This window comes from Oligoflexus sp. (assembly GCF_035638955.1).
GTDB lineage: Bacteria > Bdellovibrionota_B > Oligoflexia > Oligoflexales > Oligoflexaceae > Oligoflexus.
The window spans coordinates 1-115343 of the sequence record NZ_DASQYZ010000451.1 but is presented as its reverse complement, the minus strand read 5'-3'; the positions used below and the strand labels follow the sequence as shown (position 1 = coordinate 115343).

Sequence of the window (115343 nt, the reverse complement as noted above, 5' to 3'; positions counted from 1 at the left end):
GAGTCGGGCCGTCCGGGCCATGGAAAAGCTGCCCAAAGGTGTTCTTTATCACGACATTCTCAATAACCTGGCCCTGACGTATACCCGTAACGAATTTGTAGGACGGATGGACGAAGGCCGCACGATGATGGAACGCTCCTTCAACTATTTCAAATCTCGGCAGATGCGTTACATGACCGGGAATAACTACATCAATCTCGGTCTTTTTTATGTGCAAACGCGCGAATTTCAAACCGCCATCGATACCTTCGTCGAAGCGATCGCCTACACGCGAGCCCAAGGCAAGCAGGACCTCCTTCCCTATTACCTGATGCACCTGGGCGACGTTTATAACAGGTCCGGGCGCCACAAGGAAGCCTTGCAGGCGGTCGAGGAAGGCTGTCCGATGTTCCGTCGATTCAAAAATACGGCGATGGTCGCTGACTGTCTTGTGACGCGAAGTCATGCGATGGTCGGCCTGCAACGGCCGGCCGATGCCCTGGCGGCTTTGAAGGAGAAGGCGGAACTCCTGACCGACGCCAGCAACAATAAAAATTCGGAACTGGAACTGGAAATCGAGACCAATGCCTGGCAACAACTCGGCAACATGCCCATGGAACTGGCGACCTACAGGCGCTGGAGGACGGCGACCAAAAAATTCTACAACCAAAAAAATGCTCAGTTCGTGCATCAGGTCGCGGGCCTCCTCGAACTCGAACGCAAGGATGCCGACAATAAACTGCTCGAAGAGAAAAACCGCACCAATGCCCTGCGCCTTGAGCAGGCTGATCGGATGAGTCGCATTCTGCTCGGACTTCTGGGCCTTTCCCTTCTCTTGATCGGTTTCATGTTTTTTGCGGTGCGGCAGTCCCGGGTGATTCGTTCCCAGCGTGATCGTATCCAGGAGGTCCTCGATAATATCGAGGAGGGCATCCTGCGCTTTGGCAAGGATTTTAAAATCAATCAGGATTACAGTGCCCATGTCTCGCAGATCCTCGGCATCACCCATGATCTCACGGGACATGATCTGTTCGAAATCCTGTTTGCCCAGGCAGAACTGGGAGCGGATGTGCAGGCCACGATTCGAGCGGCGTTGTCGCATATTTTGGATGAAGATGAGTTGGCCTGGAGTCTGAACAGCAATCAGCTGCCGACTGAGTTACAGAGGCAGGGGCGTATCCTCAACCTGCTCTGGCAGCCTCATCACAACGGCCAAGGCAAGATCGACAAGATGCTCCTCGTGATGCGGGATGTGACGATCAGCAAAGCGCTCGAAGCGGAAGTCCATGCCTCCCGTCAGCAGTCTCAGATCATGACGTCTTTTGTGCAGGAACTGTTGCAGGCGAATCGACGTTCCCTGGATCACTTCATGCTCGACCTTCCCAAGCGACTGACGCCCTTGACAATCACCCTGCATGATCCACAGGAGCGAACGCTCGCCTTACGGCAACTGCACACCCTCAAGGGTAATGCACGCAGTCTGGGCCTTATGGAATTGGCCGAGGCTGTCCATCAGGTGGAATCATCCCAGTTGCAGGATGCGCCTTTGACGGCGGCCCTGGTGCATCTGCGCGCTGTGGGTCAACAGTATGATCAACTCTTCCAATCGATGTTTCGTGGTCTCAGCCAAACATCATCCTCACTCCTGGCCCTGGTCGATGATATACAACCGGGCATCAAGCAGCTGCTGGAAAAAAACCACCAACCTTGGGGGTCGATCACTGTTGAGGATGAAGTGGGTGTTTGGCCTGCAGACTGGCAGGAATCACTGCGCGTGCTGCTTCTGCACGGATTAAGCAATGCCGTGGATCATGGTTATGTCTTGCCCCACAATCCCGATGCCGTTCGACTCGTCGTGGAAGCTCGGCGTTCACCGCAAGGCATCCGTATCTATATCCGGGATCGCGGCTGCGGCATTCAATGGCTCAAACTACAAGGTCTCGCGACGGAGCGCGGATTTTCCCCAGCGCCCCAGCGACCTTTGACTGATCTTCTCTTTGCGGATGGGATTTCAACTTCGGAATCGGTGAGTCTCAGCAGTGGCCGCGGCATGGGTCTGGCTGCAGTCAAGGATGCCTGCCGTGACCTCGGCGCAGAGGTGACCCTGCTCGACAATGATGAGGGACAGGGCACCATGCTGGTGGTCGATATTCCGAGCGCAAAAGCGGACGTATCCGTACTAAGCTTCAAAGCTGGAGCGTAGGGGTCTGCTTTATCGTAATTGCCTGGCTCCGGGTTCCCGGAGATAGCAACTCCTGTCTCCACCAAAAAGCCACTCAGCTTCCCACGATCTATGCGGCGAGCAAAAAAATTCAAATCCTATTTTGTTTTTCAACCCAACGCCCTGTCGCGATACTGATTCCATGCGCGTAGTTGGTCTGCAACTCTTCCGGAGCCCATGTATGGCGTTAAGGGAAAACAAAGGTGCTTGCATCCGCTTGAAGGATGAAAAGCAACGTATGCTTGTCCAGGAATCAGAACTGCGATCTATGGGATCGAACGAGGCTCAGATAAAAAACGCCATGGAGCCCATGCAATCTTTTCACTTGCAGTTGAGTGAAGAAATTGAAGACTACGAGCGTCTAAAACGTGGTGATCTGGGCGAAGTATACAATCTTCATGGACTCGGACGAATGCTTATTGCCCTTAGACGCCAGCTCCTGCCCGGTGGCCTCTTAAGTCTGCGCACGGCCTTGATCTTCCTGAAGACAGGTTAGGGAAGATTGGCTATAATCTGCTTATCGGACAAGAAAAAGGCCAATGAGCATGAAACTATGGTTGATAACTCTAGTCGCTTTTATGTTTTTCCATCTGAGTCTTTCCAAAGCCGAGGCACAGACAAAAGATTTCCTGCCCGAAGAACTGGAGAATTATCCAGCATTGGAACTCCGACTCATGGACGATCCCGATGCGCTCTTTAAGCAAATCAAGCGTCATTTCAGAGAGCTTGGTCCTGATACGACCCCGGTCCGATGGATAAGGGCTATTTGGGTCGCGACCAAAAAGGATGCGATAGCGGAGCTTGTGGGTCCGGCAGATTTCAATAAAGCCAGGGATGAAGCCTTTCGCCTCGGGATGCATATCGAATGGGTTGATTTCAAGACCTATGAGATCGAGGCAAAGACCTATGAAGAAGATGCCTTCGCACTCGAAAAAATCGAGTTTGAAAACATGATTCGGGAACTGCGGACAATCAAGAATACATACGCCCTGGCTTCTGGATTGGCGAATTTCACAGAATTCCTTTTGCGAAATGACAAGCTGGAACAGGCCTTGCCCATCATCGACGAGGCCAACAACCTCATCAAGGAAGTCAATCAAGTGCCTTTGCCCGTCTACGACATGGTGAAATATGCGTTCGCCTTGAGTTTGCGCTACCAAGGACAAATTCCAGCCTCTGTCGCCATACAGATGGAAGTCGATAAGCGATACGTGAGCTTGAAGCTTCGCAGTGCAAGGGCTCATAGTCTCTATGATCTTTGTCTCACCATGGCCGACCAGAAAATTGATTTGTTACAAAAGGATCTGCCTGCCTTGGAAGGGTACTCGGCCGAAGCCATCCGTTTGGGAATGGAAATCAACGATGAATTTCTTGTCGCCAAGCATCTTTACGCATTCAGCTCCTTGAAAAGCAAAACTGAAAAGCATGAAGAGTCCGTAGTCCTGGCAAAAAAAGCGCTGGACCTTTTTGAGAAGGAGGGAGCCACCCTTTGGGTGGCAAGGGGTCTTCGCCTCTATGCTAAAACGCTGATCAGAACGGAGCGCTATCAGCAGAGTTTGGAAGTTCTCGATCGAGTGGAAAAGCTGGAGTCGCCTTCCAACAGGTATGCACACTCTGAGATTGAAGATTATCGTTATCAGGCCTTGAAACGTCTGGGACGACCGGACAAGGCATTGACGGCTTTGGAGAAATACTTTGCTCTCTATAGGGCGACATCGAAAGAACGGGAGGACCAGGTCTTCAATCAAGCAGCGGTCAAGTTGGGTTTGCAGTATGAAGCAGAGCGCAACACAAACCTGGTGAGGGAAAATAATCTGCAATCCGAACAAATCCTGCTACTCGAAAAATTCAAACTGGTCTCCCTCCTGGCAGCGGGTCTTTCTCTTGTCATCCTTGCCGTGCTGTTCATAGTCTGGCGACAAGCCTCCGTTATTCGCTTAAGTCGTCAGCATATGAAAGACGTTCTTGACTCCATTGACGAAGGAATTGTGACCCTGGATCGCCATCTGACCGTACAGGATAGCTATTCTCCCTACCTGGACCAGATCTTTGGCACAGCACCCTCGACCCTTGGCGGCGTAACTCTCCTTGATCTTTTGTTTGCTCCGGGGACTGCAGCCGAAGCCCAGGGCATTTTGGCAAAAGAGTCCCTTCTGACCTGCATGGGCGAGCAAAAGTTGACTTGGGAGCTCAACTCAGGTCACCTGCCGCATGAGATCTTATTTCATGATCAGACACTCCAGCTGCACTGGCAGCCTCTTTTCACAACGCAGAATACTATTTCTCGGCTCTTGCTTTCCATCCGTGACATCACTGCCCAGCGTGACTTGGAAAAAAAGATGGAACAGGAGACTCAGCGCATTAGCAAGACGCAAAAAAAGCTGGAAGAGATCCTGGGCGGAAAAAACGCAGCGATTCGCACCCTGTTTAAAGAACTCAAGAACGAATGGCCGGCTCTCCAGGGACACATACTTCTGCGGGACGAACATGCGGAGGTCATGCGCCGTCTGCACACTTGGAAAGGCTCAGCCAGGACCCTTGGACTCAAACTTCTGGCATCCGACATCCATGAAATGGAATCCTGTTTGCTATCCGCACCTGATTCCCAGAAATCCATCGCGGATCAATGGGATTCCCTTACTGCTGTTTTTCACGACTATCTACACCTGCTCGACACCATTCTGGTAAGCGGCAAAACCGAGGAAACCGTAGATTCCGATCTTTATGCGATGGCAGCCCTTTATGCCCGAGAGATAAAGCAGCGTCTGGCTCAAGCGGGCTGTCCACGACAGGGTTTCATCGTGCTTGATGACGTGCAAGATTGGAAGGCCGAGGTCCTCCCCCGTATTCATGAAATGCTCCTTCATGCGGTCGCCAACGCAGTCGATCACGGATTTATTCGACCGTCTCAAGACAAGCAGCGCGTTGCGGCGGCACTGATCCAAATTCGGGCATTTGCCTCCAATCATGAAGTCGAACTGTCGGTTCTGGATAATGGGGTTGGAATCAATTGGAATCGACTACGTGCCATGGCGGAAACTCTGAATTTTCAACCCAAATCCGGAGAGTCTCTCACGGACTTGCTTTTTATGGATGGTGTCAGCACCGCCGAATCCATCAGTCATACCAGCGGCCGCGGTGTGGGATTGAGCGCCATCCGCAGTCTTTGCCTGGAATTGGGTGGCCAGATTAGGCTGGAAGATGGAGAAGGGGGTGGCGCAGCTCTGCGCATGAATTTCCCACGAGCGTCTTTAGTGAAAAGTGCCCCCGAAGACCATCAGAATTATCCACCGGCAGCTTAAGACCTTGCCGAGCGCAGGACTTAGCGTTGAAAAGTCAATGAGGTAACGCTCGTGCTCTTTAGGAATGGCAAGCGAGGTGCTCCAGGAGTCCTGAGTTCACTAACTCGGGACGTTCCTGGTGCAAGAAATGTCCAGCTCTCTCTATTCGAGTGACTTTGAGACCCGCGGCGAAATCATTTGAATGCATGAGCTTGTCATGAAGGCGTGTATCCATACAGCGGTCATGCGCTCCCGTGAATGCCAGCGTCGGCACCTGGATTTTTCCATTCAAATGTTTGACAGTTGCCAACGTATCCTGCCATGTGCGAAAGCTGAACAATGCGCGGTAGTAGCCTAGAGCCGCCTTCTTCACCCCGGTCTGCTGAAAGGTGAATTTGAGCGCCCGCATTTCGTCCGGAGGCAGCCTGAAATCAGGCGACCATCGTCGCCAAAGCCATTCCATGAATGCCCAGTCGCGGTACTCCAGAGCCAACTCTGCCACACCCGGGAGCTGGAAAAAGAATATATACCAGGAATTAAGAATTTGATTCGGCTGGACTCGCCATGCATCACGCACAAAACGTCCGGGCGAGGGTATGGCGATAGTAGTCAGAGAAAGTAGCTTTTCAGGAGCCATGCTGGCTACGAGGTAGCTGACAATAGCTCCCCAATCATGACCTACGAGATGCACACGTGGGTGACCTGTTTGCTCGATGAAAGCCAGCACGTCATGAGCGAGGCCGATGAGACTATAGTCAGGTTTTTCGGGCTGGGAGGATGGTTCATAGCCCCGCATCATCGGAGCGATCGCATGATACCCGGCTTGAGCCAGAGCAGGCAATTGAAAGCGAAATGTCCGCGCATGATCTGGAAAACCGTGCAACAAAAGAACCGGGACACCCGCACCCTGCTCGATCGTAGAAAACGTCAGCGGGCCATGACGCAATCTCTGCTGTTTCAAATCTTCACCTCAGGACTATCTTGCACCTGAACGCGCCTTCTCGGTATATTCATCCGCGATCGCCTTGGCAGATACTGGCATCGCGATCCGATGGGGAGAATACCAGGGCATATGGGTATTCAGAAGCTTGGGTATAAAATAGAGCAGGGCCAGCCATAGCAAATATCCAACTCTTTGGAAAGAGCACCATCGACCCCCATACTTTTTGCGGAAGTCATTCCTTTCAGTACGTAGCATCAGCTGAGTTACTCTCAGCACAAACTGACACAAATGCCATTGAGCAAAAAGACCGACCCAGAGACGGTAGACATAGGAGCCAGAGATATGCTGATAAACATCAAAAGCCACTGTGCGATGTTCCATCTCCTCGACGAGATGCCAGCGAAAGAGATCTCGAGCCGCCGGCTGGACATGATCAAGCAAACCGGTTTGAAAAACCCATCGGGTCATCGCCAGAGTAAAAGCCTCAAATCCTTCGGCGTAGGCGAGATTAAATTTTAAAGCTGCAGTTTCGGAGTAGCGATTATAATCTGCTGCCAGATTGTCTTCAAGCACCTGCAAACCTTTATACTTTTGCAAATCAAGGCAGCGATTGAATTGAATATGCATTTTATAATGCTGGCTTTCCTGCCCAATAAACGCTTCCGTATCCTTGACCAGACCCTCACCATCAAGCAACGGTTTTGCGCTGACCATTGAGCGGATCAGATACGGCTCAAGATGTGGTAGAAGGAGCGAGAGTCCCACATAAAGAAAGGATTCCTCGGGACGCCCTAAGGCTATTACAGGATCGCATGCCTCGGGGAAACGAAGGGTCAGTCGGCGAATTGTAATGGGATTTCGATGCACAATACCTGCCTTGAAGTTGTCACAGTCCTAGAGATAACTCCGTACGCCAGAGCCTAGGATCAAGGCTTTGCCTAAATCTGCGCAAAGCGATCCATCTGCTGCGAGCACTCGCGTCAGGCAACAGATTCCTGCCGAAGCCACTTCGCATTCGGCAAGGGCAGACGGATGATAAAAGCAAAGGGAATAAAATCAGCCTCGGTGCTGGATCCAGACGCCAGCTCCAGATCGATCTCGCCACCGGCTTCCTGCAAAAATTGGCGGACAGCCGACATGCCGATACCGCGTCCCGAGATATCCGAGAGCTGGTCGGCCGTGGAAAAACCGCTGGCGAAGATGAGCTGCGCCACACTCTGAACATTCCGACTTTCCTCGGTGTTGAGCAGCCCTTTTTCCAGGCCCATGCGCCGTAACCTTGCAACCGCGAGCCCTCTACCATCATCAAAGAAGCGCAGAACCAGCTGCCCGCCCTGGATGCTGCCATGCAGTTTCAGAGTGCCACTGTCGGCTTTCTTTAGCTGGCGTCGTTCAGGAACTTTTTCCAGGCCGTGATCCAGTGAGTTACGAATCAAATGAGTGAAGGCCATGCGCAGGACTTCCTCGAGATGGCTCTCTAAATACAGTGTCGGAACTTTGATTTCAACTTCGGGCGTTGCCTTGCCTAGATCCGCGGCGAGCAACTCCAGACCCTGAAAGAATTGCTCGGAGAGCCGCGACAGCGGTGTTGCCAGGGTCGACATCAGCATTTCATGCACCCGATGCAGCGGCGCTTGAGCACTGGAGTCCAGCTTTTTCAAGGCCAAATCCACATCACTGACGAGGTTCTTCACATCCTGAAGAGCCAGTATTATCTGGGTTGTCGCACCCAGTGTTCGACCTAGTTTCTGCTCAGCGACGTCCTGATACTCCTGGATCTGTTTCTGCAGATTCTGCATCTCGTGCTGCTTTGTTTCCAAACTCCAGACCGTAGTCGGATTTTTGATCTGGTTTGCATAGCCCTGTTCAATCTGGTGCAGGGTTTCAGTCAGATGCTTGAGGCGCAGGGTCCGTGCCGCACCCTTGACAGTATGCAGATTGATAAAGATGTGCTGACAGGTCTGCAGTTCACCTTCAAAATCAATCAGCAGATGATTGTTTTCCAGCTGAAACTTCTGGGCGGATTTTATAAAGCGAATAAAGGCATCCGCAGGGCTAGCCAGAATTTCACTGATCAGATCGAGTTCATAGGCACGTTCCTCGGCCACCTTTTGATGGCGGATCAGATCGGTGACGTCACTGATCACGACCAGCATCTTCTCGACCAGGGACTCTTTGTCGACAATCGCCTGCCAGGACAGATCCCAGAAGGACTGGCTGCCATCGCTATTCTGCCGGATTAAACTGCGTGGCAGAATATGGGCATTCACCTCAAAGTTCAGGCTGTCTTCTTCAAGCATGCTGTGTAAAGAGGCTTCTATCTGATTGCGTTCATCAGCACTGATATTGGAATCGGCGAGCAGGATATCAAGGGCACGACGCCCGGCAAGGTCCGAGGCATGCAAGAGAGATTCAAGATAGAGCGAATAAGTCTTATGCAAAAGACCCTTGTGGCCTTCAATCACCATGACACCTAAAGGCAGGTTGGCCAGGATCGATTTGATCTCGCGCGTCTGCTCCTCCACCTGGTCTTCGAGGGTCCGGTTGAGATGCTTCAAATCGGTCGCAAGGCGAATACTCTGTAAGGTGATTGCGGCCTGGGTGGCGATGGGTTGCGCTGTCTCTGAGGTGCGCGCGTCGAACAGATCGGTGATCGTCCGGTTGGCCAGATAGCAGTAAGCGTAAATACGATTGCCGTAGGCGAGGGGCAGGACCAGGACGGAGCCCGAGTGAGTGGGATTTTCGCGATTCCAATGAGGTGAGCGGATCACGGGCTGCGCTTTGCCGCTTTGCACACACTCGTCGAGAAAACCCTTGTCTATGCCGAGACGCGCGTAACCCTGGCTTTGCAGCTCGGAAAGTTCGCAGTTCATCGCCTTGTAGGGCATCCAGATTTCGCCATCGGGCATGAAAATAATGGCAAGATCGGCTCCTGTGCAGTTGCCCAAGGATTCCATGAGCGCTTCCAGAAGATCATCCTGTTGCCCAAGTGAGCTGAGGCGCAGAAAGATCTCGAGCAGCGCCTGGGTTTCCATTTTCTGACGAATCTGAAAGGCTCCGGCGGATTGGGTCTGCGTGATATCCAGCCCATTCTGGATCGAAGTCTGCTCCTGATGCTTCAGGTGCAGATCGACAAGGAGGCGTTCGCATTGGTCCTCGAAAAAGCGCCAGGAACGTTCCTTGAAATATTTTTGCGCCAGCCTGAGATAGATTTCGGCTTCTTCCTGGGAGCCCTGGCTGAGAAAGGTGCCGACCAGCAGCCGTCCCTCGGCTACGATGGATCGCCAGCCGAACTTATTCGCCGCCCGAATCCCCTGGTGCACAAAGCGCAACCCAAGGCGATGCAGACCCAAGGCATGCAGGAATTCACCGCTGACGTACAGTGTCTGGGGCAGAAAGATGCGGACCTTTGCCGCCTGGTTGAACCAACAGACGAACAGCACACTCAGAGCTCGCAGGAAGCGCCGCTGCTGAACCAGGTTCTTGGCATAGAGAATCGGAATATAGAGACAGTAGGCGATGCGATGGTGCTTGAGCAAACAGAACCGGAAGGCATCTGCGAGAAACGCATCGGCCGTGTTGTAATCACCTTTGAGGAAATGGATCTCGCCCTGGGCGGCCCTGGCGAAGATGGCATCGAGGGAGTTGATGCCCTGGGTCTTCATGCTGCTTTCAGCCTCGCGGATCAGCTGCATGGTGTTTTCCAGCTGTTCATCCTGCTGCTCGTGCAAATAGCTTCGCAGTGTGCAACCCAGCATGGTGGGAGCGTATTGCAGACGCTTCCAAAGCTCCTTCAGTTCGGAAACTGTGAGGTTGGCATCGGTATTTTCGGAACCATAGTATCCGAGATGCAAAAGACCCTGCAGACTCAGCGATCGCCAGTAGGACTCGCCGACAGCGGCCAGATCGCGGCATGCTTCGGTGAATTTAAAATTGGCTTCCTTTATATTTCCGGCATTGAAATCATGAACGTAGCTCCACTGAAACAGTACGATCGATCGGCGGATGGGATCGGCATGCTGATCGAAGTAATCACAGGCGAGCGAAAAGAATTTGCCGCCGGCTTTGGCAAAGCCGAAGGGATTAAGGGCCGCCCCCCAATAGCCCATGGTTTGGGCGCGAAATTGATTGGCCTTATAGGGTAGCAATTCCCGGGTGATGGGAATCAGATTGGCGATGGCCAGGATGGGTATATTGAAATAAAGTGGAACTTCCACTGCCAGCAGCAGCCGGAAACGGATTTCCTGCTCCTTGGTCTTGATCTCTTTGGTCTGCTTGCCAAACATCCAAAACCACAAGGCCGAGACCATCAGCAGCGGGGCACGCGTAATGAGGTAGACGTAGGCCTTCCATTCCTGGACGATAATGCGCTCGCCGATCGCCTCCAGCCCTTTGATGGCGGCTGTCATGCAATCGGTATAGTTGAAGAGTGTCAGGTAGCATTCGGTTTTTTTACTAAATATTTCAGCCTTAAGCATAGGTTCTGTCACATGTTCGAGCACCTGATCGTAGAGGGTCAGGGCGTCGTGGACTCGGTCTGAAACGGCCAAGGTATCTGCCCAAAGCTCATGGATGCTGAGCCACTCCTTGAGCTGCCCCGGATCCTCTTGATAATCATCCTGATAGAGCTGCGAGGCAAAGGCCAGATAGTCCCGCGCCTTTGTATAGGCAAAGATGCCCTTGGCGCTTTGCGCAGATCTCAGGAGGATGCGCCGCGCAAGCTGAGGAAAGTCCTCGGGGGTTCCCTGCATCACGTGCCAGCTGGCCTCGAAAAGATCTTTATCGCGACCGCGTTTGTCCGACTGCAAAAGCTCACGGCCCAGACTTTGTGCATAGCAGCTATGCAGCTGCTTTTTGAGTTCGGGGGTTAAGAGCGCCAGCGATGCCTCGCGGATCTTGTCGTGAAAGAAGACGAAGCGCTCTTCATGAGGCAACACCAGGTGCTTCTGCACCAGTTCGTCGTGCACGCCGCGTATGCCCTGCAAAGCATCCGTTTCAGAGGCTGCGGCGATTTCCGGTTCGAGAACTCCCAAGAGAGTTATCAATGTCTTCAGATTGATGGCGTTGCTGACAATACTCGCAGCCTGCATCAGATGGCGAGGCAGGGATTCCAGTTTTTCGATACGCTCCGAAACCAGGCCCGCTACACCCGCATGAAACGACATGTTGGCGGTTTTCTCTTCGTCCAGATGCCAGGTGTGATCACTCTCTCTCATCGCGAAAAGTCCAGATACGATTGCCGCCTTAAGATACTCGTAGATAAAGAAGGGATTGCCTTCGGTCAATTTATAGGTCAGATGCTGCAGGCGGGCGACTTCCGGGCCCGCTTCATCCAAGAGACAGGTGATCAGTTGATCCGATTCCTCGCGGAGCAGGGGATTGAGCAGCAGCAACTGCCGGGGCAGGATAGAGGTTTTCAGGATGGCATCCAGCGGATGCCCGCTTTTCACTTCGTTGGTCCGGTAGGTTCCCACCAATAGGGTCGAGCCGATCTTTTTATCCTGGCCTAGCATGCACAGCTCGCGCAAGACGGCCAGACTCTGAGCATCGGCCCACTGCAAATCGTCCATCAGCAGAACCTGGACCTTGCCTTCAACCGAAAGCAGGGTAAGAAAGCGGGCCAGGGTTTCGTTGAAAAGGTGACTCTCCTGCTCCCGCTCGAGACCCTTTGGAACCGGAAAATGTGGCAGCCATTCGGCATAGAAATCAAAGCGCTTGCTGAGCAGAAATCCGCCACTGCCGAGTTCTATCAGCAGCCGCTTCTGCCACTGCACGATGCTTGAGTTCGCATGCGTCTTCAAGGAGTGAGCGTGATCGAGCAGCAGGATGCCGAGCGCACTGAGCGGAAGATTGCGTTCAAATTCCGAGAATTTTACCGACGTGATGCTGGCGTCAAGATCCTGGGCCCTTTGCAGCAATTCGAAGGCGAGGCGGGATTTTCCTGTGCCCGAAGGCGCCCCGATAAGGATGGTCGATCCATCGCCAGCTGCCGCGCGATCAAAGCTTTCGCGCAGCATCGTCAGCTCGGCCTGCCGACCAATGATGGGGATTTTATAATTGAGTTCGCGCAGCTTATCCCGGGTGCCCAGGGCAAAACTCGCCAATGGCTCGCCTTTGCGAAGGGCGATGTGGCAACGCTCAAGGTCTGCATAGAGACCCATCGCCGAGCAGTAGCGCTGTCCCGGTTGCTTGCGGATCAATTTTTGAATGATATCGGAAAGCGGTTCGGGAATTTCCGGGCAGATCTTGTGCAGGGGCGTCGGTACCTGGCGAAGCAGCAGATTGATGAATTCCTGCGCGTCCTTGGTCTTGAAAAGCGGCACACCGGCACAGGCTTCATAAAGAAGAGCGCCGAGCGAGTAGAGTTCACTCTCGACATTGCCGGCGAATTTGACAAAGCCCGTGCGCTCTGGGGAAAGATAGGCGAGAGTGCCAGCCGTATGCTGCAGTTCCATATTATCATCATAGAAGCCGCCGTGACCGAAATCCACCAGCACCAGCTCCTGCTGTTCCGGATCGCGGAAGCATATGTTACTGGGTTTTAGATCACCGTGGTAAACACCACGGCTGTGGACCGAGTCAAGAGCCTGCGCCAGCTGCATGCCGAGATTGGTAATCTCCAGGGCGCTCATGAGCGGGCGACCGGCTGCAGTCTCTGCGCGTCGGTCGGCCAGCAGGAGCTGCAGATTGCCGCCGGGCAGATACTCCTCGACAATATACTGCATCTGATCGTCCAGCTTCACCGCCAGGACCTTGACGATGGCCGGATGCTGAATGGCACTGATCAGGAGACTCTCGCGATGGATCATCTTGATGGCGATCACATCCTTCTCACGCATCACCCTGGAGTCAAAGCATTTGATGGCAACCGTCTGGTAGCCATCCTTGCGATGCCAGATGCCGCGATAGACCTGACCAAAACTGCCCGTACCGAGCACGTCGAGAATCTCGATCTCGCCGTTCATCAGCGTTTGGCCGGGTTTAAGATGGTTTTTCTGCTGTTCCATGGATTCCTGTGTGCTGACATCCTCAAATGACGTCACGCCCTATGGATTTGTTACATGATATCACGCCCATGACTCGGGACGCATAACTGGGCAAAATTGCTCTGCCCTGAACCTGAGTCATAGGCAAACCCTGATCGACCTTGCCTTCTGGGCTAATATCAGGAAAAAACAGTTGGGTTTTGTAGGCAATCTCGCCGAAATCAAGGGCAACCCGTGTCAGATTTCAAAGTCGAGTTCAGTGGGTTGCGCATGATAATTTCGCAGCGGCCTTCTTTGATAACGATGGAGAGGCTTTGATTTTGGATGAAGCTTCGTGACTGGCTTCGGAAAGAACGCAATTTCGCATCAAGACGGGCATGCCGCACCACGGTGTGGCTGTGCCTTTTGCAGACTCGTTTCGGGTACCCATCCTGAGCTGCTCCAAGGCTCAGCAAGGGCTACGCCGATGGGTGTCGATGTGTATGCGGCGGATGGCTCTGCTACAGATCAAACGCTGCCTGGCCCCTTAGTGCTTAAGCAGTTCCGCGATCCGACCTTTGATTTCTGACGGCTCGGTCCGTGCAGAGAAACGTTCCACCACGCGACCTTTATCATCGACCAGAAATTTGGCAAAGTTCCATTCGATATCGGCTTTGCCTTCCTTCCCAACCTTTTCCTTTTTCAAATACTGATACAGAGGATGGGCGTTATCCCCGTTCACTTCAACCTTGCTGAACATAGGGAAACTCACATCAAAACGGGTGCTGCAGAAATCCTTGATCTCGGATTCCGTCCCGGGTTCTTGTGCGCCAAACTGATTACAAGGAAATCCGAGAATCTCCAAACCTTTGTCATGATACTCATTATAAAGTTCCTGCAGACCTTTATACTGAGGTGTCAGGCCGCAGGCACTGGCAACATTGACGATGAGCATGACTTTGCCCTGATAGGGTTTGAGAGTGCTCTTGGCCCCATCGATGGTTTTCACTTCAAAATCATAAATCGCTGCCATAATCTTTGCCTCCGTGCTCGTTTTCGTTCCGCTGACAAAGTAATTGGTTTTGCGAACTCAAGGCCAGAACTATTTGGAGCTCTTATGTTGATTCACCTCACTCTGACCCTGGCTCTGGCGGGACTTTTGGGTGCATGCACCCACGCTCCAGATACTCAGCCACTCCCTGTGTCCCTTGACGCCTCGTCGACCATGATACCCGCCAAGGATAGCCCGCAACTGCTGCATGCAATCGCCTTTGGTTCGTGCAGCAAATCGAATTTGCCTCAACCTCTTTTTCGTAAAGTGGCTGAAGAAAAACCAGACCTGTGGATATGGACCGGCGATGTGATCTATGGCGACAGTCGTGATGCCAGTGTCCTCGCGCGCCGTTATGAGGAGCAGCTCCAGCACGCGGATTATCGCCGCTTTCTCGTCAGCCAGGTGCCGGTGATTGGAACCTATGATGATCATGATTACGGGGAAAAGAATAGCGGCCGCTACTATCCGACTCGCGCCGCTTCCATGCAGCTGTTTCTGGATTTTGTGAACGAACCCAAGGATTCACCGCGTCGTCAGCAGTCCGGACTTTATACGAGTTATCGCCTGGGGCCTGATGGACGACGCGTGAAAATACTGGTGACCGACAACCGCTACAATGCGGATGAACCCGGGAAACAAGGCGATATTCTGGGGCCAGAGCAGTGGGAGTGGCTCGAACAGGAAATGCTTCAGGTGGATGCGGAGCTGGTCCTGATCGTCTCGGGCACTCAGATTTTGCCCTTTGAACACAAGTATGAAAAGTGGGCGGATTGGCCTCAGGCACGCCAACGTTTGATCGATCTGGTGGATCGATCGCCTTATCCCAACATCATCCTGATCAGCGGGGATCGGCATCTGGCCGAACTTTCCAAAATGGATTTGCCTTCGGGAAAAACAGTCTGGGAAGTGACCTCGAGCGGCATGACTCATAGTTATCGCGAAGCCAATGATTCATCGAGTCCCAATAGTCTCCGGGTCGGCCCTATGCTGCCGCGTTTGAATTATGGCGTTCTGAAAATCGATTGGGAGAGTCCCGCGCCTGCGGTTTCGATCGAGGTGCATGACATTAATAAGGAAGCGATTATCAAACAGACGGTGCCGCTGCGGAAGCGAAAATAAAAAAAGCGGGCTACACGCCCGCCTGATCAACCTGGTGGGACTGCACGCCCACCTGAGTCACCTTAGTGAGGCTGCGCGTGGGGCGCCTGACCTTTTTCGGCGTTACCAGCACCATGAGCTTCGTGCCCTTCGCCATGGCCGTGTTGCATGGCCTCTGTCCCGCAGAAGATATATTCATGACGCAAGCAGTCTGGACGAGTTTTGACATTCAAAATAACGACCAGAATCAGGGAAACAATAATCACCCCAAGCATCGCCGGAATGACTTTGGCGTCCCACCTTGCGACATAAGCATCTGCATCAAACTTCTTCGACATGTTTACCTCTCGAAAGACAAAGACCTAGGTATCCCTTCTTAAACCAAAAGTGCGGGATCGCCAAGATCAATCCGTGGAAGATGAAGGCCTCACCTTTCGGTAGCTTCATCAGGTTCGTTCCTACATTCAGGTAGCTTTAACTAGGCCTTTTCCCCAGGCCTACATGACTATCCTGGAATTTTTGCAGCATTTACAGTGGTTTTCAAGTCCCAATCGCAGCTGGCACGTAAGCTGCTTTGGTGGGGAGTCGCCAGGTCTCAATGTCTGACACGAATCAGCAAAAACTTTTTGCAGAGGAACCCTTTATGAGCATGATCAAGGCCGAATACATCTGGATCGACGGCACCAAGCCGACTCCCCTTTTGCGTTCCAAAACCAAAATTGTGGAAGCCGGCGAAGAAATGCCTATTTGGGGTTTCGACGGCTCAAGTACCAACCAGGCTCCAGGCAAGTCCTCCGATTGCGTATTGAAGCCCGTCTTTACCTGTCCTGATCCCATTCGCGGCGGCGCCCACAAATTGGTGGTCTGTGAAGTTTTGACCAGCGATATGGAACCGCACCCTAGTAACACCCGCGCCAAGTGTGTGGCTACCGAGAATCGTTATAGTGATCAGGGCATGTGGTACGGCTTGGAGCAGGAATACACACTCTTTAAGGATGGTCGTCCTTACGGCTGGCCGGAAAAAGGCTTTCCCGCGCCACAGGGCCCTTACTACTGCAGCGTCGGTGGTGATTATGTTTATGGTCGGCAGTTGGTCGAAGAGCATCTGACAGCGTGTCTGGCCGCCGGCCTCAAAATCTCCGGCATCAATGCGGAAGTCATGCCCTCCCAGTGGGAATTCCAGGTTGGTCCCTTGAGTGCCTCGTCCGTCTCAGACCAGATGGTGGTGGCCCGTTGGCTCCTCGCCCGTATCGCCGAGAATTACGGCGTGCATGTGAGTTATGAACCCAAGCCCGTCGCCGGTGATTGGAACGGAGCCGGTTGTCACACCAATTTCTCGACGATCGCCATGCGCGAATCCTATGAAAAATGTATCCAGGCGGCCCAGGCCCTGGGAGAACGCCACGAGCTTCACATTTCCAACTACGGCGCCGGCATTGAAGATCGTCTGACCGGCAAGCATGAAACCTGCTCCTTCCGTGAATACAAATATGGTGTCTCGGATCGAGGCGCTTCGGTTCGCATTCCCTGGCAGGTAGCCAAGGATGGTCGCGGTTATATTGAAGATCGTCGTCCCGCCGCCAACTGTGATCCATACGTCGTGACACAGTTGATCACGGAAACCGTCTGCAGTCGCATGTAAGCCCTTCGCTCCGCTTTTAAAAAGCGGGGCTTATCTGCCCCTTATTCCTTTTAAGTCAATGACCTACTGGCAAGCCTCGGTTTTCATCAGCCGCCGTCCGATATATCTCTATTGATAGACCGATCCTGGGGGGCTCGATGCAAACGCGACATATCATGCCGATTGGTATGATTTTATTTGGCCTGGGCTCTTTGGGAGTCCAGGGTTGTCGTAACAAGTCGAATCATAGGGATGCTCGTCAACTCCAGGAAGGTTTTGGCTCTGCGGATGGTCAAAATGCCAGCAATCAGGCCGACGCCAAGGTAGGCTCCATGCCGGCCCGCACATCCTGCCAAGGACTTTCGCCCTACAGAATTGTGGGCGGTCAAATAGCCGCAGAAAAATCCCAGGTCACCGCGGCCACCATCAAGCTCATTGTCCGTAATCAAAAATACTGTTCCGCAACTTTGATCGGGCCTCAGCATATTGTCACGGCGGCTCACTGCGTCGCCGACGTTAAAGACCCCAAGGACATCAAAATCGGCAGTGGTTTGGACGGGAAAAACCAGGAAAAACTGACGATCGATGGCATGAAAATTCATCCGCTCTATGTTGGAATCCTGGCGGACGATCAGGGGTATTTGGAGCAGCCTATCTATGATGTGGCCGTCCTGACTTTTCAAGGCTCGCTTCCACCCGACCTTATTCCTGTGGCGATTGCCCAGACTCAGGAAATACAAGTCGGAATGCCCGTTATTGTTTCGGGCTATGGCTCGTATGGCACCGACGACAAAACCCGCCGGCCCTTAAGTCTGGTGGAAACCCGCCTGAGTCGAGTCGAAAGCGACCTTATGGAATTACAGATTACCAACGGTGAGGGACGTGGCGCCTGCTACGGAGACTCCGGCGGCCCTACATTTATCGTGGATCCGGCAAGTTCATGCCTGCTTCTCATTGGTTCCACCACAGGTCCTGGCCGAAATACAGACTATTCCTGCGAATCCGGTGGCGGGACCCTGATGGATCTAACGCGCTATCAATCCTGGTTAGGATGTGCCTTCAAAAATCTGAATCAACCGCTTGATGGATTGATCACCAACACGGGTACAGCTGTGGCCTGTGATTCAAAATGAATCACGCGCGTGTGAGGCGAATCCGGCAGTGGTCAACACAAACATCTGCATAAGCGAGCATGATCCTTGGAATTTCCAGGTTTTTCCACGGTGGAAACCGAAAATCATGCTTTCTGCAATGTTTCACTTTGAATAAAAACTTTTTCAAGTCCTCGTCATAAGGCTTGCGCCACCTGCCCCACCCACTTATTTTACGTCCATTCCGAACGTGGCTCGTCTTTGCTTCGATTTGATGCAAAGGGTACCGAATCCGGCGGAATTTTTGAGTGTCTGTTTTGACAATCCCATCTTTCGGGGGCTGGTAAGCAAGCTTATCAGCCTTATTTTTTTGCCCGCGCCCGGCATATTCTGCCCGCTTAATTCCTTGTCCATCAACCGATAGAGCCATAACCCATAAAAGGGTGACACGCGGTGGAGCCGAATGCATGGCGAGTCGATGGCGAGGTTGGATTCAAATTCTATGGCTTTGTTGTTTATCACAGACGACAGAAGCGGCTGCCCTATTTACCGTCGACCGTTTTCGTTTGCAGGAATCCCTGGATGCGCACAGTGAAATGCTGATCAGCGCCAGTGCAGAAGCAGCCGACGTGCTCACCTTGCCTGCAGACCAGTGGCAGCCTGTATCGGACGCCTATCGATTTGCCAACAATCCTTCCCTGATCTGGATGAAAACCACCGTACAGAATCGTTTGCAGGTCCCGGTGCAGGTGACGGTCCGCCTGCAGACGAGTTTCTTTTCCAATGCCCGTTTCTTTGTCCTGGATAACAATATCCTGACTGAGCAAACCCATGCGTCCAGTCAAACCGAAAGGTTGCTTTCACTCGCCGACTTGCGTCCTTCTCATACTCTGACTCTGGATCCTGGGACTTCCCGGGTCGTTCTGGTCAGCATCGAAAGTGAGGCGCCGCATGATTGTCATTGGGAGTTACGGGATACAGAAAGCCATCGACGCGAATCGTTTCAGTATGCACTCCGCTGGATATTTCTGTTAGCGGCGCTCCTGCTCGTGGCCTTGTTCGCGGCGGCGCAAGGCCTGACGCAAAGACGAAGCATTCCCTTGTCCCTGGCGCTTTTTGTGTTTCTGTCTCTGCTTTTTTTGGTCCGCATGAGTCACTGGCCGCTCCTGGCCATGTTCTGGGAGCCTTTGGGCGAAGCCCTGCCGCCTTTGAATCATATCCTGTGCCTCTGCCAGGCAAGCCTTCTTATTTTGCTGAAACGTCTGAGCTACGGAATCGAACCCAAGCGAACGGTGCAAAAATTATACGGGTTCGGGCTTGGTTTTCTGGTGCTAGATTTAAGCCTGATCGCAGTGCTGCATCAGCATCAATCTCTGCTGTTCATGTTACCGTCGGAAGTCCTTATGGTCGGATTGCTGTTCGGATGGGATCGCCTGGCCTCGCGCCAGAAGCATCCGCGTGCCGCCATGATCCGCCTGCTCCTCGGCCAGCAGTGTCTGCTTTTTGTGATTCATATTCTTATCCTGGGGGATGCATTTCCTCTGTGGCGTCTGCCGGAAGCCACGCTTTGGATTCACGTGCTGAGCAGCTGCGCCCTGCTTTTTATGGGCCTGACCTCCTCACGGACACAGTCCCAACCGACGCCAGCATCCGCCCCCACGCCCGAGGCCAGTGTGGGGTTGAAACCAGAGCCCGGCACGAATCTTCTGCATGAACAATGGCTTCATGCTGAAAAAATGGCCGCTCTGGGGACATTCACCAATGGGCTTGCCAATGAGTTGAACAATCCTCTGGCCATCATCGCAGGCCACCGCTTCAGACTTTCCTCGATGATCGATAGTCGATCGTTCAACATTCATGAATTCGAGAAATCCCTCGGGAAAGTCGATCAGGCCGTCAATCGCATGATCGCTGTCATCGATGCACTTAAGGTTTATTCGCAGGAACCGCAGGGCCAGGAAATCTTCAAGACCTTCAGTCTGCGCGAAACCATCAAATACACGATTGATCTCTGCCGGGACAAGGTGGTGAGCCGCGGCATTAAACTCGCCACACCGGAATTGGGTGATGCCACGATGGAAGGCCATCAAGGTCAGATGATTCAGGTGCTGCTCATTCTGTTGGATAATGCCATCGATGCTCTGGAGCAGGTCCCGGATAAAACCATTCGCATCGAACTGCAGCCGCTGCCGGACTCGGTACGTATAGCCGTGATGGACAGTGGTCCTGGCGTCCCGCTGGGTCTGCGCAATAAAATCTGGGACCCTTTCTTCACCACCAAGGATCCTTTCCGCCATAAAGGCCTCGGCCTGAGTATTGCCAGTGGCATTGTCAGCAATCATCGCGGCCGCCTGGGGCTGGATGAAACCACCCCGGAAACGCGCTTCGTTGTGGAATTGCCACGGACAAGGCGGCCCTTGGGCCTGGTGCAAACTGACGGTAAAATCTGAACCCGTCTGACTCCCAGGAAAATTTGCGGAATGGGCGCGATCTTGATTTTCCTGTTTGCGAGGCAGCAAGCTGGCCACGTAAGATGCGGGCTGTTTCGTCTAAGGAGCCCCCATGGATTTCATATATATAGCCAATCAAAAACCCTGCCTGCTCTTGCACGGTGGTGCCGGACCGATGGATCCTTCGTCTGAAGGCATCAAGAATGCCACGGAAGCTCTGCGCAAGGCCGCCCAGGACAGTTTAAAATCCGGCGCTCGGGATATGGCGCTGGTGGTCCGCAGCCTCGAACATCTCGAAGATGACCCTCAATTCAACGCTGGTTATGGTGCGGCCCTCCAAGCGGATGGCAAGCCGCGGCTCACGGCAGCCGTCATGGACGGTAAAAAGCAAAGTTTTTCGGGTGTCATTTCCATTAGCGACGTTCGTCATCCGTCCCGCCTGGCCTGGGCCCTGCAGGATCATTCCACAAGGGTCATGACCGGGCCCGGTCATGAGCTCCTGGCGAGGCGTTTGAATCAGCCCGTGGAAAACCTCATCACGGAAAAACGCTTTTCAGCCTGGCAGAAAAAACTGCACGATGAATTTTTCAGCAGTGACACGGTGGGGTCGTTGGTCTGTGACAATGGACGTCTTTATGCAGGAACCAGCACAGGCGGACGGGGCTTCGAGGATCCGGGCCGGGTCAGTGACTCGGCAACGGTGGCCGGCACTTATGCCAGTCGCTTTGCAGCGATTTCGGCCACCGGTGTCGGCGAAGAAATCGTCGATGATGCCCTGGCCGCGCGCCTTGAAACGCGTGTGCGCGATGGAATGGGCCTCGAGGCTGCGGCTCGCAAATGTTACGACGAAGCTGTGGCCAGCAAACGTTCCTACGGTTGGATCGCCTGTGATAGGCAAGGCAATATTTCCATTGCGTATGCAAGTGATGCCATGACCTACCTTGCCATCACCCTGGACGGTGAAGTCCTGACCTCCTCCTGAAACATTCTTACCCGAAAGTAAAAAGCACGATCTATCTTTCGATCAAGACCCTGGGGCCTCCGCCGATACCTGCCTTGACCTGGTAAATCGATCCCAAGCGGAGGTTCCCTTTGAGTCAGCTGTTCGACAATTCAGAAATGCAGCAATTGATTCTGACATTTCTCGCTGAAGCCGATGAATTCATCGAAGAGATGGAAGCCGGCCTGCTGGCATTGGAGGAAACCTCGGATGACAAAACCCTCATCGATCAAGTGTTCCGTGCCGCCCATAGTCTGAAGGGCAGCTCGATGGCGGTTGGCTTGACCCAGGTGGGATCCTTCACCCATGAACTCGAAGCCTTGCTCCTGGAAGTCAAGGAACACCGCCTGACGATCAGCCCTGCAGTCATTGGAACCCTGCTGAAGTGCAATGATCATGTCAAGATCATGATCGAAGGCCTGAAGAAAGACTCGACCGCCACCTTTGATTCGACCGGACTCATTCAGGAAATCAGTCATTTCAAAACCCAAAAAACCAAAGCTCCTGCGGCACCGGCTGCCTTTGGTTTTTTTGATGATGATGCTGCAGATGAAGACGGCGAGAACGAAGCCCTGACGAAGGATCCTGCTGCCGATCCGCACGCGCAAAAAATCGCCGGCCCTGCGACCCGCAGTCAGGAACAGATCAAAGTTTCCCAGGAAAAAATTGACAAGCTCGTCAACAACATCGGCGAGATGGCGATCCTGCTCACGGTTCTGGAAGAGCAGATTTACCAAGTGGCAGGAACCAAACTCCAAAGTACCGTCAAGCAACTCTACAAGATCAGCAAAGACGTGCAGGATGTTTCGATATCCCTGCGCATGCTGCCAGTCAAACCTGTGTTCCAAAAGCTCAAGCGGATTGTTCGCGATGTGTCCACCAAGTTGAACAAAAGAGTCGAACTGCATCTGGTCGGCGAGGATTTTGAAATCGACAAGTCGATTCTCGACATGGTGAGCGATCCACTGGTTCACATCGTCCGCAATGCTGCGGATCATGGCATAGAAACCCCGGAGCAGCGCCGCAAAGCGGGCAAAGACCCCGTGGGCCATATCACCCTCGAAGCCTGCCATGAAAATGGCCGATTGGTCTTCTATATTATGGATGATGGTCAGGGCATTGATACGGATAGCGTGCGCAAAAAAGCGATCAAACTGGGCTTGATCGATGCCAAAAAAGAACTGTCCCATGACGAAGCCATCAATCTCATTTTCCATCCCGGTTTTTCCACCAAGGATCAGGTGACGGATATCTCGGGTCGTGGCGTCGGCATGGATGTCGTGAAGAATAACATTCAGAAAATGTCGGGTGAGATTGATATCAAAACCGAACTTGGACGCGGATCCATGTTCAAGATTACCGTTCCCCAGACCTTTTCCATCATTGATGGAACTGTGGTCCAGGCGGCCAGTCAACGCTATGTCATCCCTCTGGCTGATATACTCGAATCCGTGCGCGTCAGCGAAGGATCGTTGATCCAGTCATCACCCCTGGGTCAGGTCTTCACCCTGCGCGGGGAAAAACTGCCAGCGTTCCGCCTCGACGAACTGTTCGGCAACCATCGCGATAGCACCGCTCAGGAGCAGATCGCCATGATTGCCCGAACCCGGGATGATACGTTTGCCATCATTGTGGATGAGATTCTGGGTCGGCAACCGATTGTTATCAAAAATCTTGGCTCGGAAATGCAGGAGTACAAGGAATTCAGCGGCTCCACCATCCTCGGCGATGGGAAACCGGCTCTGATCGTCGAACTGAGTAGTCTGATTCGCCGCTCAGCTTATAAGAAAAAGCAGTTCGCTGCGATGAAAGAAAGGATGTCAGCATGAGTTTTCTGCGTAATTCTGAAGACAAATCTGCGAAACGCGTGCCCGACGTCCATCGTTATCTGGAATTCAATCTTGGCGACGAACGCTTTGCCATTCCTCTTTTGACAGTCAAAGAAGTGATCGCTGTGCCGGAAACCACCAAGGTGCCCTTCACACCCGATTATTTCCTGGGCGTGATGAACCTGCGCGGCCAGGTGCTATCCGTGATCGATCTGCGTCGCCGCATGGGGATCACCCCATTGGACGGCTCCACCGAAACCGCGGTGATCATCACTGACCTCGGATTCACTCATCTGGGTGTCGTTGTGGATTCCATCAATCGCGTGCTGGCCGTCGAAGGTCATGATTTTGCGCCGCCGCCGGAGATTGAAAAGAATTCCAAAACTGATTTTGTAACAGGTTGCTACAAGAGCGATAAAAACCTGATCCTGTTCCTGGATGTGAACAAAATCCTGGATCGTGAAGAAAAAGAGTTGATCGTGCAGACCACTGACCCATCTCAGGTCGGTTAATGGCAGCCATCGAGCTCAAGGATGACAAAGAGGTTTTCGAGGCCATTGCTCGCAAAATCTCCAGCATCACCGGCGTGCAGCTTGGTGAGAAGCAAGCGTCTTTGGTATTTTCCCGATTAAGCAAACACCTCCGCAATCTGGGCGGCATCAGTGCCAGCCAATACTGGGAATATCTGTCCACTCATGAAACCGAGGAAATCCCGGTTCTCATTTCGCTCCTGACGACCCATCACACCTTCTTCTTTCGTGAACAGATTCACTTTGAGTACCTGGAAAAGGAACTGCCGCGGCTGATCAAACAGATCAAGGAGCAGGGTCGAAATACCTTGCGTGTCTGGTGCGCGGCCTGCAGCCATGGCCAGGAAGGTTACACGATCGCGATGTTCCTCGATTATCACCTGAAGCAGCTCGGATCGGGCCTGGATTATAAAATCACCTTCAGTGATGTCGATCAGGAGTCGGTCCGTATTGCCAGCAATGGCGTCTACCGCAACGATGAACTCAATCGAGTGCCCTTGACCTATCGCTCGAACCATTGGACCCGAGGCACCGGAAAAGTCGCCGATTTCTCCAAGATCAAAGCCCGGATCAGTCAAAATTGTGAGTTCAAGGTCATCAACCTTTTGGAGCTGGATCGCCTGCCTACCCGCGAGCTGTACGATGTGATCTTTGTTCGCAATGTGTTCATTTACTTTACCAGTCCGGAAATTGAACGCATCACCAATAATGTTCTGAAGCACATGGAACCCCATGCCCTGCTTTTCATAGGCGTGTCGGAATCCCTGATGGGCATGAATATTCCGGTCGATCACATCGGCAAATCCATCTATCAGCATCAGCAAAAAACCGGGGCTCCCGTCACGCGCGTGGAGCCGGCCTCTCAGCTCAACAAGGAAAGACAGATTCAAAGCTGGCTGCGCACCCGCGAGCACGTCGCGCCTTTGCCTGATCGTCATGAAGAGCCCAAGGCTCATGTGCATCCCAGTCGCCTGGATCTTCGGGTCGTGACTCTGCAGCGGACATTGCAAATTGGCTTTCACGTGCGCCAGCTGATCAATAACCTGCCCGGATTTAAGTCATCCGGTTTTGAAGTGATTGCTACGGCCGAGGAAGCGTTCCATAAAATTCAGCAAAAAAATGCCGACATTTTGGTCGTCGAAGCGGGCATGGCTCCCTTCCTTTCCCATATTTTTAGCAAGCGGAATATCCCAACCCTGGTCGTTCCGTCACCCGACAGTCCGCTGCGAATGAACGAGTTTCCGCACTGGCCGCATGTAAGATATTTGGACCACGATCTCAAGACTGAAAAACAAGGCCAAAAGGAAGCCCTGACCAGGGCTTTGGAACAGCTCAGCAGTTTGGATCATCATCATCAGTCGGCCACCACGTCCACCCATCTGCCAAGCCTCGACAGCAACTTTGTGGTGGCTTTCGGTGCCTCCACGGGTGGCACCGAAGCTTTGAGCAAGATCATCGCCGATCTTCCTTCCAATATGCCACCGATTGTCATCGTGCAGCATATTCCCCAAGGATTCAGCCGCGCCTTCGCCGATCGGCTGGATCAGATTTCGCATCTTCGCGTCAAGGAAGCAGTGGATGGGGATGGGCTCGAACCGGGTCGCGTCCTCGTCGCGCCAGGGGATCAGCACATGACGATCACCGGGCGGCCAGGCCACTATAAGGTTCACATCACGACCGGTGAAAAGGTCAACGGTCATCGGCCGTCGGTCGACGTCTTATTTCGTTCGGTAGCCGAATGCATCAAAGGTCCGGCCGTGGGCGTGATTCTCACCGGCATGGGTTCCGATGGCGCTGAAGGACTGCTTCTCATGCGAAAAAATGGAGCTTTAACCGTCGGCCAGGATGCAAACACATCGGTCGTTTACGGAATGCCCAAGGTTGCCCATCAAATCGGAGCCGTGGGCAAGGTGCTGCCTCTGCATCAGATTGCAAGCGAGCTGATCAAAGCCGTGACCTTGAAAGACAAGCCTTAAACCCTATCCCACCACTCTGTGCTAGTCGCTTCAAACTCATACTCCTCCCAGGATTTGCCCGTCCTCTGCGATTGGATTTGTGATTGTGGAATAGGCCGGCCTTTGCTAGAGCAGAGATCGTCCCTCGCACCCCCTTCCATGGAGAATAACATGCAACTTATGAACAGCCTGGTTTTGCTGGCTGGACTGGTATCCTCGGGATCCGGTGATATCGCGTGGCAAATTCAAGGACAGCTTTCCCAGGATGCATATCATCGCCTTTATCAGATCCGCAGCAGCCAACTGGGTTCTCAGCTGGCTCGCATCGATGGCAAAACGGGGGCCACCCTGTGGGAAATTCATGGACAACCGTATGTGGGATGGAATGCGGACTGTGTCGATGAGAGTCGTATTTATGTTTTAGTTGATGATCGCGTGCAGGCTGTGGATGCCGAAAAAGGAACGGTGCTCTGGTCCGAGCACGTGAATCAGGAGTTCGTACAAAACGCTGGCTATCTCTCCTGCTTCCTCCACAGTGATCAGATTTTCCTGTCCTATACCCTGGATCAAAGAGCGCATAATAAACTGGCCGCATTGCGTAAGAGCGATGGCTCAAATCTTTGGACCTACGTGAGCTCAGAGAGTATCAATCCCATCGGCGCTGATCACGAGCACGTTTATTTGAGCGGCATGCAAAATGCCGGCAGCATGCTCCAGGCGCTTGACCAAAACTCGGGACGCGAGGTTTGGCTCCGTCAGGATCAGGGCGTTTACTTCCATTTTGATGCCTGGCAGCGTCTTCTGAGGCAGGGTCCAAACGATATCAGTCGCGTCGATGTCCGCACAGGCGAGGACCTGTGGTGGGTGCCCATCAGCGGCTCCTACGTTTATAGCCAAGGTTTAAGTGATGCGATCTACGCGCAATCCGATGCGATGGTCACGCGCTTGGATCCTGACACAGGTTCGCCACAATGGAATCTTAATTTTACTCCTGGTCAACCCACCTATCTGTCCACTCAAATTCTGACGAGCGGTGATGTTCTCTTGCGTGAGAGTCTTGATGAGACCAATCAAACCCGGTTTAAAGTTCTGCAAGGCAACACCGGGCAGGTTCGCTGGGAGCGGACGGTCAACGGTCTCGAGACATTTGTCACGGAAGCCAAGGATGGACATCTCTTTGAACAAAACTCGTCCGCCTTGAGCCTGCTCGATCAGGAGGGCCAAATCGTATGGAACTTTCAGGCTCCAGCATTAACAGGCGGCTCTGTTCCTAAAATCGGCAGTGTGCTGAGTGGTGAGAAACAACTTTTTATCACCCTGTTTGAATCCACTGGCAAATATCCACCCACATCGCTGGCGGCGGTCGATTGGAAAACGGGTGCCGTCCAGTGGGTCCATGAAACTGACGAGCCCTTGTCGTTAATTTCCCTGGATCAGCCGGCTCTCATTATTTTGGGAACGATGCTGAGCGGCCGATCGTTGGCGCTCTATCAATGAACTCTGAGTTTTTGATCAAAGGCCAAAAGCAAGGGATAAGCATCGGGCTGATGGGCCTGATGCACAAGGCTCGAGAGAACGCTAGCCTCCGTCGGCCGCCCCAGGCGCACATCGGCAGCCATGGAATTTTCATTGTCAGCGGTGCTGGCTATCAAGCGCAGAAGATTTTGCCAGAGGTCACGCGGCGACGGCTGCCAGTCAGGCCAAAGTTCACGGGCAAGGGCCAGCGTTTCATAGGACAAGGCTTCCAGCTCCTCACGACCTTCTTCGGCAGCAAGCCCATTGCGGGCATAGCGTCTGACTCCGCATAAGGTGTTCAGACAGGTATTGTAATACCACTTCTCACGCCGCAAGCGGCAGCACTGGTTGTTCCATTGAAAACCATGGACCGAAAGCTGCTGGATGATTTTTTCTTCCAGCGGTGACGGCGTCCGCTCATCCCCCCAGATCACCTGGCCTTTGGGGCCTATCACATACCCGCCCTCGGGCAGGGCTTTGACACCACGCGTGACCAGCCCTTTACGCAGGATGACATTGGGAAAGTCCCGACGCAAAGGCATAAGGATGGGTTCGATGTATCCGTTGCTCAGAACGATAATCTGCGTGCCCGCCGTAACATCCTGCATCAACCCACGCAGGCCTTCGGACAAAGCATGCGCCTTAAGACAGGCGAACCAGATCCTTGGTGCCGGACCTTGGGTAGTTAACGTCGGGGTATGCTGAACCTGATTCAAGACCACGGGCTGCGCGACCGGCACCAGTCCATGACGGCCTCGCATGTGCACGTCAATGCCGTTCATTTGATTGAAGCAAAAGGCCAGCATGTGCCCGACGGCGCCTGATCCTAATATGCCTAGGGAATGATCGTTCATCAGCGGCCCTTCCTGGATAACCGATTTCATGACCCTTCAAAAAATAGCCGACCTCGCGCGTCGCGACCATCGAGAAAATAGCGGTCACCGCCACGATAGAGTGGAATTCGTCCTTAAGATCATGAGACGGACTGGGAAATCCTGGTGCTGGGTTGATCTGGAGCTGATGGCATGGTGATCAAGGTCAAAGCCAAGAGGGGCTTGCGCGTCAAATTATTCCGTTTCCTTGGATTCATTCCTGGTCTGAGCCATTTGATTGCCGACCTGGACCGCGATGATTTGAGCCAGCTCAGCGGCATCGATGCGATGAACCCGCACCGGTGGCCCATCAACCCTGTTGCCACAGAGGTGGCAGGCGAACTGCTTATCACTGACTTTTTCATGAGTCACAAAACTTTTGCATTTGGCACAAACCCGCTGCCTCTGGATAATCTTTTCGCCAGAATAGCTGGTACTCATTCCCGTCCCCTTTCTCCCATCAGGATCGGCCAAATCCCCAGCCGACTCGAGATTTTTTCTTTCACCCAAAAATGGGACTTGGGGCCGGGCCAGGTTACGCCTCGGGCCCGCATCTGAACCTTACGTTCAGGAAATATTTTCGGTAAATTTTAAGATTTAGTGGCTTTATTTAAGGGAGTTGGGGACCCCTTCACGAAACATTTCTGAAGCCATCCCTAAGGTTACGCCCCAAAGCGCCGAATGAGGTGGCAGAGTCTTTGACTATGGAGAATGGTTTGAAACGTTGTGAAGCACATTGGCTTTTCGCTGCTGGTCTCTGCCTCGGATTAATGTCCGCGGTTCAGGCTCAGGCGCAAACGTTTGAAGAGGGCTATCAGTCCTACATGCGGAACCAATTCCCGGTTGCTGAATTGCAATTCAGATCCGCCGTGAAAAAGGCCAAGACCAAGGAAGATCGGGCTTTCATCCTGAAATTCATCGGTATTTGCCAGTTCATGCGCGGGGATAAAAAATCCGCGGCCACTTCCTTTTATGACTCCTTGAATTCCGATCGCAACGTCACCATTGATGAAGAGGAAGTGCTGGATCCTGGCGTCGTCTCCTTCTTCAATGTCATCAAAACCCGCTGGCAGAACTCACCGGAAGGCATGGCAGCCATGGCGCCCAAAGCCACAGCTCCCGTACCGAAAGCGAATCCTCCTGTGGCCTTGGCTCAGGCGCCTAAAGCGGTGGTGCAGGAACCAGCTCCGGCGGCGCGTCCTGCCGCTCCAGAAGCCAAGCCTATGCCTGCGGCTGCGGTGGAAAAAACCAAAAAGAAAAAATCCAAGGAGGCCGCCAAATCCGAAGACGGGGGCCGGATGATTTCCTGGATGCATTTTATGCCCTTTGGCCTGGGTCAGTTTCATAATGATTCCTATCTGCTGGGTTCAGCTTTTGCGGTCGGGCAGGTCTTTACTCTTTATCAGTACAGTTTCCTGGATCAACAGATCACCAGCGAACGCAGCGAAAGTAAGGCGGTTGCCGACAATCCCAATATTCTGCAGGCCGAAAAAGATCAGTTCCTGCTCGATAATTCGGACTACATCGCGGGTCTAACCAAAGATCGCAGCAACGCCGGCACAGCTTTTGTGGCCCTTTACGTGGGTAGTGTTATCCAGGCCTTGATTGCTGCGCCTCGCCACGCCGGTGGTGACGACGGTGATGGTCCAGAAACCTCGAAGAAGCTTCGCCAAAGATCCATCAATACTGCCTGGATACCGGGCGCCTCCGGTGGAACCTACCTGGTTCAGTTGAAACTCAACCTGGAATAAAGATCCGTGGTTACGACAAGCATTCTCAGGTTTTCTGGGTGTAGACCGATACACCCTGCGGATCGTGAGAATGTTCAGAGTCTTTGAGGAGATCACATGAAGGAGTTTAAAGCTTGGGGTATCGTGCGAACCCTCAGCGTGGGCCTTGCCCTCCTTCTGCCTGTTGTGGCGGTTGCTCAGCAAAAGAAGACGACGGCCCCTGCCAAAGAAAAGCCAGCGGCAGTCCCCAGGGACACGCCCGCCGCAGCGTCTGCACCAGGACAGGCTCAGGCAGCCAATGCCGGCCAGCCTTTTGAAGCTGTGATTGTGCATGAATTCGAGCCCCAGATTCAACAGTTGATGCTGCTCTCCGCCTTCGAACCGGACAGCAAGAAAATTGCCAACCAGGACGATGCGGATCGTCTTTATCGCAATACTCAAAAGGCCGTGAATGATAGCCAGGATGAAGGGCCAAGCATAGCCATCGCTTCCAACCTGGCCAAAGATTCTGCCGCGTTGGTTGGTTTTTTCCTGGCCAATTCGCACATCAAAGAGAATCAGAACAAATTAAAACTTGCGGCCCAGTGGCTGCAAAAATTCAGTGCGGCCTATGGCGAAGCCAGCAAAAAGCCCGTTTTCAAACAGAAAGCTCTCTACTGGGGCTCTCTGGCTAAATTCATTCTTTCAGAAGGTGGCGACGGCATTTCGGAGCTGATTCCCCTGCGGGAGCAATTGGCCTCGGAAAAGGAAATCGTAGCCAATATCGATCTTCTCGTCGGTTATTCCCTGGCCATCTCGCCCGCGACGGCGCAGCAGGGATTCAACTATATGAATCAGGCCGGCAAGGATATCTCAGTGTATGGCAAGCTCGGCCAGAAGCTGACCGAAGCCTACGTCGACTATGGACTTGATGCCGAAGGCAATCCGATCGGAGTGGCCAAACCAGGCGCCGATCCCAAAATCACGTATACCATTCAAGTCGCCCGCGGCATGCCAGCCGGCATTCAGCACCTGGTGATGAACACGGCGATTTATATCTGGACCCATGGCGCTGTCAACAAAGGGCAAAAGGCTCCGGCTTTCCTGAGTGATGGTTTTTCGGGTGTGGTTCCCGTGGAGGCTCTGCGTGAACAGGAAGCCTTGACCCTCCTGAAGGCGCAAAATTATAAGCAGGCTTCAGCCCTCTACCGCACCATTGCCAACACGTTTGGGAACACGGAACTGGCAGCCAAGCTGGACGGCCGGATCTGGGATATCGAACTCCTCAATTTCCAAAAAACCGGAGCGATTGCCGATCTTGAAACCACGTTCATGACACTTCGGGATCGCTACAAGGATAAAAAGAAGCCCGCTGATGCGGACACCCCGACTTATGGATCGATTGCCGATGCCTATCGCAAGGTGCTGGATCAGCAGCTGAACTCCGCCCTGGGCGCAAGTGCTCCGCCGGCCTTGAAGCAAACAGCCGTTCAAACCACGATGCGTTATGTAAAAATCGAAGCCGACCGGCAGGTGACCTATCCTTTGAAGGCCAAGGTCGCCCAACTCTATCGCGCTCTGAACATGTACAAGGAAGCCGTCGACCTTTACCTGGATATTGCCAAGGAAAACCCCATGAAGAACTATCTTCTGGCGGTCGAGGCGCAGAGCAAACTCGCAGCATGGCCCACTCAGCCCAGCTTTGATAAGGCCGCGGCCGGTGATGCCAACGAACGTACCAAACTGCTGAACATCTTTGAAACCATCTCGCAGCTGAAAAATGGTGAAGACTGGTTTATGCTGGCCCATATTGGTTTACTCAATCGGGCTCTGGGTCAGAATAAAAAGACCGAGGATCTCTGGTTGAAAGCTTTGAAAACCAACATGGCTTCCAAGCTTGCCATGGAAGCGGGTGGACTGTTGCTGACCGAATTCTATGCGGCCAAACGCTGGGAAGACGTCATTGACCTCAGCCATATGTTTGCATCCAAGAAAGCTCAGCCCACCGGCAAGGGTAAAGGCATCCATTATCAACCGTGGCTCGCCGACGCTCTCTATAACGGTGGTCTGGCTGATTTGCAGGCTCAGAATTTCCCTCGCTCCGTGAAGCACCTGGAAGAATTTGTCCAGGTCTTTGCCAATGATGCTCGCGTTCCCGCCGCCACCTACTCGCTGGCCTTCGGATATAAAGGCAGCGGAAAATTGGTCGCGGCTCTGAATGCCTGCAAAATCGTGGTGGAAAAACACCTGAAATACAATCTAAGGCCCAAGGTCATGCTCCAGGCTGCGGAATGGGGTGCAGCGGACAAAAACACCTGGGAGTATTCGTTCTTCTTCTACACCAAGTATCTGACTGATTATAAAAATGAACGAAATATCCCTGACATTCGCAATACTTTGGCCGATCTTTATCTGAAGCGCAAGCTTTACGGCTGGGCCGCTCGCCTCTATAAAGAGCAAAGCATGGCTCCCAACGTCACCAAAGAGCAGCAATTGGCTGCCGCCGTGAAGTATATGGACATTGAAGAGCAATATGGTGAACCGAAGGATGCCTATGCCGGTGCCACACGCGTCACCCAGCTGGCAGGCCCCAAGGATCCACCGTCCTTGCATGCTCTGGCTTTCATGGGTCGCTATGTCGCCAACAACAAGGATCTCAAAGGCATGGCCGAGATCGAGCCGAAGCTTTTGAATTTCAGTAAAAGCAGCAAGGAAGTTCAGGAAGCACTTGGCTTCCTCCGGTTCCGTCGCGCTGAACTGCAGACCCGGGCCATCGTCTATACCGAGAACAACCTCCTGATCAAGGATCCGGAAGGCGTTGTGAAGAAATACTTCGATTTCTTCGAAACCGAAAAGCAGCATTATTTGAAAGTTTGCCAGGTCGGCATCACCTCCTACTGCGCGCCAGCCATGCTCCGCCTCACAACAGTGGCCCGTCAAGGCACCGAGGCCATGGACAAGGTGGCGATTGCAGAAACCCTGGGCCCCAATCGGGTCAATAGCTTCAAGGTCTTCAAGCAGCTGCACCTCAGCAAGGTGCAGCAGGCGCGTAAAGACTTCATCGACCAGGCACTGAAGCTGGCCAAGGCCGGGACCACGACCCCGATTTGGAAAGACGAAATCATCAAGACCCTGGAATATGAAGACAAAACCGACGTAGCGCACTGATCATTGTCGCAGACCTGCTGTCCGTACTAAAATAAAGGGGCGGCGGCTCTCTCGGCGACAAGGATGTTCTGATGCAGACCAAAACTCATTCCCTACGTTCCTATGCTTTTTCTCACAGTATCGATATGGTGGAGCTCGCGCGCAAATACACGAGCTCCCAGTCTTCTATTGACCCGAAAGCCTCCTTGAGCTCGAAGGTTGGTGAAGACGGTCACGTTTTCATTTTCAATCACGGCTCGGTGGTTTTTTGGAACGTGCCAGTGGAAATTCAGCAGGAGGAGCTGACTCAACTGCTGGGCCTTGATCCTGTACCGACTCTCAAACCGATCAGCGACACCTTTATTGTGCAGGAACAGCCTGGTCCAGTGCAGGTGGAATTCAACCGCCTGATCATCGATCGCTTGAATCCCGACCGCATGGAAGTGATTGCTTCAACGCTGGCGCAAAGCACGTCCATGGAATACTACGAATCCCTGGTGGAAGAAGCCTGGAAGCAGGTTGACGAAATGCTGGTCGCCATGCGGCATCGCGGGACCAACCGTTGGTTCATCGGCCCCGTTAACCAACGCATTGCAGAAGCCTTGATCCTGCGCAGTTCCGTGGTCCGCGTCCTTCACCTTTTGGACAAGCCGGATCTGATCTGGGAAGACAAGATCATGGATGACATCTACGGCGACCTGCGTGCCATGTTCGATTTGCCGGAGCGCTTTCAGGCTTTGGAGTACAAACTGCAGCTGATTCAGCAGACGCTTGAGGTTCTGGTCGAGGCCATACGAGATCGTCGCCTCTATTGGTTGGAATTGACCATTGTCCTTCTGATCCTCTTTGAAATCATCATGACCTTCGTCAAGTGACCGTCCAGACTCGATCTTACCGGCTTATGAGGGATATTACTAAAATACGGGTTTCCCTTCCTTGCATGGACGCCTCTGTCTTCCTGCTTTATAATGGGGGTGATAGGGGTTTACCTAACCGGCTTGAGGGTCAGAGGAATGGAAGAGACGCGCGTCGTAATCATCGACGATGTTGAAGAGATCCACAATAATATTCGGACGATTTTCCAATCCCGAAAAAACGATCTTCTCGACGCCTTAAAGCAGGACCTTTTCGGCCCTTCCAGCATCAATCAAAATCTGAAAAAAGATCTGAGTCTCACGTTCGATTCCGCCTTTCAGGGCCAGGAAGGTTATGAACTCGTCAAAAAATCCGTGGCGATGGGCAAACCCTATTCCGTCGCCATCGTTGATATGCGCATGCCTCCCGGCTGGGACGGTCTGCAGACGATCCGCAAAATCCGCGAAGTCGATCAGGATATTGAAATCGTCATCTGCTCGGCCTACTCGGATTATTCGTGGCATGACATCGCGCATGAACTTGGCGTGAATGACAAATACCTTTTCCTCTCGAAGCCTTTTGAAGTCACCGAAATGAAGCAGATGGTGATCAATCTTGCTGAAAAGTGGTGGCTCAACACGCGCAACAAGATGTATGTCGAGGACCTGCGCAAAGCCCGCGAGACCGCGGAAGTTTCGGATCGAGCCAAGCAGGAATTCTTGAGCATCATCGGTCACGAGCTGCGCACGCCGCTCAATGTGATCCTCATGACGCTTGAAGACCTTCTGGATGGTCAGAACGATAAGGAAGCGCTGAAGATCATCCGCAACTCGCATAATTCCACGCGGCATCTGGCGCGCTTGATCGAGGACATCCTGATTTACACGGAAATGGACAAGAATGATTTCCGTTTTGCTTCGAAGCCTTTTACCCTCAAGACTCTTTTGGATTCCTGCCGCAAGCAGTTCCAGCCGCTCTGCGATGACAAGAAACTGACCCTTACCGTCAAAGCTGATCAGGATATTCCGCAGAACTTTGTGGGCGACATTGATCGGATTCATAACGTCATGTTCCAGCTCCTGTCCAATGCGGTTCAATTCACCGACAAAGGTCAGGTCAGTCTGGAAGTGCAGATTGATGCCAACTTCCATAAGCACACGGTCCTGGATGTGCTGGCTCTGCGATTTCATTTCACCGACACGGGCATTGGCATGAGCGACGAGCAGCTGGCCCATTGTTTTGATTTGTTCTATCAAGGCGATGATCCCCGGCACCACAGCCGGACCGGATCAGGCCTGGGCCTGAGTCTCTGCCGCAAGATTGTTCAGGCTTTGGGTGGCACAGTGCAAATGGAATCCAAACAAGGCCAGGGCACCCGCGCGCACGTTACGCTGCCTCTCAAACTGGATGGTTCCGCAAAAATGCGCGTCACAGCTTAAGCTAAAAAAAAGAGGCGCTATCCATGATAGCGCCTTTTTATGCGACAGCACTCTTCACCAACTCTATTCGACAGCTTCCTCTTCCCGCCGCCCCATCTTGAACATGGAAGCCTGCAGGTTGTGTCGAGCCATGAGCTTGTAAAAGTCCGTACGATTGCGTTTGGCAGCACGTGCAGCCTTGCTGACGTTGCCATGCGTCTTCTTCAAGGTTTCAATCAGGTAATCCCGCTCGAACTGATTCTTGGCCTCGGCCAAGGACGGAACTTCCAGCGCCTCGCTCCCGATGCACCAGCGCACGTGAGCCGCTGAAATAATCGGGCCGGGCGAGAGGATCACCATCTTCTCCACCGCATTATAAAGCTGACGGACGTTGCCAGGCCATTCGGCGCCCGTAAGCAATTCCATCGCGCCAGCAGCGAAAGCCCTGACTCCGGGTTTTTGTTTGGACGCGACGTCCCGAAGGAAGGTTTCCGCCAAAAGGGGAATGTCCTCACGACGATCCCGAAGCGACGGCAGACTGAAATGGATGACATTAAGTCGGTAGTAAAGATCCTCACGAAAATGCTTATCGAGGATCATTTGGGGCAATTCGCGATGTGTCGCTGAAATGATACGCACGTCAATTGGCACCGTTATGGTGCTACCGACCGGTCGTACTGTTTTCTCTTCCAAAACTCTCAGCAATTTAACCTGCAATGCCAAAGGCATATCGCCAATTTCATCGAGAAACAGAGTTCCGCCTCGAGCGGCCTGTAATAAACCTGGATGATCCTTATTGGCGCCAGTAAAGGAGCCTCTCACGTGACCAAACAGCTCCGATTCGAGGAGCTCTGCGGGTATGGCACCACAGTTGATCGCGATAAACGGACCCTGTGAGCGACTGCTGACACGATGAATAGCGCGTGCGAAGAGCTCCTTGCCACTGCCGCTCTCACCTGTGATCAACACACTGGCATCAGAGGGCGCCACGAGTTTGAGTTGTTCAAACAATTCCAGCATACGAGGGCTACGGGTCACAAAACCTGACTCCGTTTGTTCCCGCAGACTTTCCGGCAAACGACCCTTCTGTTCAAGAGCCTTATGAATAAGTTCAAGCAGCTGAGTCCGGTCAATTGGCTTTGGCAAAAATGAAAAAACTCCCTGTTGCGTAGCAGCGACAGCCTCAGGGATGCTTCCATGTGCCGTGATCATAATGACTGGGACAAAAGGCATCAGCTTATGGACTTTTTCGTAAAGCTCCATTCCATCCATCACGTCCATGCGAAGATCGCTAATGACGATATCGGGCAGGAAACCTTCAATTTTCTGCAAACATTCCCGACCGCTATAAGCCGTCTCCACACTAAACCCTTCGGCACTTAAACGCATCGACAGTAAGGTCAGAAATCCCTGGTCATCGTCGACCAGCAAAATGCGAGCAGCCTCGCTCATGGAAGCCTCCTACAAGGTCCGGTGTAAAAACAGAGTCATTACAAGTTGCATGCCACCGTCTTAGGGCCGCGCAATGTCGGTATTTTTACTACGCTCACTGATATCCCGTTCGATGTCAGAAAGTGCTTTTAACTTCTTTTCGAGCTCGGTGCGCTGCCGTTTCTCTTCCGTCAGTTCCTTATCAAGCTGAGCCAAAGTGTTCATCTGCTGCCCATAGAGTCGGAGCCAGGCTTTCAGATCACTATTACCCTGAACCTTGCCCGACGCATGGCCGATGATTTCGGCTGCCTTCTGATAGTTGTGCGCCTTCAATGATTGCACGCTGTTGGCGAGCGAAAAACGCAGCTCATCATCCCAGCCTCGGTCATTGATGCGCCTTAGGCGATCGTATTCGCTTTTCAGTTCCTTGGTCCCAAGAGCCTCGAGATTGTTGACATAGTCCACCCAGATGCTCATATCGGACCGAAAGATCGGTTGAGGCAGAGCCCGGGACCCTTCCGCTCCTTTATGCACGCAGGACGCAAGACAAACCAAACCAGCCAAGAATATGAGATGTGTTTTCATGAATAATCCTGTGCCTCCGTCCAACGACGAGGTGATCTGTCGCTCTTGGGCGACAGCCCGGGGGGATCCTGACGCAAAACCTGGGGCAGATGGATTTCAAAACATGCCCCTTTGTCGGCGTCAACGATCAGCAGTTCGCCCCCATGAGAGTTTATACATTCCCGAGCTACGGACAGCCCCATGCCGGTTCCCTTCAACGGCCCATCACGGGTCGCCTTACCTTGATAAAATGGCAGGAAAATCTTTTCCCGCTCGTCACGCGCAATGCCTGGGCCCTCATCTCTTACCACAATCACAAGATCATCATCCCGTCGAAACCATCGCACGATGATCCGTCCGCCGGATGGTGAAAAACCAAGCGCATTCGAGAGGAGGTTATCAATCGCCGCACTCAGGACCGACTTATCCACGGCGACATTCAAGGGTTCACCTATCAATTCAAATTGAATGCCCTTCCGCGAGGCTGGCAGCTGATGCATACGAACCAGATTGCTGATCAAATCACTCAGTACGACGGGTGAACGCATGAGCGTCTTGTTGCCACGCAAAAGATTAAAGTCGAGCAGGTTATTGATCAGTTTCTGAAAATGCAAAAGGCCGCTCTGAAGGATATCGAGCACCTCGCGCTGCTTCGGATTGATCGGCCCAGGAATGCCATCCGCAAGCAGCTCGATGCCTTCCTTGATGGACGCCAAGGGGGTCTTCAATTCATGCGAAATATGCCGCAAGAATCGCTCCTGGGACGCTTCCGAATCCTTGAGGCGCTGGCCTAGCCAGGTCAGTCGCTTGGCAACGATCGATAGATCGCGCGGACCTCTCAGGTCCACATGACTCGGATAATGACCCATGCCTATCTGTTTGATCGTGGCATCGATGGTTTTAATAGGCCGCGTGATCAGCACGGAGAAGAAAGCCACCAGAAGCAGCGTGCCGGGCAGAACAGTAAGACCGATAATAAGGAGTCGTGACTGCGTGACCTCGGCCAGGCGTTTGGCAGATTCCACCTTATCTTTCAAATCCTCTTCGATGGCTGAGCGCAGTTGCTGAAGTGAGCCTCGCATCTGCGGTATGAGCTGGAGGGCTTCGAACACCTTGTCACTTTCCGAGGACCCTTCATTGAGTCCTGTGCGCATCGTCTTGACCAAATCTTCCAATCGATTGGCGTGATGCACGACATCGTTGTCGCGATGCAAAGTGCGCAGGCTGTTCAGATTTTCGAGAACCTTGTCGACCTCGCCGTTAAAGACGGACAGAAGATTGGCGTCAGCCAGAAGATGATACTGACGCGCGAGTCGTTCCAGGTCGAGCAGGCTCTTCGCAAGATTTTGCGATGTTTCCGCAGCATCGGCCGCTGTCACAAGATGATCGCGATGATTACGCGCCATCGAACTGAGGGAGTTGGCGCCATAGATCAACGCAGCCACCACAGGCAGAAGAACGACGAGGAAACCGAGCAGCACCATTTGTCGAATGGACCTGGCTTGATATACAGGCATGACAACCCCCGCTTCACATGACAAGACCGACTTACTCGTCTAGCAGTTGAGCGGGAAAAAACCAAGGTCCGATTACGAAGAGCGGCGGGATTGTTCGTCTTTTTCGGTTTTACCAGGAGTCGGCAGGACCACCATTTCTATGGAATTGCTGACTCCATTCAGACGTAGATTGCGCAAGCTCAGAATGACGCTCACGCTGCACAAAAAACTGACGAGTGCCGCGGAAAGAAAGAGGCCTTCATAGCCATACGGCTCAAGCAAATTTTGGCTCCAGAGCGGGATCGAGAATTGTCCTAAATAATTGGCAGTGGTCAGCAATCCCATAGCCCGTCCGCGATACGCCGGTGAAGTCAGTTCCGCAATCCAGGCGCTGATGCAGGGCCCGATGCTGCCGATACCACAGCCAATGGCGGCCATGCCACCAGCCAGGACGAGGCGTCGTGTCCAAAGGCTAAGCATCAAAAAGCCGATGGTCATGCACAGAAAGCCGACAGTTAAAATCATCTTCTGCGACCAACGTCCCTTCAAAAATGCGAAACTCAGTGACGTCAGGGAGCTGGCGCCGGTCAATACACTCACCAGGATGGCCGTCGAGGTCGGACCAATCCCTAAACGGTGCCCAAAATAAAAAGGCGCCTGAATGGGAACAACGACAAACAGTCCCATCGCCGCAAAAGAAAAGAATCCGATCACCAGCATCTGATAGGAAATGTGGCCTGATGAATCACGCGACACCTTGGGATTTTCCTGCGGCTTGATCGTCTCGGGCAACCAAAGGAGCACAAAAGGCAAGAGCGGCAAAGCCGCCAGGAACAGGGCAAAGGGATAACGCCAGCTGGTTTCCGCCATCCAGCCCGAGGCCGTCTGCGAGAGAATACCCCAGCCGCCCATGATTCCGGCCTGCAAACCCATCTTGCTACGCAGCTGACCTGGTTCAAAAAAATCGGCGAGCAGGGTGGCCGTCGCGGTCATGATTCCGGCCACCGCAAAACCAAAGATAAAGCGCGAAGCAATCAGCCACTGAATATCCTGCACCCACAGTCCGCACGACCCAAACAGCGCAAAGATAAGAAGACTCACCGCCAGCACGCTCCGGCGTCCCAAACGATCCAAGAGAAAGCCGGCAAGCAACGCTCCCATGGCGATGGAAAGCGCCGGTGCCGTCAGGACCAGGCGCGAGAGAACATCGATTTGCGGAATATCATGAAACGCCCGATGCATTCCGGGTAATATCGGGGCAAGACTGGCGGTTGTCATGACCGGCAGGGTTCCACACACAAGCAGCACAATGAGCTGGCGACGCGAGGGCAGCATAAAGAAGTTCCTTTGAACGATCGTATCCATCTTAACACGGAACTTTTTCAGCAACAGGGATCGTCGGGATCATCATTCCAATGCTGAGCTTTTCCGAGTTTTTTTCATTTTGTCAAATTTGCGGCAGCATTCGACTTTTATTCAATAAAAACAGCGCTCCGTGCTTTTGTGGGGCTGATGGGTTAAAATAAAGGCATTGACCCCGGGCATGCACTGAAAGAGACATGATGAGCACGATTCACCTGATCCATCACAGTGATGAACTGGTCCAGGCGCTGAACGGCTATAAAAAGCTGCTCAGTTGGCCGCATGATTGGAAAGTGCCGCAAAAAACCGAAAAACCCTCGCTTGATCTGCAGGATTTTTTTCTGGTCTACAATAAGGACCCGGAAAAACTCGATGGTCTGCGCGCGGCCCAGCACCTGCGGAGCCACCCGGAAAGCTTTGCTGTCCCCATTCTCTTTTTAACGGACAAACTCTCGGACTATGCCCAACTTCTGCTGGAAGACCTGGATTTCGTCTGGGTCTGTGAGCAGCCATTTCATAGCCGCCGCTTCTTCGATATGCTGACCAAGGTCCAGACCCATATCGCAGCCAATGTCAGCTTTCTGAAGCAGATCAACGAGACCCATACGGCGCTTGCTGCGAACCAGTTCAGCCAAGCCAAGAAACTGCTCAATGTTCTGGCCGACCGTTTTCAAACGTCCTTGCGCTATCACATCTGGGTGGCCCAGGTGCACCTTGGCCTCAAGGAACTCGATCGGGCGCTGGATGCCGCGCTGGTGGCCCAAAAAATGCGACCCAAGTCGCTCGAAGTGGCCAACCTTCTGGCCTCGATTTATTTTAAAAAAGGCGACACGGAAAACTATAACCTGATCATGCAGCAAACCCTGCGTCTGGCGGAGATTCATCTGCAGAATCTTCTGCACTGGGGTGATGTTTATCTCGAGCAGGGCAATGTGGAACGATCCATCACAGCCTTCGAAGCCGCCCTGGAAAAGGAACCGGAGAACCAAAGAGCCAAGCAGGGAATCCTGGCGGCCAACCTCGTGGAAGGCCGCACCAATATCGCCGGCACGGCCGACATTGCCTCGACTCAGTCCATGGAAATCGCCCGGATGTTCAACCTCAAAGGCATCTCGATGGCCGAATCCGGACACTTCAGGACCGCGGAACGTCTGTATAACAACGCAATGAAGATCCTGCCTAACAAGGAAATCGCCTATAAACTGTGGCTGAATCTGGGTCTTTGCATGAAGAAAAAGGGCGACCTTCCAGCCGCCCTCACCTACTTTGAAAAATGTCAGGAGCTGGCTCCGGCCCACTATAAAAGGGCCGAAGCCCAGATCACCGCCTTGAAAGATGAGCTGAAGCAGGAAGAGAGCACCCGCGATTTCAGCCGGATCAAGGATCGCGTGATCCGCCAGGGCGATGTCCTCAACTATAAAAAAATCCAAAATCAAAAAGGGGCTTAAGATGCTGAACCATCCCCATAAGGTCGTTATTGTCGACGATGAAGAAGAAGTGCTTGAAGTCATCGCCGAGGTCGTCAAACGCCTCTTCGGTGATCGGGTGGATGTCGTGGCCTTTTCCTCATCCGAAGAAACCTGGGAATACGTGCAGCATAACGAAGTCCGCCTCGTGCTGTCCGACCTGCATCTGCCGCGCATCCACGGTCTGGACCTGGTGCGGCAGATCATAGGTCTCAACCGAGGCATTCAAGTCGTCGCCATCACCGGGGACCGTTCCTGCAGCGCGGCTTTTGAGTGCTTTATGAACGGCGTGCATGGCTACATCACCAAGCCGGCCACGATGCAGAAGATCCAGGACACGGTCGGCCAGTGCCTCAGTCATCTGGATTACTGGAAGCGCATTATTGAATCCATGCAGGAAATCTAAGGAGATCGGGCGTGGCCAAGACCATACTGATTCTGCGTCCATCCAAGGACATGGCTGCCGCAGCCATGACAGCGGTCGAACGCTTTCAAAAAGTCTCCGGGATGGAACTGACCGTGTATCGGCAGAACATCAACCAGGCTGCTGATGCCATCGAGAGTGGCAAGATCGATATCATCTTCACGGCCACCACCATGGAACGTTCGGAAGCCAATGTCTTTATCGGCTGTCTCGAACGGTCCAAAAGCTTCCCCTACATCATTGCCTCCCCTGATAATGCGGAAAAGCTTCTGGCCGCCGTCCCGGTCGACAAGCTCTGCAAAGCCAAGAACGATTTCAGCCTGGAATTCATCTTCGCCTGTCTACGGAACCTCCTCACACCGTCCAACTACAGGCTCGATGCGCGTTATTTTAAAAGCATCCTGACCAGCGTGATGGACGTTGTGTATCGCAACACGCAGCTGCGCCTGACACCATCTCAGGTCAGCGAAGTGAAGGCCGAGGAATCGACGGAAACCATCGCCGCTGTGATGACCTTTTACGGTGACGGAATCTATGGCTCGCTGACGGTTATGACTACCGACGCTGTGCTGAAAAAATTTGGTGAAACCATTCTCTTTCTGCCGCCCGACCAGGTGGACCGTGAACTGGGCATGGATCTGCTGGCCGAAATCACCAATCAAATCATGGGCGTCATGCGTTCGGAATTACGTGATTTCGGCTGGACGTTAAGGACCTCGCTGCAGTTGGTTCACAGCGGGGATCATTTTCTCAATAAGGATACGGCTCCCGGCGCCTCCTTCAAGCTGCCCTTTAAGCTCGATAATGAAAAATTCGATCTGGTCCTGCGCTATAGCACCTATCAGGTTTCGGTGCAGGAAATTGAAGTCAGCATGGACAATCGCATGGCTCACATCATGGATGTGCGGCTTTTGAATTTAGCCATGGAAGTCTGCCAGAGCACGCTCAGGTCCTCTTTCGGCGTCGATGCCCGAAAGCAGCAGATTCAGGCGGGCCAAACCAAATCGCATGCCACCGAAGCGGTTTATGTATTCCACGGCGGCGGCTGGCAAGGCGAATATACCATCGGCATTGAAATGGACTATGAAACAGCGCAATTGTTGGCCAAGCGGGTTAAAGCTGAGGATGACGAAAGCCTGGAAGATTCGGAAGGGCAGATTCGAGCGTTCAGTCGCATGATCCAAAAGATGGGGCAGGAATTCAATCGGCTGAGCAAGCAGTTTGGTTACAGCTTCGAGCAGGTTTACAGCGGTGCGGCTTTCTCAGATTCGGCTTTTTTCAGTCTGATTCGGAGTCCGGGCTATTTTGTGCAAATACCGCTGGTGATCGGCGCCAGCCGCATCCTTTTGAACTTCGGTCTGCGCAGTGATTACGCTCCCGCACTCTTCGACGCCTGGCCTCTGGTGTCGACCATGCCGGGTTTCACGCTGGAAACCTCGGCCTCCTGATCATTCCACGATGACAAAATCCCCGGGTTTCACAGGATAGTCGATCAAAAATTCCTTGATGCGGCCCGGGTAATACTGGGTCGAAGGCGACGCCACTTTAAAGAGTCCAACCTCACGAATCGACAGCCCTGTCGTGCGCGACGTCTCCGAATTGACCACGGGTTCAAACCGATACAGGGAATAGGTCTGGCCGTCGACCATCTCCATATCATCCGAACGGACAAAGGCCCAGTTGCCTCCGGTCACGAACGTGACCTGGGGATAGACCGCAGCCCCATCCACGCGGGGTTGATACTGATTGCGAATTTCCTCGATCACATTATCCATCAGCTTGCCGGCCTTGCCTAAGCGGGCTTGTTTGAAATGGTCCATGGCCTGAAAGATTTCACCCGATCGTTCATAGTGAACGCCAAGGTTATGATGGGCGATGATGTTCTTCTTATCCTTCAAAAGAACATTGGTCCATTTGGTGGCGGCCAGGCTCCAGCGGTTGTCTTCCGCCAGGTCCACCCCTTCATTGATTTGCTCACCATCCGGAGTGGGATTCTTTACATAGTAAAGCTTGCGTGTGACCTGATCCTTGGCCGGACACGCATAGAACATGATTTCGTCCATCACGGATCGCTGCACGAGTTCCGTGAATTTAGGCTTCTTCAGGGTGGGCTTGCGCGAGTAATTGAGCAGGGTCGAGGTATTGGAGACGATGCGATCATGAACGATCTTGCCCGCCACGCGGTTGTACATGACGAAGCGTACGATATACTGCATTTTCTCGGCGCGCACATAGGTATCACGCTTGCGGAGCGTCCACTTGGGAGCCACCTCGGGACGCTTGGGAAAACCCAGCGAGCCGACGGTTGGGACACCAAAGGACGGGTACCAATCGTTGGCAGCCTGGTCTGCCAGCACAAAAGCCTGGCTTTTTTCCAGCTGCGACGACTCCGAATTGTCCTCGATCTGTATACTCATGATGCCCTGGGACAATTGCGCCTGCTGCGAACGCTTGATCAGAGCATCAAAATAGTCCTTGGGATTGCTGCCGCTGACGCGCACGGGTTTATCCATAGCGGCTACTTCCGCGAACAGTGGACAGGCTTTCAGCCCTTTCATGACCTCTTCGCGCAGGACAGGATCCATCTTGCCATCAATGCCGACCGCAAGTTTGGTAAGTTCGGTATAGGCCTCGGCGGGCGAGATCATCTGTGGATACTGGACCTCCAAAAGATCCTTGCTACATGCTGTCAGTCCCAGGATGAAAGCTCCCAGAACCCAGGTTTTTGGCCTTATATGCGCGCCACGAAACTTCAGCATGCCAGTCTCTCCAACAAAAGATACGAGGGGACACCTTGATACTAGCAGCTTCATAAGGCTGGGAAAGAGGGCAGAGCTTGCCGTGCTGAAGCCAGGATAGGAAACCGCAGGGTTTTTGACTGCTTTTGAGCAAGGATCCAAAACTCCCCATTCAATAAATTTCCCCAGCGAGCCGACAACCTAGGCAGGAACCTAGCGGTTTTTCACAGGAGTTTGGAATTATTTTGGACGTCTTGCGAATTCACGGGATTCTCTTCATGCTTCTCGCCTTTCTGGGCGGCTGCATAGCGCCACATCACGCCCGGAATTTCCAGATGCAGAACGGTCGCCTGGATCTTAAGAACTGGGATGATAAAAACGGCTCGCAGCGCGTCGAGATGCGCGGTGATTGGCGCTTCATACCCGGTGACTTTGTTCCCGGATCCGATGTCGAACGCTGGACGCAGGCGCAAACTCTGAATCTGCCAGGCACGTGGGCCAATGCCTATCAAGGGGAAGGGATCGTGTCCCTGCGGGCGGATGTCGAGATCCGCGAATCCGATCAATGGGGCCTCTTTCTGAACGATGCACCCAGTGCCATTGAAGTTTGGGTGAATGGACAACGCCTGGGCGCATCCGGCCAGGTGGGGCGTGATAGCAGCACCACAATTCCATCGCGCAAGTCCCTGCATGTGCGGCTGCCCAAGGCTGACCGCTATGAAATCATAATTTACATGTCAAATTTTTTGCACGCGCGAGGCGGTGTCTACTATCCCGTGACGCTGGCGAAATATGAAGCCTTTGATTACAGCCAACGCCTGCGGCAAATCATGGAAGCCGGGTTTGCAGCTTCCATTCTGATGATTGGTCTTTACCACGGATTCCTCTACTTCATCCGTCGGGAGACGGTCACGATTGTCTTTGCCATCTGCTGTGGTGCCGTCGCGCAACGCCTGGCGAGTTCCAATACCCGCATCTTCGATTTGTTTTTGGATCCCAGCTGGGAAATTTCCTATCGTCTTGAATACGGCAGTCTCTATGTGATTGCGCCGCTTTTGGAAACCTTCATCGGGCTGCTCTTTCCGAAAGACTACCCGAAAAAACTCATCCCCTGGCGTGTGGGTTGGTACGCGGCCATCCTTTGCAGTCTCCTGTTTCCCATCTCCGTGGTGACCAACTTTCTGCGCATCGCTCATGTGGGCCATCTGTCGGCCGTGTTGGTGACAGCCTATACCCTGACCCTGGCCATGATGCGTCAGCGCGTGGGCATCCGCTGGATCAGTCTCGGCATGATCTGTATGATTGTCTTCTCATCCATAGATGTCATCAATTCCTATCAGGACCAGACAGGAACCTATACCCTGCACATGGGATTTCTGATCTTTATCCTGTTTCAGGCTGGAGCGATTGCCAAAAATTACGCGTCGATTCAATCGAGCCTGATGGAAGAGGAAGCCAAACGCAAGCACAGCTACCGGCAGCTGGGTAAGGTGTTCTATCCCCATCAACTGCTGATGATGGAAGGCGGCCGTAACCTGGAAGATACGATGCCGACGGGCCCAGGCAAGGGCTGTGTGCTATGTTTCGACATCATTGGCAGTTCCACGATCAAACATATCAACAAGACTCAGGTGATTAAAAAATTCTTCACGCACTGCTATGAAGTGATGATGGAGAATTATTCGACCTCCAACTTGAGCGCCAATGCCTACCGGATGAAAGAGATGGGGGATGGTTTCCTCTGCTCGATAGGCTATCCCTTTAAAGTGCCGGATGGAAGCAACGAGGCCGCCTTCGCCACGCGGATGGCGCTGCGATTCATTGCTATTTTTGATGAACACATCAAAACCATGGATTACCCCTTGCCGATTCACTGCGCGGTTGGCATCGCCGGCGGCGATCTGGAAGGCTTTTATCCGGAAAGCGGCACACGGGAATACGATCTCTATGGACGCGCGGTGATCCTGGCCACCCGCTATGAAGGGATGCGCAAGCATTTGTTCCAGGGTCAGCCGGATGCCTCGGTGCTGGTCATTCAGGAAGAGATCTACCTGAGCCTGCCCACGGATCTGCGCAAACGATTTATGGAATTTGACCTGACAAGGCACAACCTCAAAGTCCGCGACGATCCATCGGCGCGGGTGCTGTACTATGCGATGGTGAGTAAAGAGCAGGACATTCTGTATCCGCATACAGGGACTTGATCCGGGCTTTCCTGCATTGGCCGAAGGCGATTCTTCATGCTAGGATCGCGTCCCAGGTGCAGAAAGGAAACGCCTATGAAAAACACCCGCGTACGTCCCATCCAGGCTGCCGACAATACCGCCACGGCTGCTGTCATCCGTCAGGTGCTCACTGAGTTTGGTTTGAATCGGGAAGGCTTTGCCTTTGTCGATACGGAACTGGATAGCCTATTTGAAAATTATCAGGCGCCGCGTGCCGCCTATTTCGTGGCCGAAGTGGATGGCAAAATCGTCGGCGGAGCGGGCTTTGGTCCGCTCCTTGGCGGCGATGCATCGACGGCGGAACTGAAAAAGATGTACCTCCTGCCGGAAGCCCGGGGCCTTGGTTTCGGTCGGGCTCTCATGGATCAGCTGCTGCCTTTGGTCAAGACCGCCGGGTACACGCGTCTTTACCTGGAAACCATTCCCGAGATGAAAGATGCCATCCGGGTCTATGAGAAATATAATTTTAAGCGTCTCGATCGACCCATGGGCGACACCGGTCATCATGGTTGCCAGGCATTTTATGTGCGTTCGATGGTTTCGGCATAATTTTCGGGAATTCTGGTGCGACTCAGATAATGCGTCGAGCCCAGCTTCTTTTCCCATTCATGTTGCACGAGGACGCGCTCTTCCTTCGGTTTGTGCATGATGGTTTGGCATTCGCGGGAACAGCAGCCTTCGAAGGTCGTAGCGCAGCCTTCGCACTGAATAAACAGGCGATTGCAACCTTCGAAGCGACAGTTGACGTGGGTATCGCACTTGTTTTCACACTGATGGCAGTGGGCAATCACATCTTCGGTCACGCGTTCACCCATGCGCTGATCAAACACGAAATTTTTACCGACAAAGCGGGATGGCAAACCCTTCTCACTGATCTGACGCGCGTAATCAATAATCCCGCCGTGCAACTGATTCACATCGCGGAAGCCGCGGAAGCGAAAATAGGCACTGGCCTTTTCACAGCGGATACCACCTGTGCAGTACAGAAGGATTTTCTTATCCTCCTGGCCCTGCAATTTATCCAGCACTTCGGGCAAGGCGTCACGGAAGGTATTGGCTTCCGGCAGCAAAGCGCCCTGAAAATGTCCCACTTCGCATTCATAATGATTGCGCAGATCAACGACCAGCGTTCCGGGTTGATCCAGCGCCTCATGGAAAGCTTCGGCGTCGAGATGCCGACCCACATTGGTGACATCAAAGGCGCCATCCGGCAAGCCATCGGCCACCAGTTTTTTACGCACCTTGATTTTTAATTTGGCAAAGGCCTCGCCTTTTTCTTCCAGGGCAAACTTAAAAGGAATATCTGGAAAAACGGACCGCACGAGCTCGCAGAACGCGTCCTGATTTTCATCCGGGACCGTAACCTGGGCATTGATCCCTTCATGGGCCACATAAGTCCGCCCCTTCACGCCTAACGGTTCCCACGCCTCTCGCAGGATCTGCATCATGGCCGCAGGGTCCTCGATATTCACATAGCGATAAAAGGAAAGCGTGGTTTTTTCGGCGTTTAGCATGGTTTCCTCCAGACTGAAGCAAGGTCTTCGACCATGGGTCGATCTTTGTCAAGGGCTTAGATGGCGTAACAAGGTCCAAGTGACGGCATTTTAAACAACGCCAGGACTCTGGCAGGGTCCACTCATTATTTTATGCATAAAAATCAACATGTTAAATCTATGAAACGATGGAACTCGTCTTGCATTTATGGCGCAGATGAGGAGTCCAACATGTTGTTTCTGAGGCCGCGCACGTTCCTGTTGTTTCTGATCTTTTGCAGTTTGGCTTGTCGCCCGCTCAAAAAAAGCGTTTTACACGATATTTATTTGGAAGACAAATCCAGTGAAGCCAGTGGCAATTCGCGCCGTCATGCGGCAACTGCGGATGAAATTCTCTGGACAGTTCACGTCGCGGGATGCTCCGGCATTCTGCTCAATCCGCGCTATGTTCTGACCGCCGATCACTGCGGAACCAAAGCTGGCGATCGCTTGCGGACGGGCTGGTCGATCCTCACCCGAGGCACGCAGGATTTGGAAGTGACCGCCGTCGCAGAAAGTTCGGCAGCTCTTGATTATCGACTGCTCGAAGTGCGCTGGCTGACGCCGGTCCCGCAGTCCATACCCTACCCGCCTCGGGTGGCCACGAGCGCGGATGATATTTTTGCATCCATGGACGTCGATCAAGGTGATGAACTTTTCACGGTGGGATTTCCCGATGATCGCGGCAATGTTTGGGCCTCGACTTATGCTGAAGGTCAGGCCAAAGCCGTGAAGGGTCTTCAGTTATTTTTCAATGCCGGCGTGATCAATGGCAATTCGGGCGGCGGTGTTTTGAAAAAAGAAACCCACATGCTGGTGTCATTGGCCAACGGCGGACGCCATAGTTTGGGTCAGCCTGGTTGGGATCAGGCGAACAAGGAAGATCCCTTGACCTGGAATTATGGAACCGGTCTTTGGTCGATTCATACCCAATCGCCTTTGCTGCAGAAGCTTTTTCCAGCAGGCGTGAATGCTCTCTATAAAGAGACTCTGCAACCCAAGACGCAAATTTATCTGGCTTTAACCGGTGAAGGTACCGAGGCGCATCTGTGGATCGCCGCCTCGGCCCAGACCGATCGCCTGCTGATCTGTTCGGGCCTGATCAAGGACTGCCGCGCGGATCGAGCGGGGGTCATCAACCTGAAAAGCCAAAGCGTGCAACACGGCCGAGCTTTCTACCAGTCCCCGTCCACGCCCGATGCCATGCCTGACATGACTTTAGTGGCCCTTGATAAAAGTGGAACGCCGATCGGACAAAGACAGGTTCGGCTCGAGAAAGGACAAGGCTCATGAAATTTTTCATCCTCGTGCTCAGCCTCAGCTTCATGATGAGTTGCGGTAAAACCTGGCGTTCGAAACAGGACAAGCAGGACACCCCGACCAAACCCGCACCGGCTACCCTCGACCAGTGGTCGGGCCGCAGTGATTATATCGACACGCGCTGGCAAGTCAAAAACCCGCCCTGATCCTCTATTCCATTTTCCTGCCCCAACACAACGCCATTCGCGTTACGCCCCACCGTCTGCATTTTCTCCGGGAACTTTTTGGACGAGCCGTTCGCTTTAGGCTAGGATGTAGGCTCAAGCACCTGAAAGAGGATCTATGGAGATTGACAGTTCGCTCAATGCATTGTTTTGGTTGAAGGTCGCGATATCCGTTGGCTGCGGCTTTATCTTTGGGATTGAACGTCAACTTCGTGGCAAACCGGTCGGGATCCGAACCAGCTGCATGATATGTCTTGGCACCATGGCATTTATTCACTTGGGGCTTATGCAATCCAAACAAGATGCGGATCATATTCGCCTGCTCGGACAGATCGTAACAGGGGTTGGGTTTCTGGGAGGTGGCGTCATCTTCACCCAAGGTGGACTTGTCAATGGCGTGACCTCGGCCGCTGTCATTTGGCTTCTCACCGCCGTAGGTGCGGCAATAGGTTTCGGACATTTCGGAGTTCCCATCGCGCTGTCCTTTATCGGCGTCGGTATTCTTTGGGGAGTTCAGGTCCTGGAGCGTGGGTTTCGTGGCCTGCGCCGGGGTGTGCATTCGGTTCGCGTTCAAAAAGAAGATGTCAAATAAGGTTCCTATACATGACACAAACGTCCGGATCGAACACGCGCGTGCGCGTGGCGGCCATCAATTATCGCCAGGAGCGCCTGGCTTCCTGGTCTGCGTTTACAGAAAAAGTTGAAGAATGGACCCGCCTCGCGGCCGAATACCACTGCGACTTCGTCTGTTTTCCGGAATTTTTGAGTCTACAGCTTTTGACTCTGGAAACACCTCTGATCAAAGGCGCGGCCGCCATTGATCATCTGATGCGTTACACAGAACCCCTCCTCGCGCTTTTCAAGAGGCTGGCTCAGAATTACAAAATCAATATCATCGGTGGCAGTCATCTGCAGCGCGATGCCGATGGCACCTGCCATAACATTGCGCACGTCTTCACCCGTCAGGGCCAGCACTTTCAGCAAGGCAAAATCCATCCCACCCCGAGCGAGCGTGACGCTTGGAATGTTCACGGCACGTCGGACGTTGATGTTATCGCAACCGACTGTGGACCGGTGGCTGTCCTGATTTGTTATGACAGTGAATTTCCGGAACTCAGCCGGCGGGCTGTCGATCAAGGGGCCAAGATTATTTTTGTCCCGTTCTGCACCGATGATCGCCAGGGCTATCTGCGGGTTCGCTACTGTTCCCAAGCACGCGCCATTGAAAATCAATGCTACATGGTGCTGTCGGGCAACGTGGGGCTCCTGCCTGGTGTTTTCAATATGGGCATTCAGTATGGACAGAGCTGTATCCTGACCCCCTGCGATTTCGGATTCGCACGGGATGGTATCGCTTCGGAAGCCGAACCCAATACCGAAGGTCTGATCATGGCCGAGCTTCGCCTCGATGATCTGGATCGCGCCCGAACCGCAGGCACGGTCCGTAATCTTGCGGATCGACGCTTGGATCTTTATCAGGTTCAGTGGAAGGATACCAGGTCTTAAGCAGGGAGAGCGCAAGCGTATATGCATGGTTCATCGTTTCTCTTGGAACTTCTTATCCTGATTGGTTCCGCCACGCTGGTGGCGACTGTGTTCCATGCTCTCAAGCTACCGACCATCATAGGTTTCATCGTGGCCGGCGTTATCATCGGCCCCTTTGGGATCGGCTGGGTGAGTTCCGTACCCGGCGCCGAAACCCTGAGCGAAATCGGCATTATCTTTTTAATGTTTACGATTGGCCTCGAATTCTCGCTGAGCCAATTGAAAGATTTAAAGCGACATTTCCTTGGACTGGGGGGCTGTCAGGTCGTGATAACACTGACTTTGACCGCCGTGCTATGCCGCCTTTTTTTGGATCTGTCGTGGATGCAGGGCTTTTTCATCGGCTGCCTTGTGAGCCTGAGCTCCACCGCCATCATCATGAAACTTCTGCAGGACAGCCGTGAATCCGCCTCCCCGCATGGCAATGCGATTGTCGGCGTGCTGCTGTTTCAGGACCTTGCGGTCATCCCCATGATGATGCTGCTGTCGCTGGTTGGAGTCGCGGGCAAGATGGATTCGCCTTCGATCTGGAATTATCAACTCCTGCTGAAATTGATCGGCGCCGGCGTGTTTCTCTTTTTCGCAGGTCACTATCTGATACCGAAGGCTCTGCATCGAGTGGCCAAAACCTCCAGCCGTGAACTCTTTTTCTTCGCTGTGCTGCTGCTCTGCCTTGGCATTTCCTATCTCATGGAACAGGTTGGACTTTCGCTTTCGTTTGGAGCTTTTCTGGCTGGACTTCTGATTGCCGAGTCCCCCTACGGACGCCAGGCTATGAGCGATATCCTGCCGCTCAGGGATAACTTCCTCGGACTTTTTTTTGCTTCGGTGGGAATGCTGGTCGATATCCAATTTGTGGCCGTGCACCTCGGCACGATCCTATCCTGGGTGCTCGCCCTCGCCCTCATTAAGATTGGGCTCGTTTATCTGATGGCCCGCTTCTGGCGTTATCCCCACAGTGTCGCTCTGATTGTTGCATTAAGCATCTTTCAGATTGGTGAATTCAGCTTTGTCCTGGCCAAGATGGGGCACGGCTATGGACTTATGGATGATCAGGGCCTCCAGTATTTTTTTGCGGTCACGGTTTGCACCTTGATTTTAAGTCCTTTCCTGTTCAAGTGGGCTCCAAAGTGGGCCCTGTCACGATCAGGGCGTGGCGCGCGGGATGACCAGGAACAGGACCCATCGGCCAGCACGGGCGTCGGCAGTGGTCACGCGATTATCGTCGGCTTCGGTGTCGCCGGACAGAATTTAGGCCGTGCGTTCAAGGCGCTGGGCATCCCTTACAAGGTGATTGATCAGAACTATAATAACGTGCTGCTTCAGAAGAAAAACGGCGAGGACATGCTTTACGGGGATGCTTCGCGGGTGGAAATTCTGGAGCATGCCGGCATTCATGAGGCGCGGCTTCTGATTGTGGCGGTATCCGGTGCTGCCATGACCAAAGCGGTGCTCGATGCCGCGCATAGGATCCGCCGCGATATGCCGGTCATCGCGCGCGTCCTCTATTCCCGTGATGTGGGTCTCATGGACACCAGTCCGCAAACCACCCTGGTGGTGGCGGAAAATGAAACCACGATTGAACTTCTGGCTCGATCGTTGATCACATTCGGGGTGGCAGAAGAGGAAATTTATAACTTCATGGCCGAAGCCCGACGCAGCATGCACAACACCCACTCGGGGCTGTCGGACTTTTTGCGGACCTCACTGGATCACTCCACCTGGCAGATGTTCAGCACCCTTCACTCGGTTCAATTGAAAGCGGAATCCTATGCCGTCGGCCGATCCCTTCATGATTTAATGCTGCGCACCCATACCGGGGCCACCGTGGTGACCGTTTATCGTGAAAAGGAAGGTTCGATGATGCCGCAGGCCGGCATGCATCTCGCGGCCGGCGATATTCTGCATATGGCAGGCGATCGCGAAAGCCTGCTCAAGGCCAGTCATCTCCTGCTCAAGGGAGAGGATCCAATCGAAAGTTCGCATGGCGCCAGCGCAGTTCCAGTATAATTGCAGAACCCTCCTGCCGTCTGGTCGCCGATGCCTGCAAGGATTCCATAAGCTCATGCAGCAAAGAGAGGCGCATGGCTTCCTCCAACTCTTCCTGCGGCACCCTTGGTGAATCGACAGGCGGGGATGCCTCGTAATGAATCCAGAGGCGCGTGACCTCGGGATCTATGAAGATGTATAAAGACAGCGCCGTCTTCGGACGCGGTGCCCGATGACCAAACGCTTCCTTAAGTCCCGTGATGACCAGCATGGTCAGTCGCCCCAGAGGACCTATGATCACACCATCCTGCGGCTCCACCCGGGTCGATAAATTCCAGCCCGCCTCGGCAGCGCGACGAAAGCAGATGTTATGGATATGGTCCATCCAGACCCGACCCTCGATGGTTTGGATATCCTCAGCAATCTTCGGCCTCGACAACAGGGCAAACGATTGCGAGACCCCAATGATGCGATCCACAGACGCTTGCATTTGGATCAGGATCGCCCCATTATGCCCATCGTTCTGCAGCTCACTCAGGCGCTGCCCTAAACTCCTGAGCGGTTCTCCAATCAGGATGGCAGCACTATCCGCAAGCTCATTCAGCTCGCGCATACGAGCGGAAAGCAGGTGCCAGTCTTTTTCCGCTACCAATTGACTATAGGTCGAATCCATCAGAGCAATGAAAACGATCGAAAGAAACAGGGTCGTGAGACAAACCAGGAGCAGAGTGGATTGGAGCCGCGCCACATACTGGGGAAAACTTTGGGTGAACGCAAGTTGCAGCCCAAAGCTCTGCAGATACTGCATGAGCATGACGTGACAGCCAAGCAAAACCAGAGCGATGACAACCGCCGTTCGCGGCCTCGTGACCAAAAAAAGGCTGGCAATCATGACCGGAAACCAATGCAAGGCAGGGACGAGAATACTGCGACCGCTCGTTCCAGCAAGACCTGCAATCACGACGAACAGCAACAGGATATAACCAACACCAATGATCTGGGGACGCGGCACAAGTTTCAGTACAATCATACCGAGCAGCCCAATCGCCAACACGACAAAGCCCGTAAAGAGTACCGGTGCTTCTACCCGCTCCGCCAGCTGCTGCATGACGTTGGCTGCCATTGCAATCAGACCGAGTGTACAAATCAAGGCCGTGGCACGCGCGCGAAATCGCTGTGAGGTGGACCATTGGTAGGTGATGCGCGGCAAGGCGAGATCCAAAAGTCCCACGCCCCGGCGCATCAGCCAATAGACCCAGCGCCGGCGCCGACGCTCACCCTTGACCGCTCCTTCATGATTCGAGTTCCATCGGGAATTTCCAAACTGCGGCGCACGATCCTGATCGGATTGCAGGGAAGCATAGCTGCGCGGCCTTTCCAGCTCAGACCAATCCGCGGCGCTGTTCAAATCCTCAACCACGTGCCATAGACGATCGAGTGCATCACTCATACGGTCCATCAAGCCATGCTGCATGGATTTTTCCAGCCGCTTCGTGTGGAGTAATCTTTGATAATGCACCAGCGCTGTATGCACAATGGCCAAAGGATTATTGACTTCATGAGCCAGGTTGCCAAGCATCTCGCCGATCATGGTTTTATGGGCGATCTGCGCACGCAGGACGTGCTGACTTTCCAATTCCGCTTCCATGCGATCGTTGGAAAGCCCCAGCGTCAGCATCATGACTGTGATCGCCAACGCCGACAGGATTTGATTTTCCAGGATGTGATAAAAGACTTCACGAAACCCGCCATAGATTCCAAAACTGTGCCCGTAGATACCGTTGGCCTGCAAAACGCCAATGGCGACCAATCCCGTGACGATAGTCATCATCAGGCCCAGGCGGCGTCCGGCCATCAAACTCACAAACAGAATGAGCCAGGGGACCCAATAAAAAAAACCTATATGAATCGTTTGCAGAGCATGGATGTGCATGACGGCGAGTGGAAGGGCGAGCAGACCAAAAATCACGGCAGATGAACGAAGCTGTCCGGTCCAGCGCACATACAGAAGCACGGCCACCGGAATCAACGCCATCAAACATGCACTCAATTTGCCGGACCATGGCATCGGCAAACGCAAACTTTGGAGCGCAAAGATAAGAGATGAGATGGAAAACCACAGCATGGACATGACCAGAATGCCCAGTCGATAACGTTCACCTCGGCTCCCCTGCTGGACTTTGGCCGGCAGAAAGACGTCCAGCCATCCCATTGATTGCCGCTGCTTTTCAGCTTCCATGCGATGCAAGGTCAGGCTCCTTGTCAATATGACGAGAATGGTCAAACCCATGTAATATAAGCTGACAGCTGTACCTTAGCCCGGGGTTTTGCTAATTGTATCAACCTGCATTATCCAGGGCTATTGGAGTGTTCCCATGTATCCAGCAACCGCTCATGAACGTCCTCTGCTTCCCCGTGTGTTGGTCTTTGGTCGGGCCATCCTGATCAGTTTTCTGCTCATCGTGCCGCTGCTGGTCATCAATGGTCTACAAATGCTCTCATTGATTGTAAAACCCTTTTCCAAACCGCTGTTTCGCACCATCAACCGCCGCCTCGCCCACACCTACTGGACCCTTTTGGTTTGGCTGCTGGACAAAGTGTACCGCGTTCGCTTTGAATGGCACAGCGAGGAGCTGCCTCTGCGGGAAGACGCTATTCTCATTGCGAACCATCAAACAGCCGTGGACGTTATGCCGCTCTTTGCTTTGGCGGAACGCTGCGGGCGCATAGGTGATATGAAGTTTTTCGTCAAAGAGGTCTTTAAATATATTCCAGGTCCTGGCTGGGGCATGATTTTTTTGGACTGCATCTTCCTCAAGCGACGCTGGATGGCAGATCGACGTCGCATTAAGGCCACGTTTGAACGCTTCCGTGCCGAAAAAATTCCCCTCTGGTTGAATATTTTTCCCGAAGGGACGCGCTATACACCGAAAAAAATGCTGGAGGCACAAAACACGGCCAGGCATTATCAACTCCCACTGTGCGAACACGTGCTGATTCCCTATGCCAAGGCCTTTGAAACCAGCATTCTGGGTCTGCAGGATCGGGTCCAGGCGGTGTATGACATCACAATTGGCTACCCGCAGGGCATTCCCACTCTTTGGCAGCTTCTTTGCGGTGAGGTGCGACTGATCGAAGTGCATGTCGCGCGATTTTCGCTCGACCAACTGCCGCGCGAAGCCCCCGCAATTGAAGCCTGGTTGAACGAGAGATTCTGGGCCAAGGAGCAGCATCTCCTGCGCCTGCAGAAGGAAGGAACATTCAGGATGCCGAAGAAATCGTTGACGACAGCCCTGCCGATTTGCGCAGATACAGGGTGGACGGCAGGCTGATCACGAGCGAGAAGGGACAGTGGTCGAGGCGAAATTGGGAATTTTCGATGACGATCCGAATCGAACCGCCCGCTTCTTCCACGAAACTCTTGACGGCATCCATGCCGATGCCACGTCCCGAGACTTCCGTCAGGGTATCAGCCGTGCTCAGGCCCGGATAGAATATGAGTTCCGCCAGCTGCTCCATATGCGTCGCATGGGAGGCGGAGAGGATACCAAGCTCCAACGCGCGCCGTTCCAATTTGATCAAGGATAGGCCACGTCCATCGTCCGTGATGGTCACCTGCAGTCGATTGCGAACTTCGGCAAATATAAAGGTGAGCGTTCCCTGCGGCCTCTTGCCATATTTCAGTCGTTCTTCTGGCGTCTCAATCCCATGATCCATGGCATTCCGAATGATATGAATCAAGACTTTGCGCAGAAGCTGTTGCCCCTGAAAGCTGATACCGCAGTTCACACCACTGATGATAATTTCCGGCGGCGCCTTGCCCAGATCCCTGGCAATCTTGTCCGTCGGCGCGACGATTTCCCGCAAAATCACATGACCATCCTGAAAGGCGAGTTCTTCAAACGTGACCAGGGCTTCAACCAGCGCTTCGTTGAAGCCCGTGCCCATGGCATCACTTTCCATGCGTTTCAGCATTTGCGTATGCTGGACCAGGAACTCACGATCCACAGGGACCATGGATGTCTTTTCCGTAACACGGCCGAGCTTCTGTTCATTCACGCGTTTATAGTACTCAATCATGTCCTGGGTCTGGCTGATAGCGAGGCTCAGCTCATTTTGATCCCAGCCCTGCTCAGGATCTTTCAAAAGACCAGCATAGGACTGCTCCACCTCATGCAGCCAATTGGCGAGTTTGCCAAAGCCGAGCGTACGAGCCGCCCCTTTGATGGTATGTATATTGACAAAGAGAATCTTCAATATTTCAAAGTTACGATTGCGATTCAGATTCACGAGGCGCAGGTTTTCATCAAGCATGCGTACACTGGTTTCATAGAAGACTGAGAACTTCTCGGTCGACACATCGACGAGTTCCTGAATATAGGACAATTCGAGTTTCTGCTCCTCAGCCGCGGCCTCAAAGCGTCGCATATCCGTCACATCATGACAGGTGATGAGAATCCTGGTGATGATGCCGGCCTTGTCGATGACAGGATTCCAGGTCATCTGCAGAATCCTGGAGCCCTGCGGCTGCAGCAAACGAATCTCGACCGGCAGCTGAGCACAGTTCAATTCAAACGCCAGGGCTTCCTCACCCAGACAGCTGCTCAAAGTCGCCTGAATCCGCTCCCGATCATCCGCGGTCAAGGAGCTGCGGGATAACAGGACCTGATCCAGTGTTCGACCGGCAATCTCGTCAAGCGCCAGGACTTCCTGCAAATGCCTTGAAAAGCCAGGGTCAATCACACCAGGAGCCACAAGCTTCATAACTCCCTGCGGAATATGATCCAGCATCGATCGAATATCGAGGGTCTGCAGATCCACTTCTTCCGCCAGATTTCGACTCAGACGATCCGCAGTCCGAAAGGCGCTGGAAAAAAGTTTAGCAATCACCTGGCCCTGGCTAAAGACCAAAGCCACCATACCATATGGCATCATAAAGATCGGTGTTCGCAGATGTCCCATGGCAATCAGGACATCGTGCCAGCCACCCACCGCGACCGAGAGCAGACCCAAAAATGCCAACAGCGAACCTTCACGACGCCGGCGCATCGAAAGGATGACCATGCCCAGCACCAGCATGGAGATGACCAGCGAGTGCAGAAGAAAGAGGGGCAGTAGGCGCGGATAGAAGGTGGCATCCGTCACCCCGATAAGTCCTGTCAGGAGCAGCACCGGTATATGATTCCACTTCAGGGCCCAGGCCCATGATTTAAAACCAAACGTATGAACGACAAACACGAGCAGGCAACTCGCCGAAAGCATCGTGGTGGCAAATTCCACCTTCCGAATCGCTTCGAACAGATCGACAGTCGAAACGGGAAAAAGAAAGGCCGTCAAGAGGCCGCTGGTGGTGGCAAAGCGCAGCATAATCAGCCCGCAAAATCCTGCCAGCCAGAGACTGCTGATATCCTCACGCCTGTGGACGTAAAGACTAAAATTATAAAGCGTCATGATCAGCAGCATACCCATGATGATGCCTTCGCTCAGCTGCACCCAATCGCGTTCCCGCTCCATAATTTGAATCGGCCCCATGGTCGGCGTGATCCACAGGTTAGGGTTCACATAGAAAAAACCAGACAAATGCACGACCAGATAGTAGGGTCCGGGCCCTTGCGGCGCCTTGAGGCGTCCCAGTTGTTCAATGATTTGCGGAATGGATTCCTGCGGTCGGGGACCAGGCAAACCAGCCTTGGCCACTGTTTGCGTGTTGTCAGGATGAGCTGGATCGATAAGCAAAACTCTATAAGCCGTATCACCCCGTAGACGCAGGCCCAGTTCCGGAGTCCATTTGGGGACGTTGCGCAGCTCCAAAACAAAACTGCCCCAGATACCATCAGGCAAAGGCTGACCATCAGGCCCCGGCACGCCGGCCAGAGGCCCAGGAATCGGAACCATGGCATGGGGTTTATCCGTCGGCCAACCAGCTGCAAAATCCGCTGTGCCCAGAAAAACCTTGGGATAGAAGCGCCAGGGGCCGTGCAGTTCAATTTTACTTTTGGGGCCGAGCTTTTCATGGGCGAGATCAAGCCGGCCGTCGTTCACGACAGCCGCCAAGGCTACCGTGCTCGCCAGCAGCCAACCTAATAATAAAGCCCAACGAAGCATGTCAACTCCAGGATTCTCCACTCTGCCCATCGGTTAAACAGCTGAAATATTTATCACCAAGGTTTGGACATAAAAGTAAGGAATCCGCAAAACCTGATACATATTCAGCGCCTCACTCTAAGGCTGCTACGGCTTTCGCCCTGGGCTCTCAAGAGTAAAATTCATGTTCCGAAGGGCTCAGGGACGTCCTATGTCACAAGAAAACGGAATAACATGCCAGTCGCTAGCTTCATCATAAAAATCATAACGGCTGCGATGCTGATAGCGAAGGCCCTGCCAGCACTTTCCGAGCCCCAAATTGTGACGCTACCGGAAGCGGGCAACCCGACTCAAATCTCGCTGTCCCACGCCTTTCAAATCCTTGTCGATCCCAACAAGGAACTGACCGCGAACGAAGTGGTACAGCCTCAGTTTGAAAGCCGATTCCAACCCATGGCCGGCGATGATGTCTATCAAATCGCGCGCGGACACTTCTGGTTGCGTGTCACGTTTCACAACCCGAGTTCCCAAACGGAACTCTACCGACTCGTCAGTCATTTCTCGTATAGTGATCGCATCGTCCTTTATCAGTGGCATGATGGACAGCTGACGACCCAGGCTCAACGCGGTGATCTGGTGTCCGCCCAGCCCGATGCGAATGATTATCGTCTGCCGAATTTTCGTCTGCAGCTGCCGCCCGGGCCGTCCACGTTCTACCTGCTGTTCGAGACCCTGGGTCCGGTCAACATGAAGTTTTCCGTGATGACGGACGAGACCTTTACCAGCGGCAGCCGTTCGGATTTTATGCTGGTGGGTCTGCTCTTTGGATTTATTGCTGTGATGATTGGCTATAATATCTTCCTTGCCATTCGACTCAGCAGCCCATCCTATTTTCTCTATGTCGGCTATATCGCCTGCTTTGCCGTCGTGCAACTTCTGTTCACGGGTACCGCCCAGTATCTGATGCCGGCATCCTGGTTCACAACGCTTGCCCTCAATCAGGGCATCGTCGTATCCGCCGAGCTCACGGCCATCTTTGGTTCGCTCTTCGCTCTATCCTTTTTGAATATCAAAGACAACTCGCCACTCCTTCATAAAGCCATCCTGGGCTTCTTTCCTCTGTCGGTGCTGGATATAGCTCTGGCCTTCTTGAACTTCGACTTCGCCATCTCGTTTGTCCTGATCACCAACACCTACATCTCGGTCTTCCTGCTTCTGGCCGGTATTCAAGGCTGCAGACGTCGCTATCGTCCGGCTTATTTTTATCTGGCGGCCTGGAGCTTTCTGATCGTCGGCAGTCTCATTACGATGGCCCGCATTTACGGAATTCTGCCAGACAATGCTTTTACCACGTGGAGTCAGTTCATAGGCGGGGCCATTGAAGTGGTTCTGCTGTCGCTCGCCATGGGTGATAAAATGAGCCTGATTCAGGAACAGGCCCACCAGGACATCAGCAAACTGGCTGCTGATCTGAATGCTGCCAATGCCTCCCTCAAGGACCATATTGAAAACGTCGAAGCCATCATTGAAGAAAAAACGCGCGATATTAAATCCATGCTCGCTAATATCCCCCAGGGGATCTTTATGATCTCGGCCAAGGATGCGCTGGTCATGCCGGATTACTCGATCCACCTCAGCAGCATTCTCGGCACCAAAACCATCGCAGGCCGTGGGGTCCGTGACATTCTTCTGTCGCGCAGTGATCTGTCATCGGATCAAATCAATCAGACCGAAACAGTCCTCATGAGTGCCCTGGGCGACAGCTCTTTGAATTTTGAAGTGAATCAGGACCTTTTGATCAAGGAACTGCTGCTGACGCTGCCCCAGGGCTCGAAAATTCTTGAACTCGAATGGAATCCGATCTGTGCTGGTGACATTGTGGAGAAGATTCTGGTCACCCTCCGGGATGTCACGCAGATTCGCGAGCTGGAGCGCCAGCGGGAAGACCAGCAACGCGAGCTGGAAGCTATCGGCAAGGTCCTGAAGGTGCCCGGCGATAAATTCAATAACTTCCTGGGGACCTGCGAGGACTTCATGGGATCCTGCACCAAGACCATGGATACGGAACTGACCCTCAATCTGAAATCCATCAATCGGGTCTTTATGAATGTTCATACCATGAAAGGTATGGCCCGCACCTTTCACCTGAATGATCTGGCCAACGCCTTTCATGAATTCGAAAGCACGCTCGAACCCTTCCGCAATCGCGAAGGGGCGACGTTGGAATCCCATGCCCTGCGGCGTTATCTGCTGGCCGCCGAGGAACGGATTCAATTCTATCGCCAGATCAATGTCGATAAACTGGGACGCAAACCCTCGGGAAAATCGGATCAGGATCAGCATGCCTGGATTCGCGCCAAGGTTCAAAAATTACGCAGTCTGGATGCGAGGCGGATGAAAGCGGAGGAGCGCGATCTCCTGCTTCAGGTGATTGATGGACTTGAACAGCGTTATGCGATCAACCTGGAAAAATCCCTGGACTCCATCCTGCGCTCCCTGCCAGACACCGCCAACGTTTTGGGCAAGGCCGCGCCGCAGGTTCTGTTTGAGCATGATGACGTCCTGCTCAGCAGTGAAGGCCAAATGCTGGTCGAACGGATCTTTATCCACCTCCTCAACAATGCGATCGATCATGGCATTGAATCGATCGAGGAACGTAAAAAGCTCGGCAAGCCGCGCCGTGGCGAGATTCGTATTCGAACCTGGCTGGAACAGGACGAAATGCTGATCACCATCCAGGATGATGGTCAGGGTTTGAATCTGCGCAGGATTTTCCAAAAAGCCATGGAGCAGGGGCTCTTTAAAGCGAAAGAGCCAACCGTGATGGAGCTGGTCGACCTTATTTTTGAACCTGGCTTTAGCACCAAAGAGGAAGCCACCCTGACCTCGGGACGCGGTGTCGGGATGGATGCTGTTCGTACCTATCTCATCAACAACAACAGCAGCATTGAAATCCAATTGCTCGATCCCAATCGCCCACGCGGCAACCTCGAACCCGCGGCCTTCCGCTATCTGATTAGAATGGACCAACATCTCTTTATCACACCGCACACGCATCGCATCCAGGATGTGGCCTAGGCCAAGTCCTGGACGTGCCCTAGGCCGAAATCAGATCGATGCCGCGCTCGTCAAGCATCCTAAGCAGCGACTTTTGAACGATCAGTCGAAAACGGCGAAGATGCGACAACACTGTGTTCGGGCACATGTGCAAGGCTTCAGCAATACTCGCCACACTTTCGCCATCGGTGTAGAAGCGCCGAGCCACGCAACGCCGCACCGGTGAGCTATGTTCGTCGATGAGCTTATGCAGAAGATTCAAGGACAGTTCCAAATGCCAAAGCTGAGTTTCCGTCTGAGGCGGCACAAGGTTGGCCTGCTGGGCATGCAGATGATCTTCCGTCAGCTCTTCCAGCGAGATCATGGCTTTGTTACGCCGCAGGACACTCAGGCAACGATGCCGCGTGATGGTACCGAGCCAGCTGGCCAACGCATATTCATGCACGAGCTGCTGCTTGCGTTGCCAGACCACCTGAAATACATCCTGGCAAACTTCTTCCTGCTGCTGCGGCGTCAGTGGAAAGTTGGCCGCGATGCTGGCGACGAGTCGACTGTAGTTGTGATACATCGGGACAAATGAATCTTGGTGCCTAGGCTTTGCCGACTGCATAGCGGACTCCTTGAATGGAACCGACCCGAGCTTTCATCTTCATGTAGCATCAGTCGTGCCATCACGATGATCGTCTAGGCCCGCAAAAATCCTATGAGATTTCATAAGATTGCAAAACGACTGCCTCGGCTTTACAGATAATTCTGGAGTGACCAAATAGGCGAGAATACAAAGATGTTCTGAGTTCAAGAGAATCAAGATAAGCTAAGATCAAAATTGGAACGACATCCGAATTCCCGCATAGGTCGTGTAGAGGGCTTCCTGGTAGGTGCTATCCGTTTGAACAGTGACATTACGAATTTTATAACCAAAGGTCATATCCAGAAGCTTGGCGGTCAGGTCGATGCTGCCCCCAAGATCAATATCCATGCGTTGTTTGATGCTGATTTCCTGGTCTATGGCATTTTTCATATTGGGCAGCGTGGCTGTCATCACATCGATGTAGACTGAACCGCCACGGCCAACGCCGATCAAGGCGCCCGCATTGATGCCCATGCCGGATCCTGCGGCATCCACAATTTCGGTGCCTTCCTTATCAGCCGTCATTTCCAGACGGGTAAATAAAGCGCCCAAGTAGAAATAACTCAAATGGTAGCGAACACGCGTGTCCTGCCAGTTCATATCAATCTTGCTGCTGTTCAATTGGAAATTGGTGACGTCCTGGTCGAAGTGCAGAAGAAAAGACAGATTGGAATTGCTGCCTGCAAAACCACCCAGCCCGTAGCGGAGAGCCGTGCCCGTATCATTGCTGCCAACCAACTTGCTTTTGGAGGTGGTAAAGGCATACTGAACATCAACGAAAAAATCGGATTGGGGTCCGCGTCCTGATCCCAGTGCGTAGCAAGCCCCTGTCTTCCCCAAAAGGAGCAAGAGGGCCACACGGCAGATCGGGATCCAAGGTTTCACGTACGCTCCTGTTTCAGCGAGCCGCATCCGCGTCCAATCATCGGCAGCTTCGAGATGCGTTTCCTTATGGAGTTATCGGCAGCAGAAATTTAGGATTGAGGAAAACGTACACACCCTTGAACGAACGAGTGGAAGCATGGCAAAAATCCTGATGGTCGGGCACCGGCAGGGGCTAATCGACGCTGCAAGAGACCAGGGTTTGGATTTTCTTTTATGGAATGGCAAGGAACTGAAAAATCCGCTTCCGGCCCGACATCTTGTCAAATTGCCTTGGCCCAGAACGCCCGGCGAGTGGCGCGTCCTGCAACCGAAAATTCTGGCTCTGGGCCCTTTTTCCGCTATTATCGGCGGCTCGGAACGATCCATTCCCCTGGTGGCCGCCCTGCGTCGGACCTGTGATCTGCCCAGCACAGCTCCCATCAATTTGCTGCGATGCCACGACAAGCTTCTGATGAAGAATCGGTTGCAGGCGGAGGGCATTCCCCTCAACCCCTATCTCTGGGGCGTGGGTTTGACGGCGGATGCAATTTGGGACCAGCTCGGACCGCGCATTGTCTGCAAGGATAGGTTGGAATCCGGTGGGCGATCCATTCAAATTTATAGTCAAAAAGCCGAACTCTTGCGCGAACTGCACAATCGCCAGCGGCTCTTCGAAACCTATAATCCCCATCCCGAATTCAGCGTCGAAAGTTTTGTCGAAGATGGGCAGCCCATTTTTACCAATATCACCCAGTATTATCTGCGGCAGCACATCAATATTTTACCCGTCGCCTTAGCACCGACCATGCAGGAGCAGGTTCTGAATATGAATAGCAGGGTCCTGCAAATTATGGGCGTGCGCCGCGGCATGACCCATGTGGAACTCTATCTGGGGCCCGAAGGTCCGGTCTTTGGTGAAATTGCCGTTCGTCCACCAGGCGGATACATCATGGAAATGCTGCAGCTGGCCTATGGATTTCCGAGCTGGGATAGTTTTCTGAATCTGGAGTTGGGCCGCAGCTGCCTTGTGCCGCAAACGGCTCATCGTGTGGCGGCCGTCCATGTTCTGCATCCTGGACGTGGTATCATTCAAGCGATCAAAGGCTGGCCTGCCGTCAAACATCACGCTTCGGTGCATCGCGCCAAACTCAAGGTTTCTGTGGGGGATAAACTCAAAATTCGCGCGGCCGTGGGTGAAGACGTAGGTTATGTGCTGCAGACAGCATCGACTTTGGAACAACTCATCCCCGCGGTGGAGGACGTGCGTCGTCTGCTGCAATGGACCATGGACGAGACCGCTTAAGGAGGGGTCCCAGGTTTTTCAAAGATACACTGCCCACCTGGAATCGGACAGATTTTAGGCAAATCCGGATTGCCAACGGCCGAAACCCAAAGGCCGTGATGGGCAGCCAGCGCACTGATATCGGTCAGTTGATTGGAATCCAACACCAGCCGCTGCAGGTTCGGCAGACCTGCCAGCACATCCACACGCTTTAACTTGTTACTCGCCAGATTCAAAGAACGCAGCTCCGCTAAAGCCAGCAGCGGCGACAGATCATGGAAGCTCTGATGATCCAGAACCAATTCCTCGAGCTGCTTCAGGGGCATAAGAGGCGTCAGATCCGTAATCCACGGAGCCGCCTTCAGTCCCGAGAATTCCAGTTTTTTTTTAGATCGGAGCACAGCATCAGCTGCGGCACAGTCCGCTGATGCAATATCCTTCTGCCCGGCTTCACGCAGGAGCAGGATGATTGTTTTACTGGGTTGCCATAGGGCACGATCGTCTTCGGAGAGATCCTTGGAGAACTCACAATACGCGGCGAAGGTCGTTTGCGGATCCGGATTATAAAGGCACTGCGCACCGGCCGGACAGGCTGTAATTTTCTGCGGGTTGGCCAGGGCTTTGAGAGTTTTCAGCTCCTTCAAGTCCGCGACCGAGGAAAAATCTTCAATCTGATTCTGCGAAAGATCCAGCATTTGAACCTGAGGCAGGTTCGAAAGGACATTGATATCCTGAATGTTATTATTCCGCAGATCAAGACTGCGTAGACCTCGTGCTTCGGCCAGAGCTTCGATATTGGTGAGCCCGGCATTCGCCACGATCAGAGTATGGAGGCGAGGTAATTTGGCAAACTTGACCGCATCGAGTTGAATCGTATCATTGGCGCTCAGATCGAGGACCTCGAGCTGACCCAGGCTATCCCACGGGATGTCCTTGAGATCCAGGTTGCCACCATTCGTGGCAAGGTTCAGCACCCGCAGTTTCTTCAGACGGTTCAGAAAGTTGAAATCGTAAGGCAGTTTCGCCTTGGAATTGAAATCATAGTTATTGCCAAGGGTCAGCTCTTGCAGATTTTCCAGCTGGCCCAGCGGCGCAACATCGGTCAGGCGATTGCCGATGAGTTCCAGTTTCTGCAAATTTTTGAGTCCCACGATGGGACGTAAATCGGACAGCTGCCGATCCTTCAAAGCCAGGTTGCTGATATCAAAACTCACACCGGTATATTTGAAAACAGTCCAGGTCGCCATGATGGATGCAGCACGCTTGGGATCGGTTACGACCTGGCCCAGGTCGGCGATTTCACGTTTACCCTCTTCACCGAAACTACTCATCAAGGCTTCGGCGGTCACCCACAGCGGATCATTGGGATTGTTATAGGCCAGCATTTTCGCCAGGTCGGGATTGGGTCCTAGAAAGCTGGGCGCATCGAGAGGGAGGAGACCGGGTCCTTTGGGATTCAATTGTTCGTTGAAGCTCAGGGTGACGCCGGAACTTTCCTGGAGCCAGTCCACATAAGCACCGGCAAACGTATAGATGGATTCTCCGGATTCACAGATCCGCGCCGCATCCCAAACAGCGGACGTATTCAGCGCCAGGTTCTTGCCGTTCAAATCGCCGAGGACATACCAACGGTCTTTGATTTTGGCAAATGCCGAACCACCCGAGTCGCCGCTGCAGGTGCCCGACAGGGGCTTGGGACCGATCACCATCAGCTGGGAAAAATGCGAAGTATTCACGAAGCGGCGCAAATAGGTTTGCACCTGCAGGCGCTGCCCCGAACAGGTCGGATCCGTGGACGGGCAGTCGGTTTTGGTTCGACCATAGCCCGCGAGCAGAATGGAATCGGTTTGGTTAAGCAGAGGCTTCAATTGGTCCGAAGAGCGCAGAATTTCTGCCGGTTGAAAGCCGGCTGGCGCTTCGCCCTCCAGCTTGACCCAGGCAATATCAAAATTAGGATAATATCGAGACCCATCTTTCGGTCTATAACTTTGAAAATTGGCGACAGGAATCGTGACGGCATTGGGATCGTCGTCGCCTTTGCCAAAGAGAACTATAAACTGCTTGGTGTTCTTGAAACCTTCCACACAGTGCGCGGCCGTCAGCACGAGGTTGGGCGCAATCAGAGTTCCACTGCAAAAGGAATCAAAGCCGGACCTGCTGATTTTCGCGAGCGATACGGTCGATACGTAGGCCGGGCTGTCTTCGGGTACCACCTGCCCACCGACCATGTCGAGACGTGATACGGGATTCGTCCCAGCACCACAGGACAGCGCTAAAAGGGTGATACCAAAAAAGGCCATGAATTTCAGCATGCAAGGGTCCTTATGAGGCACAAGTTGTTTTTCTGACATCATCGATTATGAGGAATTCCCAGCACCTGTTCGCTACCAGAGACGCAGAGGCGGCGCAAGTCAAGATTCGCTAAGATAGAGCGGGCTTGGCGGTTGAGATCAGGCTGCAAGGCTTGACTGGAAAGGCGTCGAGCTGAGGGGAATGGAAATCACATAGCAGGTATCAGGGCTATAGGGGTCCAGAGTCATTTGGCCGCCAATGCTGTCCAAAAAATCGAGACTCAGGCGCAGGTTGACGTCCCATGCACTGCGTTGCGACGTTTGTTCCTGAATGGCTCGACGTTCCTGATAGGACAGACTGGGCCCGCTATCCAGAACACGAATCTGGATCTGCCGTCCATACAGCCGAAGCTGCAAACGGACCCAGGCTGGTTCCTGGCCTGCTGACGCATCCACCCCTTTGTTCACTAAAGAGACGAGCGCAAACAGGGCGGCCGCCGCGGGCACATGCAGGAGGGCCTGCGGTTGATCCGCACTGAAATCGAGGCTGACACCACGCGCAATGGCTTTCTCGCGAGTCATTTCATTCAAGTGATTGAGAAAGTCCACAGCCCGCAAGGCGACGCTTTCCTGGGCCCCGCGGGTCTGGCTAAAAAGGAGAAGACTGGCGGCCAGACGTTCCAGTTCACGCAGCGACTGGGTTAAATTTTGCATCAGGATGGGTCCACGATTATGCAAAGTATCCTGCGGATCCCATTGCATGACTTCATCAAGTTTTTTCTGTAGAGCCCCCATCGGCAGCTGCATATTACGGCTGATATCACGGGCCATATCGCCGAGCAAACTGTGGCTGGCGCGTTGCAGATTAAGAGCATTGGCTTTGAGATTGGCTTTATCCGCACGACGTCGGCTGATTTCCACCGTAGCCACAACGCCAAAGGCCGCCACGAATGAGGACAGCATAGTCGCCCTGACGGCTGTAGCGCCAAGGTCAAAGCCTATGCCACCCATCAGCACAAATCCATGCTTGCTGTTCACGAACAGAACGGCCACCGACTCCAGGAAAATAATGGCGACCGAGAGCATACCGATCCAACGGCCGCAGAGCAGAATGGTCCCAAAACACAGCAGCGGATACCAGGCATAGATCGGTGCAAAGGAGGATTTTGCCGACATAATCATGTAGGAGCTGATACAGGTGGCAATCAAAGTCATGTAGAGGGCCGCAATCCATTCGACCCGCTTCACGCGGCGGACCGTGACAAAGCCCACGGCGCTCAACAGGAAAATTGGCAGTTCCAAACCAAACAATTCTTCATAGCGTTTATTAAAGAAGGCGATCAGCCCGTTCAAGACGGCGACACCCACCCCGGTAAAACAGATATGATTCATGGCTCTTTGTCGAAACGCATCAAGCGAAGTCGGACCCCGGCGGTCCCGCTTGACCCGCCGGTCGAAGATGCGAATCAATGTAAGAAAAAACCACTGCATACAGTCCTAACCTAACTGTTGGCGCTCTGCGCGATCTCGCTGAGTTTATGCGAACGTTCCTGCAACTCCCCGATCATTTTTTGAAAATCATCGACCTTGGTATCGGTTCGCTTGGCCAGTCCATCCATGCGAACGAGCTGCTCTTGAAATTGCTTGAGCTGCTCATTCAATTCGAGGGCCATGCCGCCCATACGTTCGCCCACCGTGGCGAGACGCGCCGCTTCATCATCCGTGAAGCGCAGCATGACAGCCCGCACTTCAGCCCGATTACGAATCGCATCATACGCGGTCATCATCATCAGATAGCAGATTTGGATAAACATGATATGAACGGCCATGCTCCACAGCAGGGAGTCCTTATCGAGAAACGTGCCCACGGTATGCCCATGGCGGATATTGTCCTGGAGTACGAACCAGAACAGAATCATGGCCAGACCTGTATAGACAGCGCCTTCCTTAACACCAACGACCAGGACGGAGAAGACAATGAGAAAGGAAATCCACAGCCAATAGAGGGCATGGATGGTATCCGCGTGGACCTGAGCCCAGGCGCACACCGCCGTGCAGTAAAAAACATAAATGCAGGCACAGACCTTCAACCGACCCGTGAGGCGGTACATCCAAACGATGAGCAAGGGCGCAGCACCCAGCCCGAGAGCAATGCCGATTTTCTGCCAAAGATCCCAGACTGAGGATTCGAAAAGGAAAAGAAAAGGATTGAGCAATACCCCCAAAAGTCCGGTGCGGACCATGGCTCGGCTACGATACTGTTCGATGACCGACAGCTTCCGCCGTTCTTTTGGCAAGAATCCATCAATCGCGCGAATCCAAAGTTTTTTCTTATGCTTCACCGCATCTCCAACTTTTGCGAATCCTGCGTAGAAGGCATCGGAATTTCAGCAAAAAACTGGAGAGCCCCGGCGGTGAATGCCGGGACGAATTCTCACATCCGGTGATGGACCACCAGAAAAGGACGAACATGGATAGGGTTTAGATGATTTCCCGCCCGGCGATATATCCGGTGCTACGGGTGTTGCAACCACAGGTCCGGTTGCCTGCAGACTCGAACAGTGCACCGCAGGAGATGCAGGTGCGGATCTTGATTTTGATCGGGGAAAGATTCGCCAAACGTCTAGCGTGGTTCTTCAGCTCGATGTCCTTGACCACCGATGGCGGAAGACGCTTGATTTTGTTGGCTTGAAATTCCCGCTCGATTTCTTGCGTCATCAGCAAGTGCCCCTTTATACTTGAGTCACACTCAACATGCGAAGTATCGACGACACGTAAAGCCATCAAAATGTCGCAAAATTATTAAGAAATGTCAAGAAAAACAAAGAAAATACAATGAATATGCAAACTGCGCCAGGTAAATTTTACTCCGGTTCCATTTTCTTCATCGCGTTTCTGTGGCCCATGGCGTGCACCAGTTCGGATGGAACGGTGGCGCATCCCGAAGTCGCAGAAAATCATGTAGAATCCCTCAGCACCTCGACCCCACAGGCTTTTGCCAAATTGATCGACCGCGAATTGGCTGCGTCTCATCCTCATTTACGACCTCATCAGGGCCAAATCGTACTGGGTCATGATCAGCTGCAAGTCGTTGCCAGCAGCGTACCCCCGCTGAGTGGCGGCTCGATTTTTTATCCGCTGGTCAGTGGAATCTATAAAGCGACTGGTAAAACCTGGCAGCAGCAAACATGGCAGCCTCAGCTGGAAATCAACATCAGTACGACCACCGGCGAAACCCTGGGCATGATCGGCCAGGACATCGAACACGTCCATCAAAGACCGCACCTGATTTCCTATTTCCGCTCCAGCAATGCGGCCCTGGGTCAGGTCCGACTTGATATGGAATGGCTCGCCGACAGTCCTTTGGTCAAAGTCTCCATCACGCAGCAGGGTGGGACCAGTCCCTTGCGCTGGAAACTTCGCCTGGCCTCGGGTTTCGGTGAAGAGCATGCGATTCCACTGAATCAGGATCACTTCGCAGGCGTCACCGTCAGTCTTTTTCCAGAAGTTTTCACGGTCCTCTCACAAACGCCTTTGTCCATGGAAACGGATCAACATTATACTGTCCTGAACGCTCAGCCCACTCCCGTCCTGAACAGCTCCTTTGTTCTCCTTGTGGGTCGTCAGGCGGTCCTCCAACAAGCCGCGCTCGTGTCCCAACTCAAACAGTGTCGCGCAGATTGCCTGCGTCTGCCGGCACGCAGTGAAACGTTTCAAGTTCAATTGCCTTGGCGCAAACCCATGCAGCGTCACGACAAGCGCTTGTTCCAATCCCTGTTCGTGCACGATGCCCAAGGCGGGTTTGTCAGCACCCTGCCCATTCTGGAAGGTGAACAACTTAAATGGAATCTGCCGCCAGATCAAAACTGGGAAGTTCTTTATCCGGATAATCAGGGCGTTTTGCAGAAGCTGGTTTTTGATAAAGACACACGCAGCGCTCAGCTTCCACCTTTGGCCCTGGGAACGGTGCAGATCCATCTGAAGCCGGGTCGGCCTGGGTTTGTGGAGATCCGGGATGGTGTTCGCAAGAGCAGTGTGGCTTGGGCCAAACAATTGGCCTATCGATCGACTGATGTTTTAAATGCGCATAGCTTTCTGCAAAAAACCTGGCCTTTGAATGCACAATTGCCAGCAGGTGATTATCAACTGCAGATCCTCGACGGGACGCAGCGTCTTTGTGTTCAAAGATTCACCATCCTCCCCGGCCGACATCAAGTCCTGTCCTGCACCAGTGACGATCCCAGACTGGAGCTTTCCCTACGCGCCAACCTCAGTCTGGATACAGGCACATCGGATGAAATGCTCCAGGCTGCGAATTTTCAAGCCATTGGACGACTTTTGCGGGGCGGCAAGGATGATGAGAGCAGCGCCCATGAAATTCCAATGCTAATGGCTGAAGATCAGAATTTGGGTCTTAGCCTCCGCGCTTTTCCCGCTGACGAAACCATGCGAAAGAACTGGGTGTCCGTTAAACCCAAGGACTACGCCGCCCTGCTCCCGGCGTTTGCAAAATTCGCCCATGGGCAGAATCCGCCCTTGCAGTTGGTTCTGGAATGCCCCAATGCTGGCTTTCAGTTTGAAGATTATCGATGGCTGGCTCTGACCATTCAGCCGGATATGATCGAAGTGCTCGGCTGTCAGCAGACTGATCTGGTGAATGCTTTCCTTCAGGTCGCTCATGAACTCCAGCAGAAAAGCACCCACGCGATTAAATTTGCAGCGGCCGCGCCTTTCCTGGTCCGTGGTCTGGAGACGGATTTTATCCCAGCCATCTACATACCCGAATCCGATAACGTCATCAGCGCCCTGCGCAACGGTGAATATAGTCTGGGCCTGCGGAGTGAAATTACCCTGCCAGGCCCCCTGCCCCAGGTGAACGACTTAGGAGCACAGTTGGTTACGATTCAAATTCGAAGTTATGACCTGAAGGATCAGAACGGGCTGATTCGGGTGCATGATCAAAATGGGCTGCTGGCGGAGCAGGCTGTGGCCCCCTCACGTGATTTCGAGCAGAGCCTGCGCATTCCTCTGCGCCTTCGGCCTACGAGCCGCTTTTTGCGATTTGAGCTCGTCAGTCAGGGTTTGCGTATCGAAGGCAAAAAAGATGGATTGACGCAGCCTTTCCTCCTAGCCACAAGCAACTTTTTACGCTTGAATGGTCCCCCATAAATAACCGCGTCGGGGGAAGGCAGCCATGACAGAGTATTCCATGCATCCGCTCATTTCAGCAGACCGTATTGCCCAGCGGGTGCGGGCCTTGGGTCAGACGATCAGCCGTGATTATCAAGGACAGAAACTGTGCGTCATCGGCGTGTTAAAAGGATCGTTTATCTTCATGGCCGATCTGATTCGCGCCATCGACATTCCGTGTGAGATCGAATTTATTGGTGTGTCGAGTTATGAGGGGATGCACTCCACGGGGCATGTGCGTATCAACTACGATCTGTCCGTGGATATCGAAGGGAAGCATGTGCTTTTGGTCGAGGACATCATCGACACCGGCAACACAATCGACTATCTCTTGAAAACTCTGGAAGTCCGCAAACCGAAATCTCTGAAGGTCGCCTGCCTGCTGTCAAAACCGGAAGCGCACACCATCGAACTTGTCATCGACTATACCGGCTTCGAGATCAGCAAGGAATTTGTGATCGGCTATGGACTTGATCTGGATGGCCTCTACCGCAATCTCCCCGAGCTGATGCAAATGCTGCCTAAAGCCTGAAGCCCGCCGTGGGGCACCTTTTCAACTCGGAAAAATCAATGACAAAAGGGTGCCCCTGGCAGCGTCGCAACTGGGGGTAATCGTCCAGTTCCAACCCGATCCGGGCGAGGCTATTGTGCAGATCATGCAGGGCGTCCTGGATGAGACCCGCAAGGTTCTGCTCGGCTTCACAGCACGGCTGCACATAGGCAAAAAACTGAGCATCTTCCATAACTTCCATCGGTGGCACCAGGGGGTGGTTAAGGCTGCGCAGGCGCTGAAGGTCAGCAGCCCAAGCACGTCTTTGCCGCGAATCGGCTTGTAAAAAACCAGGTTTCGCAAGCAGGACCGCGAGGTCCAACTCGCCCCTTCCGGGCAGCTTAAAACACTGAAAATGCCGGCCTTCTCCCAGCACCTCCCAAAGCCGCAAGGCGGTACCATGCTCAAGCCCCGATCGGATGACTGAACTGTCAAGGCTACGGTAGAAGGCCTGTTCCAGAGCGGCTTTGCTCTGTCTAAGGTCCAGGAATAGCTTGGAAATTCCGTCCACAATCACCTCCGGGCGTCGTTCAAAGCCAGACAGGACGCAGGACTGGGCTGAAAAGGGACTTGACACTGAATCGGGCACTGTCATAACGTCCAACATAGCTGCCAGGCGCGAGCTGTTATGAGACCCAAATTCATTGGCATAAATGATCACACAATGTCATTCAACACTGGCCGGTCATGGCATAACGCTTGCTTTAATTAAGATGTGGGATTGACTTCCCCGTGTTGCCGAGACTCTGCTGCCCCTACTGGAGGTTGATATGCAAACTGAAAATGGTCAAGACAACAAAGTCGTTTCGATTGCGAATCGCACTCCAAAAAGTGCCACCACTTCGCAAGCGGAGCAGAAGCAGGAAAACTTCAGTTGGGAAGAGATCCAGCGTCGCAACGAAGAAAATCGTGCGCGTTTGAAGAAGGAACGGGAGAAGGCCAATAAAGGCGTGATCCGTTCGTACCGTCTGAAACACTGATCTGACTCGTCTGACATGTGATATTCCTGGTCCTTCTTCCTGAAGGGCCTGAATATATAGTCCTCGTTCAAGTTCCCTATGCTGTTGTGTTGCTCTTACTGCTGTTGCTGCTGTTGTTGAGGTGTTGTGATGAAGAACGATGTTCCTGCCAATGTTGTCGATTTCTCAGTTTTTAAGCGTAACAAAGATGCCGAGACGGATCTGGCTCGCGGCCGCACGCCGCTGCATGTCAGCCATATCGATGGCAAGGTCAAAGGAAGTCCACACTTCCGTAGACCGGAAGCTGACGATTTTGGGGATCGCATGCAGAGAATTAAGACGAGTCTCGAAAAGATCAACCAGCTTATGACTGAATTGAAAAAGACGACCAGGAAGGCCGAGTTCGAAGATTGAGATCTTCTCGTTGCAAAGTTCTGGCCTTTGGTTTCCTCGTCAGATAACCCCTCCGGGGCGGAGGAAACCTGAGCGACCAGAACTTCGCAACGAAAACCCGGTCCAAGGCTCCTTTACGGAGCCTTTCTTTTTTTCCAGCCCAAATTAAACTTCCACAAAACCATTGCGGATAGCGTAACGAGCCAGCTCAATTTGAGAGCGCATGTTGAGCTTGTTCATGATGTTCGCCTTGTGGCGATCGACCGTCTTCACACTGATCTGCAGATCGGTGGCGATTTCCTTGGCAGTCATGGCTTGTGCCACGCAGCAAAGGACATCAACTTCGCGGGGGCTGAGCGGATGCTCAAGGCGTCCATTGACACCCTCGCGATGTTTCTGCACCAGCCCACGGATAGGATTGTTGGCCTGGAACCAGGTCCCACCTTCCATAACGGCATGCAGACAGCTGTGAATTTGATCAGGAGCTTCAAAAGCGGAGATCAGAGCGCGGGCTCCGATGCGCTCGGCCAAACGCTGATATTCTGGCAGAGGCAGAGAGCTGGAGAGGATCAGATGCATATCAGGTTTTGTTGCCTGAGCTTCGGCAGCCATTTGATAAATGGAGGCCATGGACTGCAAATCGAGCAATAAAACTTCCGGCTGAAGCCGCTGCACCAAATCCTTGATCTGATAATGCGAGGCTGTGCTGGCCAGGATGTGCACATCCTCAAAGCGATCGAGTACCTGAGTGAGCCCTTCTCGAACGATTGGATGATCGTTCACGATCAGAATGGAAATCTTTTTCATGTTAAACAACCCGCATCGAAAGAAATGCATTAAAACATCGACTACTATTTCCGTGCCACATGGGCAGGTATTAGCAATATTCTGCATGAAAAACGAGACGCGTGACTTTGAAATTCTGGGAAGAATTTGTGAAAACTGCCGTAATTATTGGCAAAAAACATAATTTTGATTTGCGCGGAAGGATTGAAAAGCCTGTTGCAACGGGATTCTGAGCGGAACGGAAAGCGTCAGGCAAGCGCCCCAAGTCGTTCAAAAAGGCTCAGATTTTGGAGGTTTTACCGCACGGCAGCTGAGCGATGCTTCACCGCGGAGAATCACGTTCCTGGTCATAATGCTGCGTTCGATTGGGGTATAATCGAGCACGAGAACTCCCAGGAGGAAGCGCCATGCTTAGGATCCTGAGCCAAGTTGGGCCGCGTAAAGTCAAAGCACGATGTGTACCGAATTCGACGGAACCTGGCCGACCAGCCGAAGGCGATCCCCTGTCGCTATCATTTGCCGGTTGTGCCTGGCTGTTTCCCTACCATTTGGGGGCGATTGAGGCTTTCCGTCAGGAATCGGCCTTTACAAATGCCCTTTACCTGGGAGCCTCTTCCGGATCGCTGGCCGCAGTCGTGGCTGCTCTTGGAATCGACACCCAGCTTATCATGGACCACACCTTACGGTTTGCGACAGACGCCCGGGAACGGCGCTTGGGTCCGATCGGTCGCATGTCACGGTACGTGGCGCAAGGACTTCACGAGCAGCTGCCGGATGACGCCTGCCAGCGGGCAGCAGGCCGCGTTAAGATCTCTGTCACCCATCTGCCGCGTTTCCAGCACGAACTCGTCGATATCGGCATGTGTCAAAGCCGGGAGGAACTGATCAGCCTCCTTCTGGGGTCGTGCTATATCCCTGTTTATTACGAAAAACCGGTGTACTGGTCGGGCCGCTGGTTGATTGATGGTGGCTTGCGTAACAATCAGCCCATCCTTGACCGCAGTACGATTCGTATCCTGCCCCAGGGCCCGCGCGAGGGTCAGGCGGACATTCACCCGGCCCGCCCTTCTTCGATGACGGATATCCTGTTTCCGCAGCCTCAGCGCTTGATTCAATTGTACGAAGCCGGACGCCGGGATGCCGAATTTTGGCTGAAAACGTCGTTTCACGTTTGAGCCAAGGTTGGAATAGGACTGATTTATACCGTTGATTTGCGCCAACTTCCTAAGGCTTTCCCTTGAGGCACCGATCCAGAGGACTTGGGCGGGGGATCTCATGAGCGGATTCAGGCATTGGCTGCTGTTCTTACTGCTGAGTATGTGGTCTCAAGCCGCATCAGGTGGTGGCAACGCCTTTGAAGTCCGCCCGCATATTCCGGTCGCCGATCTTGTCCCTGTTTCTGATTTTATTGAAGACACCACGGGCCAGAAAACTCTGGAGCAGGTGCTGGCTCTTCCCGAGGTGGCCTGGAACCCTGGAGCTGCGAATAAACTCACTTTTGGCTGGACATCGCATGCCTATTGGGTTCGCGTGGTGCTCAAGTCCGATCAAAGGCACATCCAGAGTTTGATTCTGGAAATCGACTGGCCCCTGCTCGATGACATCCAGCTGCATATTCTCAACAGTTCAGGTCAGCTCGTGGAAAAACTGGTGGCGGGTGACATGTATCCGTTCCGGGAACGGCCCATTATCCATACGTCATTTGCCTTTCCCGTGGATCTGCCCTCGGGCGAGCTGCGCGAGATTTATATCCGCGTCGCCTCCACCAGCTCGACTCAGATCCCCGTCAAACTCTGGCAGGAAAAGTTTTTCTATGAGGAGCGCCAGTACACGGAAGGCGCGCAGATCCTATATTATGGCGCCATGCTCATTATGGTGTTTTATAACTTTTTCATTTTTCTCTCTGTTCGCCAGGTCACTTACCTTTACTATTCGCTCTTTGTCATTGGCTATATCGTCCTGCAGTCCTCGCTGAAAGGGATCGCCTTTCATTATGTGTGGCCGAATCTGCCGGAGTTTGTGGACCGCTCCGTGTCCATGGGTGGTGCCTTAACCCTGGTCTTCATGATGCTTTTCGCCCAAAGTTTTCTGCATTTCAAACGGACTCACCCTTGGATCAGCCGCATGCTGATCATCCTCATTATCCTGACTTCGCTGTCGCTCGTGGCGGCAGCATTCGTTCCCTATCGCATCATCATCAAGGTCGTTGCCGGCCTCAGTATCATCTGCAGCGTCACAGCTTTGGCGTCCGGGATTTATGCTTTTGCCAGCGGACAAAAAGAGGCTCGCTACTATGTCTGCGCCTGGGCGGCGCTGGTTCTTGGCACTGTCCTCTATATGCTGAAGCAGTTTGGTTTCATGCCGCGGAATATTTTCACTGAGAATGCCATGCAGGTTGGTTCGGTTCTCGAAGCCGTGCTGCTCTCGTTTTCACTTGCCGACCGGTTAAACACTTTAAAAGAGAGTCTATCCAAAGCGAATACGGCTCTCTCCGATCACCTCCGCAATGTGGAAAATCTGGTCGACCAAAAAACGCGGAGCATCCGTTCGATTTTGGATACACTGCATCAAGGGATTGTGACAATTGACGGTTATGATCTGAAGGTTCAAGGCGAATACGCGAAGTACACGGAAAGTCTGCTCGGTACGGATAAGATCGCGCAGAAAGACATTATGAGTTTGATTTTCACCTACAGTGATCTTTCTGTGGATGAGAAGGCTCGGATGATGGAGTCGTTGCGGGCCTGCCTGGGTGAAGATCTTATTCAATCCGAATTGAATGTCAGCAACCTGCCCATGCGTTGCGAGCTGAAGCTGCCATCCCGCGACAGGATTTCCCTGGAACTGGACTGGACGCCGATTGTGGATGCCTCGCAGACGATCAGTCGCCTGCTCCTCAGCTTCCGCGACGTCACTGAAATTCGTCAGCTGCGTGCGGCCGCTGATACCCAGCAGAATGAAATGCGGGTGATCAGCGAGCTGGTCCAGGCCGATCCTCGGAAATTGAAACGCTTCTTCGCCGGGGCCAAAGCCGCCCTGGACGAGGATCAGCGCCTGTGCGGGGCGCACGCGCCCTACGACCCCGAACTGGCGAAAATTTTGTTCATCGATTTGCATACGATCAAAGGCGAAGCCCGAAGTCTCGGCCTGAGTCGCCTCTCGGATGCCGCGCATCTTTTGGAAGAGGAGTATGCGAAAGTGCGGCAGAGCCCCGCGCTTTGGTCACCACTCCTGCTTCGGGAATCCATTGCGCGCATCGCCGCTCTGCTGGATTCCTATCAGCACACCTTTGAAGTCAAGCTCCAAGGGTTGAACGATGCGGATAAGCTGGGCGTCTCCGTCGACGATCTGGGCCTCTGGCACAGTCTGGTCAGCAGCTGGACTCTGAATTCCCACGACCATTACCAGCGGCAGAAGCTTTTACATAAGTGGTCTCATCAGCTCTTTATCGACCTTCGTCCTTACCTTCAGTCGTATCGACTGCTCTGCTCCAGGGTGGCCCGCGATCTGGATAAGCCGGAACCTCAGCTCATCGTCGAAGGCGAGCAGCTGTATCTGGATAAAAGTGCGATCCCTCTGCTTGACAAGGTGCTCATGCATCTTTTCCGCAATGCGCTCGACCACGGTGTGGAACCACCTGAGGAGCGTCTGGCTAAAAATAAGCCGCCGCGAGGCCGCATCCACTTGTCCTGGAGCTGCGACACCCATGGCGTTTATCTGAGCATGCAGGATGATGGTCGCGGCCTTCATCTTGATCGCATAAGGGCCAAGGCCCAGACCTTGAATCTGTCCATCACGGGTCGATCCAATATACAATTGGCTCAGCTTATTTTTGAAGCGGGTTTGACCACGACCGATACCGTCACCAGTATCTCGGGTCGTGGCGTGGGGCTGGCTGCCGTTCGCCAGTATCTCAAAGAAGTCGGCGGGGATATTCAAATTGAATGGAACGGCATCGAGGGCCAGCCATTCGCATTTGTTATGACGCTGCCTGCGTCGCTGGTTCGGGGTGCATCACCAACCGACCAGCATCAGCAGACAGCCTGAACTTAGCCGTTACCTTCAGCAGGCGCTGCCGCAGCCACCGCAGGGGCCGGCGCGGCTTCCTCAACAGGTCCTTCTTCATCCTTGGCCGCCGATTTTTTAGCGCGCGGCGGGAATTCAAAACGGAAGCCGGTCCAATCATTTTCCATCACGAGCTTGGCGCTGAACTTGCGACCTTTTTTGGAAACGAAATCACTGATGATCGGTGTTTCCTTAGTCTGTAAAAAGGCCACCAGATCCTCGCGCGTGAGGCTGCGTTTGCAGAGCACACGCGGGAAGGCGAACCCAGGCGCGCCGCGTTTTTCACCAGCGTCCCGGCCCTTGACCTTGGTTTGACACGCGTAGTCAGCGGGCGTTTCGATCACCATGCAATCCGGAGCACACCGCAAAGGACAGGGTGCGATCGGTTCCAGGTTCACGTCCAGCTGCGGTTGATTCGGATCCACCTCACTGTTTTCCACAACCCGGCGGACCAGTTTGCCCCCTTGAAGTTCCAAAACAGCTTTGTAATCCTTGCCGTTGGCGTTCTTAAAGCCATCGAGTTCCGGCGTGACTTTTCTTTCCAGCAAAATACGGACCGCGTTACGGTTGATATAACGGCCGTTGAAATCCTTCCAGATCAGGAAATCACAAGCCTTCTTGCCCGCCCGCTTCGTACTTTCGATGCAGCCATAGAACCAGGCTCGTTCAAACACAGGTCTTTGACAGTTCGGGCAGGGTCCCAGCGGATTTTCGTCGGGATAGATCTGCTCAAAATCAAAATCGCGGGTGGAGTCGACCACATCCTTGGCATAAGTGGCGATTTCACGCATGAAATCTTCAGGCGAGCGTTTGCCTTCTTCCACTTCATTCAGAAAGACTTCCAACTGTCCTGTCAGCTCAGCTGACGTCAGACGGCTGGCATTGATGCGATGCAGAATGTCGATCAATCGAATGCCCTTCGGCGTGGGCCGCAGGTTTTCATCCACGTATTCGCGGTTCTTCAAGTTTTCGATGATATCCGCACGCGTCGCCGCCGTACCGAGGCCCTCCGCACTGCGGAGGGCTAGCGAGATTTCCTCATTTTCAATATGCCGTCCGGCATTTTCCATCAGGGACAAGAGACCGGCTTCACTGATCCGAGCCGGTGGCTTGGTCTCATGCTCTTCAAGAAGGGCGTCGCCCGATTTCACGGTCACGCCTTCCGCTTTATCTTTGCCAGGAATCAAAGCGGCAAAGGACTTGTCACCCTTATCCGGCACTTTGCCAAAGACGGCTTCCCAGCCGGCTTCCTTCAGAACGCGCGGGGGCTTGCTGCGGAAATGCTGTCCCGCCACTTCCGTGATCCGCTCGACCTCTTCATAGACCGAAGGCGGATAGAACGAAGCCAGAAACTGCCGGGTGACCAGATCAAAAAGTTTTTGATCATCACCTTCCAAGGCGCGCACTTCACCGGTGGGAATGATGGCAAAGTGATCCGTGACGCCTTCGTTATTGAAGATCTTATCCTGATTCAAAAGACCCTTGTCCTGCAGATGCCTGGCATGCGGGCCGTAGTCAGCCGTGGCGGCCATGATCTCAAGAATGCGGGTGACTTCCGGTTTGTAATCCTCCGGGAGCACCTTGGAACTGGTACGCGGGTAAGTCAGGACCTTATGCGTTTCATAGCAGCGCTGCGCCGCTCGCAAAGTCCGGGTCGCTGACCAGCCGAAGCGGGTGTTGGCCGTTCTCTGCAAAGATGTCAGATCGAAAAGCATCGGCGGACTGCGCGGTGATGGCTTCCGCGTTTCACTGGCCACGGCTGGTTTGCCAACGATGATTTGAATCACCGCCTCGGCCCTGGCCTTATCGAAGATACGATCTTCTTTTTGTTCACGCGTGGCGTTCTTGCGATCGAAAGCCGGATCATACCAGACGCCATCGTAAACCTGGCTGTTCACTTCAAAATTGCCAATCACCTTCCAATAAGCTTGGGGATTGTGCTCCAGAACTTCCAGCTCGCGTTCGACCAGAAGGCTCAACGTCGGTGTTTGCACCCGGCCTGCTGACCAGGATACGCCGCGTTGATTTTTGGCTTTGAGCCGCACCGTCAGCGCCCGGGTCGCATTCATGCCAATCAACCAGTCGGCATGCGCGCGGCACTCGGCAGCCGCCGCGAGGCCGGTGTATTTCATTCCATCCTGCAGGCTTTTGAAGCCGTCCTGGATGGCTTTCTTGGTCATCGATTGGAGCCAAAGCCGATGAATCGGTTTGGTGATGCCCACGTGTTTGACGATCTCACGAAAGATCAATTCCCCCTCGCGCGCCGCATCGCAGGCATTCACGAGCCAGGTGACATCATTGCGCTCCATCAACTTCTTGATCACACCCAGGCGCGTTTTTTGATTCGGCACCGGCTTGGTCTTGAAGTCTTCGGGAATGATGGGCAGGTCGGCCAGACGCCAACGTTTATAGATAGGATTGATATCTTCAGGTTCCAAAAGAGTCAGGATATGGCCGACTGCATAGGTGCAGACCATGGTCTCGCTCTCGTAGTAGTCCCCTTTGCCTTTCTCTTCAAAGCCTCCCAGGGCTTGCACGATATCTTTGGCGACGCTTGGCTTCTCAGTGATTATCAGACCTTTTCCTTGCATCGATACGCTCTGTCCTTCCGGTTGGCTATTCCTCCCTACAAAAACTTTAAGATACCCCGCTGTCAAGAGATATTCCTGACTTTTTGTCATTCCCGTACAGTTCTCCTGCCTTGGACGACGCACCAGACTGGCCTTGCGGAGCATTTTGGGAGACTTCAGAAATTCGTATCATGGGAAGGACTATAGGATGCGAGTTGGCACCCGGGCAGAAAAGTCAGATCAAAAATTCAGGCGGCGGGTGTTTCGGAAGGAAGCCAACGGCCCAGCACTTTTTGGATGTCTTCCAGCTGAGCAGGCTTGGCGAGGAAATCAGTGAAACCATGCTGGATAGCCTTTTCTCGGTCTTCATCGCGACCCAGGGCTGTGAGCGCGATCACGGGCGTGCCCGGAATCACCTGGGGCAGGCCACGCATGATTTTGACGAGCTCGAAACCATCCATATGCGGCATCTGACAGTCGACAAAGATCAGATCAAAGTGTTTTTTCTCGAGCCATTCCAAAGCATCCACCCCGGACGCGGCCAGAGTGGTTTCCGCTTTCAATCTTTTGAGCTGCTTGTCCGCAACTTTCAGATTGACCGGATCATCATCGACAACCAGGATGCGGGCGCCTTCAAAGGTGGACGCTAGACGCGCATGTTCGATGGGACGGGACACGGGCTCCAGACCTGGACCTGGTTGCAGCATGATGCGTTTATAAAGATCGGATTGTTTTAAAGGCAGATCGATAAACTCGCAGCCCTGAGGCAACGCGGTGAAACGGTTTTCCAAAGGCTGGTGGCGATCGGATGTTGGATTGCGAAGGACATAGGCGCGTCGGGATCCTGGATCCAACCTGAGGCCCTGATGACGTTTTTCCCAGTCTTTCTGTTCGCCAAAGAAATACCAGTCCGCATCGGGCAAGGGTTCGTGTGTGCGCCCCACCGAAACGGACAGTCCACTGCGTTCGAGCATCTGCTGCAGGACCAGCACACGATTGGGATCATCACTGATCACCACCGCACGGCGGGATGATGGATGGGGCCGAGCGGATTCCAAGGGCTGATCGACGACTTCAAAAGGCAAGGCGCAGGAAAAGGTACTGCCCAGACCCAGATGGCTTTGCAAATGGATACTGCCGCCCAGCAACTCGACGAGTTTTTTCGTCAGGCTCAAACCTAAACCTGAGGAAGGGCTCCGACTCAAATGCGCGGATTGGGTCTGTTCAAAGGGCGCAAAGACTCGACTGATCTCGTCAGGTCCGATGCCGTGTCCGCTGTCCTGAACCTCAAAGAGGAGTCGACAGCTGTGACCTTCCCACGCTTCCACGCGAACCTTGACCAGAACATGCCCAGCACTGGTATATTTCACGGCATTGCTGAGCAGGTTATTGAGAATCTGACTCAGCTTGCGTTCATCGCCTAATAACAGATCCGGAACATCGGCCTCCACCAGGTTGCCGATCATCAGGCCACGCTGATTGGCATCACGCGCGTAAAGGCTCATGCAATCTTCAATCAACCGACGCAGATGAAAATTCTGCGATATGCGATTCATCTTGCCGGCCTCAATCCGACTGACATCCAAAACTTCGGACACAAGGTCGACCACGCGCTGCCCGCTTCGTCCCATGACATCCAGCATGTCCTGCTGCTCAGCCGTCAGGCCCGTCTGCGGAAAAAGTTCCAGAAGTCCCAGGACACCATTCATAGGTGTGCGGATTTCGTGGCTCAGCCAGGCTAAAAATTCGGATTTGGTCTGCAGCGCCTTCTGATGGCGGATAATATGTGCCCTTAAGGCGCGGTTCTGCTCGCCCCGTGCTTTGAGGACGATCATGGTTTTTTGCAGGATCATCGGTTCGGCCATAATGCCAGCTTGAAACACGATTTCGTCGACCCCGTGCTCTATGAGTTCCTGCATTTCCGCTGGCGTGGCTTGATCAAGACACACAATCAGATGGCAGTGAGACTCACGCAGGGCCAGATCATCGACCAGCTTCAAAAGCCGCTCCAGGGGTGCGTCAGTCTCTGCTTTAAGCCAAATCGTTTCGAGATTGGGAAAGATTTTCAACAGCAGCGCCGTGTTACGTGTCACGGTTACCATCTCATGCGGCCAAAATTGCACCAACTGACGCCACAAAGAACAGAGTGCGTAGCGATCTTCCGTTAGAAGTGCTATCTTAGCGCTGTTGATGCGGCTTTCCGGTGCCATGATTCGATACTCCTTGACTGAGGACCTTATCGACCCAAAACCTACCGATCTTAATAACAAAAATCACCCAGTGGCTGATTCCGCTCCATCCGACGGGGTTCAATCCCGGGACCTGAACGACTTTCGCAGGCATTTTTTGAAAAGTCCCAATCCTGTCACAAAGGAGGAAAAGACACCTGGCCATCAATAATTTTATGTGTTAGCTTTCCCGACCTGTTAGACTTAAGCGGAAAATTATCAGCACGGTTATATCAGCGGACGGACCATTATGAGCTCAAATTTACGCAATATCTGTATCATCGCCCACGTTGACCATGGCAAGACCACGCTTGTGGACTTCCTCCTCAAACAAGCCGGGACTTTTCAGGAACACCAGGCGGTTGATGATCGCGTGATGGACTCGATGGATCTCGAACGCGAACGTGGTATCACCATTCTCGCGAAGAACACATCCGTGGTCGTGGGCAGCACCAAGATCAACATCATCGACACCCCGGGTCACGCCGACTTCGGCGGTGAAGTGGAACGCATCATGGGCATGTCCCAGGGCGCGATCCTTTTGGTTGATGCGGCGGAAGGTCCCCTTCCCCAGACCCGTTTCGTTCTTGAAAAGGCTATTAAACAAGGCCTGAAGATCATTCTCTGTATTAATAAAGTGGACCGTCCTGAAGTACGCGAAGGCGACCGGATCAATGAAGTGATCAACGGCGCATTCGACCTCTTCTGTGACCTTGGCGCCACGGAAGATCAAACGGACTTCCCTATCCTCTACGCGTGCGGCCGTCAGGGCTGGTGTACGACGGATCCGGCCGAAATCCCGGGCCTGCTGGAAGGCAAAAAAGGCGATTTGAAGCCTCTCTTTGATCTGGTGCTGGAATACGTGAAGCCGCCAGAAATCGAAGAAGGTCCCTTCCGCATGATGATCAGCAACCTCGATTATTCCGAGTGGGTTGGTCAAATGGGCGTAGGTCGCGTGTATTCGGGATCTGTAAAAAAAGGCGACCGCCTGATCAGCAAGTCCGTGGACAGCGCTGGCAAGCCGGTCAACCGCGTGTTTACGGTTTCCAAAGTTTTGTCCTTCAAAGGTTTGCGTCAGGTTGAAGTCGATAGCCTCGAAGCGGGTGATATCGGTCTGCTCGCCGGTCTGGATGAAGTCCATATCGGTGACACCATCGTGGCCAACGAAACCCAGGAAGCTTTGCCTCGTATCATCGTGGAAAGCCCAACCCTCGGTATGATCTTCTCGATCAACACCGGACCTCTGTCGGGTCAGGAAGGCGAAGCGGTTCAGTCGCGGAAATTGCGCGATCGTTTGCTGCGCTTCTGCCGTTACAACGTGGCCCTCCGTTTCGAAGAAACCGCCCAGCCGGATCAGTTCCGTATTCTCGGCCGCGGCGAATTGCAGTTTGCGATCCTGATCGAGCAGATGCGTCGTGAAGGTTTGGAATTCATGATCGGTCGTCCCGAAGTCCTCTTCCAAAAGGACGAGAAGGGCAACACCCTGGAGCCGATCGAGCGCCTCGTTCTCGACCTCCCGGACCAGTTCTCGGGTGAAGTCACCGAGATGCTGCAGACCCGTAAAGGCATCATGAGTTCTTATGAAAACATCGGCCACGGCCGGATTCGTTTGAAGTTCGAAATTCCAACCCGCGGTATCCTCGGGATCAACTCACGCTTCAAAACCGCCACCCGTGGTGAAGGCATCATGAGTTCCGAGTTTATCGGTTACGTTCCCTTCAAAGGCGAACTCGTGCACCGTATCAACGGTGCGTTGATTTCCGACCGTGACGGCGAAACCATTCCGTACGCGCTGGAATCCATCCAGGAACGTGGTCAGCTGTTTTTGGATCCGGGCATGAAGGTTTACGAAGGCATGATCATCGGCGAATGCGCCAAGGATCAGGACCTGAACGTGAACGCCTGCCGGGAAAAGAAACTGACCAACCACCGTGCCTCCGGTTCCGACGGTCTGGTCATGCTGCAGGGTATCCGCAAGATGTCACTGGAACAGTGTATCGAGTGGATCGAGGATGATGAGTGGATCGAAGCCACCCCGGAAACGATTCGTTTGCGGAAAAAAATCCTCCCGCAAAACCAGCGGAACTCAAAGCGTTAAGTTGATGAGCGGAAGAGCAACATTTGGCCTCGCGCCGATGGAGGGAGTCAGCGAACTCCCCTTCCGCCTCTGGCTTGCCCAGGTCAGTGCTCCTGCCTTTGCATCGACGCCTTTTCTTCGAGCCACCGATACCTTTCCAGCTCAAATTCCAATCGATTTCGCAGCCGAACTCACGCGTGAGTGGGATGTCCCGTACCAGCTGATTCCCCAGGTCATGACCGCTGATCCCGACGATTTTGTGCGGACTGCGCGTTTGCTGTTATCGCATGCGGAGTTTGTCGATTTGAACTGCGGCTGTCCTTCGCCCAATCCCGTGAGCGGCGGTGCGGGCTCAAGTCTGCTCAAGGATCCCGCGCTTTTTGTTGGGTTTGCCGAACGGATGGCTGACGCTCTGCCGGCGCAAAGTTTTAGCATCAAGATGCGCACCGGTTTCGATGATACGGCGGCGTTCGACGTTCTGACCCATGGCCTACGTTCTGTGCCTTTGAAGCAACTCACCGTGCATGGCCGAACAAGGCGGGATCGGTATGATGGCTCGAGCCGCTGGGACCTTATTCAAAAGGCTGCAGAACAGCTCCCCTGCTCCGTGGTGGGTTCGGGTGATATCCTCGGTGTGGATTCCATGCCGCCGATTCACGCGATGGCTCCTTCCGTGTCGCGCTTTATCGTGGGACGTGGGGCTCTGCGCAATCCCTGGATATTTTTGGAACTGCGTAACCAAAAGCCGGTTGCGATAAGGCGGTCCCTGGTGCAAAAGGCCTTGGCCTGCTTTGCTTTGCTGACCGATCTGGGCATGGATCATCAAATTGATCGACTGGAGCCTTTGGTGCAAAAAGGTCTCTGGAAAACTTCCGCAGGAACCCATAGTGAAGCCTGGGCCGCACTTTACGATGAACTCTGTGTCGCCCATTCCGGAAAAATCCTTCCACTCAAGGATCTTGAACTTGATCGCATCACCTTGGGTCGCGTGAAAATGGTTTGGAACTATCTGCGCAGCAGCCTCCCAGCCCCTTACTTCGAGCCTTTGCTCCTGCGCTCCAAAAGTCTGGGCGAACTCCTGAGTGGCCTGGAGCGACTGGACCCGGCAGACGAATCCTTTCTGGTGAGCCATCGTTCGGAGTGGGACTGGCTCTTCACCAGCAGTCGTCAGAAGCCGACCCCTGCCGCGTCAGAACCCATCCAATTGGCCAGCATAACCACTTGATTTTTTAGGATTTATAAAGAATTTTTCAGAAAAATAAGAATTGGGCCGATAAGCCTCTCAGAATTGCACTCAGCCAATGTTGGGTTAATTAAAGAGGGCTCCTCTATGCGGCATCCGTGGCTCATAATTGGGCTGCTTCTCAGTTTAAATGCGTGTACCAATGCTACCTTTAAAGGTGTCACGGGTGGTTCATCCCGTGATAACTCGGCGCCTCCTACGAACAATGGAGATGCCACCGGCACGCCTCCTGGCAGCGTCCCGGGCGATCCTATTGTCCCCCCTGGCGGCACTCCCGATCCAGGGACTGAGACTCCGAATACTCAGAACCCGAACACTCCGGGCACGGATACTTGCGACCCCATGGCTCTGATGAGCCTGGCGCATCTTTATTCCTTGCATGATGACAAATGCCATACGAATGATCCGGGTGACAATGGATCAGACCCTGATGACGATGATGACGACGACGATGATGATGAAGATGATGAAGATGACGACGATGATGATCCGATGCAGAACGATCCCGGCCAAAACGGGAAAGGTTAGTCTTAGCTCGAAGGCTCAGTCTCAACCCTGGGACTGAGCTTCCATGGCTTCGCGCCCCCGTGAAAGGGTCTGGCCCCCTCCTGGTCATGAAAACTCAACACAAAAACATCAGCTTGATCCATGAGACGGCGAACCAATGGCGCCGGCGAATCCGCACGCATATGCGGATTGCGGGCATCCATCAGAATATGGATCGGTTCAAAAACTAGGTAGTCGCGCAAGTGTGAGCTGCGAATAAAATCAAAAATTTGGTGGATGTCCGCTTGCGCGGTAATCTCCACCACAATTCTTTTGATATCCAGATCTCGCAGCAAAGTGACCAACACCTCAAAAAAAGTATAAGCCATTTCACAGCATACACAGGCATTTAACAGGCGTTGGACCTTGGGCTCGACCGTGCGCGAAAAATCCAGCTTGACCGATCCTTCTTCGCAAAGAATCACACCGAGCTTTTCCCCGGCCCATTCCTCATGGATGTGATGCTGAATAAAACTGGTTTTGCCCGAACCAAAAAGTCCCCCAACAATATGCAGGGGAACTGGGCTTGCGCGGCGCGGTGGCAGTTCAATCATGACCTGTCTCAACTCGAGTGGAAAGGTGAACCCTGAACCTGATCGAAGGCAGGGCCACTCTAATCCAATTTCGAGCCAAATTCCACCGTCATCCGACACGCTTGACAGGAGGGGTATGAACCTCATGATCCGGAAAAGCCGACGACTGGGCGCCATCCATCATGGGGCTGGAGTCCGTTCGCAGAGGCATCGCGGGATCACCCACCGGCACCTTAAGCTGGGACATCCGGGTATAAGCGCTTTTTAAACGACGGCCGAGGATGCGACAGATGTTAAGGGTCATGATTGCAAAGATGCGCGGTTTTTTATCAAACAGTTTAATGATCGATTGATGTTTGATCTCCAGAACAGAGCAGCGGGTTTGCGCGATCACATCGATGCTGTAGGGTGTTTCATCCAGCAGCATCAGAAGGCCAAAAACCTCGCCCTGCTTCAGGCGTTCCACCCGAATCCGGCCGCCGGGTGTTGCCTTCTGCAGATCCGCAACGCCTTCAAGCAGGATAAAAATTTGATCCGCGCGCTGGCCTTCCTCGATGATTTTTTCATCTTTTTCGAAGTGGTGAACCTTCTGGTCTTTCACCACATTTTCAATCTCATCGTCATACAGTTCGAAAAACAGGGGGCAGTCTTTCAAGAGGTCCTTGATAGCCATGGGAATCAAGCCCCCTTCCGCAGCCGTGGGGTCGAATCATTGTTATCCTGGTTTTGCTTCTTCAGTTCCTCGCTGATGCTCGTGAGCAGGCGGCTCATTTCCTGGGTCATTTTTTCCAAGGCCATGGTAATTTTCTGCTCAGCTGGGGAAAGTTTGGTGCCGTGGATGCGGTACCACATGACTTCAACAGCGCGTTCAAAGTTCTTGGCCACTTCATCACGACTGGCATTCAAGGGGAACAGAGCGGTCACCAGAGTCATGATCACGCAGAAGACGATACCCGCAATGGATGTATTCATGGACAGAGCCACACCGGCCACGAATTGATTCAGGATAGGGCCGGCTTCCGCCAGCTTCGTGATATCGATGGCACCAATCAGAGGCAGGGATATGGTGATACCGACGAAGGTACCCAGGATACCGCCGATCACGAACAGGTTCGGCAGCACGTCAAGGCCACGGTTGAGGGCATCCACAGGCATGAAGCCCAGGATGGATCGCCATTTTTTATCCTGATCCAGCACACGGTCGGCCACTTCCATAAAGTTAGGTGGATAAGGGCTCTTCAAAGCATCGGACTGCTGCTTCATGGCCATCACCACGCTCAGCTTGCCATTGGTATATTCGGTCAAGCGTTCGGACCGGGAGCCTATACTGTTCTTGAAACGCAGCGAGCGATCGGGCAAATGCTCCTTGACGGAATCGAGCATATTTTCCAACCAGACATCGACATCCTCAACCGGCTCATTCTTGGCTTCTTCCTCTTCCACGTGACGGATGACGGAAAAGGCGAAGGCATTGAAATAAGCCTGGTTGGATCGATTCGTGCGATAAGCCACCACCCTCAGGAACAGGGCAATCAAACAGGTCACGGCCATGACCTCGATCAGGTAACTCTTGAACAACTCAATGGCTAACATGGTTGGCTCCTCGCTCATTCAACTTGTCCGAAATGATTTGCAGCTGACGTTCGGTATCTTTCTGATTACGCAAGACGAATTGTATTTCGACCCGGCGTGACTTCTTGCAATCGTAGGTCTCGCAGCCGCACTCTTCCAATCGGCTGCGCGCGGTCGGATCCTTATGGCAAATCGAGTTTTTATCCAAAAGGATGGGGTTCATCAGGCCCATGCCTGACACGCTCACGATCCCCCGCATCTGGTCCTTATAGGGGTAGTTACTGATACCTGTGCCGAACATGTAGGCGACGATTTCCCGGGCGCGGCTCAGACTGAGGTCCAGGTTATATTCATAGGGTTCGCCAACGGCTGAAATGGGATCGACATAGTTTTTATTGAATTTTGGACTGGCAAAACCGGTGACCAGAATTTTTTCGATACGGTTGGCGATGCTGGGTGTGCCCAGCAAGCTTTGAGCATAGATCGGCATGATCTGGGCTATTTTCTGCTTGGCCTCATCGCGCAGCTCATACGAGTTGTTTTTGAAATAGAAGGACTCGTCCATACGCAGGGTAATATTACCTGTTTCCGGATTGATATCGACCTCGACTCCTGACGACTTCAGATTGTTGGCAATCGACCCGGCAATCCGCTTGCGCTCATTGCCCATGGTCTGGACGGCTTTCCGGGCTTCCGCCAGGGTGCTGGCTGCATCACCCAGTTTCTTTTCCTGATCGTGCACAGCCATGGCCAGTTTCTTCTGCTGATCCTTGGTGCTGCTCTTTTCATCTTCGCAGACCACCCGGGCTTTTTCCGCTTGACTGAGTTTCTGGCTCACGTTCTGGTGATCCTGGCCCAGGTTGTTTAATTTTTTCCCCAGTTCGCTCGATTCCTTTTGGAGCTGATCATGATCCTGGGCCAGCACAGCCAACCGCCTGCTCAGATCATCCGCCAATTTCTTATTGCCATTATTATCCGACTGCACCGCCGCGAATTTCTGCTTGATATCCTTCAGGGCATCCTGCAAATTTTCTGTCTGTTTTTTGGAGTCAGCCAGCGCTTTGCCTTGTTGAGCCAGCTGCGCCTGCAGGCCTTCGTTGGCGCCTTGGCCTTTTTTCAGGGCTTCACCCAACTGACCATTGGCATCTTTGAGCTGACCGTTTTCCTTACCCAGGCCTTTGACCTGGCCTTCGAGGCCCCCAAGCTTTTCGCCCATCGCGCCCAGCTGGGATTTCAGACCTTCGCTTTCGCCCTGGCCTTTCTTAAGGGCTTCACCTAGCTGACCATTGGCAGCCTGCAGTTGACCGTTTTCCTGGCCCAGGCCCTTGACTTGACCTTCCAGCGCAGCAATTTGATCACCAGCCTTACTGAGCTGAGACTTAAGGCCTTCATTCGCACTCTGACTGGACTTAAGGCTGGCATTCAGCTCGCTGTTTGAAGCGGCAAGCTGGCCATTGTCCTTTTTCAGGTTCTGATTTTCCTGGCGAAGCTTGGCCAGCTCGTCGCTCAATCCCTGATTATCTTTTTGCATCTTTTGCAGCTTTTGTTCGACGTTCTGTTTGGCTTCCGTCAAAGCCTGGCTTTCAACCCGATTTTGTTCCACTTGCTTTTGCAGATCAGCTGACATCGTTTGGTACTGGTTGGATTGTGTTTTGGCTTCGGCGAGGGATTTCTCAACCGTGCCCAGCTGCTTTTTGAGTGTTTCACTTTGAGCGGTTGTCGTCTGCATGGTCTGCTGGAGTTTTGCAATTTCAGTTGTCTTCGCCGTCAGAGCGGTTTTGGCTTGGCTCAACTCAGTCTGACTCGATTGAGATTGGGCCTGAAGGTCGGCTAGACTTGTGTCCAAAGATTGCAGATCTTTTTTGTTGAGGGAAAGGCTCTTTTCCATCTGTTTCATTTGGATCTGAGTGGCCGTGATCTGCTGATCCTTTTCCAGGATGACCTTCTCTTTAAGAGCTATGATTTCCTGTGACTGTTTGAGGAGAGCCTGGTTCTTATTCTGACGATCATAAAGTTTTTTGATGGAATCTTCACGACCTTCGATCGATTGTGCGAGTTGAGCCAGCTGGGTAAGACTGGTCTTAATCATTTCCCTTTTCTCAGCCATCTGCTGGATGTCCTTGGCGACATCATCCATTTCCTGAACCGTCTTCACCTTGTCCGATTCTGGTATTTTACCAAGCAGGTATTTCTGAGCATCCATCTTTTCCTGCTGCACAGACAGCTGCGTTGCACCAGACGAAAGAAGGGCGAAGACGAACATGATAAGGAATATGATAGCAATGGACATGAAAAGGTCACTATTGGTCGTCCAGGTTGTGCCTTCGTGACTCTTAACTTCTCTGCCCTGGCGCTTTCTTACATGCTGCATCGGCGAGTCTCCACATCCGGTATAAAGCGAAACTTCCCGCGATTTTGTGACTAGCAAAAGGATCGGTACCGTCGCCCGAGAGTTGAAGCGCCAAACGCAGTCCACGAAGTTCGAATGGAAAGGCACACTTGCATGATTTCGGACTAAATTTTTCGAGTGGTAAGTTAGGATAGAATGGGCAGGGACAGAATTATGCCTGAGGGTAAGAGAGTGTGGGGCCATACACCTCAGGCGGCCTGATTATTCTTCAGACAATTTTCCAGGACCGCCAGCAGGGCTTCTTTGCGAACAGGCTTTGAAATATAATCATCCATACCGGCGGCCAGGCAGCGCGCCTTGTCTTCGGACATCGCATTGGCGGTCAAGGCGATAATGGGAATTTTCCAGCCCCGTTTGCGAATGACATCGGTGGCTTCAAACCCATCCATTTCCGGCATCTGGCAATCCATCAGAACCAAATCGAAGGCACCCTCTTCCAAAGCCTGGATAGCCTCACGTCCATTGGCGACGGCCTGGGCCTGAAAACCCAGCATGCGCAAAAGATTAAGGACCAGGAGTTGATTCACTTTATTGTCTTCCGCCACCAGAATGCGACCGCCGGTCGAGGATCGCTTGTGGTTTTCCAGTCGGGTCTGAAAAGGTGCGCTCGCATGCGCCGAGCCATTGACGGACGTAACGATCGCATTATAGAGTTCTGACTGCTTATAGGGACGGATCAAACGTGTTATGGAAGCGGAACTGGAATCCAGCGACACACCAAGCGGAACACCCAGGATAATCCTGGCTGACGAACCCTTGCTTGTCAGCTGTTCGGTCGCCTTGTGGTCGTCTTCCTGCGTTGTGCTCGGCATCAAGATAATATCGCATTGAGCGAGCTGCGCATCCGCCTCAGCCGCCGACGCGCAGGCCACCGGTGTCATGCCCCAGGCCTCAAGATACGTGCGAACAATATCACGCAGGATCTTATCGGTCTCAATCAGGAGCACGCGGATCGGAGAAGCCTGTTCCATTGATTTGGGAGATTCCATGGCCTTGGAAATGGGCAAGGGCAAGGAAAATCAGAATTCAGAGCCTTCTCCTTCCCGACTTAAGATCCCGATTTTTCCTCCCATGAGTTCGACCAGGCGACGCGAGATGGAAAGACCCAGGCCCGTGCCTCCAAAACGTCGGGCTGTGGACCCATCGGCCTGCACGAACGGCTGAAACAATTTACGGGCGGTTTCTTCCGACAGCCCAATCCCGGTATCACGCACACTGATGCGGACCTGAAACGCCTGGGGATCGGCTTCCAGAACTTCGGCTTTAATATAGACGTGCCCGCGTTCGGTGAACTTCACAGCGTTACTGATCAGGTTCAGCAGAACCTGGCTGATGCGACCTGGATCCCCCCGCAACGAGTTGGGAATATTCGGGTCCACAAGGCAATAGATCTCGAGGCCTTTTCCATGAGCTTTGGGACTCAACAGGGACTGCTGGGCCTCGATCACGTTCGATAGGCTGAAGTCAATGGTGTCAAGCGCCATCTTTCCAGCTTCAATTTTTGAGAAATCCAGAATGTCATTCACGATATTCAAGAGCCCGGCCCCGGATTCCTGAAGCATCTGCGTAAAATTCTTCTGGGTTTCATCCAGCGGCGTGGCCAACAAAAGGTCGGTCATCCCAATGATACCGTTCAGGGGCGTCCGAATCTCATGACTCATGTTGGCCAGGAATTCAGCCTTCACCTGGGCTGCTGCCAGGGCCGCCTGTCGCGCACTGATCAGTTCAGCCTCATTGCGTTTGCGTTCACTGATATCGGAAATAAAGGACGTAAAGACCACAGTGTTATCGATGCGGACGGGAGTAATGGACAGTTCAATAGGAAATTCCGCACCGGATTTACGCAGGGCCGTGATTTCAATGACTCGATTGATGACCCGAGCCTCACCTGTCTGCAGATACCGATGCATGCCGTCACGGTGGGCCGTGCGATACTGGGCTGGGACAATAAATTCAGCCAGTGACTGGTGCAGGATTTCCTCTTTACTCCAACCAAAGATCTTTTCCGCCTGGGGATTCCAGTCCACGACCAGGCCGGCTTCATTAATGCCCACGACGGCATCATGAGCTGTTTCATAGATCGTTCGCAGGCGAGCTTCATTGGCCCGAACCGATTCTGTGGCTTTCTTTTCCAATTCGATCAGGATCCGCTCCCGCTCGGCATGGATTCGTTCTTCTTCCCCCTGGTGCATGGTCAGGCTGCTCTTCCAAAGCATCCACGTGAAAAGGAGGCTGCTTCCCACCACGCGAACCATCAAGGCAAAGTTCTCATCGATGAGCCCGAGGCCCTGGCCTTTGATCGCCAGCCAATTCATAAGCGGGGGTGTAATCAGAGCCATGGGTAGAATCCGGCGGAGCATACGGCCAGCCCCAGTGTCCGCAAAGAAGATGGCCATGAAGCCTACATCCCTGCGCTCCAAAAGCAAGGCGATGCACACCGTGACAAAGAGCACCGTGGTATGAAAAGCCATCTGGGTAAAATACGCATAACCAAAGGTATAGGTCAGTCCCAGAAAATAACCTATCATCGCCTGGAACCCGAGCAGAAAGACCAGAATAATCAGCGACTGCGCGATCCTGATCAATCGTGGCTGACCCAGGTGAATCAACACCGTGCTGATGGATAGAAGTGCAAACGAGAAGGCTGTAATGGGAGCCATGCGACCTGGTGGAAATTTACCCTTGATCCCAGCTGGGTCCAGAAACAGAAGCTCGTCAAGGCCAAGGTTGATATCAAAAATGTATTCGCAGCCGGTCGCCGCACTGATCAGCAAAGGTATCTGAGCAAGGGTCAAGGCCAGCGTCTTTTGCCAGTGGGCTGCACTTGACCTGAGCAGGATACTCAACCCGAACAGCAAGAAGCAGACAGCGGTATTGGCTTTCATCGTAATATAGTTAGGCATCACCGATTTCAGCGTGGCGATATCAAACAGCCAGCCCAGAAGGACCAGACCACTGATGATCATGAGGAACCCAGCGCAGAGTGCAGAATAAGGAATTCGCCAAGCTTTAAGCAGGTTCATGGTTTCCACTCTCACGGTTTGCATCTTATGGTAAGGATCGGTTCCAGGAGGCAAAAACTGAGGACGAAAGCATTTGCCAAAACTGACTTATGCGAAAAGATTGCAAGACCCGGCGCGTTTTCATGGATGAAGTTTCCCCTCCGAGAAACCTATTGATAAACCCCCTATCAAGGACTAAATCAAATCGCGAGGTCGAGTCACGTGAAGGAGAAATGATGGGTCGCACGGCCAGGCTTTCGAAACGAAATTCGACCTGCAACATCATGATCTTAGAATCCTGGCGAAGCGTGGGCCTTATTATGACCCTTATGGGGCTGTTCACCCTGCCTCTTCGGGCCGACACCGCGGCGCCTTGGGGCATAGCCCATCATTCCGCAGACGTAAGTGATGCGTTTCGAGTGAGTCGGGATCCTCCACCTGACGGGAAGCCGCGGCCTGAGGACTGGACCACCAATCGAAAGTCCTGGGGTTATAGCCGCGATACATTGTGGTTATCGGGTCAATTCTACAATCCCACCGATCAAACCCAGGAAAGAGTCCTGGCTCTGCCTTTCTCCTCCCCAACGCAAGCTGATTTTTCCGTTTACGATGCGGACGGACAGCTTCTAAAAAAATTGGAGGCGGGGACGTTTTCGCCTTGGGAAGGCAGGGAGCTGAAGCTCAATCTGATCGGCATTCGGCTCAGCCTGCCGCCGCACGAAGTACGACGCGTCGTCATTCAGCAGCATTCCAATAGCATTCTGGATACGCACTACATTTTGCGTTTGGTTGAAGATCATCAAAAACTGGAATGGATTTATCTGGCGGCCTATGGGCTTTACTTTGGCCTGGTCCTGGCTTTGTTCTTTCACAATTTGAGTCTCTACTTTTCCGTCCGCGATCCCGTTTACCTCGCCTACCTTGTGTTCGTGATCTGCATGTCCTGCACCATGCTCTTCTCGTCGGCCTTCTATGCGGTATTTTGGTATCGCACCCCAACCTGGCTGCACAATCTCCCTTATGCAACACCGGCTTTCTCCAATATTGGGGCGGCCACGTTCTTCTGCTGGTTTCTCCATCTCCGCTTGAAGGAGTCCTGGCTCGCTCGGAGTTTGTGGCTCATTTCTGGCCTGAGTCTTATCACGGCTCTGGGCATACTTGTAGACCCTCACATGTTCATGCCATGGAATCCTTTTTTGAATACGGCGACTGTCCTGCTCGGCATGGCGGGCAGCATTGTCAAGATTATGAATAAGGAGCGATACGCTTGGTTTCTTTTCATCGCACTGATGTGTCCCGTTCTCAGTGTGAGCACTTACTATATTGGGAATTTCGTGTTGAAGATGATGGTGCCTTCGGACATCATGTCCATAGCGTTCGGGCTGGAAATGATTCTGATGTCGGTGGGACTTTCGCATCGCGTTTATGCCTTACGTCAGCGTCAGTATCAGTGGGTGGCGCAGCAGGAATCCATTATTTACCGCTATAAAATGCGAGCCCTGAACGAAATGGCTTCTGGCATGGCCCACGAAATCAATAACCCTTTGATGATAATCAGCGGGTATGCTGAAGTCATCGGTCGGCTGCTGAATCGGGAACCGCCCAACATCACGCGGATTCGTGACATTGCCAAAAGAATCATAAGCAACGTCGAACGTATCGCTTTTATCGTCAATTCCCTGCGCTCGTTTGCACGAGTCGACACCAGGCTTGAGATGGAAAAAGTATCGTTGCAGGAAACCTTGCGCCAAGCTTTGGCCCTCTATGAAACGCGCATCAAGGATAGTGGGATTCAGTTAAAGCTGGAGATGAAAGGGGGACCATTCATGGTCTTCGGTCATAGCAGCCAGCTCATTCAAGTCATCTCAACACTATTTGACAATTCGATCAAGGCGCTGCAGCATGCGCCTGAGAAAATTCTGGAGGTTCATCTGATTACCGTCACCCAGGATGAAAAGTATACCGTAATCTTGATTGTTCAGGACAGTGGACCGGGCATTCCAATGGAGGTCCAAAGCAAAATCTTTCAACCTTTTTTCACGACCCGTCCCGTGGGCGAAGGAGCCGGCTTAAGCCTGAGCCGAGCGCAGGGCATTATCCAGTCGTTCAACGGGCAACTCTATTTTGATTCCCAGGCGCATGGCACCCGATTCATAATAGAATTGCCTATGGCTGAGCTTGCGCTTTAAATGCACCAGATTTCGCCCAGAATTAGGACGCCAGGTCCTCGCGCCGCGTGGGATCGGTGTTCGCCAGAATGCGCGCTGCCGCTCCGGATGGAAAAATACCGCGATAAAATGCTTCCGCATCGGCATCATTTCGAATGGCGCCTGCACCAGGTTTCAACTTATGGCATTGGAACAGACTCTGATAATGCGGTGGAAGGCATTCGTACAGACGATGCTGCAAGGTCATCACATGACCCGGGCGCTCCGGTGGCCACTGTTTGCGCAGGCCCTCATAGCGGGTCGCGAGGACAATGCTGTCGCCGAAAAGCTCATAAGAGCGAATTCCCGAAACGGTGAAGAAACCCTGGATGGAACCGTGCGCAAGGCCCAGGGAGCAAAAAGTTCGCTCCGCGGACACGGTTTGGGAAAATTCCTGGTCAAAAGCTTCCAGAAAACCGAAAGCCAACTCGATGGCCACTTCACGAGGCGAACGTCCCGGAGGGGTCATGAACGGACACCCCACAGCACATAAAAAGCCGTCCCCCATCTCCTTGATCCGATAGCCTGAGGCACTCAGTTCTTCGCCTTTGTAATCCCGACTCATCAGGATTTCACAACGGTCGAAGAAGCGGCGCAGAAAATTGGAAAGATTTTCAATCTGGGAACTGGTGCTCGCGATAATATCAAGGCAGAGGACGACCGCGTCCCCTGACGCGTGGGGCATGGTTGTTTCCAGAATATCACCGCGCTTCATCTGTTCGATCTGATGGGGATGAACCATTTTTTCCAGCTGCGAAAATGCATGACGCCGCTTTTGTGCTTCCTGCAGACGCCCCAGCCGCATCTTATGAGCCAGAGCATACGAGATGATGATGGCTTCAAAGCTCGCGCCCACAAAATTCATACTCACCACCCAGGGAACGTCCGGCACAAGGCCCTGCAGATGCATCACCTGGATCACATTGCCGACGATCAGCATCGTCCAGGCGATGATAAAGTAGTTGGCCAAGGGGTGCCGACGCTTGACCGCGATGGCTGCAGAAAGGACGGCCATGACCGAACCCAGCAGGGAAAACACCTGGCAAAAAATAGCCGCCCACAGAATCTGATCAGTCAGGCTCAGCACGACAACGATCCATTGCATCCAAGCAAAGGTATGGATCATGCGGCGAAACCATGGCTTATAGGCTGGAAAGTCCAGGAAGTAATACACAAAATAAGAGGTCATGCCGAGCGCGGCGGCTATGGTGATAAGTCCCAGTTGATGGACACCAGCGCCGGCAGTGGGCAAAGCAAGCTGTTTAAGGAGACCGACGAGGTAGAGCTGAGCTAATGCATAAAGGTTGAGATAACAAAAATAGAAGACATGCGAAATTTCACGATTCACAAAGTAGATCACGATATTATAAAACGCAAGCGCCACGCAGATGGAAAAAAATCCGCCAAAGAGCAGCAGCTCCGTCACGATCCGGCTATAAAAGTTTTCCGGGCTGTAAAGGCGCCAATCCAGAACCATAACATCACGCGATTTTTGCCGAACCACGATGGTGTTCAGGCCCGGCTCGAGCCGCAAATCAAAGATCGGCAGACGATAATCCACCGACCACTCGACGAACGGAACGTGCAAACCCAACGTTTTTTCCTGGCGCAGACTTCCCTTGGTCTCATGAAAAATATCCAGGCGGCTGGTCAGCGATAGACCATGCTCCAGAAAGGCTCGTTCAACTTGGGCGCTGCGGTTATCAATTTTTATGATACTCCAGCAGTCCTCATCGACTTTGAACCCCAGGTTCTTTCGATTCGTGGGCCTTAGTTCGTTGGCGCGCTGCAGGACAGCCGACCAGTGGAGGGATTCCGTGGTACACAAATACTGAAAGCTTTCGTTGGCGACGAATACATGCCGGCCAGGCTCAAAGGTCCAATCAGCCCATGCATGGGTGGACCATAGGCCAAGCAAATAGATTGTAATGAAGAGACCTGGCAACTCTATGTCCTTCACATGAGGCTTTCCTTGTATGCTGTTCGGCTCGTACCAGGGGAAAGCGAGGGGCAGATTCTGCCGCCCTGGTAACCTCTCCACTATCCTTGAGACTTTGACTTCGTTATCTGTAGTGCAACTGTCACTTCAAGGAGGTTACTATGTCCTGCTGGATTGCCGATGGTATCAGAAAGACCTTGCAACTCGCAGCCTTCGAACAAGACCCTCTCCCGATTCCCACACAAATTATTTCGAATGGTGAATTTAACCCCACACCTCGAACCGACCAACAAAAGCAGGTGGCCGCGTTGATTCGCGAAAAGGCTGATGAATACAGCCGTAAAACCGGTCTGGATCGGCGCTCCTTTCTCCGTTCCAGCTCGGGTATGGCTCTGGCTTTTGTGGCGATGAATACGGTATACGGTCCACTTTTTCATACCGAAACCGCGGAAGCTCACAATCTGGACCAGGCAGAAGCCCGGCGCCTCCGTCTTCAGGATCAGTTTATTTTCGACGTGCAGCTCCATTTCATCAGTGATGATTACGATGAGCCTGGTATTCTTCGCCTTCGTCAGTATGCAGCCCAGTTTTTCAATCCCGCGATCAAGGGCGAGCAGACGACATTCGAAAAACTGCGTTTTGAAAATTTCATGAAGGAAGTTTATCTCGATAGCGATACGAAAATAGGTCTTCTGAGCAGTGCGCCATCGGATAATAAAGATAAATGGTTTATTTCCAATGACGAGCTGGCAGAAGCCCGCCGTCTTGTGAACGCCACGGCAGGTTCCAAGCGTCTCTATGGGCACTTTATTATCACACCGGGACAACCGGGCTGGCTCGATGAGATCGATCGGGCAATCGCCGAAATCAAGCCGGATAGTTGGAAGGGTTATACCGTCGGTGATCCTTTTCGCAATTCCGCCTTTCCCTATCGACTGGACGATGCGTCTCTGATGTATCCCGCCTATGAAAAAATGGTCAAGGCTGGCATTCGCAACGTCTGCATTCACAAGGGCCTTTTGCCCTTGGATTATAAACAGTCGTTTCCCAAAACCTGGCCCTTTGCCATGGTGGATGATGTGGGACCAGCGGCCAGGGATTGGCCGGAACTGAATTTCATTATCTATCATTCCGGTTTGAAACCCATGAGCCAGATGCCCGCGTATCATCTGCAGCAATTCGAAACCACGGGGCGCATCGATTGGGTCACCGACCTGGCAGAAATCCCCCAAAAATACGGGGTTTCCAATGTGTATGGGGAACTGGGAACCACCTTCGCGACCTCAGCCGTGACCCATCCCAGACATGCCGCCGGTATCCTGGGAACTTTGATCCAAGGCATGGGCGCAGACCATGTGCTGTGGGGAACGGATTCGGTGTGGTATGGTTCACCCCAATGGCAAATCGAAGCGTTCCGCCGCATTGAAATGCCCGAGGATCTGCATCAGAAATTTGGTTTCCCGTTCCTTGGTTCGGAAACAGGCGCCATCAAACAACAGATTTTAGGGCGCAACGCGGCAAGGCTCTATAACATCCCCTTTGAAAACCCCATTCAGGATGAACTCTCGCGCATCAAGGCAGCTTATGAAAGCAAAGGACGTCAACCCAGCCTTTTGTCATACGGTTACGTCACGCCTTGAGGAGGAGGCTCGCCGGACAGCCCAGAAGGACAGAAGGAGATGACCCACGATGAAGAGCAAAAGAATGGATATCTCTTTCGGAAAGGCGCTGATCCCGGATCCCAGCCCATGCATCTTGCGAAACATGATCGCGCTGTGGGTCAGCGGCAGAATCTGACTCAAGGCCTGCAAGGGCAGGGGCAACGACGCGGAAGGCCAGGTATATCCCGAGAGCAGAAAGCTTGGGACAGCTAAAAACATAAGGGCCTGGGTGGCCCCAAGACGATCGCCGATGACGAGGCTCACCCAGGTTCCCCAGCTGACCATCACAGCGACAAATAAAGCGGCAAAAATCAGGATGGCTCCCCAAGGGGCCTCGCTTGAAACATGGCTCAAAGGCAAAACAAATCCCGTAAAGACGAGCAGCCAAAAAAAGTGGATCGCGAAGTGAGGCAGATTTTTTCCAAGAATAAGCACCCAGGTGCGCTGGGACAAGGACTGAAGATCCGACCATCCATGAGTCTCCCGCTCCCCCGCCCAGGTCAAAGCCAAACCTAAAAGAATAACCTGCTGCAGCACCGAAAGCAGCATGCCGGGCAGCATAAAATCCGCGTAACTGAAACTCGGATTACCCAGGGGACGGATCTCGGCGCGAATCGGACTTATCATGGTCTGAGCCTGATCCTTGAAAGCTCCCAGACGCCGTGCCTTTTGCATGGCAACGCCCGCGCTGAAGGTCTGCACCACACCCTGAATCGCTGCATTGAGCGTATTGGCTAAAACCATGTTCGTGGCATCGCAATAGAGCAGCACACGCGTTTCTTCATTGCGCTTCAGGCGTTCCGAAAAGTCCTTTTCCAACACAGCATAACCGGCGATGTCACCCTGGGCCAAAAGACGTTCAGCCGTCATGACATCCGGGACGCGATCCACCACCTTGAGTTTCTGATGAAAATCAAGCCAGCGTATCATGCGCTGGGAGAGTGCGGAACCAGCTTGATCCACGACAGCAATCGGGACCTCGGTAATATACGAAGGGGCGTAAACCCCACAGACAATGGCCGCATTGATCAGAGGAGCCAAAAATAAGAGACTGCGAAGCTTGCGATCGCCTCGGATCAGCCTCATTTCACGTCGGACAACAGCGATCATCTCGGCAATAATAGGGCGAAACCTGGTCATGGCTGATCTCCGGGCATCAGAACAGCAGACATTCCAGACTGGAGTGAAGTCGAATCATCAACGGGTTTAAATGTCAGCTCAAAACTTCGAATATCACGCGTCCCTCGCCCTTCCGTCACCACCTGGGTCAAGACCGCTGGCAGAACCTGAACGCGGACGAGTTGAACTTTATAGGCCGCATCCTTGAGGGCCGGAATGGAGACCTTATAGAAGTGCCCTTGCTGGAAGGCAGCCAGACGATCTTCGGTCACATAAAAGCTTAAGCGTGGATGACTGCGATCCTGCAGGGTGATGACAGGAAAGCCCTGAGGAACTAGCTCACCGGGCCGGGCATGAATGGCCTGAACCTGACCGGCAAGAGCAGCAGATAACTGCAGGTCCTTGTCGTAGGCCGAGACTTCTGCCAGACCGGTTTTCGCCTGAACAAGGTTGGCCGCGGCGATGGCCTTTTGTTCCTGACGGGCTCCATTGCGTCCGGCTTCGAGTCGCGATCGGGCCATGGTGTGCTGCGATCGCGCGGCCTTTTCTTTGACAAGGACCTCCTCCCACTGCTGGGTGGCAATCGCCCCTTTTTCATAGAGAGCCCGGGCTCGTTTCAAGCTCTGGCGCGCAAATTCCAGCTGACTCCTGGATAGCTGCTCCGCGGTTTCGAGTTGAGCCAGTTCCTCGCGTCGCGTGGCCTGATCGGTCAGCTGCTTTTGCAGATGGGCCTGATCCACTGTGGCCTGCGCTCTTTCACTTCGAATGGCAATCAAATCATCATCAAGGACGGCCAGGAGCTGACCAGCTTTGACATCATCCCCAATGTCCACTTTGATCTCACGCACTCGACTGGAAAGGCGGGAGGCGATATCAATCTCGTCGAACTCAACCTGACCCTGCAGAGGTCTGGGCTTTTGATTCGGACAGGCTGTTAAAACAAGGTAAAACATAAGGCTGGCCACAACACGATATTTCATAAGGATTTCCCCACGGGCTGGCGATAATGTTGAATGTAGAGAGCGGCGTTACCGGTAGCCGCGAACAGACTGATCAAATAGCGGTTGTAGCTCTCAAGCAATTCAAGCCGCTTCATGGCAAGTTTTTCAACGTCGCTGTAAGCATTCAAGACATCGAATTGTGATCCGTCCCCGGTACCATAGCGAAGTTCATTGATTTTCAGATTTTCCTGAGCCGCGGCCAGAGCTTTTTCAGTGGCCTGCAGCGCCGCCAGTTCACCAGCCGCCTGAGCCCAATACTGCTCCACTTGCAGGGGAATATCGCGTTCCGCCTGGCTTCGACTGACCTCGACTTTGTGTTGCAGAGCTTTGGCTTTTTCCCGCTCGGGTATGGCTTTCAATCCTGCCGTCAGGTTCCATTCAAGTCCCAGTCCGACAACCCACTTGGGTTCCAGCAGAGTCAGCTGCTCCTGCAATAATTCATAGCGGCCAAACGCATACACACTCGGTAAAAGACTGCCTGTGGCCGCTTCGTGGAGGGCTTCAGCTTTCTCGGCCTGGTGTTGCTGAATCTTCCACTCGGGTCTTTGCTGGCGCGCGATATTTTTGAGAGTTCCTACATGAGGTGGCAGAGGCAGGAGCCGCAGCGCACTCTTGAACTGACATTCGCCCTGGGCTGCGAGCAGACTCTGGGCCGCCTGGCAAAGCACCTTATGCTGCGCCTCCGCCCTGACCTGCATGGCCTGCAGTTCCGCGAGCGCGATTTCCGGTTTGCGCCGCATATAGCGAGGGATGGCACCATTTTCGATCAAACCCTGGGTGAGTTTATCGATCTTTTCCAGATGAATTTTGAACTTATGCAGAACGCTGAGCAGTTCCCGGGCATATTGCGTTTGAAAATATCTCTGCAGGACCAAACCCAACTGTTGCGTCTTCTCCTGATTATGTTCGCTGGCCTTGATGCGTACTTCCGCGTCCCGGATGTTTTGCTGCGCGGACAAACGTCCGCCCATATAAAGCGGCTGCACCAGCTGAAGCTGCGCTTTGCTCACATCCCGATCCTGAATCGTCAGCGGCGGAGGATCGATATCGAGACGGAACGGTGCGCCGTTGGGCAGCGTTCTTTGAAGGGACTGGGGCGGTACATCAAGCGAGATGGCCTCATCAGTACGTGTTTGGGTGGCTTTCAACGTCAGACTCGGCAGAAAGTCGGCATGAGCCACACTCTGCTCCGATCGGGCCACGACTTCATCCGCTGCAGCTCGCTGCACATGACTATTCTGTCTCTCGATAAGGCCCGGTAAATCGTCGAGCCCCAGTGGGCCGCCGACTGCAGAACCTGCGAAAACGCCTAAGAAAATACCAGCGATCAATCTTGCCATAAAACCTGCTCAAGACGTTGGAAGGTTTCTCCGAAAAGGTGACTGCCGGTCACCTTTCCTGGGAGTAGCAAGAAATCCACCCACCGGTGACACCCTGTAACAGGCTGTTTTTACGGAATAATAAAAGGCAGTCGGCCGTATATCCTTTGACAAATGTCGAGGATGCTGACAGCCGGAAAGAATCGCATGACTCTGGGTCACCTTTCTGAAACGCGCAAACAAAAGCGAGGCGTGCTGCGGCAGGAGAATCTGCTCAATGCCTTTCTGGTCCTGGCGGCTGAGCATGGGATCTTTCATGTGAGCCTGGACCAAGTGGCTCGACATATCGGAGTGGCCAAGGCCACGGTCTATAAACATTTTGTGAGCAAGGATGAAATCCTCGCTCTGGTTTATTTACGATTTTATGAACCGCTCACGCAGCAGCTCATGGATCTGCCGCATGATCTTGCAGTGGTTCCCCGTTTGCGGCGCATGGTGCAGCTGTACCTGGGCTATCACCTGGAGGACCCTAAAGTCAGCTCGATCATCATGGCCAGCAAACATTTTGTGGACGCTAAAAAGCTGTCTCCACCCCTTGCGGAACGCTGGCAGATATTTCAGCGTCAGCGCATTGAACTTGCCGATGCCATCATCAAACGTGGCATTGATGAACAGGTGTTTCGGCCGCTTGATCCGCGCTGGTTATCCGAAGTCGGGGTTCGCATGCTGGATGGTGTGCTGATCTGTTTTTTCGAGATGTCAGTCGGCGAGCGGGACGAACGTCATGAGACGCTGACCCGCGAGGCCGAAGATATGCTGATCAAAAGTTTTATGCGGGTTTAGCCAACCGGGTTCCAAGAAACACGCGGAGTTTATGCAGGAGGAGACCCACAGGCCCCAGCATCAGGGTGAAAAAAAGTTCCACGCCCAACATGAGGCGCGAACCTCCGTGCTGCACGTAATGACTGGTAATGGAGGCTCCCACATAAAGGTCAAAGGCCAGGTAATGCAACCAGGCGCCTAGCAAAAACCAGTCATTCTGAAAAATGGACCGAACCCCTTCCAGCGTACCAAACCCATCCGTACTCATGCCCTCGCCCAGCAGCATAGCCACAATATAAAAAACAGCGATGAAGCAACTGATCGCTCCGCTCCGGACCATACGAGCTGTCAAGGGGTGACGTGGGATCACCAGCAGCATGATCCAGAAAGGCAAAACAGCTGTGTTAGCGACTTGATAAAGGGTGGCCGGATTCATCGGAGAACTCCTATGGTTCTGGATAAACAGATGCAGCCTATACAACCATAAGCTTATGAAGCTGTCCAAGGGATTGCGTCGGGCCATCCTGTAAGAATCCTTTATGAGTAAAAAAAGCCAATAACTCAAGATCATCCGCGTCATGGTGTATACAATAAGTTGTTTACGATGAACAGCGGGCGAGGCCTCAACTGACTGACGAGCCACTGTTCATAGCCCCGAAGCTCAGGATGAAGGGACCACCACCGCTCGGACTCGACTTGCGTCCAGGTTTCCTATCTGGCAAATTTTGAAGTTCTTTGAGAATGAATTCCATTGAAGGGGGCGTCTGACAGGATCGTGCGAGATACAGCGCATAATAAGGTTACTAAGTTCCCTAGGACAGTCGTTGCATAAAGTACTCAGGCTCATAGGTTCCGTATGCAGAACCTCGTAAATAAGAGCTGACACCTCGGAAGCTTAAGTGCATCAGTCCTTCGTAGTTACCATGTTTCTTTTCCCACCGAATTTTTAGGCCGCGAAACAGATTTAGCCTACGAGTGAGTTCTCTCGATAACCCGGCGGTAAACGCCGCGCTTCGTCAAAGGGCGACCTCGTACCGCTATTTCGCAGCTGAGCGGCACACGCCACGCCCGTCGACCAGTACCGAGCATTTGCAGCCAAGCTTGCCCCAATCCGTCTGGTGCTGCCAGAAGTCGCGGAGTTTAAATATTTATGCTTATGATTTCAAAAGTTTTCCGGGTAGGCGGTAAGCAAATTTGCAAAGCAACGAGCGTGACTGCAACCAAAAACCTGGTGAAGTGTCTTCGTCATATCGAAAGGACGTGGACGGAGAAGCGAGCGAGACTCGCTATCTGCCTTAATCCCTCCGGCGTATTCCACGTCCCCTGCAATATTAGCTTCAATATAAAGTCCTGGTCTGCAGAGGCATCGTTTTCAAGCGCGTCGATGCAGCCGTCCTACGAACTCTATGGGTCGTCCTCAATACTTCGTCATCACGAAAGGTTTTGAACTTATGTTGAAATCCTTCCTGGCTTTCGGTCTTATATCCTTTTCTTCGTTTGCCTGGGCTGAAGCTGAAAAATCCCAAGCGCCAGCCCAAGATCCTTCCGACTTAATCGAGCAGGCAAGCCGCTATGGTCTCTGGAACTACGACCCCAAATTACCCGATACAATTCAGGATCCCCTGGCAGCGGTCAAAGCCGTCTGTGATCTTTTGCAAAAAGGCGGAGTCTATCAGGCTTATTTCGACTATAAGAGCCGGATCGACAGTCGCTGCCAGAAACCTACCCAGCTGCTCCGGGGACTGGGACCCTCAGTGAGTCAGGATGAATTTGCCAGCATCGTGCTAATCAAGAGACTCTTTCAAGGTGTCGAGGATGGACACCTGCGGGCTTTGACAAATAATCACGAATATTTTCTAAATACCAAACCAAAAATGAACGAGGATCTTGGAACTTTCTTCGACAAAAACCTGGGCTTGGATCGGTGGCGGGAAGTCAAGGTGTCAACGCTCAAGGACTTTGACAAGGTCATGGAGGAGACAATGGAACCGGGAAAGCTCATGGTCCTGGATTTCCGTAATAATGGCGGCGGCACTAGCGAAGAGGAACAGACCTTCATTCGTACGATGGAGGGCTACCTAGGCAAGAGACTTTCCTCTTGCAAGATTCCCCGCTTTCAATCCATCCAAAATTTAAACTGGCTGGTAGCGAATGCGGAAGGTGATAAGGCGGCCTTCGAAGCAGAATTGAACGATTTACTCGAGAGAAATATCTCACTTCCAGGCCCGACAGTCCGCACTGATCTATGGGGTTCTTTGTACGAAACAGAAGATGGCGAAGAAGAAATGGAGGCGCTTCAAATCCTGGAGGAGAAGCGTATCCGTGGCCGAATCTATGGTGTGATTGATGCCAGCTGCGCTTCATCCTGCGAGCTCGCGATTCTTTATCTCAAAGCTCTTCACGGCAAACAATTTGTGACTATTGGTCAGCCCACGCATGGAGCCCTGCGTTATGGCGATCCGGTTTACTATCTCATACCAGGAACGCGCGTTATCCTTTATCTTGCCAATTCGATATTGGATGTGAAGGATTTTCCCGAACTTAGGGGCATCAAACCTGATATCGTACTGCATTCCACCACCAAGTAATGCCTTCAGAAAGAGCGGCCAGGGATGTGAACTGCCATCACCCCTAAAGGTGCGAGGCTTCCAAGGCCAAATCAAAGGGGAAGCCTTCGTTCTTTTGCCGCAGGGTCTGGAAAATTCGAAGTCTCTGTCACTGAGTAAACGTCAATTTCATGATTGGCTTGCAGGGGTTTTCGGGTAGGCGCTAACAATATGCCCCACCTCGTCTTGAGTCCACCAACCAAGACCAGAGATCACAGCAATGGCCGATGTTAAGATACTGATGCGTAACGTTGAGCGATGGGCAGGGGTATTTCACACTTTCAATGAAAACGAGACATAACACTGTGCATGACGACAATGGATTTGGCTGTTTGCGCTTTCAAACGGGGTTCGATTTCATCAGGGGTTAAAAAAAGCGATTCCACTTCCATCTGAACGGCTTTGTCATTGCTGCATTCTTTTTCCAAGAATACTCTGCGGTCGCCTTTTTCCAACGAAAGTGCTTCTTGAAACAGCCATTTAGCTCGAGCATATTATTCAGGTGCCATAGGAGGACTTACATAGTTCGTCTGCCACTTGTTTGCAACAGAGACTTAAGTTGCTTATGCCGAAGACACCGTGACTCGTCGAGAAAAATCCCGCACCTCCTGCTGCCTGGTTCTCCCAACATTTGCCAATTGTCCCGGAGGACGGATTTGACGACCCCGAGGGCGTTCCTACCGTGTGGAACGGTTGTTTCCTGGCACTGTGCCGCATGGCTCAGGCTCCACCCCATCCTCGGGCTTCGAACTTTTTTCAAACAATTGTAGATACTTAAGAGAAAATTTCGCAAAACCTCAAGTTTTTAATTAATCAGCCGATTAATTAAGAGGCTGGATAATTAAGCGGGTGCTTGATAATCTGGAGGGAGGAGGTGCGCCAATGAGCCGACCATCACAAAACTTAGACAAGGTCCTGATCGAAGTGGGAAAACAGATGATGTCCGAGGGGGGCATCACGGATCTTTCCATTCGCCAGGTCTGCAGCCGTGCGAAAGTTAATCCCGGCATGTTCAAATATCTCTTCGAGAATCGCGCAAATTTTCTGCGCATTATTCATGAACAACTTTATGACGAGTTCTTTAATCTCATGCAGGAAGCTGCGGATAAAGAATCCAAATCTTTTGATAAATTGCGCACCTGTTTGATCGCCATGGCACGTATTTGCCGCGAGGAACGACCACTCTTTGCGGCCTTCATCCGCGATCATATGAATGGAAAACTCTGTGAAATCATACCCAAAGAAGAGATAGTTCCCAAAGATCTTCTCTTGATTTTAAAGCTGGTCGCAGATTGCAAAGCCGATGGCTTTTTCCCGTCCCACATTTCCGACTTTCAAATTGCGGCCATTCTCATTCCAGCGGCGATCGTTCCCATTCTCGTCGAATCCGAATTGAAAGAAATGACCAATAACCTTCCTCAAACATTTTCAATTGATCTGGCGTCCGAAGCATCCTGCATCGAGCGCATCGATATCGTACTGAAAGGACTGAGAACATGAGACGGATATCGCCATTCAAGTATGGGTCCTCCCTTCTCCTAAGTCTGCTCGTTTTTACGGGCTCTGCCTGGGCTGCGGATTACACCGAAGAGCAGTATGTGAATGAGGTGATGGCTGGCAGCAAGGATCTACAGGCCACCCAGCAGGACATCCGGGCCTCGCGCATCGACGAAGGCCAGGTTGATCTGCAGCTTTCCCCGATTCTGAACGCCAGCACGGCCATCAATCAGGATCGGCGCCAGCAGCAGTTCTCCAGTCCCTCGTATGAATCGGCCAATACCGTGATGGCTGACGCATCGGTGTCCCAGCAGACCAGTCAGGGAACGCGTTACAAAGTAGGTGTGGAAGGTCGGCAGATGCACTTGAAGGGCATAAATTTAGGCCCCAATGCACCGAGAATGGATGCGGATCTTGCCACTCTCAGCCCGTCGATTGAAGTGTCACAATCCCTTTGGCAAAATGCCTGGGGACGGTCGATTGAACTGCAACGCAGTGCCTTGACCTCGGCCACGCGTATTCAGGAAAGACAACTTGAAGCCATGCAGGCCGGGAAACGTCTGGAAGCCCGTCTGGCTTATGGACGTGTGGTCTTTGCCAGGGAACGGGTGCAAAATGCCGAAGAGTCCTTGGCCAACGCGGAAAAGATTCTGAAATACGTCAAAGACAAAGCCAATCGCAATCTGGCTGAAACCTCCGACCTGTTGCAGTCCCAGGCCTTGACGGCGTCACGGGAACTGGAGTTGAGACAGGCTCAGGCGGAGCTGGACGAAGCCCATGTCTTTTTTAATTCCCTACGTCAACGCTCGGGCCCTGCCCCTGAGAAACTTCAATCCTTGAAGGCCATAACAACGCCGGTTAAAACCCAGTCTTTGGACGTGAACAACCGGGTGGAACTGGCCATCTACGAGGCGCAGCTTAAAGCCACAACCAGTTCCATTGAGTTGGAAAAGGAAAATGCCAGGTCGACCTTTGAGGTCTTTGCCAGCTATTCCGCTCTTTCCACGCGCGAGGAGATCATGGATACGCCGTCAGGCTTTGGATCGCCTTATCAACCCAACACCACAATCGGCCTGCGCCTCAGCATGCCTCTGGATCAGGGCCTCGTCAATCGGCAGCTCCAGGCTTCGTCGGTGCGCAAAACAGCCACCGAACTCCGTCGTGAGGATGAACGCATCAAGCTCCAGGCGGAACTGAGCAGCCTGCTGGTCAAACGCAAGGATTCCATGGCAACGCTGGCCGTTGCGGAAAAACTCGAGACCCTGCAACGCAAGAAACTGGATAACGAGCAGAAGGAATATCGCAACGGTCGATCGACCACCTATCAGATCTTAATGTTCACTCAGGATCTGGCCAATGCTGAATTCGCCAAGCTTCAGATTCTTTATTCTCTCAAGATTATTGACTCCCAAATCCGCATGTACGAAAGGAACGCAGCATGAGCCTGCCTGATATCTCTGTACGGCGACCGATCTTTATCAGCTGTATTGTGATTGTGATGCTGGTCCTGGGCTATGTGTCGATGACGAGGTTGAGCGTTGAGCTTTTTCCGGACGTCAATCCGCCTGTGGTCAGTGTCTTAACAATTTATCCAGGCACGGGTCCCAAGGAAATCGAAACGCTGGTCACCAAGCCCATTGAAGATGCTGTTTCCACCATTGCCGGTGTGAAACGGGTGACATCGAAATCCATGGAAGGCGTCAGCCAGATCGTGGCCGAGTTTACCATGGATCAGGATATCAAACGTGCGGAACAAAGGGTGCGTGACAAGGTCAGCGAAGCCAAGGTTCGCTTTCCCGATGACGTTAAGGAACCTGTGGTCCAGGCCTTCGATTTCAGCGATCAGGCGGTCGTCACCATTTCCTTGATGAGCAAGCTGCCCGAAGCCAAACTCTACGATTTGGCCACCGAAATTATCAAGCCACGCCTGCAGCAGATTCCTGATGTGGGAACTGTGACGGTCGTGGGTGGGCGCCGTCGCGAAATTCAGGTGCTTTTGGATCGTGACAAGCTTGAGAATCGCGGCTTTTCAGCGACTTATGTGGCATCACGCCTCGCCGAAAGTGGCGCCAATATTCCGGTTGGAAAAATCAACGCCGGCAGTGAGGAAAATATTTTTCGCAGCAAGGGCGAGTTTCACTCGGTGGCGTCCATTGGCTCGACTGTCATCAGTCTCTATGGCAACGATAACCCCACCAAAGTTGCCGATGTCGCCCGGGTCGTCGATACCCTGGAAGAGGAAAAAAATCGAGTTTACGTCGATGGCGAACGTGCGCTGATGATCGAAATCTATAAGCAGTCCAAGACCAATACAGTGGCCATAGCCAAACGTGTGCAGAAGGAATTGCCGGCCATTGAAGAACTGGTCAAAGCTTCCGACCCTCAGGGGAAAATCACTTTGATCCGTGACGGCAGTCGTGAAATCAGTCTGAATATTTTTGACGTTCAGGAAAGTATCTTCCTCGGCATCGTTCTGACTATTTTTGTCGTCTACCTTTTCCTTGGAAATTTTCGTTCCACCCTTATTACCGGTCTCGCCATCCCCAACTCCCTTCTAGGGTCATTCATTCTGATGCAGGCCTTTGGACTGAGTATCAACATCGTGACCCTTCTTGCCCTCGGTCTCGTCGTCGGCCTTTTGATCGATGATGCAATTGTGGTCCGGGAAAACATCTTTCGCTACCTGGAACAAGGCATGGACCCCAAGGAAGCTGCCCTCAAGGGAACGAAGGAAGTGGCCCTGGCGGTTGTGGCCACAACCCTGGTCGTGATGTCGGTGTTCGGCCCCATAGCTTTGACCCAGGGCCTGATCGGCAAAATCCTCGCCAATTTTGGTCTGGTCATCTGTTTTGCGATGGCCATCAGTCTGTTCGATGCCTTAACGATTGCGCCCATGCTATCCGCATATTTTGCTGGCAATTTGGGACATGAGAAGGAAAAAAGTTCGGCGGCCTATCGCTATACGTTCGGTGCCGTTCTGGGCCTCTTCGAGCGCCTGCAGGTCTGGCTGGAACATGCGTATGTCCGATTGATCAACGGTGTGCTTCGCTTTCCCAAATCCACCATCCTGCTGACTCTGGCCATCTGTGCGGCCTGTTTTGCAACAGTCGGGTCGATATCAAAAACATTTATCCCGACTCAGGATGCCGGTGAATTCACTGTTGTCCTGGAGCTGCCCCAAGGCACTAACATCATCCGAACTGACGAAGTCGCGGTCCAGGTGACCAAGGTTCTGCAGTCCATTCCCGAAGTGGCCACGGTCGCCCTCACCGTTGGCGGCAATAATGCGGAGGCCAACCTTGCTAACTTCTATGTGCGCATGAAACCAGCCGCCGAACGCCAACGTCGCCTGGCGGAAGTGAAAGAGGATGTACGCCTCAAACTCGTTCCTTTCAAGGAATCCAATCCCAAAGTCCAGGATTATGACTTCAGTGGAGGCGGCATAGCCAGACCCCTGACCCTGAATATTTTGAGTGACAATGACGAGGAATTGGAAGCCTATACCGGCCGACTCCTGGCCAAATTACGTGACGACCCAAGGCTCAAGGATTTGGATACCACCCTGCGGGAAGGCAAAAAGGAATTCAGTTTCGAACTCGATCCTCAAAAAGCCAATATTTATGGATTGAACACGGCCATGATGGGTTCTGAACTGCGTGCGCAAGTGCAGGGTTTGACCCCTACTGTTTTCCGGGATAAGGGTCATGAGTATGATGTCCGCGTGATGATGAATGAGAAGCAAAAGGACGTGCGACGCCAATCCAACGAAGTGAATGTGATGAATATCAACAGCAAGCTTATACGCCTTGGGGATGTTGCGGACATCCGTGAAGGTCGCGCACAGGCTTCCATCGACCGGCAGAGCCGCAGCCGCTACATCCAAATTTCGGCGGATTTGGCTGCCGGTGTGGGGATTGGTGATATCACCGCAGACCTTACCAAAATCCTGCAGGAAGGGGATTTAAAGATCCCAACAGGGATGCGCTTCGTCTTTGTCGGTGAGAGTGAAAATTTCGAAGAACTTTCCTCGTCCCTGATCTTCGTGCTGGGGCTCGCCATCATGTTCATCTTCCTGGTGCTGTCGAGTCTTTATGAGTCGTTCATCACCCCGATGACGATCATTCTGACTTTGCCTCTGGCTCTTTGCGGCGCTTTCCTGGCTCTGCTCTATTCGAACGAGTCGATCAACCTCTTCAGTGGTTTGGGCATGCTCATGCTCCTGGGTGTATCCTGCAAGAACTCGATTCTGCTGGTGGACTTCACCAATCAGCGGCTCCAGGAAGGCATCGATCTTGCGACGGCGATTCGGGAAGCTGGCAAAGCCCGCCTGCGCCCTATTCTCATGACCTCCCTGGCCTTGATTGCGGGTTCCATTCCCATTGCCATTGGTTTGAACGAAGCCAGCAGTCAGAGGGTCAGCATGGGGATTGCGATCATCGGCGGCGTCATCAGCTCCACGATTCTTAGCCTGGTCGTGGTCCCTGCCCTGCTGCCTTACTTCTATCGTCTCTCGGAAGCATCCAAGTGGTTGGTCCAGGCATTGGGCGGGAAAAAGTCGAAGGTTAAAAGCCCCTAAAAGATCAGAGCCGCTCGCGGAGCTGGTCCGCGGTGGCTCGATCAAACGTCCGGCGTACTCCAGCCATAGGCTTTCCCGAGTCGATGAGGAGCAGAAAGCTTTGGCTGAAGGTCAGAGGACCTGGCTATCTCCCTTCATCGGAGATTCCTTGTTTTCCTCTTGCCAAATGCTTATGGCATCCATACATTTGTTTGGCTGGAGGGTATGTTGGCAAGATCCACAACGAAAACCTTTGTGTTCGAGACAGAGATTGTTTCATCTGCGGATGACTTTCGTTCGCTTCGGCAGTCCGAGGAGCATGGAAGGAAGCTCTACAACGCGGTGCTGGGAAACCTGCTCAGCAGCCTGGCGCGGATGAAACAGAGTCGGGAATACAAGGTCACTGTTCTTCTGCCTAAAACTGATCCGAGGCGGAAGGCGGACTTCGCTCAGCTTCGTCTGGACCATGGTTTGAGTGAGTTTGCCGCTATTTCC

82 protein-coding genes and 1 pseudogene (1 of these 83 running past the window's edge) are annotated in these 115343 nt (G+C 53.0%); 46 read left to right on the top strand and 37 right to left on the bottom strand.

Annotation, left to right across the window (positions count from 1 at the left end; translation table 11 throughout):
- The 3 genes from VE954_RS37245 to VE954_RS37235 form a co-directional block, all read left to right on the top strand.
- Window positions 1-2182, top strand: partial view of an ATP-binding protein gene (locus VE954_RS37245; protein ID WP_324962722.1) — the 3' portion only. It extends 542 nt beyond the left edge of the window; the window shows 2182 of its 2724 coding nt (coding positions 543-2724); its start codon lies off the left edge, out of view; it ends in the stop codon at window positions 2180-2182.
- A 328-nt stretch (window positions 2183-2510) separates the two neighbouring features.
- Entirely contained in the window at window positions 2511-2696 is a 186-nt protein-coding gene (locus VE954_RS37240; protein WP_324962720.1) for a hypothetical protein, read from the top strand.
- Window positions 2697-2739: 43 nt separating this feature from the next.
- Entirely contained in the window at window positions 2740-5502 is a 2763-nt protein-coding gene (locus VE954_RS37235) for an ATP-binding protein (protein ID WP_324962718.1), read from the top strand.
- Between the two features lie 58 nt (window positions 5503-5560).
- Here the strand turns inward: VE954_RS37235 and VE954_RS37230 are convergent, their stop codons facing one another.
- The 4 genes from VE954_RS37230 to VE954_RS37215 form a co-directional block, all read right to left on the bottom strand.
- Window positions 5561-6442: an alpha/beta hydrolase gene (locus tag VE954_RS37230; protein WP_324962716.1), complete on the bottom strand. Its 882-nt coding sequence runs from the start codon at window positions 6440-6442 to the stop codon at window positions 5561-5563.
- Window positions 6443-6457: 15 nt separating this feature from the next.
- The gene (locus VE954_RS37225) at window positions 6458-7291 is read right to left on the bottom strand and encodes a metal-dependent hydrolase (protein WP_324962714.1); all 834 of its coding nucleotides are present in this window, start codon (window positions 7289-7291) and stop codon (window positions 6458-6460) included.
- A 113-nt stretch (window positions 7292-7404) separates the two neighbouring features.
- Window positions 7405-13431: a protein kinase domain-containing protein gene (locus tag VE954_RS37220; protein ID WP_324962712.1), complete on the bottom strand. Its 6027-nt coding sequence runs from the start codon at window positions 13429-13431 to the stop codon at window positions 7405-7407.
- Between the two features lie 505 nt (window positions 13432-13936).
- On the bottom strand, window positions 13937-14422 hold the full coding sequence (locus VE954_RS37215) for a glutathione peroxidase (RefSeq protein ID WP_324962710.1): 486 nt from the start codon (window positions 14420-14422) through the stop codon (window positions 13937-13939).
- Window positions 14423-14506: 84 nt separating this feature from the next.
- On the opposite strand from VE954_RS37215, the gene VE954_RS37210 reads away from it, so the two are divergent.
- Window positions 14507-15562: an alkaline phosphatase D family protein gene (locus VE954_RS37210; RefSeq protein ID WP_324962708.1), complete on the top strand. Its 1056-nt coding sequence runs from the start codon at window positions 14507-14509 to the stop codon at window positions 15560-15562.
- A gap of 62 nt (window positions 15563-15624) precedes the next feature.
- Here the strand turns inward: VE954_RS37210 and VE954_RS37205 are convergent, their stop codons facing one another.
- Window positions 15625-15879 (bottom strand): hypothetical protein, encoded by a 255-nt coding sequence (locus tag VE954_RS37205; protein WP_324962706.1) that lies wholly within the window; start codon window positions 15877-15879, stop codon window positions 15625-15627.
- Between the two features lie 305 nt (window positions 15880-16184).
- On the opposite strand from VE954_RS37205, the gene glnII reads away from it, so the two are divergent.
- The 8 genes from glnII to VE954_RS37165 all read left to right on the top strand — a co-directional run bounded on the left by glnII (window position 16185) and on the right by VE954_RS37165 (window position 27514).
- Window positions 16185-17183: a glutamine synthetase GlnII gene (glnII, locus tag VE954_RS37200; protein WP_324962705.1), complete on the top strand. Its 999-nt coding sequence runs from the start codon at window positions 16185-16187 to the stop codon at window positions 17181-17183.
- Window positions 17184-17320: 137 nt separating this feature from the next.
- On the top strand, window positions 17321-18295 hold the full coding sequence (locus VE954_RS37195; RefSeq protein WP_324962703.1) for a trypsin-like serine protease: 975 nt from the start codon (window positions 17321-17323) through the stop codon (window positions 18293-18295).
- Window positions 18296-18720: 425 nt separating this feature from the next.
- Window positions 18721-20703 (top strand): ATP-binding protein, encoded by a 1983-nt coding sequence (locus tag VE954_RS37190; protein ID WP_324962701.1) that lies wholly within the window; start codon window positions 18721-18723, stop codon window positions 20701-20703.
- 112 nt (window positions 20704-20815) lie between these two features.
- A complete protein-coding gene (locus VE954_RS37185) occupies window positions 20816-21685 on the top strand; it encodes an isoaspartyl peptidase/L-asparaginase (protein WP_324962699.1) in 870 nt (289 codons plus the stop codon).
- A 110-nt stretch (window positions 21686-21795) separates the two neighbouring features.
- Window positions 21796-23532 carry a chemotaxis protein CheA gene (locus tag VE954_RS37180; RefSeq protein ID WP_324962697.1) on the top strand — a complete coding sequence of 579 codons (1737 nt, stop codon included), beginning with the start codon at window positions 21796-21798 and terminating at the stop codon, window positions 23530-23532.
- Window positions 23529-24044: a chemotaxis protein CheW gene (locus tag VE954_RS37175; protein WP_324962694.1), complete on the top strand. Its 516-nt coding sequence runs from the start codon at window positions 23529-23531 to the stop codon at window positions 24042-24044. Before VE954_RS37180 ends, VE954_RS37175 begins: the two co-directional genes overlap by 4 nt.
- A complete protein-coding gene (locus VE954_RS37170) occupies window positions 24044-26038 on the top strand; it encodes a chemotaxis protein CheB (RefSeq protein ID WP_324962692.1) in 1995 nt (664 codons plus the stop codon). Before VE954_RS37175 ends, VE954_RS37170 begins: the two co-directional genes overlap by 1 nt.
- Window positions 26039-26188: 150 nt before the next feature.
- Window positions 26189-27514, top strand: coding sequence for a PQQ-binding-like beta-propeller repeat protein (locus VE954_RS37165; protein ID WP_324962690.1), 1326 nt, complete (start codon window positions 26189-26191; stop codon window positions 27512-27514).
- Here VE954_RS37165 and VE954_RS37160 read toward each other — a convergent pair.
- Together VE954_RS37160 and VE954_RS37155 are read right to left on the bottom strand one after the other, a co-directional pair.
- Window positions 27508-28416, bottom strand: a complete 909-nt coding sequence (locus tag VE954_RS37160; protein ID WP_324962688.1) for a ketopantoate reductase family protein — start codon at window positions 28414-28416, stop codon at window positions 27508-27510. The genes VE954_RS37165 and VE954_RS37160 overlap by 7 nt on opposite strands.
- Window positions 28417-28599: 183 nt before the next feature.
- A complete protein-coding gene (locus tag VE954_RS37155; RefSeq protein ID WP_324962686.1) occupies window positions 28600-28845 on the bottom strand; it encodes a hypothetical protein in 246 nt (81 codons plus the stop codon).
- Window positions 28846-29120: 275 nt separating this feature from the next.
- Here VE954_RS37155 and VE954_RS37150 point away from each other — a divergent pair, with 275 nt between their 5' ends.
- The 4 genes from VE954_RS37150 (at window position 29121) to VE954_RS37135 (ending at window position 35554) form a co-directional block, all read left to right on the top strand.
- Window positions 29121-30155: a hypothetical protein gene (locus VE954_RS37150; protein WP_324962684.1), complete on the top strand. Its 1035-nt coding sequence runs from the start codon at window positions 29121-29123 to the stop codon at window positions 30153-30155.
- Window positions 30156-30251: 96 nt separating this feature from the next.
- A complete protein-coding gene (locus VE954_RS37145; protein ID WP_324962682.1) occupies window positions 30252-33281 on the top strand; it encodes a hypothetical protein in 3030 nt (1009 codons plus the stop codon).
- Between the two features lie 71 nt (window positions 33282-33352).
- Window positions 33353-34135 carry an RMD1 family protein gene (locus VE954_RS37140; RefSeq protein ID WP_324962680.1) on the top strand — a complete coding sequence of 261 codons (783 nt, stop codon included), beginning with the start codon at window positions 33353-33355 and terminating at the stop codon, window positions 34133-34135.
- 138 nt (window positions 34136-34273) lie between these two features.
- Entirely contained in the window at window positions 34274-35554 is a 1281-nt protein-coding gene (locus VE954_RS37135; RefSeq protein ID WP_324962678.1) for a hybrid sensor histidine kinase/response regulator, read from the top strand.
- Between the two features lie 63 nt (window positions 35555-35617).
- On the opposite strand, the gene VE954_RS37130 is transcribed toward VE954_RS37135, so the two are convergent.
- The 4 genes from VE954_RS37130 to VE954_RS37115 form a co-directional block, all read right to left on the bottom strand.
- Window positions 35618-36985, bottom strand: coding sequence for a sigma 54-interacting transcriptional regulator (locus VE954_RS37130; RefSeq protein ID WP_324962676.1), 1368 nt, complete (start codon window positions 36983-36985; stop codon window positions 35618-35620).
- Window positions 36986-37045: 60 nt separating this feature from the next.
- The gene (locus tag VE954_RS37125; RefSeq protein ID WP_324962674.1) at window positions 37046-37549 is read right to left on the bottom strand and encodes a hypothetical protein; all 504 of its coding nucleotides are present in this window, start codon (window positions 37547-37549) and stop codon (window positions 37046-37048) included.
- Window positions 37546-39045 carry a HAMP domain-containing sensor histidine kinase gene (locus VE954_RS37120; RefSeq protein WP_324962672.1) on the bottom strand — a complete coding sequence of 500 codons (1500 nt, stop codon included), beginning with the start codon at window positions 39043-39045 and terminating at the stop codon, window positions 37546-37548. The genes VE954_RS37125 and VE954_RS37120 overlap by 4 nt, the downstream gene beginning before the upstream one ends.
- Window positions 39046-39117: 72 nt before the next feature.
- Window positions 39118-40359, bottom strand: coding sequence for an MFS transporter (locus VE954_RS37115; protein WP_324962670.1), 1242 nt, complete (start codon window positions 40357-40359; stop codon window positions 39118-39120).
- A 224-nt stretch (window positions 40360-40583) separates the two neighbouring features.
- Here VE954_RS37115 and VE954_RS37110 point away from each other — a divergent pair, with 224 nt between their 5' ends.
- From VE954_RS37110 to VE954_RS37100, 3 genes are read left to right on the top strand one after another with little or no spacing between them, the layout of a single operon-like run.
- On the top strand, window positions 40584-41834 hold the full coding sequence (locus VE954_RS37110) for a tetratricopeptide repeat protein (protein WP_324962669.1): 1251 nt from the start codon (window positions 40584-40586) through the stop codon (window positions 41832-41834).
- A gap of 1 nt (window position 41835) precedes the next feature.
- A complete protein-coding gene (locus VE954_RS37105) occupies window positions 41836-42258 on the top strand; it encodes a response regulator (protein WP_324962667.1) in 423 nt (140 codons plus the stop codon).
- Between the two features lie 11 nt (window positions 42259-42269).
- Window positions 42270-43724, top strand: coding sequence for a hypothetical protein (locus VE954_RS37100; RefSeq protein WP_324962665.1), 1455 nt, complete (start codon window positions 42270-42272; stop codon window positions 43722-43724).
- Here VE954_RS37100 and VE954_RS37095 read toward each other — a convergent pair whose 3' ends face one another.
- Window positions 43725-45035 (bottom strand): hypothetical protein, encoded by a 1311-nt coding sequence (locus VE954_RS37095; protein WP_324962664.1) that lies wholly within the window; start codon window positions 45033-45035, stop codon window positions 43725-43727.
- 257 nt (window positions 45036-45292) lie between these two features.
- Here VE954_RS37095 and VE954_RS37090 point away from each other — a divergent pair, with 257 nt between their 5' ends.
- The gene (locus tag VE954_RS37090) at window positions 45293-47218 is read left to right on the top strand and encodes a 7TM diverse intracellular signaling domain-containing protein (protein WP_324962662.1); all 1926 of its coding nucleotides are present in this window, start codon (window positions 45293-45295) and stop codon (window positions 47216-47218) included.
- A gap of 75 nt (window positions 47219-47293) precedes the next feature.
- Window positions 47294-47788 carry a GNAT family N-acetyltransferase gene (locus tag VE954_RS37085; RefSeq protein ID WP_324962660.1) on the top strand — a complete coding sequence of 165 codons (495 nt, stop codon included), beginning with the start codon at window positions 47294-47296 and terminating at the stop codon, window positions 47786-47788.
- Here VE954_RS37085 and VE954_RS37080 read toward each other — a convergent pair.
- Entirely contained in the window at window positions 47761-48753 is a 993-nt protein-coding gene (locus VE954_RS37080; RefSeq protein WP_324962658.1) for a rhodanese-related sulfurtransferase, read from the bottom strand. The genes VE954_RS37085 and VE954_RS37080 overlap by 28 nt on opposite strands.
- Window positions 48754-48963: 210 nt before the next feature.
- Here VE954_RS37080 and VE954_RS37075 point away from each other — a divergent pair, with 210 nt between their 5' ends.
- From VE954_RS37075 to VE954_RS37055, 5 genes are all read left to right on the top strand, one after another.
- Entirely contained in the window at window positions 48964-50064 is a 1101-nt protein-coding gene (locus VE954_RS37075; RefSeq protein ID WP_324962656.1) for a serine protease, read from the top strand.
- Window positions 50061-50237 (top strand): hypothetical protein, encoded by a 177-nt coding sequence (locus tag VE954_RS37070; RefSeq protein ID WP_324962654.1) that lies wholly within the window; start codon window positions 50061-50063, stop codon window positions 50235-50237. The genes VE954_RS37075 and VE954_RS37070 overlap by 4 nt, the downstream gene beginning before the upstream one ends.
- 136 nt (window positions 50238-50373) lie before the next feature.
- Entirely contained in the window at window positions 50374-50847 is a 474-nt protein-coding gene (locus VE954_RS37065) for an MgtC/SapB family protein (protein ID WP_324962652.1), read from the top strand.
- Between the two features lie 11 nt (window positions 50848-50858).
- Window positions 50859-51761: a carbon-nitrogen hydrolase family protein gene (locus VE954_RS37060; RefSeq protein ID WP_324962651.1), complete on the top strand. Its 903-nt coding sequence runs from the start codon at window positions 50859-50861 to the stop codon at window positions 51759-51761.
- A gap of 21 nt (window positions 51762-51782) precedes the next feature.
- Complete coding sequence (locus VE954_RS37055; protein ID WP_324962649.1) at window positions 51783-53810, top strand: cation:proton antiporter; 2028 nt, start codon at window positions 51783-51785, stop codon at window positions 53808-53810.
- Here the strand turns inward: VE954_RS37055 and VE954_RS37050 are convergent.
- Complete coding sequence (locus tag VE954_RS37050) at window positions 53755-56037, bottom strand: hypothetical protein (protein ID WP_324962647.1); 2283 nt, start codon at window positions 56035-56037, stop codon at window positions 53755-53757. The genes VE954_RS37055 and VE954_RS37050 overlap by 56 nt on opposite strands.
- A 127-nt stretch (window positions 56038-56164) precedes the next feature.
- Here VE954_RS37050 and VE954_RS37045 point away from each other — a divergent pair, with 127 nt between their 5' ends.
- Window positions 56165-57121, top strand: coding sequence for a lysophospholipid acyltransferase family protein (locus tag VE954_RS37045; RefSeq protein ID WP_324962645.1), 957 nt, complete (start codon window positions 56165-56167; stop codon window positions 57119-57121).
- Here VE954_RS37045 and VE954_RS37040 read toward each other — a convergent pair.
- Window positions 57051-59894 (bottom strand): 7TM diverse intracellular signaling domain-containing protein, encoded by a 2844-nt coding sequence (locus tag VE954_RS37040; RefSeq protein WP_324962643.1) that lies wholly within the window; start codon window positions 59892-59894, stop codon window positions 57051-57053. The genes VE954_RS37045 and VE954_RS37040 overlap by 71 nt on opposite strands.
- Before the next feature lie 213 nt (window positions 59895-60107).
- Between VE954_RS37040 and VE954_RS37035 the strand changes: the two genes are divergently transcribed.
- Window positions 60108-62951: a 7TM diverse intracellular signaling domain-containing protein gene (locus VE954_RS37035; RefSeq protein WP_324962641.1), complete on the top strand. Its 2844-nt coding sequence runs from the start codon at window positions 60108-60110 to the stop codon at window positions 62949-62951.
- Window positions 62952-62970: 19 nt separating this feature from the next.
- Here the strand turns inward: VE954_RS37035 and VE954_RS37030 are convergent, their stop codons facing one another.
- Together VE954_RS37030 and VE954_RS37025 are read right to left on the bottom strand one after the other, a co-directional pair.
- The gene (locus VE954_RS37030; RefSeq protein WP_324962638.1) at window positions 62971-63540 is read right to left on the bottom strand and encodes an RNA polymerase sigma factor; all 570 of its coding nucleotides are present in this window, start codon (window positions 63538-63540) and stop codon (window positions 62971-62973) included.
- A gap of 210 nt (window positions 63541-63750) precedes the next feature.
- Window positions 63751-64446 (bottom strand): hypothetical protein, encoded by a 696-nt coding sequence (locus tag VE954_RS37025; RefSeq protein ID WP_324962636.1) that lies wholly within the window; start codon window positions 64444-64446, stop codon window positions 63751-63753.
- A 136-nt stretch (window positions 64447-64582) separates the two neighbouring features.
- Here VE954_RS37025 and VE954_RS37020 point away from each other — a divergent pair, with 136 nt between their 5' ends.
- Window positions 64583-65728, top strand: a complete 1146-nt coding sequence (locus VE954_RS37020) for an ATP-grasp domain-containing protein (RefSeq protein WP_324962634.1) — start codon at window positions 64583-64585, stop codon at window positions 65726-65728.
- Here the strand turns inward: VE954_RS37020 and VE954_RS37015 are convergent.
- From VE954_RS37015 to VE954_RS37000, 4 genes are all read right to left on the bottom strand, one after another.
- Window positions 65725-68019 (bottom strand): leucine-rich repeat domain-containing protein, encoded by a 2295-nt coding sequence (locus VE954_RS37015; protein ID WP_324962632.1) that lies wholly within the window; start codon window positions 68017-68019, stop codon window positions 65725-65727. The genes VE954_RS37020 and VE954_RS37015 overlap by 4 nt on opposite strands.
- Window positions 68020-68157: 138 nt before the next feature.
- A complete protein-coding gene (locus tag VE954_RS37010; RefSeq protein WP_324962630.1) occupies window positions 68158-69489 on the bottom strand; it encodes a hypothetical protein in 1332 nt (443 codons plus the stop codon).
- Between the two features lie 11 nt (window positions 69490-69500).
- On the bottom strand, window positions 69501-70340 hold the full coding sequence (locus tag VE954_RS37005) for a hypothetical protein (RefSeq protein ID WP_324962628.1): 840 nt from the start codon (window positions 70338-70340) through the stop codon (window positions 69501-69503).
- Window positions 70341-70479: 139 nt separating this feature from the next.
- Window positions 70480-70716, bottom strand: a complete 237-nt coding sequence (locus tag VE954_RS37000) for a hypothetical protein (protein ID WP_141734836.1) — start codon at window positions 70714-70716, stop codon at window positions 70480-70482.
- A gap of 117 nt (window positions 70717-70833) precedes the next feature.
- Between VE954_RS37000 and VE954_RS36995 the strand changes: the two genes are divergently transcribed.
- Window positions 70834-73167, top strand: coding sequence for a hypothetical protein (locus VE954_RS36995; protein ID WP_324962625.1), 2334 nt, complete (start codon window positions 70834-70836; stop codon window positions 73165-73167).
- A 25-nt stretch (window positions 73168-73192) separates the two neighbouring features.
- The gene (gene hpt, locus VE954_RS36990) at window positions 73193-73720 is read left to right on the top strand and encodes a hypoxanthine phosphoribosyltransferase (protein ID WP_324962623.1); all 528 of its coding nucleotides are present in this window, start codon (window positions 73193-73195) and stop codon (window positions 73718-73720) included.
- On the opposite strand, the gene VE954_RS36985 is transcribed toward hpt, so the two are convergent.
- Entirely contained in the window at window positions 73710-74249 is a 540-nt protein-coding gene (locus VE954_RS36985) for a hypothetical protein (protein WP_324962621.1), read from the bottom strand. The genes hpt and VE954_RS36985 overlap by 11 nt on opposite strands.
- Before the next feature lie 259 nt (window positions 74250-74508).
- On the opposite strand from VE954_RS36985, the gene VE954_RS36980 reads away from it, so the two are divergent.
- The gene (locus tag VE954_RS36980) at window positions 74509-74718 is read left to right on the top strand and encodes a hypothetical protein (RefSeq protein WP_324962619.1); all 210 of its coding nucleotides are present in this window, start codon (window positions 74509-74511) and stop codon (window positions 74716-74718) included.
- 129 nt (window positions 74719-74847) lie between these two features.
- Complete coding sequence (locus VE954_RS36975) at window positions 74848-75111, top strand: hypothetical protein (protein ID WP_324962617.1); 264 nt, start codon at window positions 74848-74850, stop codon at window positions 75109-75111.
- A 144-nt stretch (window positions 75112-75255) separates the two neighbouring features.
- Here VE954_RS36975 and VE954_RS36970 read toward each other — a convergent pair whose 3' ends face one another.
- Complete coding sequence (locus VE954_RS36970; protein ID WP_324962615.1) at window positions 75256-75897, bottom strand: response regulator transcription factor; 642 nt, start codon at window positions 75895-75897, stop codon at window positions 75256-75258.
- Window positions 75898-76283: 386 nt separating this feature from the next.
- On the opposite strand from VE954_RS36970, the gene VE954_RS36965 reads away from it, so the two are divergent.
- A complete protein-coding gene (locus tag VE954_RS36965; RefSeq protein ID WP_324962613.1) occupies window positions 76284-77051 on the top strand; it encodes a patatin-like phospholipase family protein in 768 nt (255 codons plus the stop codon).
- A 100-nt stretch (window positions 77052-77151) separates the two neighbouring features.
- Complete coding sequence (locus VE954_RS36960; RefSeq protein ID WP_324962611.1) at window positions 77152-79923, top strand: 7TM diverse intracellular signaling domain-containing protein; 2772 nt, start codon at window positions 77152-77154, stop codon at window positions 79921-79923.
- Window positions 79924-79925: 2 nt separating this feature from the next.
- Here VE954_RS36960 and VE954_RS36955 read toward each other — a convergent pair whose 3' ends face one another.
- Together VE954_RS36955 and VE954_RS36950 are read right to left on the bottom strand one after the other, a co-directional pair.
- Window positions 79926-82622 (bottom strand): DNA topoisomerase, encoded by a 2697-nt coding sequence (locus VE954_RS36955; protein ID WP_324962609.1) that lies wholly within the window; start codon window positions 82620-82622, stop codon window positions 79926-79928.
- Between the two features lie 137 nt (window positions 82623-82759).
- On the bottom strand, window positions 82760-84721 hold the full coding sequence (locus VE954_RS36950) for a response regulator (protein ID WP_324962607.1): 1962 nt from the start codon (window positions 84719-84721) through the stop codon (window positions 82760-82762).
- Between the two features lie 268 nt (window positions 84722-84989).
- Between VE954_RS36950 and typA the strand changes: the two genes are divergently transcribed.
- The 3 genes from typA to VE954_RS36935 all read left to right on the top strand — a co-directional run bounded on the left by typA (window position 84990) and on the right by VE954_RS36935 (window position 88587).
- Window positions 84990-86837: a translational GTPase TypA gene (gene typA, locus VE954_RS36945; protein ID WP_324962605.1), complete on the top strand. Its 1848-nt coding sequence runs from the start codon at window positions 84990-84992 to the stop codon at window positions 86835-86837.
- 4 nt (window positions 86838-86841) lie between these two features.
- Window positions 86842-88041, top strand: coding sequence for a tRNA-dihydrouridine synthase family protein (locus VE954_RS36940; protein WP_324962603.1), 1200 nt, complete (start codon window positions 86842-86844; stop codon window positions 88039-88041).
- Window positions 88042-88146: 105 nt separating this feature from the next.
- Entirely contained in the window at window positions 88147-88587 is a 441-nt protein-coding gene (locus tag VE954_RS36935) for a hypothetical protein (RefSeq protein WP_324962601.1), read from the top strand.
- 2 nt (window positions 88588-88589) lie between these two features.
- Here the strand turns inward: VE954_RS36935 and VE954_RS36930 are convergent, their stop codons facing one another.
- The 6 genes from VE954_RS36930 to VE954_RS36905 form a co-directional block, all read right to left on the bottom strand.
- Window positions 88590-89159 carry a GTP-binding protein gene (locus tag VE954_RS36930; RefSeq protein WP_324962599.1) on the bottom strand — a complete coding sequence of 190 codons (570 nt, stop codon included), beginning with the start codon at window positions 89157-89159 and terminating at the stop codon, window positions 88590-88592.
- Window positions 89160-89247: 88 nt separating this feature from the next.
- The gene (locus tag VE954_RS36925) at window positions 89248-89811 is read right to left on the bottom strand and encodes a cyclic nucleotide-binding domain-containing protein (RefSeq protein ID WP_324962597.1); all 564 of its coding nucleotides are present in this window, start codon (window positions 89809-89811) and stop codon (window positions 89248-89250) included.
- Window positions 89812-89816: 5 nt separating this feature from the next.
- Complete coding sequence (locus VE954_RS36920; protein WP_324962596.1) at window positions 89817-90731, bottom strand: hypothetical protein; 915 nt, start codon at window positions 90729-90731, stop codon at window positions 89817-89819.
- Entirely contained in the window at window positions 90718-93081 is a 2364-nt protein-coding gene (locus VE954_RS36915; RefSeq protein WP_324962594.1) for a hypothetical protein, read from the bottom strand. The genes VE954_RS36920 and VE954_RS36915 overlap by 14 nt, the downstream gene beginning before the upstream one ends.
- A gap of 227 nt (window positions 93082-93308) precedes the next feature.
- Window positions 93309-94091: a response regulator gene (locus tag VE954_RS36910; RefSeq protein ID WP_324962592.1), complete on the bottom strand. Its 783-nt coding sequence runs from the start codon at window positions 94089-94091 to the stop codon at window positions 93309-93311.
- Window positions 94092-94139: 48 nt separating this feature from the next.
- On the bottom strand, window positions 94140-96143 hold the full coding sequence (locus tag VE954_RS36905; protein WP_324962590.1) for a PAS domain S-box protein: 2004 nt from the start codon (window positions 96141-96143) through the stop codon (window positions 94140-94142).
- Window positions 96144-96355: 212 nt separating this feature from the next.
- On the opposite strand from VE954_RS36905, the gene VE954_RS36900 reads away from it, so the two are divergent.
- On the top strand, window positions 96356-98311 hold the full coding sequence (locus tag VE954_RS36900; protein WP_324962588.1) for a sensor histidine kinase: 1956 nt from the start codon (window positions 96356-96358) through the stop codon (window positions 98309-98311).
- A gap of 22 nt (window positions 98312-98333) precedes the next feature.
- Here the strand turns inward: VE954_RS36900 and VE954_RS36895 are convergent, their stop codons facing one another.
- Window positions 98334-100289 (bottom strand): 7TM diverse intracellular signaling domain-containing protein, encoded by a 1956-nt coding sequence (locus VE954_RS36895; RefSeq protein ID WP_324962586.1) that lies wholly within the window; start codon window positions 100287-100289, stop codon window positions 98334-98336.
- A 140-nt stretch (window positions 100290-100429) separates the two neighbouring features.
- On the opposite strand from VE954_RS36895, the gene VE954_RS36890 reads away from it, so the two are divergent.
- Window positions 100430-101908, top strand: coding sequence for an amidohydrolase family protein (locus VE954_RS36890; RefSeq protein WP_324962584.1), 1479 nt, complete (start codon window positions 100430-100432; stop codon window positions 101906-101908).
- Here VE954_RS36890 and VE954_RS36885 read toward each other — a convergent pair.
- Genes VE954_RS36885 through VE954_RS36875 form a run of 3 tightly spaced genes read right to left on the bottom strand, consistent with a single transcriptional unit; the run spans window position 101885 to window position 105389 of the window.
- On the bottom strand, window positions 101885-103069 hold the full coding sequence (locus VE954_RS36885; protein WP_324962582.1) for an ABC transporter permease: 1185 nt from the start codon (window positions 103067-103069) through the stop codon (window positions 101885-101887). The two genes, VE954_RS36890 and VE954_RS36885, sit on opposite strands and share 24 nt — an antisense overlap.
- Window positions 103066-104028 carry an HlyD family secretion protein gene (locus tag VE954_RS36880; protein ID WP_324962580.1) on the bottom strand — a complete coding sequence of 321 codons (963 nt, stop codon included), beginning with the start codon at window positions 104026-104028 and terminating at the stop codon, window positions 103066-103068. Before VE954_RS36880 ends, VE954_RS36885 begins: the two co-directional genes overlap by 4 nt.
- Entirely contained in the window at window positions 104025-105389 is a 1365-nt protein-coding gene (locus VE954_RS36875; RefSeq protein ID WP_324962578.1) for a TolC family protein, read from the bottom strand. Before VE954_RS36875 ends, VE954_RS36880 begins: the two co-directional genes overlap by 4 nt.
- Before the next feature lie 186 nt (window positions 105390-105575).
- Here VE954_RS36875 and VE954_RS36870 point away from each other — a divergent pair, with 186 nt between their 5' ends.
- The gene (locus VE954_RS36870) at window positions 105576-106211 is read left to right on the top strand and encodes a TetR/AcrR family transcriptional regulator (RefSeq protein WP_324962576.1); all 636 of its coding nucleotides are present in this window, start codon (window positions 105576-105578) and stop codon (window positions 106209-106211) included.
- Here VE954_RS36870 and VE954_RS36865 read toward each other — a convergent pair.
- Complete coding sequence (locus VE954_RS36865) at window positions 106198-106626, bottom strand: ABA4-like family protein (protein WP_324962574.1); 429 nt, start codon at window positions 106624-106626, stop codon at window positions 106198-106200. The genes VE954_RS36870 and VE954_RS36865 overlap by 14 nt on opposite strands.
- 1015 nt (window positions 106627-107641) lie before the next feature.
- On the opposite strand from VE954_RS36865, the gene VE954_RS36860 reads away from it, so the two are divergent.
- Entirely contained in the window at window positions 107642-108778 is a 1137-nt protein-coding gene (locus tag VE954_RS36860) for a hypothetical protein (RefSeq protein WP_324962571.1), read from the top strand.
- Window positions 108779-109077: 299 nt separating this feature from the next.
- Here the strand turns inward: VE954_RS36860 and VE954_RS36855 are convergent, their stop codons facing one another.
- Window positions 109078-109251: a hypothetical protein gene (locus VE954_RS36855; RefSeq protein ID WP_324962569.1), complete on the bottom strand. Its 174-nt coding sequence runs from the start codon at window positions 109249-109251 to the stop codon at window positions 109078-109080.
- Window positions 109252-109678: 427 nt separating this feature from the next.
- Here VE954_RS36855 and VE954_RS36850 point away from each other — a divergent pair, with 427 nt between their 5' ends.
- The 4 genes and pseudogenes from VE954_RS36850 to VE954_RS36835 all read left to right on the top strand — a co-directional run.
- Window positions 109679-110296, top strand: coding sequence for a hypothetical protein (locus VE954_RS36850; protein ID WP_324962567.1), 618 nt, complete (start codon window positions 109679-109681; stop codon window positions 110294-110296).
- On the top strand, window positions 110293-111735 hold the full coding sequence (locus VE954_RS36845) for a TolC family protein (RefSeq protein ID WP_324962565.1): 1443 nt from the start codon (window positions 110293-110295) through the stop codon (window positions 111733-111735). Before VE954_RS36850 ends, VE954_RS36845 begins: the two co-directional genes overlap by 4 nt.
- The gene (locus tag VE954_RS36840; protein ID WP_324962563.1) at window positions 111732-114869 is read left to right on the top strand and encodes an efflux RND transporter permease subunit; all 3138 of its coding nucleotides are present in this window, start codon (window positions 111732-111734) and stop codon (window positions 114867-114869) included. The genes VE954_RS36845 and VE954_RS36840 overlap by 4 nt, the downstream gene beginning before the upstream one ends.
- A gap of 204 nt (window positions 114870-115073) precedes the next feature.
- A pseudogene (locus VE954_RS36835) lies at window positions 115074-115343 on the top strand (hypothetical protein); the annotation flags it as partial.

Coding starts and splice junctions, on each gene's coding strand:
- VE954_RS37240 (WP_324962720.1), top strand. CDS start 2,511: ATGCAATCTTTTCACTTGCAGTTGAGTGAAGAAATTGAAGACTACGAG.
- VE954_RS37235 (WP_324962718.1), top strand. CDS start 2,740: ATGAGCATGAAACTATGGTTGATAACTCTAGTCGCTTTTATGTTTTTC.
- VE954_RS37220 (WP_324962712.1), bottom strand. CDS start 13,431: ATGGAACAGCAGAAAAACCATCTTAAACCCGGCCAAACGCTGATGAAC.
- VE954_RS37215 (WP_324962710.1), bottom strand. CDS start 14,422: ATGGCAGCGATTTATGATTTTGAAGTGAAAACCATCGATGGGGCCAAG.
- VE954_RS37210 (WP_324962708.1), top strand. CDS start 14,507: ATGTTGATTCACCTCACTCTGACCCTGGCTCTGGCGGGACTTTTGGGT.
- VE954_RS37205 (WP_324962706.1), bottom strand. CDS start 15,879: ATGTCGAAGAAGTTTGATGCAGATGCTTATGTCGCAAGGTGGGACGCC.
- glnII (WP_324962705.1), top strand. CDS start 16,185: ATGAGCATGATCAAGGCCGAATACATCTGGATCGACGGCACCAAGCCG.
- VE954_RS37195 (WP_324962703.1), top strand. CDS start 17,321: ATGCAAACGCGACATATCATGCCGATTGGTATGATTTTATTTGGCCTG.
- VE954_RS37190 (WP_324962701.1), top strand. CDS start 18,721: ATGGCGAGTCGATGGCGAGGTTGGATTCAAATTCTATGGCTTTGTTGT.
- VE954_RS37185 (WP_324962699.1), top strand. CDS start 20,816: ATGGATTTCATATATATAGCCAATCAAAAACCCTGCCTGCTCTTGCAC.
- VE954_RS37175 (WP_324962694.1), top strand. CDS start 23,529: ATGAGTTTTCTGCGTAATTCTGAAGACAAATCTGCGAAACGCGTGCCC.
- VE954_RS37170 (WP_324962692.1), top strand. CDS start 24,044: ATGGCAGCCATCGAGCTCAAGGATGACAAAGAGGTTTTCGAGGCCATT.
- VE954_RS37165 (WP_324962690.1), top strand. CDS start 26,189: ATGCAACTTATGAACAGCCTGGTTTTGCTGGCTGGACTGGTATCCTCG.
- VE954_RS37160 (WP_324962688.1), bottom strand. CDS start 28,416: ATGAAATCGGTTATCCAGGAAGGGCCGCTGATGAACGATCATTCCCTA.
- VE954_RS37155 (WP_324962686.1), bottom strand. CDS start 28,845: ATGAGTACCAGCTATTCTGGCGAAAAGATTATCCAGAGGCAGCGGGTT.
- VE954_RS37145 (WP_324962682.1), top strand. CDS start 30,252: ATGAAGGAGTTTAAAGCTTGGGGTATCGTGCGAACCCTCAGCGTGGGC.
- VE954_RS37140 (WP_324962680.1), top strand. CDS start 33,353: ATGCAGACCAAAACTCATTCCCTACGTTCCTATGCTTTTTCTCACAGT.
- VE954_RS37135 (WP_324962678.1), top strand. CDS start 34,274: ATGGAAGAGACGCGCGTCGTAATCATCGACGATGTTGAAGAGATCCAC.
- VE954_RS37130 (WP_324962676.1), bottom strand. CDS start 36,985: ATGAGCGAGGCTGCTCGCATTTTGCTGGTCGACGATGACCAGGGATTT.
- VE954_RS37125 (WP_324962674.1), bottom strand. CDS start 37,549: ATGAAAACACATCTCATATTCTTGGCTGGTTTGGTTTGTCTTGCGTCC.
- VE954_RS37120 (WP_324962672.1), bottom strand. CDS start 39,045: ATGCCTGTATATCAAGCCAGGTCCATTCGACAAATGGTGCTGCTCGGT.
- VE954_RS37115 (WP_324962670.1), bottom strand. CDS start 40,359: ATGCTGCCCTCGCGTCGCCAGCTCATTGTGCTGCTTGTGTGTGGAACC.
- VE954_RS37110 (WP_324962669.1), top strand. CDS start 40,584: ATGATGAGCACGATTCACCTGATCCATCACAGTGATGAACTGGTCCAG.
- VE954_RS37105 (WP_324962667.1), top strand. CDS start 41,836: ATGCTGAACCATCCCCATAAGGTCGTTATTGTCGACGATGAAGAAGAA.
- VE954_RS37095 (WP_324962664.1), bottom strand. CDS start 45,035: ATGCTGAAGTTTCGTGGCGCGCATATAAGGCCAAAAACCTGGGTTCTG.
- VE954_RS37090 (WP_324962662.1), top strand. CDS start 45,293: ATGCTTCTCGCCTTTCTGGGCGGCTGCATAGCGCCACATCACGCCCGG.
- VE954_RS37085 (WP_324962660.1), top strand. CDS start 47,294: ATGAAAAACACCCGCGTACGTCCCATCCAGGCTGCCGACAATACCGCC.
- VE954_RS37080 (WP_324962658.1), bottom strand. CDS start 48,753: ATGCTAAACGCCGAAAAAACCACGCTTTCCTTTTATCGCTATGTGAAT.
- VE954_RS37075 (WP_324962656.1), top strand. CDS start 48,964: ATGTTGTTTCTGAGGCCGCGCACGTTCCTGTTGTTTCTGATCTTTTGC.
- VE954_RS37070 (WP_324962654.1), top strand. CDS start 50,061: ATGAAATTTTTCATCCTCGTGCTCAGCCTCAGCTTCATGATGAGTTGC.
- VE954_RS37065 (WP_324962652.1), top strand. CDS start 50,374: ATGGAGATTGACAGTTCGCTCAATGCATTGTTTTGGTTGAAGGTCGCG.
- VE954_RS37060 (WP_324962651.1), top strand. CDS start 50,859: ATGACACAAACGTCCGGATCGAACACGCGCGTGCGCGTGGCGGCCATC.
- VE954_RS37055 (WP_324962649.1), top strand. CDS start 51,783: ATGCATGGTTCATCGTTTCTCTTGGAACTTCTTATCCTGATTGGTTCC.
- VE954_RS37045 (WP_324962645.1), top strand. CDS start 56,165: ATGTATCCAGCAACCGCTCATGAACGTCCTCTGCTTCCCCGTGTGTTG.
- VE954_RS37040 (WP_324962643.1), bottom strand. CDS start 59,894: ATGCTTCGTTGGGCTTTATTATTAGGTTGGCTGCTGGCGAGCACGGTA.
- VE954_RS37035 (WP_324962641.1), top strand. CDS start 60,108: ATGCCAGTCGCTAGCTTCATCATAAAAATCATAACGGCTGCGATGCTG.
- VE954_RS37030 (WP_324962638.1), bottom strand. CDS start 63,540: ATGCAGTCGGCAAAGCCTAGGCACCAAGATTCATTTGTCCCGATGTAT.
- VE954_RS37020 (WP_324962634.1), top strand. CDS start 64,583: ATGGCAAAAATCCTGATGGTCGGGCACCGGCAGGGGCTAATCGACGCT.
- VE954_RS37015 (WP_324962632.1), bottom strand. CDS start 68,019: ATGCTGAAATTCATGGCCTTTTTTGGTATCACCCTTTTAGCGCTGTCC.
- VE954_RS37010 (WP_324962630.1), bottom strand. CDS start 69,489: ATGCAGTGGTTTTTTCTTACATTGATTCGCATCTTCGACCGGCGGGTC.
- VE954_RS37000 (WP_141734836.1), bottom strand. CDS start 70,716: ATGACGCAAGAAATCGAGCGGGAATTTCAAGCCAACAAAATCAAGCGT.
- VE954_RS36995 (WP_324962625.1), top strand. CDS start 70,834: ATGAATATGCAAACTGCGCCAGGTAAATTTTACTCCGGTTCCATTTTC.
- hpt (WP_324962623.1), top strand. CDS start 73,193: ATGACAGAGTATTCCATGCATCCGCTCATTTCAGCAGACCGTATTGCC.
- VE954_RS36980 (WP_324962619.1), top strand. CDS start 74,509: ATGCAAACTGAAAATGGTCAAGACAACAAAGTCGTTTCGATTGCGAAT.
- VE954_RS36975 (WP_324962617.1), top strand. CDS start 74,848: ATGAAGAACGATGTTCCTGCCAATGTTGTCGATTTCTCAGTTTTTAAG.
- VE954_RS36970 (WP_324962615.1), bottom strand. CDS start 75,897: ATGAAAAAGATTTCCATTCTGATCGTGAACGATCATCCAATCGTTCGA.
- VE954_RS36965 (WP_324962613.1), top strand. CDS start 76,284: ATGCTTAGGATCCTGAGCCAAGTTGGGCCGCGTAAAGTCAAAGCACGA.
- VE954_RS36960 (WP_324962611.1), top strand. CDS start 77,152: ATGAGCGGATTCAGGCATTGGCTGCTGTTCTTACTGCTGAGTATGTGG.
- VE954_RS36955 (WP_324962609.1), bottom strand. CDS start 82,622: ATGACAAAAAGTCAGGAATATCTCTTGACAGCGGGGTATCTTAAAGTT.
- VE954_RS36950 (WP_324962607.1), bottom strand. CDS start 84,721: ATGGCACCGGAAAGCCGCATCAACAGCGCTAAGATAGCACTTCTAACG.
- typA (WP_324962605.1), top strand. CDS start 84,990: ATGAGCTCAAATTTACGCAATATCTGTATCATCGCCCACGTTGACCAT.
- VE954_RS36940 (WP_324962603.1), top strand. CDS start 86,842: ATGAGCGGAAGAGCAACATTTGGCCTCGCGCCGATGGAGGGAGTCAGC.
- VE954_RS36935 (WP_324962601.1), top strand. CDS start 88,147: ATGCGGCATCCGTGGCTCATAATTGGGCTGCTTCTCAGTTTAAATGCG.
- VE954_RS36930 (WP_324962599.1), bottom strand. CDS start 89,159: ATGATTGAACTGCCACCGCGCCGCGCAAGCCCAGTTCCCCTGCATATT.
- VE954_RS36925 (WP_324962597.1), bottom strand. CDS start 89,811: ATGGCTATCAAGGACCTCTTGAAAGACTGCCCCCTGTTTTTCGAACTG.
- VE954_RS36920 (WP_324962596.1), bottom strand. CDS start 90,731: ATGTTAGCCATTGAGTTGTTCAAGAGTTACCTGATCGAGGTCATGGCC.
- VE954_RS36915 (WP_324962594.1), bottom strand. CDS start 93,081: ATGCAGCATGTAAGAAAGCGCCAGGGCAGAGAAGTTAAGAGTCACGAA.
- VE954_RS36910 (WP_324962592.1), bottom strand. CDS start 94,091: ATGGAACAGGCTTCTCCGATCCGCGTGCTCCTGATTGAGACCGATAAG.
- VE954_RS36905 (WP_324962590.1), bottom strand. CDS start 96,143: ATGAACCTGCTTAAAGCTTGGCGAATTCCTTATTCTGCACTCTGCGCT.
- VE954_RS36900 (WP_324962588.1), top strand. CDS start 96,356: ATGATGGGTCGCACGGCCAGGCTTTCGAAACGAAATTCGACCTGCAAC.
- VE954_RS36890 (WP_324962584.1), top strand. CDS start 100,430: ATGTCCTGCTGGATTGCCGATGGTATCAGAAAGACCTTGCAACTCGCA.
- VE954_RS36885 (WP_324962582.1), bottom strand. CDS start 103,069: ATGACCAGGTTTCGCCCTATTATTGCCGAGATGATCGCTGTTGTCCGA.
- VE954_RS36880 (WP_324962580.1), bottom strand. CDS start 104,028: ATGAAATATCGTGTTGTGGCCAGCCTTATGTTTTACCTTGTTTTAACA.
- VE954_RS36875 (WP_324962578.1), bottom strand. CDS start 105,389: ATGGCAAGATTGATCGCTGGTATTTTCTTAGGCGTTTTCGCAGGTTCT.
- VE954_RS36870 (WP_324962576.1), top strand. CDS start 105,576: ATGACTCTGGGTCACCTTTCTGAAACGCGCAAACAAAAGCGAGGCGTG.
- VE954_RS36865 (WP_324962574.1), bottom strand. CDS start 106,626: ATGAATCCGGCCACCCTTTATCAAGTCGCTAACACAGCTGTTTTGCCT.
- VE954_RS36860 (WP_324962571.1), top strand. CDS start 107,642: ATGTTGAAATCCTTCCTGGCTTTCGGTCTTATATCCTTTTCTTCGTTT.
- VE954_RS36850 (WP_324962567.1), top strand. CDS start 109,679: ATGAGCCGACCATCACAAAACTTAGACAAGGTCCTGATCGAAGTGGGA.
- VE954_RS36845 (WP_324962565.1), top strand. CDS start 110,293: ATGAGACGGATATCGCCATTCAAGTATGGGTCCTCCCTTCTCCTAAGT.
- VE954_RS36840 (WP_324962563.1), top strand. CDS start 111,732: ATGAGCCTGCCTGATATCTCTGTACGGCGACCGATCTTTATCAGCTGT.